General features: G+C 59.2%; 105 protein-coding genes and 1 pseudogene (1 of these 106 cut by a window edge). 63 read left to right on the top strand and 43 right to left on the bottom strand.

Features of this window, described 5'->3' with window-relative positions; all coding sequences use genetic code 11:
- Positions 1-1171, top strand: partial view of a DHA2 family efflux MFS transporter permease subunit gene (locus HGP12_RS07430; RefSeq protein ID WP_168839542.1) — the 3' portion only. It extends 440 nt beyond the left edge of the window; the window shows 1171 of its 1611 coding nt (coding positions 441-1611); its start codon lies off the left edge, out of view; its stop codon occupies positions 1169-1171.
- A 15-nt stretch (positions 1172-1186) separates the two neighbouring features.
- On the opposite strand, the gene HGP12_RS07425 is transcribed toward HGP12_RS07430, so the two are convergent.
- Positions 1187-2059 carry an NAD(P)H-binding protein gene (locus HGP12_RS07425; protein ID WP_168839543.1) on the bottom strand — a complete coding sequence of 291 codons (873 nt, stop codon included), beginning with the start codon at positions 2057-2059 and terminating at the stop codon, positions 1187-1189.
- Between the two features lie 203 nt (positions 2060-2262).
- Positions 2263-3120, bottom strand: coding sequence for an AraC family transcriptional regulator (locus tag HGP12_RS07420; protein WP_168839544.1), 858 nt, complete (start codon positions 3118-3120; stop codon positions 2263-2265).
- 179 nt (positions 3121-3299) lie between these two features.
- Between HGP12_RS07420 and HGP12_RS07415 the strand changes: the two genes are divergently transcribed.
- Complete coding sequence (locus HGP12_RS07415) at positions 3300-4088, top strand: Ku protein (RefSeq protein ID WP_168839545.1); 789 nt, start codon at positions 3300-3302, stop codon at positions 4086-4088.
- Between the two features lie 12 nt (positions 4089-4100).
- On the opposite strand, the gene ligD is transcribed toward HGP12_RS07415, so the two are convergent.
- The 4 genes from ligD to HGP12_RS07395 all read right to left on the bottom strand — a co-directional run bounded on the left by ligD (position 4101) and on the right by HGP12_RS07395 (position 10291).
- A complete protein-coding gene (gene ligD, locus HGP12_RS07410) occupies positions 4101-6677 on the bottom strand; it encodes a DNA ligase D (protein ID WP_168839546.1) in 2577 nt (858 codons plus the stop codon).
- Between the two features lie 2 nt (positions 6678-6679).
- Positions 6680-7567: a Ku protein gene (locus HGP12_RS07405; RefSeq protein ID WP_168839547.1), complete on the bottom strand. Its 888-nt coding sequence runs from the start codon at positions 7565-7567 to the stop codon at positions 6680-6682.
- Between the two features lie 186 nt (positions 7568-7753).
- Positions 7754-8848, bottom strand: coding sequence for a hypothetical protein (locus HGP12_RS07400; RefSeq protein WP_168839548.1), 1095 nt, complete (start codon positions 8846-8848; stop codon positions 7754-7756).
- Between the two features lie 246 nt (positions 8849-9094).
- Positions 9095-10291: an MFS transporter gene (locus HGP12_RS07395; protein ID WP_168839549.1), complete on the bottom strand. Its 1197-nt coding sequence runs from the start codon at positions 10289-10291 to the stop codon at positions 9095-9097.
- Here HGP12_RS07395 and HGP12_RS07390 point away from each other — a divergent pair.
- On the top strand, positions 10278-11195 hold the full coding sequence (locus HGP12_RS07390) for a helix-turn-helix domain-containing protein (RefSeq protein WP_246703278.1): 918 nt from the start codon (positions 10278-10280) through the stop codon (positions 11193-11195). The two genes, HGP12_RS07395 and HGP12_RS07390, sit on opposite strands and share 14 nt — an antisense overlap.
- Positions 11196-11201: 6 nt before the next feature.
- Here the strand turns inward: HGP12_RS07390 and HGP12_RS07385 are convergent, their stop codons facing one another.
- The 3 genes from HGP12_RS07385 to HGP12_RS07375 form a co-directional block, all read right to left on the bottom strand.
- Positions 11202-12830, bottom strand: coding sequence for an MFS transporter (locus HGP12_RS07385; protein ID WP_168839550.1), 1629 nt, complete (start codon positions 12828-12830; stop codon positions 11202-11204).
- Positions 12831-13092: 262 nt separating this feature from the next.
- Positions 13093-14445, bottom strand: coding sequence for a guanine deaminase (guaD, locus tag HGP12_RS07380; RefSeq protein ID WP_168839551.1), 1353 nt, complete (start codon positions 14443-14445; stop codon positions 13093-13095).
- Complete coding sequence (locus tag HGP12_RS07375) at positions 14442-15683, bottom strand: urate hydroxylase PuuD (RefSeq protein ID WP_168839552.1); 1242 nt, start codon at positions 15681-15683, stop codon at positions 14442-14444. The genes guaD and HGP12_RS07375 overlap by 4 nt, the downstream gene beginning before the upstream one ends.
- Before the next feature lie 156 nt (positions 15684-15839).
- On the opposite strand from HGP12_RS07375, the gene HGP12_RS07370 reads away from it, so the two are divergent.
- From HGP12_RS07370 to HGP12_RS07360, 3 genes are all read left to right on the top strand, one after another.
- Positions 15840-16778, top strand: a complete 939-nt coding sequence (locus tag HGP12_RS07370) for a LysR family transcriptional regulator (protein WP_168839553.1) — start codon at positions 15840-15842, stop codon at positions 16776-16778.
- 82 nt (positions 16779-16860) lie between these two features.
- Positions 16861-17112, top strand: coding sequence for a type II toxin-antitoxin system Phd/YefM family antitoxin (locus HGP12_RS07365; protein WP_168839554.1), 252 nt, complete (start codon positions 16861-16863; stop codon positions 17110-17112).
- A gap of 2 nt (positions 17113-17114) precedes the next feature.
- Positions 17115-17555, top strand: coding sequence for a type II toxin-antitoxin system VapC family toxin (locus tag HGP12_RS07360; RefSeq protein ID WP_168839555.1), 441 nt, complete (start codon positions 17115-17117; stop codon positions 17553-17555).
- Between the two features lie 203 nt (positions 17556-17758).
- On the opposite strand, the gene xdhC is transcribed toward HGP12_RS07360, so the two are convergent.
- Genes xdhC through uraH form a run of 4 tightly spaced genes read right to left on the bottom strand, consistent with a single transcriptional unit; the run spans position 17759 to position 22811 of the window.
- Entirely contained in the window at positions 17759-18595 is an 837-nt protein-coding gene (xdhC, locus tag HGP12_RS07355; protein WP_168839556.1) for a xanthine dehydrogenase accessory protein XdhC, read from the bottom strand.
- 4 nt (positions 18596-18599) lie between these two features.
- The gene (gene xdhB / locus HGP12_RS07350) at positions 18600-20954 is read right to left on the bottom strand and encodes a xanthine dehydrogenase molybdopterin binding subunit (RefSeq protein WP_168839557.1); all 2355 of its coding nucleotides are present in this window, start codon (positions 20952-20954) and stop codon (positions 18600-18602) included.
- 3 nt (positions 20955-20957) lie between these two features.
- Entirely contained in the window at positions 20958-22442 is a 1485-nt protein-coding gene (gene xdhA, locus HGP12_RS07345) for a xanthine dehydrogenase small subunit (protein ID WP_168839558.1), read from the bottom strand.
- Positions 22443-22445: 3 nt separating this feature from the next.
- Entirely contained in the window at positions 22446-22811 is a 366-nt protein-coding gene (gene uraH / locus HGP12_RS07340) for a hydroxyisourate hydrolase (protein WP_168839559.1), read from the bottom strand.
- A 273-nt stretch (positions 22812-23084) separates the two neighbouring features.
- Here uraH and puuE point away from each other — a divergent pair, with 273 nt between their 5' ends.
- Entirely contained in the window at positions 23085-24542 is a 1458-nt protein-coding gene (puuE, locus tag HGP12_RS07335; RefSeq protein WP_168839560.1) for an allantoinase PuuE, read from the top strand.
- Positions 24543-24584: 42 nt separating this feature from the next.
- A complete protein-coding gene (locus HGP12_RS07330; protein ID WP_168839561.1) occupies positions 24585-25070 on the top strand; it encodes an ureidoglycolate lyase in 486 nt (161 codons plus the stop codon).
- 254 nt (positions 25071-25324) lie between these two features.
- Here HGP12_RS07330 and HGP12_RS07325 read toward each other — a convergent pair whose 3' ends face one another.
- Both HGP12_RS07325 and bhcR read right to left on the bottom strand, forming a co-directional pair.
- On the bottom strand, positions 25325-26617 hold the full coding sequence (locus tag HGP12_RS07325; RefSeq protein ID WP_168839562.1) for an NCS2 family permease: 1293 nt from the start codon (positions 26615-26617) through the stop codon (positions 25325-25327).
- Positions 26618-26974: 357 nt separating this feature from the next.
- Positions 26975-27784: an HTH-type transcriptional regulator BhcR gene (gene bhcR / locus HGP12_RS07320; protein ID WP_168839563.1), complete on the bottom strand. Its 810-nt coding sequence runs from the start codon at positions 27782-27784 to the stop codon at positions 26975-26977.
- Positions 27785-27981: 197 nt separating this feature from the next.
- On the opposite strand from bhcR, the gene bhcA reads away from it, so the two are divergent.
- The 7 genes from bhcA (at position 27982) to HGP12_RS07285 (ending at position 34808) form a co-directional block, all read left to right on the top strand.
- Complete coding sequence (gene bhcA, locus HGP12_RS07315) at positions 27982-29172, top strand: L-aspartate--glyoxylate aminotransferase BhcA (protein WP_168839564.1); 1191 nt, start codon at positions 27982-27984, stop codon at positions 29170-29172.
- 11 nt (positions 29173-29183) lie between these two features.
- A complete protein-coding gene (gene bhcB, locus HGP12_RS07310; RefSeq protein ID WP_168839565.1) occupies positions 29184-30131 on the top strand; it encodes a beta-hydroxyaspartate dehydratase BhcB in 948 nt (315 codons plus the stop codon).
- A 13-nt stretch (positions 30132-30144) separates the two neighbouring features.
- Positions 30145-31308: a 3-hydroxy-D-aspartate aldolase BhcC gene (bhcC, locus tag HGP12_RS07305; protein ID WP_168839566.1), complete on the top strand. Its 1164-nt coding sequence runs from the start codon at positions 30145-30147 to the stop codon at positions 31306-31308.
- A gap of 44 nt (positions 31309-31352) precedes the next feature.
- A complete protein-coding gene (gene bhcD / locus HGP12_RS07300; RefSeq protein ID WP_168839567.1) occupies positions 31353-32318 on the top strand; it encodes an iminosuccinate reductase BhcD in 966 nt (321 codons plus the stop codon).
- A gap of 76 nt (positions 32319-32394) precedes the next feature.
- Positions 32395-33393 (top strand): type I glyceraldehyde-3-phosphate dehydrogenase, encoded by a 999-nt coding sequence (locus HGP12_RS07295; RefSeq protein WP_168839568.1) that lies wholly within the window; start codon positions 32395-32397, stop codon positions 33391-33393.
- 221 nt (positions 33394-33614) lie between these two features.
- Positions 33615-34385: a 2-keto-4-pentenoate hydratase gene (locus HGP12_RS07290; RefSeq protein ID WP_168878694.1), complete on the top strand. Its 771-nt coding sequence runs from the start codon at positions 33615-33617 to the stop codon at positions 34383-34385.
- Between the two features lie 183 nt (positions 34386-34568).
- Complete coding sequence (locus tag HGP12_RS07285; RefSeq protein ID WP_168839570.1) at positions 34569-34808, top strand: hypothetical protein; 240 nt, start codon at positions 34569-34571, stop codon at positions 34806-34808.
- 77 nt (positions 34809-34885) lie between these two features.
- Here the strand turns inward: HGP12_RS07285 and HGP12_RS07280 are convergent, their stop codons facing one another.
- The 6 genes from HGP12_RS07280 to HGP12_RS07255 all read right to left on the bottom strand — a co-directional run bounded on the left by HGP12_RS07280 (position 34886) and on the right by HGP12_RS07255 (position 40204).
- Positions 34886-35611, bottom strand: a complete 726-nt coding sequence (locus tag HGP12_RS07280; RefSeq protein WP_168839571.1) for an SDR family oxidoreductase — start codon at positions 35609-35611, stop codon at positions 34886-34888.
- A 12-nt stretch (positions 35612-35623) separates the two neighbouring features.
- The gene (locus HGP12_RS07275; RefSeq protein ID WP_281408209.1) at positions 35624-36685 is read right to left on the bottom strand and encodes a sn-glycerol-3-phosphate ABC transporter ATP-binding protein UgpC; all 1062 of its coding nucleotides are present in this window, start codon (positions 36683-36685) and stop codon (positions 35624-35626) included.
- A 64-nt stretch (positions 36686-36749) separates the two neighbouring features.
- Complete coding sequence (locus HGP12_RS07270; RefSeq protein ID WP_168839573.1) at positions 36750-36956, bottom strand: DUF2160 family membrane protein; 207 nt, start codon at positions 36954-36956, stop codon at positions 36750-36752.
- 4 nt (positions 36957-36960) lie between these two features.
- The gene (locus tag HGP12_RS07265; RefSeq protein ID WP_168839574.1) at positions 36961-37797 is read right to left on the bottom strand and encodes a carbohydrate ABC transporter permease; all 837 of its coding nucleotides are present in this window, start codon (positions 37795-37797) and stop codon (positions 36961-36963) included.
- 4 nt (positions 37798-37801) lie between these two features.
- Positions 37802-38677, bottom strand: coding sequence for a carbohydrate ABC transporter permease (locus tag HGP12_RS07260; protein ID WP_168839575.1), 876 nt, complete (start codon positions 38675-38677; stop codon positions 37802-37804).
- Between the two features lie 96 nt (positions 38678-38773).
- On the bottom strand, positions 38774-40204 hold the full coding sequence (locus HGP12_RS07255) for an ABC transporter substrate-binding protein (RefSeq protein ID WP_168839576.1): 1431 nt from the start codon (positions 40202-40204) through the stop codon (positions 38774-38776).
- 292 nt (positions 40205-40496) lie between these two features.
- Between HGP12_RS07255 and HGP12_RS07250 the strand changes: the two genes are divergently transcribed.
- From HGP12_RS07250 to HGP12_RS07215, 8 genes are all read left to right on the top strand, one after another.
- Positions 40497-41381, top strand: a complete 885-nt coding sequence (locus HGP12_RS07250) for a sugar phosphate isomerase/epimerase (RefSeq protein ID WP_168839577.1) — start codon at positions 40497-40499, stop codon at positions 41379-41381.
- A 65-nt stretch (positions 41382-41446) separates the two neighbouring features.
- A complete protein-coding gene (locus HGP12_RS07245) occupies positions 41447-42655 on the top strand; it encodes an ROK family transcriptional regulator (protein WP_168839578.1) in 1209 nt (402 codons plus the stop codon).
- Positions 42656-42684: 29 nt separating this feature from the next.
- The gene (locus HGP12_RS07240; protein ID WP_168839579.1) at positions 42685-43662 is read left to right on the top strand and encodes a sugar kinase; all 978 of its coding nucleotides are present in this window, start codon (positions 42685-42687) and stop codon (positions 43660-43662) included.
- Positions 43662-44933 carry a class II D-tagatose-bisphosphate aldolase, non-catalytic subunit gene (locus HGP12_RS07235; protein WP_168839580.1) on the top strand — a complete coding sequence of 424 codons (1272 nt, stop codon included), beginning with the start codon at positions 43662-43664 and terminating at the stop codon, positions 44931-44933. Before HGP12_RS07240 ends, HGP12_RS07235 begins: the two co-directional genes overlap by 1 nt.
- Before the next feature lie 18 nt (positions 44934-44951).
- Complete coding sequence (locus HGP12_RS07230) at positions 44952-45677, top strand: SDR family oxidoreductase (protein WP_168839581.1); 726 nt, start codon at positions 44952-44954, stop codon at positions 45675-45677.
- An 11-nt stretch (positions 45678-45688) separates the two neighbouring features.
- Complete coding sequence (locus tag HGP12_RS07225; RefSeq protein ID WP_168839582.1) at positions 45689-46462, top strand: SDR family NAD(P)-dependent oxidoreductase; 774 nt, start codon at positions 45689-45691, stop codon at positions 46460-46462.
- Between the two features lie 505 nt (positions 46463-46967).
- The gene (locus HGP12_RS07220; RefSeq protein WP_168839583.1) at positions 46968-48308 is read left to right on the top strand and encodes a cyclopropane-fatty-acyl-phospholipid synthase family protein; all 1341 of its coding nucleotides are present in this window, start codon (positions 46968-46970) and stop codon (positions 48306-48308) included.
- A 271-nt stretch (positions 48309-48579) separates the two neighbouring features.
- A complete protein-coding gene (locus HGP12_RS07215; RefSeq protein ID WP_168839584.1) occupies positions 48580-49347 on the top strand; it encodes a L,D-transpeptidase in 768 nt (255 codons plus the stop codon).
- A 67-nt stretch (positions 49348-49414) separates the two neighbouring features.
- Here HGP12_RS07215 and HGP12_RS07210 read toward each other — a convergent pair whose 3' ends face one another.
- Complete coding sequence (locus HGP12_RS07210; protein ID WP_168839585.1) at positions 49415-50311, bottom strand: sugar phosphate isomerase/epimerase; 897 nt, start codon at positions 50309-50311, stop codon at positions 49415-49417.
- Between the two features lie 178 nt (positions 50312-50489).
- Here HGP12_RS07210 and HGP12_RS07205 point away from each other — a divergent pair, with 178 nt between their 5' ends.
- The 13 genes from HGP12_RS07205 (at position 50490) to HGP12_RS07145 (ending at position 62934) form a co-directional block, all read left to right on the top strand.
- Positions 50490-51560 (top strand): LacI family DNA-binding transcriptional regulator, encoded by a 1071-nt coding sequence (locus HGP12_RS07205; protein WP_312862860.1) that lies wholly within the window; start codon positions 50490-50492, stop codon positions 51558-51560.
- Entirely contained in the window at positions 51524-52531 is a 1008-nt protein-coding gene (locus HGP12_RS07200; protein WP_168839586.1) for a substrate-binding domain-containing protein, read from the top strand. The genes HGP12_RS07205 and HGP12_RS07200 overlap by 37 nt, the downstream gene beginning before the upstream one ends.
- Before the next feature lie 72 nt (positions 52532-52603).
- On the top strand, positions 52604-54097 hold the full coding sequence (locus tag HGP12_RS07195; RefSeq protein WP_168839587.1) for a sugar ABC transporter ATP-binding protein: 1494 nt from the start codon (positions 52604-52606) through the stop codon (positions 54095-54097).
- Positions 54090-55124, top strand: a complete 1035-nt coding sequence (locus HGP12_RS07190) for an ABC transporter permease (protein WP_168839588.1) — start codon at positions 54090-54092, stop codon at positions 55122-55124. The genes HGP12_RS07195 and HGP12_RS07190 overlap by 8 nt, the downstream gene beginning before the upstream one ends.
- 169 nt (positions 55125-55293) lie before the next feature.
- Positions 55294-56175, top strand: coding sequence for an ABC transporter permease (locus tag HGP12_RS07185; RefSeq protein ID WP_409526824.1), 882 nt, complete (start codon positions 55294-55296; stop codon positions 56173-56175).
- Positions 56172-57560, top strand: coding sequence for an FGGY-family carbohydrate kinase (locus HGP12_RS07180; RefSeq protein WP_168839590.1), 1389 nt, complete (start codon positions 56172-56174; stop codon positions 57558-57560). The genes HGP12_RS07185 and HGP12_RS07180 overlap by 4 nt, the downstream gene beginning before the upstream one ends.
- Before the next feature lie 32 nt (positions 57561-57592).
- Positions 57593-58249 carry a class II aldolase/adducin family protein gene (locus HGP12_RS07175; protein ID WP_168839661.1) on the top strand — a complete coding sequence of 219 codons (657 nt, stop codon included), beginning with the start codon at positions 57593-57595 and terminating at the stop codon, positions 58247-58249.
- A gap of 83 nt (positions 58250-58332) precedes the next feature.
- Complete coding sequence (locus HGP12_RS07170; RefSeq protein ID WP_168839591.1) at positions 58333-58608, top strand: type II toxin-antitoxin system ParD family antitoxin; 276 nt, start codon at positions 58333-58335, stop codon at positions 58606-58608.
- Positions 58595-58939, top strand: a complete 345-nt coding sequence (locus tag HGP12_RS07165) for a type II toxin-antitoxin system RelE/ParE family toxin (protein WP_168839592.1) — start codon at positions 58595-58597, stop codon at positions 58937-58939. The genes HGP12_RS07170 and HGP12_RS07165 overlap by 14 nt, the downstream gene beginning before the upstream one ends.
- 146 nt (positions 58940-59085) lie before the next feature.
- Entirely contained in the window at positions 59086-59760 is a 675-nt protein-coding gene (locus HGP12_RS07160; protein WP_168839593.1) for a response regulator transcription factor, read from the top strand.
- A complete protein-coding gene (locus tag HGP12_RS07155) occupies positions 59757-61208 on the top strand; it encodes a sensor histidine kinase (protein ID WP_168839594.1) in 1452 nt (483 codons plus the stop codon). The genes HGP12_RS07160 and HGP12_RS07155 overlap by 4 nt, the downstream gene beginning before the upstream one ends.
- Positions 61209-61416: 208 nt before the next feature.
- Positions 61417-62007: an ankyrin repeat domain-containing protein gene (locus tag HGP12_RS07150; RefSeq protein ID WP_246703299.1), complete on the top strand. Its 591-nt coding sequence runs from the start codon at positions 61417-61419 to the stop codon at positions 62005-62007.
- A 90-nt stretch (positions 62008-62097) separates the two neighbouring features.
- Positions 62098-62934: a bifunctional allantoicase/(S)-ureidoglycine aminohydrolase gene (locus HGP12_RS07145; RefSeq protein ID WP_168839596.1), complete on the top strand. Its 837-nt coding sequence runs from the start codon at positions 62098-62100 to the stop codon at positions 62932-62934.
- A 348-nt stretch (positions 62935-63282) separates the two neighbouring features.
- On the opposite strand, the gene HGP12_RS07140 is transcribed toward HGP12_RS07145, so the two are convergent.
- Together HGP12_RS07140 and HGP12_RS07135 are read right to left on the bottom strand one after the other, a co-directional pair.
- Positions 63283-63909: a LysE family translocator gene (locus HGP12_RS07140; RefSeq protein WP_168839597.1), complete on the bottom strand. Its 627-nt coding sequence runs from the start codon at positions 63907-63909 to the stop codon at positions 63283-63285.
- A 195-nt stretch (positions 63910-64104) separates the two neighbouring features.
- A complete protein-coding gene (locus HGP12_RS07135) occupies positions 64105-64557 on the bottom strand; it encodes a DUF1801 domain-containing protein (protein WP_246703277.1) in 453 nt (150 codons plus the stop codon).
- Positions 64558-64689: 132 nt separating this feature from the next.
- Between HGP12_RS07135 and greA the strand changes: the two genes are divergently transcribed.
- Positions 64690-65172 (top strand): transcription elongation factor GreA, encoded by a 483-nt coding sequence (gene greA, locus HGP12_RS07130; protein ID WP_168839598.1) that lies wholly within the window; start codon positions 64690-64692, stop codon positions 65170-65172.
- Positions 65173-65204: 32 nt separating this feature from the next.
- Here the strand turns inward: greA and HGP12_RS07125 are convergent, their stop codons facing one another.
- On the bottom strand, positions 65205-66224 hold the full coding sequence (locus HGP12_RS07125) for a LacI family DNA-binding transcriptional regulator (RefSeq protein ID WP_168839599.1): 1020 nt from the start codon (positions 66222-66224) through the stop codon (positions 65205-65207).
- A gap of 108 nt (positions 66225-66332) precedes the next feature.
- Here HGP12_RS07125 and HGP12_RS07120 point away from each other — a divergent pair, with 108 nt between their 5' ends.
- Together HGP12_RS07120 and HGP12_RS07115 are read left to right on the top strand one after the other, a co-directional pair.
- Positions 66333-67526: a phytanoyl-CoA dioxygenase family protein gene (locus HGP12_RS07120; RefSeq protein WP_168839600.1), complete on the top strand. Its 1194-nt coding sequence runs from the start codon at positions 66333-66335 to the stop codon at positions 67524-67526.
- Between the two features lie 7 nt (positions 67527-67533).
- Positions 67534-68343: an SDR family oxidoreductase gene (locus HGP12_RS07115; protein WP_168839601.1), complete on the top strand. Its 810-nt coding sequence runs from the start codon at positions 67534-67536 to the stop codon at positions 68341-68343.
- 88 nt (positions 68344-68431) lie between these two features.
- On the opposite strand, the gene HGP12_RS07110 is transcribed toward HGP12_RS07115, so the two are convergent.
- The 4 genes from HGP12_RS07110 to HGP12_RS07095 all read right to left on the bottom strand — a co-directional run bounded on the left by HGP12_RS07110 (position 68432) and on the right by HGP12_RS07095 (position 70910).
- Positions 68432-69634: an alpha-D-ribose 1-methylphosphonate 5-triphosphate diphosphatase gene (locus HGP12_RS07110; protein WP_312862866.1), complete on the bottom strand. Its 1203-nt coding sequence runs from the start codon at positions 69632-69634 to the stop codon at positions 68432-68434.
- Entirely contained in the window at positions 69630-69791 is a 162-nt protein-coding gene (locus HGP12_RS33935; protein ID WP_168839603.1) for a hypothetical protein, read from the bottom strand. The genes HGP12_RS07110 and HGP12_RS33935 overlap by 5 nt, the downstream gene beginning before the upstream one ends.
- A gap of 131 nt (positions 69792-69922) precedes the next feature.
- The gene (locus tag HGP12_RS07100; protein ID WP_168839604.1) at positions 69923-70723 is read right to left on the bottom strand and encodes a PfkB family carbohydrate kinase; all 801 of its coding nucleotides are present in this window, start codon (positions 70721-70723) and stop codon (positions 69923-69925) included.
- 7 nt (positions 70724-70730) lie between these two features.
- On the bottom strand, positions 70731-70910 hold the full coding sequence (locus tag HGP12_RS07095; protein ID WP_205926370.1) for a hypothetical protein: 180 nt from the start codon (positions 70908-70910) through the stop codon (positions 70731-70733).
- A gap of 221 nt (positions 70911-71131) precedes the next feature.
- Here HGP12_RS07095 and phnF point away from each other — a divergent pair, with 221 nt between their 5' ends.
- Complete coding sequence (gene phnF, locus HGP12_RS07090; RefSeq protein WP_168839605.1) at positions 71132-71890, top strand: phosphonate metabolism transcriptional regulator PhnF; 759 nt, start codon at positions 71132-71134, stop codon at positions 71888-71890.
- A 102-nt stretch (positions 71891-71992) separates the two neighbouring features.
- Positions 71993-72805 (top strand): class I SAM-dependent methyltransferase, encoded by an 813-nt coding sequence (locus tag HGP12_RS07085; RefSeq protein ID WP_168839606.1) that lies wholly within the window; start codon positions 71993-71995, stop codon positions 72803-72805.
- Between the two features lie 157 nt (positions 72806-72962).
- Here HGP12_RS07085 and HGP12_RS07080 read toward each other — a convergent pair whose 3' ends face one another.
- Complete coding sequence (locus tag HGP12_RS07080; RefSeq protein ID WP_168839607.1) at positions 72963-73586, bottom strand: DedA family protein; 624 nt, start codon at positions 73584-73586, stop codon at positions 72963-72965.
- A complete protein-coding gene (locus tag HGP12_RS07075; RefSeq protein WP_168839608.1) occupies positions 73583-74200 on the bottom strand; it encodes a class I SAM-dependent methyltransferase in 618 nt (205 codons plus the stop codon). Before HGP12_RS07075 ends, HGP12_RS07080 begins: the two co-directional genes overlap by 4 nt.
- 264 nt (positions 74201-74464) lie before the next feature.
- On the opposite strand from HGP12_RS07075, the gene HGP12_RS07070 reads away from it, so the two are divergent.
- The 3 genes from HGP12_RS07070 to HGP12_RS07060 all read left to right on the top strand — a co-directional run bounded on the left by HGP12_RS07070 (position 74465) and on the right by HGP12_RS07060 (position 77933).
- Positions 74465-75139, top strand: coding sequence for a response regulator transcription factor (locus HGP12_RS07070; protein ID WP_168839609.1), 675 nt, complete (start codon positions 74465-74467; stop codon positions 75137-75139).
- The gene (locus HGP12_RS07065; RefSeq protein WP_168839610.1) at positions 75139-76515 is read left to right on the top strand and encodes a sensor histidine kinase; all 1377 of its coding nucleotides are present in this window, start codon (positions 75139-75141) and stop codon (positions 76513-76515) included. Before HGP12_RS07070 ends, HGP12_RS07065 begins: the two co-directional genes overlap by 1 nt.
- Before the next feature lie 254 nt (positions 76516-76769).
- A complete protein-coding gene (locus HGP12_RS07060) occupies positions 76770-77933 on the top strand; it encodes an acyltransferase (protein ID WP_312862858.1) in 1164 nt (387 codons plus the stop codon).
- A gap of 184 nt (positions 77934-78117) precedes the next feature.
- Here the strand turns inward: HGP12_RS07060 and HGP12_RS07055 are convergent, their stop codons facing one another.
- The gene (locus tag HGP12_RS07055; RefSeq protein WP_168839611.1) at positions 78118-79044 is read right to left on the bottom strand and encodes a cation diffusion facilitator family transporter; all 927 of its coding nucleotides are present in this window, start codon (positions 79042-79044) and stop codon (positions 78118-78120) included.
- Positions 79045-79196: 152 nt separating this feature from the next.
- Positions 79197-80078, bottom strand: coding sequence for a helix-turn-helix domain-containing protein (locus HGP12_RS07050; RefSeq protein WP_246703276.1), 882 nt, complete (start codon positions 80076-80078; stop codon positions 79197-79199).
- A 104-nt stretch (positions 80079-80182) separates the two neighbouring features.
- Between HGP12_RS07050 and HGP12_RS07045 the strand changes: the two genes are divergently transcribed.
- Both HGP12_RS07045 and HGP12_RS07040 read left to right on the top strand, forming a co-directional pair.
- Positions 80183-81433, top strand: a complete 1251-nt coding sequence (locus tag HGP12_RS07045; protein ID WP_409526820.1) for a cytochrome P450 — start codon at positions 80183-80185, stop codon at positions 81431-81433.
- A 29-nt stretch (positions 81434-81462) separates the two neighbouring features.
- The gene (locus HGP12_RS07040) at positions 81463-81783 is read left to right on the top strand and encodes a 2Fe-2S iron-sulfur cluster-binding protein (protein ID WP_168839612.1); all 321 of its coding nucleotides are present in this window, start codon (positions 81463-81465) and stop codon (positions 81781-81783) included.
- Positions 81784-81886: 103 nt separating this feature from the next.
- Here the strand turns inward: HGP12_RS07040 and HGP12_RS07035 are convergent, their stop codons facing one another.
- Complete coding sequence (locus tag HGP12_RS07035) at positions 81887-82402, bottom strand: adenylate kinase (protein ID WP_168839613.1); 516 nt, start codon at positions 82400-82402, stop codon at positions 81887-81889.
- Positions 82403-82495: 93 nt separating this feature from the next.
- Positions 82496-82999: an NUDIX hydrolase gene (locus HGP12_RS07030; protein ID WP_168839614.1), complete on the bottom strand. Its 504-nt coding sequence runs from the start codon at positions 82997-82999 to the stop codon at positions 82496-82498.
- A gap of 130 nt (positions 83000-83129) precedes the next feature.
- Here HGP12_RS07030 and HGP12_RS07025 point away from each other — a divergent pair, with 130 nt between their 5' ends.
- A complete protein-coding gene (locus HGP12_RS07025; protein WP_168839615.1) occupies positions 83130-83507 on the top strand; it encodes a VOC family protein in 378 nt (125 codons plus the stop codon).
- 242 nt (positions 83508-83749) lie between these two features.
- On the opposite strand, the gene HGP12_RS07020 is transcribed toward HGP12_RS07025, so the two are convergent.
- The 3 genes from HGP12_RS07020 to HGP12_RS07010 all read right to left on the bottom strand — a co-directional run bounded on the left by HGP12_RS07020 (position 83750) and on the right by HGP12_RS07010 (position 88560).
- The gene (locus HGP12_RS07020; protein ID WP_168839616.1) at positions 83750-85678 is read right to left on the bottom strand and encodes a methyl-accepting chemotaxis protein; all 1929 of its coding nucleotides are present in this window, start codon (positions 85676-85678) and stop codon (positions 83750-83752) included.
- A 493-nt stretch (positions 85679-86171) separates the two neighbouring features.
- The gene (locus HGP12_RS07015) at positions 86172-87092 is read right to left on the bottom strand and encodes an ornithine cyclodeaminase family protein (protein WP_168839617.1); all 921 of its coding nucleotides are present in this window, start codon (positions 87090-87092) and stop codon (positions 86172-86174) included.
- A gap of 295 nt (positions 87093-87387) precedes the next feature.
- Positions 87388-88560, bottom strand: coding sequence for an ROK family transcriptional regulator (locus tag HGP12_RS07010; RefSeq protein ID WP_168839618.1), 1173 nt, complete (start codon positions 88558-88560; stop codon positions 87388-87390).
- Positions 88561-88931: 371 nt separating this feature from the next.
- Here HGP12_RS07010 and HGP12_RS07005 point away from each other — a divergent pair, with 371 nt between their 5' ends.
- Positions 88932-90686: a glycogen debranching protein gene (locus tag HGP12_RS07005; protein ID WP_409526825.1), complete on the top strand. Its 1755-nt coding sequence runs from the start codon at positions 88932-88934 to the stop codon at positions 90684-90686.
- 26 nt (positions 90687-90712) lie between these two features.
- On the opposite strand, the gene HGP12_RS07000 is transcribed toward HGP12_RS07005, so the two are convergent.
- Positions 90713-91336 carry a GNAT family N-acetyltransferase gene (locus HGP12_RS07000; protein WP_168839620.1) on the bottom strand — a complete coding sequence of 208 codons (624 nt, stop codon included), beginning with the start codon at positions 91334-91336 and terminating at the stop codon, positions 90713-90715.
- 236 nt (positions 91337-91572) lie between these two features.
- Here HGP12_RS07000 and HGP12_RS06995 point away from each other — a divergent pair, with 236 nt between their 5' ends.
- The 3 genes from HGP12_RS06995 to HGP12_RS06985 all read left to right on the top strand — a co-directional run bounded on the left by HGP12_RS06995 (position 91573) and on the right by HGP12_RS06985 (position 94766).
- Positions 91573-92907, top strand: a complete 1335-nt coding sequence (locus HGP12_RS06995) for an extracellular solute-binding protein (RefSeq protein ID WP_168839621.1) — start codon at positions 91573-91575, stop codon at positions 92905-92907.
- 132 nt (positions 92908-93039) lie between these two features.
- Entirely contained in the window at positions 93040-93936 is an 897-nt protein-coding gene (locus HGP12_RS06990; protein ID WP_168839622.1) for a carbohydrate ABC transporter permease, read from the top strand.
- Positions 93933-94766: a carbohydrate ABC transporter permease gene (locus tag HGP12_RS06985; protein WP_409526821.1), complete on the top strand. Its 834-nt coding sequence runs from the start codon at positions 93933-93935 to the stop codon at positions 94764-94766. Before HGP12_RS06990 ends, HGP12_RS06985 begins: the two co-directional genes overlap by 4 nt.
- Before the next feature lie 311 nt (positions 94767-95077).
- Here HGP12_RS06985 and HGP12_RS06980 read toward each other — a convergent pair whose 3' ends face one another.
- On the bottom strand, positions 95078-96874 hold the full coding sequence (locus tag HGP12_RS06980) for a SecDF P1 head subdomain-containing protein (RefSeq protein ID WP_168839623.1): 1797 nt from the start codon (positions 96872-96874) through the stop codon (positions 95078-95080).
- A 217-nt stretch (positions 96875-97091) separates the two neighbouring features.
- Between HGP12_RS06980 and HGP12_RS06975 the strand changes: the two genes are divergently transcribed.
- From HGP12_RS06975 to HGP12_RS06965, 4 genes are all read left to right on the top strand, one after another.
- Positions 97092-97463, top strand: coding sequence for a hypothetical protein (locus HGP12_RS06975; RefSeq protein WP_168839624.1), 372 nt, complete (start codon positions 97092-97094; stop codon positions 97461-97463).
- 73 nt (positions 97464-97536) lie between these two features.
- Positions 97537-98721: a 2-isopropylmalate synthase gene (locus HGP12_RS06970; RefSeq protein WP_168839625.1), complete on the top strand. Its 1185-nt coding sequence runs from the start codon at positions 97537-97539 to the stop codon at positions 98719-98721.
- Between the two features lie 136 nt (positions 98722-98857).
- Positions 98858-99166: a hypothetical protein gene (locus HGP12_RS33930; protein ID WP_246703275.1), complete on the top strand. Its 309-nt coding sequence runs from the start codon at positions 98858-98860 to the stop codon at positions 99164-99166.
- A complete protein-coding gene (locus tag HGP12_RS06965; RefSeq protein WP_409526822.1) occupies positions 99160-100632 on the top strand; it encodes a thiamine pyrophosphate-dependent enzyme in 1473 nt (490 codons plus the stop codon). The genes HGP12_RS33930 and HGP12_RS06965 overlap by 7 nt, the downstream gene beginning before the upstream one ends.
- A gap of 211 nt (positions 100633-100843) precedes the next feature.
- Here HGP12_RS06965 and HGP12_RS06960 read toward each other — a convergent pair whose 3' ends face one another.
- Entirely contained in the window at positions 100844-101713 is an 870-nt protein-coding gene (locus HGP12_RS06960) for an SDR family oxidoreductase (RefSeq protein ID WP_168839626.1), read from the bottom strand.
- Positions 101714-101819: 106 nt separating this feature from the next.
- Here HGP12_RS06960 and HGP12_RS06955 point away from each other — a divergent pair, with 106 nt between their 5' ends.
- Positions 101820-102716 (top strand): LysR family transcriptional regulator, encoded by an 897-nt coding sequence (locus HGP12_RS06955; protein WP_168839627.1) that lies wholly within the window; start codon positions 101820-101822, stop codon positions 102714-102716.
- Positions 102717-102926: 210 nt separating this feature from the next.
- Here HGP12_RS06955 and serA read toward each other — a convergent pair whose 3' ends face one another.
- On the bottom strand, positions 102927-104165 hold the full coding sequence (gene serA / locus HGP12_RS06950) for a phosphoglycerate dehydrogenase (RefSeq protein WP_168839628.1): 1239 nt from the start codon (positions 104163-104165) through the stop codon (positions 102927-102929).
- Positions 104166-104929: 764 nt separating this feature from the next.
- Between serA and HGP12_RS33925 the strand changes: the two genes are divergently transcribed.
- From HGP12_RS33925 to HGP12_RS06915, 7 genes are all read left to right on the top strand, one after another.
- Positions 104930-105760, top strand: a complete 831-nt coding sequence (locus HGP12_RS33925) for an HD-GYP domain-containing protein (RefSeq protein WP_312862857.1) — start codon at positions 104930-104932, stop codon at positions 105758-105760.
- A gap of 498 nt (positions 105761-106258) precedes the next feature.
- The gene (locus tag HGP12_RS06940) at positions 106259-107962 is read left to right on the top strand and encodes a bifunctional diguanylate cyclase/phosphodiesterase (RefSeq protein ID WP_168839629.1); all 1704 of its coding nucleotides are present in this window, start codon (positions 106259-106261) and stop codon (positions 107960-107962) included.
- Positions 107963-108003: 41 nt separating this feature from the next.
- Positions 108004-108513: a ubiquinone biosynthesis methyltransferase UbiE gene (locus HGP12_RS06935; protein WP_168839630.1), complete on the top strand. Its 510-nt coding sequence runs from the start codon at positions 108004-108006 to the stop codon at positions 108511-108513.
- A complete protein-coding gene (locus HGP12_RS06930) occupies positions 108510-109685 on the top strand; it encodes a class I SAM-dependent methyltransferase (protein ID WP_168878693.1) in 1176 nt (391 codons plus the stop codon). Before HGP12_RS06935 ends, HGP12_RS06930 begins: the two co-directional genes overlap by 4 nt.
- Positions 109682-112042 carry a SpoIIE family protein phosphatase gene (locus tag HGP12_RS06925; protein ID WP_168839632.1) on the top strand — a complete coding sequence of 787 codons (2361 nt, stop codon included), beginning with the start codon at positions 109682-109684 and terminating at the stop codon, positions 112040-112042. The genes HGP12_RS06930 and HGP12_RS06925 overlap by 4 nt, the downstream gene beginning before the upstream one ends.
- A 4-nt stretch (positions 112043-112046) precedes the next feature.
- A complete protein-coding gene (locus tag HGP12_RS06920) occupies positions 112047-112601 on the top strand; it encodes a slr1658 superfamily regulator (RefSeq protein ID WP_168839633.1) in 555 nt (184 codons plus the stop codon).
- 18 nt (positions 112602-112619) lie between these two features.
- A complete protein-coding gene (locus tag HGP12_RS06915) occupies positions 112620-112958 on the top strand; it encodes a slr1659 superfamily regulator (RefSeq protein ID WP_168839634.1) in 339 nt (112 codons plus the stop codon).
- 146 nt (positions 112959-113104) lie between these two features.
- Here HGP12_RS06915 and HGP12_RS06910 read toward each other — a convergent pair.
- A pseudogene (locus HGP12_RS06910) lies at positions 113105-113287 on the bottom strand (IS5/IS1182 family transposase); the annotation flags it as partial.

Here is a 113287-nt window from a genome sequence, read left to right as displayed (position 1 = left end):
GGCCTTCGCTCTTTTCGGCGTCGCCGTCGTCGTCGCGCCGGTCATCGGACCGACATTGGGCGGCTATCTCTCCGACAATCTTTCCTGGCATTGGTGTTTTCTTATCAACGGCCCCGTCGGCGTCTTCGCCTTTGCCCTGGTCTATGTGCTGTTGAAGGAAACGCCTCAGACGAAGCAAATGCGCGAGGAGTATCGGCGAAAAGGAGTCCGCTTCGATCTTGTCGGCTTTCTGCTGGTGGCAACCTTTCTCGGCGCGTTGGAACTCGTGCTGGATCGAGGCCAGACCGATGACTGGTTCGGCTCAGGCTTTATCATTATGATGACTGCCCTATGCGTTCTTGCATTTCTCCTCGCGATCCCATGGGTTCTGACCAAGGCCAACCCGATCATCGATGGATGGTTGCTTGGCACCCGGCAATTCGGGTCCTGCTTCATCGTCATGATGGCGACCGGCGCCATCCTGATCGCGACGACGCAGTTCATTCCCGAGGTCGTGCAGCAGAACTACGGCTATACGGCGACTTGGGCCGGGCTTGTCCTGTCGCCCGGCGGGCTTGTCACCATGGTCATGATGTTTGTCGCCGGGCGCGTGAATTCGCTGGTTCAACCGAAATATCTGATTGCCATCGGCGCTGCGATCATTGCTGTATCCATGTGGCAATTGACACGGCTCTATCCCGGCTTAAACTTCGGATTCTTCGTCTGGTCGCGCCTCTATATCGGTCTCGGCCTGCCGCTGATCTTCATCCCGATCACTTCGGCCTCCTATTACGGCCTCAGGCCGGAGCAGACCAACCAGGCGTCCGCCATGATCAATGCAGCCCGCAATATCGGCGGTTCCATTGGCGTGTGCGTCGCGTCGAATGTCCTGGCGCATCGCGAGCAATGGCATCAGAGCCGCCTTGTCGAGCATATCGTGCCATCCTCGCCGGCCTACCAGGAGACGCTGCAGACCATGTCGCGCTATTTTGCCGAAAAGGGTACGACGGTAGCGGATGCGCGGGCGCAGGCGACCGCGTGGATCGAGCAGCAGGTGCAGACACAGGCGAGCTATCTCGCCTATGTCGATGTGTTCCACGTGCTGATGCTGATCGTGCTCTGTGCCATTCCGCTTGCCCTGATCCTCAGCAATGTCGATCTCAAGGAGGGTGGCAGCGGCGGTGCGCATTGACAGCGATATATGCGCTCAGCTCTTGAGAAGTCGCCGCAACACGTCGATCATTTCGGTCGTCCCTCGACGGATTTCTCCAACGCCGCTTTCCGCGTTTATTCGGCCGGCATTGTGGGCGATATAGAGCTCGACCAGCAATCGTGCGTATTCCTCGGACAGTCCGGCCCGCTGCCATACCGTCTGCCAGTCGGCCTCGGGTAGCGGTTGAGCGATAACGCTGCGGCCGGTCAGAGACGCTATGGCAGCGGCAACATCCTCCGGCGTATAGCGTCGCGGCCCTTCGACATGGACAAGTCTCTCGATTGCATCTGTCTTCTCCAGAAGCAGATCGGCAGCGATCGCGCCGACATCGAAGGCGGAGACGGTTGGAAGAGCCTTGGTCAGAGGATGGTAGAAGCTCGGCAATCGGCCGCTTTCGGCTGCGGCCTTTGCCAGACGAGCCCAGTTCTCCATATGCTCGGCCGAGCGCAGAAGGATAAGCTTGCAATCCAGCTTTCGCAGACGCATTTCCAACGCGTGAAAGAGCAGGGTGATGCCGGTTCCGGAATCGTGTTGTGCGCCATAGTCGGAAATGGCGAGAATGGTTTGTGGTTTGGCCATCGCCAAGGCAGCACCGATTGAATCGATCAATTGCATCATGCTCGAGCGGGGCTGCTGCGCGCGAACGTCGACGGGGCAGATGACCTGAACCGCTCTGGCGCCCGTCAGCGCGGCGGTCAAAGCTTGGTGATCGTTTATCTCGGCGACGGCGATCTCGCAGCCGAGTTCGGAAAATTCCTTTGCTTTCGAGGGGTCTCGCAGTATGGCGCGAACCGGAACGCCGGCCTTCCGCAGGGAGCTGATGGTCGTGCGGCCGACTTTTCCGCTGGCACCGAGAATGGCATGCATGGGGTCTTCTCCTGTCAATACTCCTGCAGCCTATCCGTCTGCGCTCATCGGAGCGCACATGATCGGATGGTCGGTTGCAGGTTCGGACGACAATCGAAGCGAAAGCATATCGCGCAGAAGTGTGCCGCGGTTTTGCGAAAACGGCATGCGTAAATTCAAGGACCTAAAGCGCGCGAAGCGAATCTGAAAGATCGCGACGCGCTTTAGGCATGCATTCGGTTGATCATTCCTGGGGTGAGGCCCAGAATGCGCCGCATCCAGTGGCTCATGTGACTCTGATGGGCAAAGCCGGTCGCTGCTGCGACCTGGGCAAGGGGCATGTCGCCGGACAGGATGAGCAATCTTGCATGCTCGACCCGGCGTGCCAGAACATATTGATGAACCGGCATTCCGAATGTGGCGCGAAAGAGCGGCTTCAGATGCGATACGCTGAACCCGGCAATCTCTGCCAAATCGGCGAGAGACAGCGACTTGTCGATATGCTCTTCGATAAATTCCATCACGCGCCGTTTTTGCTTGTCCGTTAACGTCGCGCCTGTCGCGGTGATGCCTGCCGCTTCCTGTCCCCCGCTTTCCACCAGGCGGATCGCCAAAGCCAATCCCAATGCCTCGGCGTATGTCCGGTCTGATGGTATGGGTGCCTCTATCTCGGTCTTGATGGCCCAGGCGATCGATTCCAGCCGGGCATCCCGAAGCTGGAATTTTGGTGTCAGCGAAACCGTGTCGGGATTTCGACCAAGCGCTTGAGCGGCGGATCGAAGGAGCTCAGGGCGAATATTCAGGCGCAGAACGGTGCAGTCGCGGTCATCTTCCCACCAGCCATCCAGTTCCGCCGGAACAATGTCGATGTCACCATGTTTCTGTCGGCGGCGATGCTGCAGGCCGTCGCATTGGCAAAATGCGTTCACGGCTCGCCCGAAGTGAATGCCCAGCCGATGCGTCTGTGATCCGGGCACATGGGTGCGGCCAGCCTGGAGATGAAGGAAGTTCGCCTCGAATCCCTTCCAGCCGCGATCTCTGCTGGAAAGGAGCGTCGTGGCGGTACTGCTGAACTGATCCATGTTTCTATTCCCGCCAAATCGATCGCCTATGGGCTGAAGCGATCCGTAGCCATGGAAATTATAGGCAAACCGACCGATCCGGTCGAGTTGCCTTTCAGACATGACAGGAACCACGGATGGGTCGAGCGGAACCATGCGTGGCGAAGACCGTTCCTCTTCTCGTATTGGAGGAAAAATTCATGGCTCCGCGATCATTCTGGAAGGGTTACCTCAAGCTGTCGCTCGTGACCTGCCCCGTCGCCATGGCGCCAGCAACCAGCGACAATGAAAAGGTTCGCTTCCATACGCTTAATAGGAAGACAGGCAATCGCATCGTCAGCCGATATGTGGATTCCGTGACCGGCACGGCGGTGGATGAGGACGATGAAGTCAAGGGATATGAGCGTGGCGAGGACGACTATGTCGTGCTCGAGGACGAGGAGCTCGACGCTGTCGCCCTGGAAAGCACGCGGACGATCGATATCGAGATGTTCGGGCCGCGAGACGGCATCGAATGGATTTGGTTCGATACCCCGCATTATCTGACGCCGGACGATCCCGTCGGCGAGGAGGCTTACTGCGTCATTCGCGACGCGATGGAGGCGAGCGGCATGGTCGGCATATCCCGCGAAAGAGCCGTCATGCTGGAGCCTCGAGATAAGGGCATCGTGCTTTGGACCTTGCGCTTTGGCGACGAGGTGCGTGACGATCGGGATTATTTCGGCGACATCGGGTCGAAATCGGTGGACACCAAGCTGATGCGGCTGGTCGAGGAGCTCATAGAAGAGCGGATGAAGCCGTGGGATCCCGACATGGTCTCGGACCCCGTCCAGGAAAAGTTGCTCGACATTATCGCCTCCAAGAAGAAGGGCCGCAAGCGACCGGTAAAGGCGAAGGTGGCAGAGGAAGCCGCGCCGAGCAATGTCATCTCCATCATGGATGCGCTTCGAAAGAGCCTCTCGCAGGAGAAGGGCGGCAAGAGACGATAGCCGCCCACTTCGTCATGAACCACGTTTGCCTTTTGCTTTCGATTGACGCAACGGTTCGGCTGCGGCTCTGAAGTCGGCCCAGGGATCCGAGCGGAGCGCGGCAAGCCGTGTCGCCACGTTGGGTACGGTGAAGTAGTCCGGGCCGATGGCCGGGCTCAGTTCGTCCCAGGATAGCGGCATGGAGACCGCGGCTCCCGGACGAGCGCGGGTGGAATAGGGCGCAACCGCCGTCGAACCGCGCTGGTTCCTGAGATAATCGATGAGGATCTTGCCGCGTCGTTTCGATTTCGTGATGGTCGAAACATAGCGCCCGGGGCTGTCCGCCGCCATCGCGTCGGCGACACCCTTGGTAAAGGCCTTGACGGCAGGCCATTCGGCCTTGGCAACCAGCGGGCAGACGATATGCAGGCCTTTGCCGCCCGACGTCTTGATGAAGGGAACGAGACCTGCCTGTTTCAACCGCTCGCCGGTTTCTTCCGCAGCGGCGATGACCTCGGTCCAGGCGACGCCCGGCCCCGGATCGAGGTCCATGATGATCATGTCAGGTTTTTCCCAATTGCCGACCATCGATCCCAAGGGATGGATTTCGAGAACGGCCGCCTGCACGAGACCGATCAGGCCGTTCAGGTCGTTGATACTCACATAGGGCTCTTCGTCCTGCGGATCTTTCGCCAGGGCGATATTCCGGTTCATGCCTTTCCAGGCATGCTTCTGGAAGAAATGCTGGCCGTTGATGCCGTTCGGACAGCGCACGAGCGCGAGAGGCCGACCGACGATGTAGGGACCCATGTAGCGCCAAACCTCGGTGTAATAGTCTGCAAGTCCTGCCTTGGTGACGCCTTCGTCCGGCCAGTAGAGACGGTCGCCATGCGTCAAGGACACGCTGCTGCGGACAGGCTTTTCGGCTGAGGCTGCTGTCGCCGCTTTCGGTGTTTCGCGAACGATATCGAGCGGGTTCTTGTCCTCTCTCAAGCCACGGAAGGAGGCGTGACGCAGGTGACCATCGGCCGTCCACGCGCGGAACTCGACCTCCGCTACCAGTTCGGGCCGCACGAAGCGGACGCCGCGATTTTCCTCTGCCGTCAGCTTCGTTGCAAAGGGATTCTCCTCCGCTTTCAGGCGGCCGAGCGTTTTGAAAAGCTGCTCGGCAACGATGTGCGTGTAGCCCGTGCCGACGCGACCGACATGTTCGAGCTTGCCACCGTCATAGACGCCGAGAACCAGCGAGCCGATCGCCTTTCGCGATGTCGTGGAGGGAACCCAGCCGCCGATGACGAATTCCTGCCGCGACGAACATTTCGATTTGACCCAGGTCTTTCCGTGGCCGGGGCGATAGGGATCATTGGCGATCTTGGAGACGATCCCTTCGAGGCTAAGCCGGCAGGCATGGCTCAGCAGCAAATCGCCGTTTTCATCAAAATGGCTGCTGAAGCGGAGGATCCCGGTTTCGGATGAAATGATCGTCTGTAGCAGTTTCTTGCGGCTGACCAATGGACAAGCGCCGAGATCATAGCCATCGAGATAGAGGAGATCGAAGGCATAGAAGACGAAGCGATCGCTGCGGCCTTCGCTGAGGTCGGCCTGAAGTGCTGAAAAGTCCGAGGCACCGGCCGCCGGCTCGACGACCAGTTCGCCATCGATGATCGCCGTGCCGACAGGCAGATCACTGAAAGCGGCGATGATCTCCTTGCCGAACTTGCCCGCCCAGTCGAGGCCGCTGCGGGTGAGCAGCTTGATGCGCCCGGCCTCTATGCGGGCCTCGAGCCGATAGCCGTCGAATTTGATTTCGTGAAGCCAGCGCGTCCCTGAAGGTGGTTTTGCTACGAGCGTTGCCAGGGCCGGCTCGATGTAGGCCGGCAAGGGAGCCTTCCTGGCGCCCTTCAGGGACGCTGGATCGACAGCTTTCGCATCCGCTTCCGGTTCGGATCGGCCCGTCTTTTTCTCGGCAGCGCCATTCTCTGTCCGGCTCTTCCTGCGATCGATCTTGCCGGTCTTCGAGGACCAGCCCGGTTTTTCGCCTTCAACCTCATCGATGACGCGTCCCGTTTTCGCCGATTCCGGCCGCTCGTCGAGGATGTCAGGTGCCCCTTCCGGGCGGGCCGCATCGTCTTCCCCTTTGATCAGCAACCAGTTTTCGCGCTTTTCGCGCGGCTTTCCCGCCATGCGGATCAGGCGCCAGCGGCCACCGAGCTTTTTCCCATGGAGCTCGAATTCGAGATGTCCCTTGTTCAGACCTTTGTGGGGATCGCCAAGCGGCGTCCAGGAGCCCTTGTCCCAGACGAGGACGGTGCCTCCGCCATATTCGCCTTTCGGGATCGTGCCTTCGAAATCGCCGTATTCCAGTGGATGGTCTTCGGTCTGCACGGCGAGCCGCTTCTCGCCCGGCACGAGGCTGGGCCCCTTGGTCACGGCCCAGCTCTTCAGGACGCCGTCGAGTTCGAGGCGGAAATCGTAATGAAGGCGGCGCGCATCGTGTTTCTGGATGACGAAGCTGTCTCCTGAGGCTCTCTGCTTTCCCTTGTTTGCCAGCCCTTTCGGCTCGGTCGTTCTCGTGAAATCACGTTTGCGGTTATAGGTTTCCAATACCATCGTCAGCCCGCCTTGCGCTGCGACCGGGATGAGGATGCGGCTTGTGATTTCTCTGCCTTGCGAGACGTCGAGCCGGCCTTCTGTGAGGTGTGCTTCGGACCTGCCTTGCCGCCGCCATCCGCGCCGGCGCTCTGGCGCAAGGCCTCCATGAGGTCGGTCACCTTGGCAACCTTCGCCGGCTTGCGTTGCGGGATCGCCTTGCCTTCGATCTTGGCCTTGACGAGCTCCGTCAGCGCGGCTTCGTAGCGATCGTCGAATTCACTGGCGTCGAAGCTGCCTTCCTTCGTGGCAATGATATGCTTGGCAAGATCGAGCATCTCGCCCTTGATCTTCATGTCGGGCACGTCCTCAAAAGCTTCCCTGGCCGAGCGGACCTCATAGTCGAAGTTCAGGGTGGTGGCGATCAGCCCCTTGCCGTGCGCGCGGATCATCAGCGTTCGCAGACGGCGAAACAGGACGGCCTGGGCAATGGCGGCCACCTTCTTCTTGCGCATGCCCTCGCGGATCAGCGCAAAGGCTTCCTCGCTGGCCGAGGCGGAAGGGGCGAGATAGTAGGGCCGGTCGAAATAGACGTCGTCGATATCCGACCACGCGAGAAAGGCTTTTACGCGAAGAACCTTGTCGCTTTCCGGCACGGCGGCGGCGACCTCCTCGGGCTCCAGCACGATGTAGTCGTCCTTGTTGAGTTCATAACCCTTGACCTGGTCGTCACGCGGCACCGGTTGTTCGGTCTGGCTGTCAATGAATTCGCGCCTGACGCGATTGCCGGTTTCCCGGTTCAGCGTATGGAAGGAAATCCGCTCCGAGGTCGAGACCGCCGTATAAAGGGCGACGGCGCAGCTGACCTCTCCGAATTTCAGGTATCCCTTCCATTGCGCGCGCGGGCTCATAGCAGGCTCCAGGTCGTGTAAGCTCCAAGTCGACAATGGAAGCCAAACGACATTCGCCGGTCATTGTTCCCGCGTGGTCGGAAACGGCCCACCCTCGTCCCTGCCCGACACCATCGGGCAGGGACGAGGCGTCGCGCATGGACGCGGCTCCTTGAGGAAGCCGCGTCCATCGATACCAGTTCAACGTCACTTCCAGCTGGTATAGTCCGCTGCGGTGCATCCGAAGGGCGCCCGTTGATCGCCGAAACGCTTCTTCAACTGATCGCAGCCCCAGCGGTTGAGAGGAGTGGGCATCATATTGTTGAGATCCATGGCCGGCGACGTAAACTGCGAGCCGGCGCTGGTCACATACCAGAGCCAGTAGCCGAAAAGGCCGCCGATGATCAGGAGTATGACGAGCAGGGCTCTGGCAAGCCGCGCCATGATGGACGGGCCTTTCTTTCCTTGGACAGCGAGTTCCGGCGGGTGGCTGCCTAGTTCTGTTGTCAGCGGAGCGAGAGTTCTGGCGCGCTCTTCCGCCGTCATGTCGATCCGTTCCAGCCGGCTGTCCAGAAGCACCGGCAGAGCCGCATTTCCATGCCAGGCGGCGAGCGCCACGGCCTTGCCGTCCTTTTCATCGACGACCAGAGGTTCCTGTCCGGGCTCGAAGCGTGTGTGTGCCGCTCGCCCCGTCTTTCTGTCGGCGATCTTATCCGCATAGGTCACCGTCAATCGCTTGCCTTTGCGCTGAAACGTGGTGATTTCGACGGGAACCGGCACCAGTTGAGCGGGTTGGCGCAGCTGCCCGCGAACTCGCCAGATGCGCAAGAGCTGGAAGATCATGGCGATGCAGGCGCCGCCGAGCAGGGCAACGAACACGGCAAGCGTGATGATCCGGTTCCAGAGCATATCAAGCCCGAGGCTGAGGGTCGCCAACTCCGGGTGATCGCCGGAGACGACGAGATCCGTGTCATAGTCGCCGGCATGGATGTCGACGAACATGATCTCGACATCCTTGTCATAGTTCTGGCCCTGATAATCATAGGTGAGATGGGCCGAGCAGTTGGTAAAGAAGCCTTTCCGGGTTGAGCATTTTCCATCGCGAATATCGCCGCTATCGAGCATGACGGGATTTTGGCTGATCGTCCAATCCCTCAATATGCCAGGCATTTCGGAAATCGCCATGAAGACAGTCAGGGCGATCAATACCGGCAACGAGAAATAGACGGCTCTCGGCATTGTAATCACGCCCTGAGCAAGCGTGAGAGCTCTCTGCGGAAGCTGTATCGTCGGGAATGTCATTGTCTGCCTGAACTCCGAATGGTTGCGTAGGCATCCGCAAAGCAAGGGCGAAGCGGTGGCTTCGCAAAATCCTGGGGTTCGACTTTGCGCCCACAATTGCAGCACGGCAAAATAGACAATTTGTGAGGCAGCTCAATATGCGGTTGTGAAACATCCGCAACTTCTGGGTGGCGCGATCAGCAAACGCTTCGAGGTGTGACCTTTTTGTCTCGCAACATTGACCGGCCAAGCCGGCTCTGAATAGCCTCAATCTTCCACGCTCGGCAACAGGATCGTCAAAAGCCCGATCAGCGGCAGGAAGGCGCAAAGCTCGAAGACGAATTCGATACTCGTATGGTCGGCGAGGATGCCAAGTGCCGCCGCCCCGATGCCGCCCATGCCAAAGGCAAAGCCGAAGAAGAGGCCCGAAACCATGCCGACGCGGCCAGGCAGCAGTTCCTGTGCATAGACGACGATCGCGGAAAAGGCGGACGCGATGACGGTGCCGATGATCGCGCTGAGGATGATCGTCGTTTCAAGGTTGGCGTGCGGCAGCACGATGGTGAAGGGCAGGATACCGAGAATGGATCCCCAGATGACCTTCTTGCGGCCGATGCGGTCGCCAACCGGGCCGCCAACCATCGTACCGATGGCAACAGCCGCGAAGAACACGAACTGGCAGAGCTGGGCCGTCCGTTCGGTGACACCGAACCGGGCCATCAGGTAGAAATTGTAGTAGCTGGTGAAGCTCGCCAGATAGAAATACTTCGAGAAAATCAACGCGATCAGGACGGCGATGGCCAGGCCGACGCGGGCGCGCGACAGGCTTAGCGCCTTATGGGGCTTGCCCGTTTTGGCCGGCGCGCGCAGGTGCCCGCCATTGACTTGATACCAGCGGCCCAGTCCTCCGAGAACGAGGATGCCGAGGAATGCCAGGCTTGCAAGCGCAGCCATGCCGTGCTGGCCGTGCGGAAGGATGAAGAAAGCGGCCAGCAGCGGACCGAGCGAGGTGCCGAAATTGCCGCCGACCTGAAACAGCGACTGTGCGAAGCCGTGCTTGCCGCCCGATGCCAGGCGCGCAATGCGGGATGCCTCGGGGTGGAAGATCGAGGAGCCGAGGCCTAGCAGCATCGCGCCCATCAACAGGGTCGGATAGTTCGAGGCCATTCCGAGAGTGATCATGCCGGTGCAGCTGCAGGCCATGCCGAAGGGCAGGGAATAGGGCTGGGGACGTCCGTCCGTGTACCAGCCGACGAAGGGCTGCAGGATCGAGGCGGTGATCTGGTAGACGAAGGTCAGCACGCCGAGCTGAGCAAAGGTGAGATCGAAGCCGGTCTTGAGCACGGGATAGCTGGCCGGCAGCAGAGCCTGGGTGACGTCGTTGATGAAGTGGCCGAGACTGGCTACCAGAAGGACCGGATATATCGTTGCAGCCGCCCGCGGCGGGTTCATGACCTGGCTCATGGCTCTCACTTTCAAATCATTTGCCGCGCTGATATTGGAAAACAATATCGCCCGCTACCGCGATAAGGCGCAATTATTACGAGACTGGGCCAGAATGGTCAGAAACAGCCGCATAGATCCGTTCATCGATGTCGACCGGCCACTCGTTGCCCTCGGCAATGAATATAGGGACGGGCATCGCGTCGATCCGCACCAGCATCGCCGCGCCCAGTTGCTATACGGCTTTTCGGGCGTGGTGATCGTCACCACTCCGGACGGCACGCTGGTCATGCCGCCGGAGCGCGGCATGTGGATCCCGCCAGGCGTGATCCACAGCGTGCGCATGCTTGGCAATGTCAGCATGCGCAGCGTCTACATTCGGCCCGAGGCCATCGAAACAATGCCGGATCATTGTCAGGTCGTTGAAATATCACCGCTGTTGCGCACGCTCATTGCCGAAGCCGTCGATATTCCCGTCGACTATGACGTCAACGATCGGGCCGGTGCCTTGATGACCTTGCTTCTGTACGAGCTGGCGCGGCTGAAGCCGCTGCCGCTGTCCTTGCCGATCCCGCACCACCGAATGCTCGCCGAGAAGTGCCAGGATTTCCTGAGGCGGCCGACAACGCACGATACGATCGATGCATGGGCCGGCCATATGAGCATGAGCCGTCGTGCTTTTACCCGAATGTTCCGTCTCGAGACGGGGCTCAGCTTCGTCAAATGGCGCGAGCAGGCCTGCCTGCATGCCGCACTTCCGCGACTTGTCGCGGGAACGCCGGTGACGACGATCGCAATCGATCTTGGCTACAAGAACCCGGCGGCCTTCACGACCATGTTCAAGCGTGCCTTCGGCCATTCGCCACGCGAAATGGCGCGCCAGCATGCGCGGAGTGCTTCCACAAGCGCGAGCGCCCAGCCGTAGGCGCCATTACGTCGCGTCGAGATAGGGTTTCAACGGCATGTCGTCATGTCTCGGCACCGTCTGCCGTTCGATCATATGGTGGATGACCGGCGGCTGATCGCCACGGTGCAGGGCATCCAGGTGTTCGGCGACCTCGACATCGGCATGCGTCTGCCGCTGGCTGTGGCGGACATAGTCTATCCAGGTCGGCAGATGATAGCTTTCCGTCCAGGTGTTCGGCTTTTCCAGATCGCGCAACAATGACCATTGCTTTGCGCCGTCTCGAATTCTCATTCTCCGCCGCTGGGCCATGACGGCCAGAAATTCCGGCACGTCTTCCTGATCGATATTGTAATCCACCATGACCAGGATCGGGCCGCTTCGGGAGCGAAGGTCGAGCTGCAGCTGCGGTTCGCTGAAGGTGTTGGTCGGATCGAGATTGAGGGATTCGAAGTCCGGCTGGCGCAGCAGGACGCCAAGCAGGCCGCCTATGGCCAGAGCGGCGCTCGCGATGAAAAGCGCGCCGGTGACGCCATGAGCGTCGGCCAGTTCGCCCCAGAGCCAGCTTCCCATCGCCATGCCGCCGAAGGTGGCGGTCTGGTAGAGCGAGAGCGCGCGGCCGACGACCCAGCGCGGGGTCGAAAGCTGAACGGTGACGTTGAACAGCGAGAAGGCCTGGACCCAGGCGACGCCTGCCGGCATGAGGAGAAGGCAGCTCAGCCATACCTGATTGCTCAGCGCCAGAAAGACGCAGCTGACCGCCAGCGTGAAGAAGGCGCCGCGGATCACCCATTCATTGCTGAGGAAATCGCGAATGCGGCCGATCAGCATCGCGCCGCAGATGGCGCCAAAGCCGAAGAAGCCGAGCATGATGCCATAGGTGATCGCCGTGCCATGCACATGATCGCGCGCAACCAGCGGCAATAGCGCGAGAATGACGATCGCCGTCAGGCCGAAGGCGAAGCCACGGCACATCACCTTGAGCAGGTTCGGCGACATCAGGACATAGCGAAACCCGGCCGACATCGCACTGCCGAAAGGTTCTCGCGGCAGGGCATTGCGGACAGGCGCTTTTTTCCAGCGCCACAAGGTGAAAATAAGCGCGAAATAACAGAAGACGTTGAAAAGAAATGCGAACGCGGCTCCAGCCGCCGCCACGATGACGCCGCCGATCGCCGGCCCGATGCTGCGCATCAGGTTGTAGCTCATGCTGTTGAGCGCGACGGCTCCCGGCAGATGGTCGCGCGGCACGACATCGCCCATGGAGGCCTGCCACGATGGATTATGCAAGGCGCCGCCGCAGCCGATCAGGAATGTGAGGCTGAGCAGCAGCCATGGCGTTAAGGCATTGGTGTAGGAAAGCACCGCCAGCATCGCGGACACGCACAGCATCAGCATCTGCGCGATCAGCATGATCCGTCGTCGGTCGTAATTGTCGGCCAGCGCGCCGGCCGCGAGCGAGAAGATCATGACAGGCAGCGTGGTGGAGGACTGGACCAGCGCCACCATGCCGTGAGACGTGGCAAGGCTGGTCATGAGCCAGGCGGCGCCGACACCTTCGACCAGTCCGCCGAGATTGGAGATGAGCGTTGCCGACCAGAGCGAACGAAATGTCTTGGACTGGAACGCGACGAGCGGCGAGGTTCTATTGGGCATGTCGGCTTTTCTTCATCGGATTGTCTTGCTCGACGGGCGCGGCAAACTCCCCCAAAGCGCATGCGCAGCCGAGTCGAACCCAGCCTATAGTGATTTGCTAATTTCCGAAATGATTTTGGAATAATATTCCCACTGGTGAAGCGGAAAATGCGCGCGACGCGAGGGCCGATCTCCAGACCCGCACCAAGCGACAGCGCGCTCTATTTTTTCATCGAACCTTACGCCCATTCTCCTCAGAGAGATCGAAGCCGCATGGAAATCCTCATGCGAACAGGGCAGCTTCCGATCTCCGACTTGCCGTTGCCTGATGCTTTGCATCCCCCGTCTTCATCGCCTTGCCGGCGACATAGACCTCGCTGACGCAGCGGTCGTCACCCATGGTCTGGAGAATGAAGAGCTCCTCGGCAAGCGAGGTCGCCGTGCGCATGCGGAATTCCATCGCCGACTTGGCGCTGGAATCGAGCACGATGATATCGGCATCCGCGCCTGCCTGGAGCGAGCCGATCCGTTTCTCCAGGCCAAGCGCGAGCGCGTTGCCGCGCGTCATGCGGTAGAAGGAATTGAAAGGCGTCAGCCGCTGTCCCTGCAGATGCAGCACCTTATAGGCCTCGTCCATCGTTTCCAGCATCGAGAAGCTGGTGCCGGCGCCGACATCGGTTGCCACTGACCAACGGGCGCTGAGAGCATCGAACCGCGCGGCGTTAAAAAGCCCGGAGCCGAGGAAGAGGTTCGAGGTCGGGCAGAAAACACCAACCGCACCGGTTTCGGCGAGCACGGAAACTTCCCTTTCGCTCATATGGATACAGTGGCCGAGCAGCATGCGGTTATTGAGCAGGCCGTAGCGGGCGTAGATATCGGTATAGTCCTTCGCCTCGGGATAAAGAGACGTGGCGAAGGCGATCTCGTCGCGATTTTCAGACAAATGCGTCTGGACATAGCAGTCCGGATGCTCGGCGACGAGGGCTCTGCTCACGTCCATTTGCTCGGGCGTCGAGGTGATGGCAAAGCGCGGGCTGATCGCATAATGCGCGCGGCCGCGGCCATGCCATTTCCCGATAAGCCGTTTCGTCTCGTCATAGCCGCGCTGCGGCGTATCGCGCAGCGCGTCCGGCGCATTGCGGTCCATCATGACCTTGCCGCCGATCATGCACATGCCGCGCGCTTCAGCGGCGGTAAAATAGGCGTCGACGCTCTCCGGATGCACCGAGCAATAGGCAACCGCTGTCGTCGTGCCGTTCGACAGGAGCTCGTCCATGAAACGATCGGCGACTTCAGCCGCGTGCGCGGCGCGGGCGAACTTTTGCTCCTCGACGAAAATATAGCTGTTCAGCCATTCGAGCAGCTGTGCGCCATAAGAGGCGATCGCCTGCGTCTGCGGGAAATGCAGATGCGTGTCGATAAAGCCGGGAAGAATGAGATTCGGGCGATGGTCCGCGATCCGGATGCCTGCATCGGCCAGTTTGCAAATGTCGTTATACAAACCGATGTCCATGATCTTTCCATCACGAACGTAGACGGCGCCGTCCTCGATATAACGGTAGGAGGCGGCATCATCGATGCCTTGCGGCTCGGCAAGGAAGGTGAGCACTCGGCCACGGATCAGGATTTCATTCATTGGGTCTTCTCCCCATTGATGGCACTTTTGTACCAGGAAACGAGCAGGCGGCGCTCCTCGTCGGTAATATGCGAGGCGTTGGCCGGCGGCATGGCATGGCTGCGCCCGGCCTGCAGATAGATCTCGCGGGCGTGGGCGGCGATGTCGCGATCGGTCTCGAACACCACGCCCTTCGGTGGTGCGATGATGCCCTCCCAGCTCGGCTCCTTGGCATGGCACATCGAGCAGCGCCCCATGATCGTGTCGCGAACTCTCGGGAAGGCCTCAGCCGTGACGAAGGGGTGCTGGGTAGCCGAAATCTTGATGTCGGTTCCTTCGCCCGTCAGTATCTTCGGCACCGTGGAAAGCCACATGATAATGATGAACAGAACAACGGTGACGATCCACGTCCAGGTCGGGTTGCCGGCATTGGCGTGGCGGGTGTTGAACCAGTGGCGGATCGTAACGCCCATCAGGAAGACGATCGAGGCGATGATCCAGTTGAATTGCGTGCCGAACGCCAGCGGATAATGGTTCGACAGCATCAGGAACAGCACTGGCAGCGTCAGGTAGTTGTTGTGCGTCGAGCGCTGCTTGGCAATCCTGCCGTATTTCGGATCGGGCGTGCGGCCGGCGATCAGGTCGGCGACGACGATCTTCTGGTTCGGAATGATAATGAAAAAGACGTTGGCTGACATGATCGTCGCGGTGAAGGCGCCGAGATGCAGAAAAGCCGCGCGGCCCGTGAACAGGTGCGTATAGCCCCAGGCCACCGCCACCAGAATGAAATACAGCGCCACCATCAGCCGCGTATTGTCGTTGCCGAAGGGCGATTTGCAGATCAGGTCGTATAGAAGCCAACCGCCGGCGATCGAGCAGAGCGAGATGGCGATCGCCACAGGCTTCGACACATCGAGGACTGCCGGGTCGATCATGTAGAGATCCGCGCCGGCATAATAGACGAGACAGAGCATGCCGAAGCCCGAAAGCCAGGTGACATAGCTCTCCCACTTGAACCAGACGAGATGGTCCGGCATGTTGGCCGGCGCCACCAGATATTTCTGGATATGATAGAAGCCGCCGCCATGGACCTGCCACTCCTCGCCATAGGCGCCCGGCGGCAGGGCCGGATGTTTCTTCAGACCCAGGTCGAGCGCGACGAAATAGAACGACGAGCCGATCCAGGCGATCGCGGTAATCACGTGCAGCCAGCGGACGGCGAAGGTTATCCAGTCCCAGGCGATGGCATATTCGTACATGGGAACTCCTCCCGGCCTTCATGGGCCTGATCCTCATGGGACTGTTTGCCATCCCGCGATTTTCTCGGAAATCCCGGTTAATCCGCAACACTTTCAAAAAAATCTATAAGATGCCCGCCGGTTTGTTCTGCACGCTGATGTGGTAGAAAGAGGCCCATGTCCTATCTTGATAATGTGCGTGTCTTCGTTCGCGTGGTCGAACTCGGTACTCTTTCGGCAGCAGGCCGCGACCAGCGCGTCACGCCTGCGGTTGCGAGCAATCGCATCAAGGAGCTTGAGCGCCATCTCGGCGTGCGCCTCTTCAACCGCACGACACGTAAGCTGTCGCCGACCGAGCACGGTCGTGTTTTCTATGAAAAGGCCGTGAAGATCATCGAGGCTGTCAATGAGGCGGAAGCGGCGATCGCCGATCTCTCACGCAATCCGAAGGGGTCGCTGAGGATCACCGCGCCGCTCGGCATCGGCCGGCGGCTGATCGCGTCAGGCATTCCGGAATTCCACGATAAGTATCCGGATATCGAGGTGCGGGTGCGCTTGTCGGATCACAATGTGGATATTTTGGCGGAGGGCGTCGACGTTGCCTTCAAGCTTGGAGTCCTGGAGGATTCGAACCTACGCATGCGCGGCATCCTCAATTGCGAGCGCGTGCTGTGTGCATCGCCGGCCTATCTCGCGCAGCGTGGCGTGCCACCGACCGCCGACGCGTTGATTGCCGACAAGCATGACTGTCTTCTGCTGCGCTATCCCGGGTCGAAGGAATATTACTGGATGCTGATGACGGCGGAAGGCCCTCGCAAATTCGAGGTTGCCGGCCCCTATGACAGCGACGATGGTGACGTGCTCACCCAATGGGCGCTGGAAGATCGCGGCATCATCAACAAGCCGTTGTTCGAGGTGAAGGCCTATCTCAAGCAGGGCCGGCTGGTGGAGATCCTGAAGGAGAGCCCACCGGCTCCGGTGCAGCTCGCCGCCATCTACCCGCATAAGCGCTTTCAGGACCCGAAGGTCCGCCTGATGATTGATTTCATGGCCGAGCGCTGTCAGCGGCTCATCGGCAAACTACTCGAAGATGAGCCGGCAGCCGCGGCCTCGTGATCTGAAGGCCGCAGGTTGATCTCCGCTTGATTCAAATCAGTGAGATCACATATGACTACCAATAGTCACATGGAGAAATGGCATGAAGGAAATTCAGCTCAAGGATGCAAAGGCGACGCTTTCTGCTGTGGTCGATCAAGCCGTGGCCGGTGAACCGACCGTCATCACCCGCCATGGCCGGAAGGAAGCCGTACTGGTTTCCTTTGAAGAATGGCAACGGGTTTCCAAAGTGCCTGAATTCGCCGATCTGCTGTTGATCTTTCCCGGCGAGCCGGCAGATATTCCGGAACGATCGCGAAAGCCCGCACAGGCATTGCGTGAAAACGGCCTCTGATCTTGTATCTTCTGGACACCAATATCGTGTCGGCCGATGCGCCGACCAAGCGCCACGTCGGCGTTGGTACATTCGCGGCCTGGCTGCGTGCCAATAATGACCGGCTTTATCTTTCGGCTATCACCATCGCCGAGATCGAGGCAGGCATCGCCCGCGCGGTCAGAACCGGGGCGACGACGAAAGCGGAGCACCTGCGCCGCTGGCTCGCGGCGGTGGAGCATTTCTATGCCGGCCGTATCTTGCCGTTTGGTATCGAAGAAGCGAAGCACGCTGGCCTGATGCTTGACCGTGCGCGTGCTCATGACCTCGGCTTTGAGGACATTGCCATTGCCGCCACTGCCGCTGCGCACGGCCTCACTGTTTTGACGGCCAATGAGTGCCATTTCGAACCGCTTGGCGTGCCGCTCGCCAATCCACTGAAGCAGTTGCCCATTATCCAATAACGGGCTTTGCCGTGATTGGCTGCCCTGCAGCCAGCCCATTTTCGACGGCCTCTGTAGGACGACGATACCCTCAAGCAAAGATGCCGAGGTCATTTCGGGAACGTCTAGCGGCTGACGGCTCCGCTAGAGCCGAATCTGAATCCGCTCTAGAAGCAAAGAAGGAGAGCGTGATGTCGTCCGAAAACCGCCTACACTTTTCGGCATCACGCTCTAAGCTTTGCGCGATTGGAGGCCCAGATCAGTGCTGCCGTCATGATTTCGGCGGCGGCAAGGGTGGCGATGACCGTGGGACGCTTGTCTTTCACCGCAGTTCCGCCGATCGGGCAGACGAGGCGATCGAAAAGTTCCGCATGACCAGTTTCGCGCGAAAGCCAGCTGCAGAAGGTGGCGCGCTTCGTCTTCGAGCCGATCATGCCGACATAGGCGGAATCGTTACGTTTGAGCGCCTCGGTGGCAATCAGGAAGTCGAGCGCGTGATCATGGGTGAGGATGACGAAGCTGCTGCCGGCCGGCGCATCGTGCACCACGGCTTCCGGCATGGCCGTCAGGCAGGTTTCGATACCAGACACCTTGGAGGCCGTTAGTTCGTCTTCCCGCGTATCGACAAGCACGACACGCAGCGGCGCGAGCGAAAGGGCCATCGCGAGCGCATCGCCGACATGGCCTGCTCCGAAAACATAGACATGCGGACGCGCGGCCATTTCCCGGTCGCTGCGGGCGATGAGTTCGTTCGCTAGTTCAGGATTGAGCACGGTAAAGGCAAGTCCCACCCGGCCGCCGCAGCATTGGCCGATCTCCGGGCCGAGCGGCACGTTCATCGGCTGGGCGGCAAGGCCGGAACGCAAGGCTCGGCGCGCCTGGTCGATTGCCATATATTCGAGGGTCCCGCCGCCAATCGTCGCGAAGATCGCCCGTTCCGACACCAGCATCCAGGCATCGGTATCGCGTGGCGCCGAGCCCGCGACGGCAGTCACCTCGACCAGGATCGACGCCGGCTCGCGGCGCAGAAAATCCCGGATATCTTCGCAGGTGGCAGACATGACCTCATTCCTTCTGTGCGGCCTTGAGGCGCTCGATTGCCATCAGCACCCGCTCGGGCGTTGCCGGCGCGTCGAGACGCGGGCAGATCTTATGGTCGGCCACACTCGCCACCGCGTCCGAAAGAGCATGCAGCACTGCAAGGCCGAGCGGTAGCGGTGGCTCGCCCACGGCCTTGGACCGATGGATCGTCGGCTCATACGCTTCCGACCAGTCAGTCAGGGCCACATTGAAAATCTTCGGGCGGTCGGATGCAAGAGGGATCTTGTAGGTGGAGGGCGCATGCGTTCTAAGGCGTCCCTTGCCATCCCACCAAAGCTCCTCCGTCGTCAGCCAGCCCATGCCCTGGATGAAGCCGCCCTCGACCTGGCCGATATCGATGGCCTGGTTCAGCGAGTGACCGGTATCGTGCAGGATATCCGTGCGTTCGACGACATATTCGCCGGTCAGCGTATCGATCGACACTTCCGAACAGGCAGCGCCATAGGCGTAATAGTAGAAAGCATGGCCACGGCCCGCCTTCCGGTCCCAGTGGATCTTCGGCGTCTTGTAGAAACCGGCGGCCGAAAGCTGGACGCGGGCCATATAGGCCTTCTTGATGAGATCGGGGAAGGATATCTCGCTATCGCCGATCCGCACGCGATTGGGCAGGAACACCACCTGGTCACGCGGCACCCGATAGCTTTCCGCGGCAAAGGCGATCAGCCGATCCTTGATCTGGTGAGCGGCGTTCTGTGCCGCCATGCCGTTCAAGTCAGCTCCCGAGGAAGCCGCAGTCGGTGACGTGTTCGGCACTTTGGCCGTCGTCGTCGCGGTGATCTTCACCCGGTCGAGATCGATCTGGAATTCTTCCGCTACGACCTGCGCCACCTTCAGATGCAGGCCTTGCCCCATCTCGGTGCCGCCGTGGTTCATGTGCACGGAGCCGTCGCTATAGACATGGACCAGAGCGCCGGCCTGGTTTGACTCGGTCTTGGTGAAGGAGATGCCGAATTTCACCGGCGTCAGCGCGATGCCGCGCTTGACGATGCGACTCTTCGCGTTGAACTCGGCAATCGACTGCCGACGCCCGGCGTAATTGGCGCTTTCCTCCAGTTCGGCGACGATACGCTGGATGATGCAGTCCTCGACGGTCTGGTGATAGGGAGTGACGTTGCGCTCACCCTTGACCCCCATCGCGTCGTAGAAATTCAGCTTGCGGATGTCGAGCGGGTCCTTGCCGACCGCGAATGCCACCTCGTCGATGACGCGCTCGGCGCCGACCATGCCCTGTGGGCCGCCGAAGCCGCGAAATGCGGTGTTGGAGACAGTATTGGTGTAGAGCGGCGCCGACTTCGCATGAACATGCGGAAAGAAATAGGCGTTGTCGCAGTGGAACAGCGCCCGGTCGCCGACAGGGCCGGAAAGGTCGGCGGAGAAGCCGGCGCGAAGCGCAAACGTATAGTCCACGGCCAGGATGCGGCCTTCATCGTCGAAACCGACATCGTAGTCGATAGCGAAATCGTGCCGTTTGCCTGTCGCGACCATATCCTCATCGCGGTCGAGCCGGATCTTGATGGCGCGTTTCAGCTTCTTGGCGGCAATGGCCGCGATCGCGGCGCATTGGTTCGCCTGCGTTTCCTTGCCGCCGAAGCCGCCGCCCATGCGGCGAACCTCGATCGTCACTGCGTTGCTCGGTACGCCGAGCGCATGGGCGACCATATGCTGCGTCTCGCTCGGACCCTGGGTGGAGCAATAGACGACGACCTCGTCATCCTCGCCAGGCACGGCAAGCGAGACCTGGCCTTCGAGATAGAAATGATCCTGGCCGCCGAGCCGCATGCGGCCGGTCACCCGCCTCGGTGCGCTTTCAAGCGCGGCTGCCGCATCGCCACGCTTCAGCGTCAGCGGCGTGACCACCTGCCTGTGGGTCGAAACGTCGAGATCCCAGATGTCGATATCGGCCGGCAGTTCCTCGTATTCGATCTTGGCCAGCCGCGCGGCGCGGCGCGCCTGCTCACGCGTTTCCGCGATCACGCAGAAGATCGGCTGCCCGTGAAACTCGACCTTGCCGGCGGCAAGCACCGGGTCGTCGTTCATGTAGGAGGGCGAGATATCGTTGATGCCGGGCACGTCCTCATGCGTCAGTACCGCAACGACGCCGGATGCGGCATGCACGGCAGTAAGATCGACGGAATTCAGGACGCCGTGGGCGACCGTGGACAGGCCAAGACCGGCATGCAGCGTCCCGGTCGGTTCGGTAATGTCGTCGATATAGACGGCCGTACCGGAGACATGCTTGTGGGCTGAGTCATGGCGCGGGCTGGTATGAACTCCGCCGACGATGGTTTCGGCCTTGATGTCTGAAGCATGTTTGTTCATGGCCTACGCAGCCTCATATCTGGACACCTGAACCGGTGCCGCACTGGATGTCGTTTCCAGGTAGAAACGCAAGAGAAGATTCTTCGCCGCGAGCGCGCGGTATTCCGCCGTGGCGCGCATATCGGTCAGCGGCGCGTAGTCCTCGGGGTACTTTTCCATTGCCGCCTCCACCGTCGTCTCGTTCCAGGGCTGGCCGAGCAGCGCATTTTCGACGGCGAAGGCTCGTTTCGGCGTCGCGGCCATGCCGCCATAGGCGATCGTAATTCCGGCGACGGTGCCGTCGGTGGCAAGTGCCACACGGAAGGCGCCGAGCGTCGCCGCAATGTCCTCGTCCCGCCGCTTCGTGACCTTGTAGACGGCGAAGTTCTCGTCCGCGGGCGGAACCGGAACATGCACCGCCTCGACGAATTCGCCGGGCTGGCGGTCCTGCTTGCCGTACGCGACGAAGAAGTCTTCGAGCGCGATGGTGCGGCGGGTCTCACCCTTGTGCAGGGTCAGCGATGCGCCAAGCGCGATCAGCGGCGGCGGCGTATCGCCGATCGGCGAGCCATTGGCGATGTTGCCGCCGATCGTTCCCATGTTGCGTACCTGCTGGCCGCCGATACGGGCAACCAGCGGACCGAGTGCAGGAATATGCTGCGAAAGAGTTTCGAAGGCTTCCGTGTATGTGACGCCGGCGCCGATGGTGATGATACCGTCCGCAACGGCGATCGACTTCAATTCCTGCAATCCGGCTATGAAGACGACCGGTGTGATGTCGCGCATGTGCTTGGTAACCCAGAGGCCGACATCGGTGGAGCCGGCCACCACCGTTGCGGTCGGCGATGCTTCGAGGACTGAGGCGAAATCGTCGAGGCTCGCGGGCACGATCAGCCGATGCCGACCTTCGCCGATTTCGACACGCGCGCCATCGGCAAGCGCCTTCAAGCGTGCGATTGTCGCGTCGCGCTCGATAAGCAAGGGATCGTTCAGCGTTCCGCCATAGCTGGAAACGGCCCGCGCCGCGCGCAGGATCGGCTCGTAGCCGGTGCAGCGACAGAGATTGCCCTGCAGCGCGGTTTCGATCTGCTGGTTCGTCGGGTCTGGCGTCTGCATCCATAGCCCGTAGAGCGACATGACGAAGCCCGGCGTGCAGAAGCCGCATTGCGATCCATGGAAATCGACCATGGCCTGCTGCACCGGATGCAGTTGATTATCGCTGGCTGCCAAATGTTCGATAGTGACGACATGGCAGCCGTCGAGCGAGCCGAGGAAGCGAATGCAGGCATTGACGCCTTCATAGACGAGGCCGCCCGTCGGCGTCAGCCTGCCGACCAGCACAGTGCAGGCGCCGCAATCGCCCTCGGCGCAGCCTTCCTTCGTGCCCTTGAGCGAGCGGGAGAGCCGCAGCCAGTCGAGCAGGGTCTGATCGGGCGCAACGTTGCTGAGAGTCACGTCCTCGCCGTTCAGGATGAAACGCAGTTCTGAGCGGATAGTTAAGGTCGCCATCGTTTAGCTCCCGCGATAGGTGGAATAGCTGTAGGGCGAGAGGAGCAGCGGCACATGGTAATGGGCTCCTTCGTCGGCGAGACCGAAGCGGATCGGGATGATATCCAGGAACAACGGGCCTTCGGATGTGCGGTCGAGATAGTCACCGGCATGGAAGCGCAGCTCGTAGGTGCCGGTCTTCATGGTCTCGCCCGACAGCAGCGGCGCGTCGCAGCGGCCGTCATCATTGGTCTCGGCGGATTTGAGGTGGCGATGCGTGTCGCCCTCGATCCGGTAGAGATCGATGCGCAGACCCCTTACGGGCCTGCCGAGCGCGGTATCCAGCACGTGGGTCGTGAGCCGGCCGGCTTCTGGCGAATGAGACTGCATGTTTTTCTCCCGAACGTGGAGCGTGATGCCGAAAAGTGTAGGCGGTTTTCGGACGACATCACGCTCTACTTCTTTGATTCTAGAGCGGATTCAGATTTTAGGTCGAACAGACCTAAAATCATCCAGCTCTAGCGCTCCTGCCTCCACTATCCGACAGGCTCATTCCGCTGAAAAGCAGCTGTAACGTTCGAGACTTTCAAAATTTCCAATGGGAATAGCGCGCGCGATTTGCGGTTAGACATTTGCGATCGAAGACATTTGGAGGAGTGTTTCATGCGATATTGCCGTGACATGCACGGATATGGCCAGACGCCGCCGGCGGCCCGGTGGCCAGGCAATGCGCGCATCGCCGTGCAATTCGTTCTGAACTACGAAGAGGGCGGCGAGAACTGCGTGCTGCACGGCGATGCGGCATCCGAAGCCTTCCTTTCGGAAATCGTCGGCGCTGCCCCATGGCCGGGCCAGCGCCACTGGAACATGGAATCAATTTATGAATATGGCGCCCGTGCCGGCTTCTGGCGCTTGCACCGGCTTTTCACCGAGAAGCAGGTGCCCGTGACCGTCTACGGCGTCGCAACCGCGCTGCAACGCTCGCCGGCGCAGGTCGCCGCCATGCAAGAGGCCGGCTGGGAAATCGCTTCGCATGGCCTTAAATGGATCGAGCATAAAGATATGGAGCCGGAAGAAGAGCGCGCGGCGATCGCCGAGGCGATCCGCCTGCACACGCTCATTACCGGCGAGCGGGCGCGCGGCTGGTATACCGGCCGCTGTTCGGTCAACACTGTCGATCTGGTGACGAAAGCGGGCGGCTTCGACTATATCTCCGACACCTATGCCGACGATCTTCCCTATTGGCATGAACATGGCGGGCGCCACCAACTCATCATTCCCTATACGCTCGATGCCAACGACATGCGCTTTGCGACGCCGCAGGGCTTCAACAGCGGCGATCAGTTCTTTAGCTACCTGAAGGATTCCTTCGACGCGCTCCATGCCGAAGGTGCAGCAGGCAGCCCGAAGATGATGAGCATCGGCCTGCATTGCCGCCTGATCGGGCGGCCCGGACGCATCATGGCGCTCGCCCGCTTCATCGACTACGTCCAGAGCCACGACAAGGTCTGGATCGCCCGCCGCGTCGATATCGCCGAGCACTGGGCGAAGACGCATCCGCCAGGGCCGATCTCGGAGCGGCCCTCGCAGATGCCGGAGGGCACCTTTATCGAGCGCTTCGGCGGCGTCGTCGAACATTCGCCCTGGATCGCACACCGTGCCTTTGCTGGCGAACTTTCGCCCGCAAACGATACGGCGATCGGGCTCCATGCCGCGCTCACCTTCCAGTTCCGGGCGGCGAGCGAGGAGGAGCGGCTCGGCGTACTCGTCGCTCACCCGGATCTTGCCGGCAAGCTGGCGCAGGCGAGGCGTCTGACGGCGAGCTCGACGGCAGAGCAGGCCTCCGCCGGGCTCGACGCGTTGACGGACGACGAGCGGGCGCGTTTCACCGCTCTCAATAACCGCTATGTCGCAAAGTTTGGCTTCCCGTTCATCATCGCCGTGCGGGATCACACGAAATCCGGGATTCTCGCCGCGTTCGAGATCCGGATCGAGAATGACCGAGACACCGAATTCGCCACCGCCTGCCGCCAGGTGGAGCGCATCGCGTTCCTCCGGCTCGTGGCCATGCTTCCCACTGGAGAAGGACTGGATCCGAGTGTGCAGCGGAGTGCCGCATGAGGCCGGCTATCGCACTCAAGAGCAAAAATGAGGAGAACGTGAATGAAGGTGATCGAAATTCAACCGTTGACGCGTGTTGCCTTCTTCCCCTTCGGCGAGGTGATAGAGATGGATGGGGCCTATAACTACCCCATCAACGCCGGGAAATGTGTGCGATACCATGATCTGGCAAAAATCGAGACGACCGGGGAGAAGGCGCGCGCGATGATCAGCCTGCTGCGCGGCGAGCCCTACACGCTGCCGCTGGAGCTGCAGATGGTGGAGCGGCATCCGCTCGGCAGCCAGGCCTTCATACCGCTGACCGACAATCCGTTCCTGGTTGTCGTGGCGCGGGAAACCGAAAATGGACCGGGAGAGCCGCTGGCTTTTCGCACAAAGCCTGGGCAGGGCGTCAATATCGGCCGCAATATCTGGCATGGCATCCTCACGCCTCTCGACGGCATTTCGGATTTTGTCGTCGTCGATCGTGGCGGTGAGGGCGTAAACCTGGAGGAACATTTCTTTGCGGAGCCATTCCTGATCTGCTGAACAGTGGAGTGGGTTCAAATGAATCAAGGGGCGCCGCAATTGCGGCGCCCCTTGATTCATTTGGATGTCTCGCTTCTCATCCTGCCTGCGACGTACAGCCTTCCGCTGGTAGTTTCTGGGTATTGCCCATCCGTGAGATGCGCGGCATTTCGGGTCCTAGCTACCTTGCCGGATAAACAGGCAGATCTTGCAAACAAATTGGGAGCCGGACCATCGCAACGGACGATCCGGCTCCTTGAAATGCGCCGCTTTGGCTAGTCCGCAAAGAAGGCGAAGCGCACGATGAACAGGGCGGCAACGATCTGCGTTGCCAGATGAAGCGTCTTCCAGCGGCCGGTGCAGACCTTCAGGACGACGTAGCTGATGAACCCGAAGGCAAGGCCGTTGGCGATCGAATAGGTGAACGGCATTGCAAGTGCCGTCAGCGCCGCCGGTGCCGCCTCCGTCAGGTCGTCCCACTCGATCTCGGTCAGCTCGCGCATCATCAGGCCGGCGACATAAAGCAGGGCCGGTGCGGTGGCATAGGCGGGAACGGAGCCCGCGAGCGGTGAAAAGAACAGCGACGCCAGGAAAAGCATGGCGATGGTGAATGCCGTCAGGCCGGTGCGGCCGCCCGCCTGAACGCCCGAGGCGCTTTCGACATAGGCCGTCGTGCTGCTGGTGCCCATCAGCGAGCCGGCGACGATGGCCGCGCTGTCGGCAAGCAGAGCCCGGCTCAAGCGGTTTGGTTTTCCTTCCTCGAGAAGCTTTGCCCGCTTGGCGACACCGATCAGCGTTCCGGTCGCGTCGAAGACCTCGACGAGCACGAAGACGAGGATGATGTGGATCAGGCCGCCATGAAGAGCACCCACGATATCGAGCTGCAAAAAGGTCGGCATGATCGAGGGCGGAGCCGAAACGATGCCGTGGAACTGGCTGACGCCGAAGATCCAGGAGAGAATGGTGACGGCAAGAATGCCGATCAGGATCGAGCCCCTTACTCTCATCGCGTCAAGAACGGCGATGACGAAGAAGCCGAAGATCGCGAGAAGAGGGCCTGTCTGCTTCAGATCTCCAAGACCGATGAGCGTCGCCTTGTTGGCGACGACGATGCCGGCGCTCTTGAGCGCGATGATCGCCAGGAAGAGACCGATACCGGCGGCGATCGCGCTTCTCAGCGAACGCGGGATGCCGGCGATCAGCCAGCTGCGCACGCCCGTGACCGTCAGCAAGACGAAGATGGCACCCGAAATGAAGACCGCGCCGAGCGCCTGTTGCCAAGTAAATCCGAGCGTGGCGACAACGGTGAAGGCAAAGAAGGCATTGAGGCCCATGCCCGGCGCCATGCCGATCGGCCAATTGGCGACAAGCCCCATAACGATGGAACCCAATGCCGCGGCAAGACAGGTGGCGACGAATATGGCATTACGGTCCATGCCGGTGGTAGACAGGATATCCGGATTGACGAAGATGATATAGGACATCGTCAAGAACGTCGTCACGCCCGCGATGAGTTCGGTGCGCACGGACGTGCCGTGCTCACTCAATTTGAAAAGTCGTTCAAGCATCGTTCCTCCCTAAGCGTTTCAGGCGCTCATGAATGTCATGGGGCTTACCCGCATCTCCTCCGATGCGGGCGCGAGAAGCGCCTGTGACCGGCGTTTCGTGGCGAGGGAGATTGTGCGCTTTTAAAGGCTCCGGACGCTAGAGCCCGATTTCCCTGCAATTTGCGAAAGACATTCTAGTTTTTCAGACCATTTCCAAGCGAGTCGATCGGTTTTCGAAACCAATGGCTCGCGGGAACGCCGGGATTGTCCACCGGCTTCGCTCGCAATCGCCTGACATGACCAGGCAAGCAAAAAAATGATATGCACCATATTTATAGCTGCCACATGACATAGCAACCCATTTTCGGCCCGCCGATCTCACGGGGCTCCGAGACGACGGGATACCATTCCGGCGGCACTCCTCACACGTTCACCAATCCGGTGGATGTCGACGTCCTCGAGCCGATGCTTCGGTCCGGAGACGGAAATGCCTGCGATGGCTTCTCCATGCACGTTCAGGATAGGAGCAGCCACGCAGCGCATTCCCTTGGTCCGCTCCTCGTCGTCGAAGGAGTAGCCGCGGTCCCGCGTCTTCTGCAGTTCCTCGCGCAGCTGATCAAAGGAACGCACGGTATTCTCGGTGAAGCGCTCCAGCTCCTTTTTCCTGAAAAGCGTGGCGAGACGATCGTCGTCATAGGTGCTCAGCAGCGCCTTGCCGATGCCGGAGGCATGCAGCGGCGACAGCGTGCCCGGCGGGAAAAAGGCCCGGATCGACTCGTGGGTCTCCACCTGGCTGATGAATAGGACGTTTCCGTCCTTCTCGATGCCGAGGTTGGAGGTCTCGCCCGTTTCCAGCATGAGCTCCCGCATGACCGGGCGGCTCCGCTCGACGACATTGGTGCGCCGGAGAAAGGCGGAGCCGAGCCGGTATGCCTCCGGGCCGATATACCATACCTGGCGATCGGGGCTGATCTCGACGAATTCGCGTCGCTCCAGCGTCGCGAGCACGCGATGCATGGTCGCCGCCGATTGGCCGAGCTTCCCGGCCAGCTCCGAGAGCGTCATCCCCTCCGGCGTCGAGAGCGCATCGAGCACGTCCAGTGCGCGATCGAGCGCCTGGATCGTATTTTGTGTCTGAGGGCCGTTGAAGGCCTTCGGTCGCCCGCGTCGGCGCATTTCGGCAGCCATCGGTCATCGTCCCCTTTGAGAAGTCAACTTGCAGAAAAATTCTGCTATGAAAAATTAAATTATCCAATGAAAAAATTCAACATACTGTTTTGTATAGATAATACTTACATTTTTCGCATTTTGAAAAATGATTTCAAAAAAATTTATCTCCTGCGCCGGACATGGTATCCATCTTTCAACAGTAGGAGGACACGCAGATGTACATGCAAAATCCGGTCTTCATCCCCGGTCCGACGAATATGCCCGAGGTCCTTCGCAAGGCTGCGGACATGCCGACGCTCGATCACCGTTCCCCGCTTTTCGGTGAAATTCTGCGTCCGGCGCTTGCCGGCGTTAAGAAAGTCATGAAAACCGAAAAGGCCTCCATATTCGTATTTCCGTCTACGGGGACCGGCGGATGGGAAACGGCCATCACCAACACGCTCAGCCCGGGTGACCGCGTATTGGCGGCCCGCTACGGTATGTTCAGCTATCGCTGGATCGACATGTGCCAACGCCACGGCCTCAAGGTTGATATCATCGAGGCCGAATGGGGCGGCGGCGCTCCCGCCGATCGCTATGAGGAAGTTCTCACAGCCGATACCACGCATGAAATCAAGGCCGTCCTGGTCACGCATAACGAGACGGCAACCGGCGTCAAATCCGATATCGCGGCCATCCGCCGGGCGATCGATGCCGCCGGCCATCCCGCCTTGTTGTTCGTCGATGGTGTCAGCTCCATCGCCTCGATGGATTTCCGCATGGACGAATGGTCCGTCGATATCGCCGTGACCGGTTCGCAAAAGGGCTTCATGCTGCCCGCCGGCCTGGCGATCACGGCCTTTTCCCCGAAGGCCCTGGCAGCCGTCGACCATGCAAAGCTCCCGCGCACCTTCTTCGACATTCGCGATATGGCGAAGAGCTATGCGAACGACGCCTATCCTTATACCCCGGCTGTCGGACTCCTGAATGGCCTGAAGCTCTCGACGGAACTGTTGCTCGCCGAAGGCCTGGAGAACGTATTTGCAAGACACCGGCGTATCGCCGGCGGCATTCGAGCCGCCGTTCGGGCATGGGGTCTTAATCTATGCGCCAAAAGCGAGGAACTCTATTCCGACACGGTGAGTGCGATCCGCACGCCGCAAGGTTTCGACGCCACTTCGATCGTCGCGCATGCGGCGAGGAAGTACGATGTCGCTTTCGGAACTGGGTTGGGCGAGGTTGCCGGCAAGGTGTTCCGTATCGGGCATCTCGGCAGTTTGACTGACGTCATGGCTCTTTCAGGCATTGCGACGGCTGAGATGGCCATGGTCGATCTTGGTCTCAACGTCAAACTCGGCTCGGGCGTTGCGGCTGCGCAGGAACACTATCGCAACGACCGCCTGTCCAAGATTCAGGCCGCGGCCTGAGGAGCTACACGATGTACATACCGACATTGGCCGACATGGTGGCCGCGCATACGCGCATCAAGCCCCACATCCATCGCACACCGGTCCTCACCTCCAGCTTCATCAACTTGCTCGTCGGCGCCGAACTGTTCTTCAAATGCGAGAACTTCCAGAAAGCCGGCGCATTCAAGGCCCGTGGCGCATCCAACGCCGTCTTTGGCCTGAGCGACGAGCAGGCGGCCCGCGGCGTTGCAACGCATTCATCCGGCAATCACGGAACGTGCCTTTCCTACGCCGCCGGGCGGCGGGGCATTCCTTGCACCGTCGTTATGCCGCGGACCGCCCCGCAGGCAAAGAAGGACGCCGTCAGGGGATATGGCGGCAGGGTGGTCGAATGTGAGCCTTCGACCTCCTCGCGTGAGGCCGTCTTTGCCGACGTCGTCGCCGAGACGGGTGCCGAATTCGTTCATCCCTACAATGATCCGCGCGTTATCGCAGGCCAGGCGACCTGCTCGATGGAGCTGATCGAACAGGTCGACGGGCTCGATGTCGTGGTGGCGCCGATCGGCGGTGGCGGCATGGTGTCGGGGACCTGCCTCACATTATCGAACCTCGCGCCGAGCATCAGGATCTATGCTGCCGAACCCGAGCAGGCCGATGATGCCTATCGCAGCTTCAAGGCTGGCTACATCATTGCCGACGATGCGCCGAATACGGTTGCCGACGGTCTGAAGGTGCCGCTCAAGGATCTGACCTGGCATTTCGTCAGAAACCACGTGACCGATATCCTGACGGCTTCCGAAGAGGATATCGTCGATGCCATGAAGCTCATCTGGAAGCGGATGAAGATCGTCATGGAACCCTCCAGCGCCGTCCCGCTGGCGACGATCATCAAGAACAGGAAGGTTTTCGCCGGTCAGCGCATTGGCGTCATCATCACCGGCGGAAACGTCGACCTCGACACATTGCCTTGGCAATAAGGGAGAAAGAGCAATGAACATGGAACCGAAATTCGCCGGCATGGAAGTCGGCTACGACGTGCCGGCTCTTCCCGGCATGAGCGTCGACGAAATCCAGACGCCATGCCTGATCCTCGACCTCGATGCGCTCGAGAACAACATCCGCAAGATGGGCGACTATGCCAAGGCGCACAACATGCGGCACAGGGCGCATGGCAAGATGCACAAATCCGTCGATGTCCTCAGGCTTCAGCAGGAACTTGGCGGTGCAATCGGGGTCTGCTGCCAAAAGGTTTCCGAGGCGGAAGTCTTCGTTCGCGGCGGCATCAAGGATGTTCTGGTGTCGAACCAGGTTCGCGATCCGGCAAAGATCGACCGTCTGGCGCTTCTGCCGCAGCACGGCGCACGCATCATCGTCTGCCTCGATGACCTCGCAAATGTCGAAGAGCTATCGAGCGCGACGCAGAAATACGGCACGACGCTGGAATGCTTCGTGGAGATCGATTGCGGCGCCGGACGCTGCGGCGTCACGACAACGTCAGCCGTCGTCGAACTCGCCAATGCCATCCATGCGGCACCGGGTCTCAAGTTTGCCGGCATACAGGCCTATCAGGGCGCGATGCAGCACATTGACAAATATGACGACCGCAAGGCGAAGCTCGATGCGGCCATCGCCCAGGTCAAGGATGCCGTCGATGCCCTCAAGGCCGAGGGCCTGGAACCCGAACTGGTCAGCGGCGGCGGCACGGGCAGCTATTATTTCGAGAGCAATTCGGGCGTCTACAATGAGCTGCAATGCGGCAGCTATGCGTTCATGGATGCCGATTACGGCCGCATCCAGGACAAGGACGGCAAGAGGATCGACCAGGGCGAATGGGAGAATGCCCTCTTCATCCTGACGAGCGTCATGAGCCATGCAAAGCCCGACAAGGCAATCTGCGACGCCGGCCTCAAGGCGCAATCGGTCGATTCAGGCCTCCCCTTTGTCTACGGTCGCAATGACGTGAAGTACATCAAATGCTCCGACGAGCACGGCGTTATCGACGACCCGAACGGCGTTCTCAAGATCAACGAGAAGCTCCGCCTGGTTCCGGGCCATTGCGATCCGACCTGCAATGTTCACGACTGGTATGTCGGCGTGCGCGACGGCAAGGTGGAAACGCTTTGGCCGGTGTCGGCCCGCGGCAAGGCTTACTGATGAAATAGGAGGCTTCGGCCCCCGGCAAACCAGGCGGAAGTGCAATGATCATCATTCCCGAAAATGCCATCGCCGAGTTGGTCACGCCCTCTGATTGCTTCAAGGCGGTCGAAGAGGTCTTCGCCTCGATGGCGAACAGGTCGGCCTATAATTTTCCTGTGATCCGGGAGGCAATCGGGCACGCCGATGCGCTGTATGGCTTCAAGTCCGGCTTCGATCGCAAGAGCCTGGCGCTCGGTCTCAAGTCCGGCGGGTTCTGGCCAAACAATGCAAGCAGAGGCCTTACCAACCACCAGTCCACCATCTTCCTGTTCGACGCCGATACCGGAAAATGCCGTGCCGTGGTCGGCGGCAATCTGCTGACCGCGCTGCGGACGGCTGCCGCATCGGCAATCTCGATCAAGCATCTCGCCCGAAAAGATGCGAAGATCCTCGGCATGATCGGCGCGGGTCACCAGTCGACGTTTCAATTGCGCGCAGCCCTTGAGCAGCGCGCATTCGAAAAGATCCTCGCCTGGAACCCGCATCCCGACATGCTGAGCCGTCTGGAGGAGGTTGCCAAGGAGGAGGGCCTTCCCTTCGAGGCAGTCGATCGCGATCAACTGGGAGCGGAGGCGGATGTCATCATCTCGATCACCTCGTCCTTTGCGCCACTTCTTAAAGCTTCGCAGGTCCGCGCCGGCATGCATCTCGCCTGCATGGGCACGGATACGAAGGGCAAGCAGGAGGTCGAGGCCGAGCTCATCGATGCTGCAACCGTCTTTACCGATGAAGTCGAGCAGGCCATAACGATCGGCGAAACGCAGCATGCCATCGAAAAAGGCTTGATCCGTAAGGAGGCCATCGTCGAAATCGGCGCCGTGATCAATGGGACGCATCCCGGACGAACCTCGCAGGATGAGGTCACGTTGTTCGATGGTACGGGTGTTGGCCTTCAAGACCTTGCCGTTGCTTCGGCCGCCGTCGAGCTCGCTTTGGCGAAAGGCGTGGCAATTGAGGTCGATTTCTGACGCGGCGCATTTGGGGGAGGCATGAGGCGGTGATGTCGTCTACAGTTTCCGCTTGATCGAATAGGTGGAGATTCGCATGTCGGCCCGGGCAATAAGGATTGCAATCAACGGATTTGGCAGGATCGGGCGTTCCGTCCTGCGTCTCCTTCTGCGGGAGCGTCGCGACATCGAAGTCGCGCTGATCAACGACATCGCCGATTTGGAGACATGCGCTTATCTCTTTGAATTCGACAGCGTGTACGGTCCCTGGGCAGAACCGGTCTCCTTCGAGGATCAGCTTCTTATCGTCGGCGGGGCGTCGATACCGTTTCACAATGCTCCCGATATCAGCAAACTCGATCTTCGCGGCGTCGACGTTGTTCTGGAGTGCACCGGCCATGCCAAATCCAGGACCGTGGCGCAGCGGGGACTTGCGGCCGGAGCAAGGAGAGTTCTCATTTCCGGCCCTTCCGCCGCAGCCGACGTGACATTGGTGCTGGGGGCGAATGAGGAAGCCTTCCGCGATCAGCCCGTGGTTTCAAACGCATCGTGCACGACAAATGCGCTGGCGCCGCTTTTGCGCATCGTCGACCAGGAATTCGGCATCATCGGCGGTCAGATGACCACGGTTCATTGCTACACGGCAAGCCAGCCGACGATCGATCAGCCGCGGTCGGAACTATCGCGCAGCCGCGCGGCCGCCCTTTCGATGGTGCCGACGACAACGAGCGCGCATGCGATCGTCGGCGACGTGCTTCCTCATCTCGCCGGCCTCATCGAAGCCCGCGCCCTTCGAGTGCCGACCGCCAGCGTTTCGGCGATCGATCTGACCGTTGCTGTCAGGCATGTGTCAGACTTGGGCACCATGCGGGCAAGGCTGAAGCAAGTCGCCGAGGGATCACCGGTACTGGGCTGGATCGAGAAGCCATTGGTTTCGGTCGATCTGCGCGGTCGGCCTGAATCGCTCGTTTTAAGCGGACCGGAGATGTCGCTTTCCGCCGGCGGTCTCCTCAGGGTGTTCGGCTGGTACGACAACGAATGGGGCTTCTCCAACCGGATGATCGACATGGCTCGATATATCGGGCGGCTAAATTAGGGGCGGCGGCGCCGGCCGATCCTGGAGGAGGGGTAGGCGTGGAAATGGCAGCGGCATCTCACCGTATCCGACCCGTCGCCGAAGGGTGACGCGCCCGCGCGTGGCGACGGGGAACCGACCACTATGAGATTTTAATTTTTTCGCGTTTCCCGATGAATGGAACGGCTATGCATGTCGGGCCATCTTTGTCCTACAGCCAATGGTAGGATTGGAGCGCGAAGATGTATTTCGAACTGAAGGACACGACGGCGGATATTCTCGCAAAGAGCCGCCGTCGCGAGGAGCTGTGCGATCTTCCGCTCGATCTGATAGCCTCGGAGCGCGAGGCATATGATACCCAGGCGATAGCGCAGGACGCGCTCGGCTTCGAACGCAAGGGCTACGCGCTTGTCGGCACGAGCGATCCGGCGCGCCGCATGCTCGGGCTAAAGGGGCCGATCTATTCCAAAATCCCCGCCTTCGCCCTGCAACGGAAAGTCCAGACCTTCCGGCTGCCGCCGGGAACAATCGGTGTACAGTGCGAGTTCGTCTTTACGATGCTGCGATCATTTCCGGATGAGAGGGAGCGAATTTCCCTTAGCGGCGTGGCCGACGCCATCATGAGCTGCCGTCCGGCAATCGGCGTTATCGGCAGGCGGACGCGGCAGGTGATTGCCGGCGCCAATCCGGCGATCGCGGACTTCGGTCTGCACGTTGCAACCCTCTGCGGCGAGCATGCCGAAAGAGGCGAGGCCGGCGACTTCGCCGGGATCGAGGTCACGACGTTCCTGTTCCAGCAAACCATGCTTTCAGGCAATTCGTCATCGGTCATGGGTAATCCGCTGAATGCGGTTGCTTGGCTGGCGGGAGAGCTTGCGGCGAACGGCAGGCAGCTCGAACCGAGCGACATCGTGGCGACAGGCTCCTGCACGCCGATCCTCCAGGTCCGCGCCGGACAGCATCTGGCGGCCGACTTCGGGCCGCTCGGTCAGGTCGAGTGCCTGTTTAATTGACCTGGTTCAAAAGTCGAAAGGACTGATAATGCAGCCGCAACAGAGGCCATTCGTGGTCGAGATCAAGAAGAGCAGGCGTCCCCGCTCAAAAATACCTCCGATTCAGGGAGGCCGCGATCGCTTGACCGAGCAGAAAGATGCGGCGCGTGCGGGGCTGACCTTGCCGCGTGAGGATCGTCGCTGATGGTGAGCCGAAACATTCCTCATGAATATTTCCTGCTGTCCGCCGCGCGAGAGGACGGTCCCGTCGTCGGCTACATCCATGGTCGGCCGATTTCCAGCGCCATCATCGACAGGAACGGCAGTCGCTACCGTTTCGTCGGAGTTGCCATCAGGGACCGTCAAGGCCGCCTTGATGTCCTGTCGCTCAGGCGCGGAGAATGGATCGTTGCGCCCGACCTGATCTACGAAGAGGCTGCTTAATGGCGGCAAAGATGCTGCCGTTCCATATCGCTGAAATCCACGCGCCGTCGCAATAGCAATCATATGGCTGCGTGATCTCAGGCGATCATATAGCCGCCGTCGACCGGCATGGAGATGCCGTTGACCATGGCTGCCTCGTCCGAAAGCAGGAACAGGATCACCTCGGCGACGTCAGCGGGTTCGGCAAACCGACCCACCGGGATCCGTTCGCGCATCGGCGCTGCCTTTTCGGGATCGCTCCATGCCTTGATGGCCATCGGTGTCAGCGTGACGGTCGGATGGACGCCATTGACGCGAATGCCCTTCGGCGCCAGCTCTTTCGCCATTACGCGCGTCAGGCCGTCCAGCCCACCTTTCGAGGCGCAATAGGCCGCATGATCCAGTATGCCGACGAAGGCGGCGACGGAGGATACGTTGACGATCGCACCGGAAAGGCCTCTTTCGATCAGCGAGCGGGCAAATTCCTGCGCGACGATCATCGGGGCACGGGTATTGACGGCAAACAGGTGATCGAAGGCTTCGACCGTGGTTTCGAGAAACGACTGCAGTTCCGTCGTCCCCGCGCAATTGACGAGATAATCCGCCGGAAGCGCGGCCAATGCCGCCTCACGTGTCTTTTCGGCGTCGGCGAGATCGATCTGAATGGCCTCGCAGCCCAGTTCGTCGCGCAGCGAGGCAACGTCCGCCGCACTTCTGGTCAGGGCCACGACGCGGGCACCGCGCTTCACAAGTATTTCCGCTGTCACGCGGCCAATGCCCTTGCCCGCGCCGGTGACGATCACCCTCTTCCCTTCGAAATTCATCAGAACGTCCTCTTACAATCTCTTGTCGGTTTCTTCATCGAAGATATGAACATGGCGTGGGTCAATACGGAAATGCATTGTTCGCCCCGGCGCGATTTCGATCCGTTCGCGAATGAGCGCATCGATCGGCACTCCGCCGACCCGGCCGAAGATCAGCGTCTCGGAGCCGGTAGGTTCGAATACGGAGACCTCGACGGGGATTCCGCCATCGCCGATAGTAATGTGTTCGGGCCGAATTCCATAGGTCACCGGCCTGCCGTCTTCGGCGTTCACCTTCTCCACCGGCAGAACGACACCTTGCTCAGTGACGACGACCTGCCGGCCGTCGCGATTGCCGATCCGGCCCTTCAGGAAGTTCATCGAAGGACTGCCGATAAAGCCCGCGACGAAGATATTCGCCGGAAAATCGTATAGCTCCAGCGGTCTGCCCACCTGCTCCACCCGTCCGTCGCGCATCACGACGATCTTACTGGCCATCGTCATGGCCTCGATCTGGTCGTGCGTGACGTAGATGGTGGTGGTTTTCAGCCGTTGGTGCAATTCCTTGATTTCGACCCGCATGGTCACGCGCAACTTGGCGTCGAGGTTCGAAAGAGGCTCGTCGAAGAGGAAGACCTGCGGATCGCGCACGATGGCGCGGCCCATGGCGACGCGCTGGCGCTGGCCGCCGGACAGTTGCTTCGGATAACGATCGAGGTAACGGGAGAGATCGAGGATTTCGGCGGCGCGGCGCACCTTTTCATCGATTTCCGCCCTGGGGCGTTTCGCCATCTTCAGCGGAAAACCCATGTTCTCGGCGACCGTCTTGTGTGGGTAGAGCGCATAGGATTGAAAGACCATGGCGATGTCGCGCTCCTTCGGCGGGGCGTTGGTGACGACACGGCCTCCGATCCGGATATGGCCGCCGCTCACCGTCTCAAGACCCGCGACCATGCGCAGCAGCGTCGATTTTCCGCATCCGGAAGGGCCTACCAGAACGACGAATTCGCCGTCATCGATGTCGACGCTGACACCATGCATGACCTGAAGGGCGCCATATTTCTTCGTGACGTCGCTAATCTGTACGTTTGCCAATGTTTTCCTCCCAGATGCCGCAGTGCATGCTGTATTTTCCTGGTCGTCGCCGGCATTCATTGCCTTATCCGCGCCGGATGATGTAGGCGCCGAGCACGGCGGAAATCGCCGTCGCTATCCAGATCGAAAGCCCCAATGGTTCGATAAAGCGCATCCAGAGCAGCGACAGGGCCACCCAGATGACGACCGAGATGAACAGCCGGTCGAACCAATTCGTCTCTATGGGCAGGAACCCTGCCTTGCGCTCGCTGCTTTCGGATTCTGGAGACATGGGGTTATCCTTTCACGGCACCGAAGGTCAGGCCCGCAACGATGTGGCGCTGCACGACGGTGAAGACGATGAGAGCTGGAATGAGCGTGAAGACCGATATCGCTGCCATGATCCCCCATTGCGTGCCCGTCGTCGTGACATATTCCGAAAGCCCGGTGGTCAAGGTGCGCGCCCTGAAATTGGTCAGGGTCGCCGCGAGCAGATATTCGTTCCATGCGAATACCCAGGTCAGGATCAGCGTCACCGCCAGCCCGGGCCGCGCCAGCGGGAATATGATATCCGACAGAACGGTCCATGTGCTTGCGCCGTCGACATAGGCTGCCTCGTCAAGCTCTTTCGGAATGCCTTCGACGGTCGGGCGAAGCGTCCAGATCGCAAAGGGAAGGTTGAACGAGCAGTAGACAAGGATCATGCCGATCCGCGAATCCGCAAACGAGAAGCTGCCGATCTTGTAGACCTGCGTGAGCAGCAGAAAGAGCGGCAGCAGGAATACGGCCGGCGGCGCCATCCTGTTCGTGATTGTCCAGAAGAAGATGCTCTCCTTGCCGGCAAGGTCGAACCGCGAAAGCGCGTAGCAGGCGAGAAAGCCGAGCGTCGTCACCAGCAGCGCGTTGCCTGATGAAATGAGCAGCGAATTCACCATGTAGCCGCGCAGCGTCGGATTGTTCAGGACGTCGGTATAGTTCTTCCAGAACAGGCTTCTCAGGATGACTTCGGGCGTCGAGAACAGCTCGACCGTCGGCTTCACCGAAATGACGAAGAGCCAGTAGATGGGAAAGAGGGTCGCAAAGCTGATGGCGATCCACATGACGACCAGAAGCCAAGGATTGCGGGTCTTCATCGCTTCAACCTTTCCTGGCTCGCGGCGCGATCAGGCTGACATAGAGCAGCCAGCAGACGACGATGGTCAGATACAGCACGACGACCGAGATGGCCGAACCGTAGCCGTAGTTCGTTTTGGGGAAGACTTCCCTGAAGATGTGCACGCCGATGTAGCGCGTCGCGGAGCCGGGGCCGCCACCGGTCAGCATCAGCACTTCGTCCACGGTCCGAAGCGCATCCATGAGCCTGATGAAGACGGTGGCGATCAAGGCCGGCCGGATCATCGGAAGCGTGATGTGCCAGAAGATCTGGCTCTTGCCCGCGCCGTCGATCTGCGCTTGCTCGAACGGATCCGGCGGCAATGAAACGAGAGCGGCGATCAGCGAAAGCGTCACCAGCGGCGTCCAATGCCAGATATCCATGATCACGGTAACAATGAAGGCCGCAAGCGCGCTTTGGCCGATGTTGAGATCGAAGCCGAACCAGCTGTGCAGCAGATATGGGATGATGCCGATCGAGGGCGTCGTCATCAGCTTCCAGACCGATCCGACGATAATCGGCGCCATGATCAACGGCAGGGTATGGATGGTGCGGAATATCGCCTTGCCGGGGAAATCCTTCAGGAGTGCCTGTGCGAGCACGTAGCCGAGCGCGATCTCGGAGACCACGGCGAAGAAGACGAATGCCGCCGTGATGCCCAGGGACGCCAGGAACTGCTGATCGAAAACGACCTTGCGGTAATTTTCCGCCCAGTTGAAGACCATGTGGGGATTGGCGGCAAAGGGATTCCAGGCATGAAAGGAAACCCATACGACATAGACGAACGGAAAAATGCCAAAGAGCCCGAGGATCACTATGGTTGGTGACAGCAAGAGCCAGCCGAGCTTCTGTGAATGCATCGCCCTATCCCCCTGTGGCGGTTGCTAATATGCCCGTTTCGCAGCAATGGGAGACAGGCCGCGATTGACCGCGGCCTGTCCGCTCGGAAGGGAAGGCTATTTGCGATAGCCGAGCGAGGTCAGCTCTTCCTCGGTCTTTGCCGCCATCTGGTCGAGGCCCTCGTCGGGGCCTATCTTGCCGGTCAGGATATCGAAGAAAATCGGAGCCGTCGCTTCGCGCACCTGGGCGTGGAACGGATAGGGCGGGGCGCCGGCGAAGAGCTTGCCCTGATCTTTCAGCATCGTATAGAAGCCACCAAGCTTGACATCCATGGCCTTGACCTTGGGGTCGTCGAAGGTTGCGGTATTGGTGACGCGCGGCGCGGCAATCGCCCAGTCGGGCTGCACATCGTTCTGGCCGATGAATTGCAGGAAGAGCAGGGCGGCCTCCTGGTTCTTGGAGGTGACGGGCAGGCCGAAGGCGCCGCCGTCATAGTAGCCGACGTAGCCCTTGCCGGTTTCGGCGGCCTCCAGCACGCCCGGCTCGAGCGGCGGCAGGGCAAAGCCGACCTTGCCCGTGACCTTCGACTGCGAGGAATCGGTCGCGATCCAGGCCGCGTTCTCGCCATAGACCAGGCCCTGCGCCACCCGGCCGGCGGCGAAGGTCGTGGCGACCTCCGTCCATGTGGATTGCGAGGATTCCGGCGGTGCGATGTCGCGCAGATGCAGCCACCATTTCAGCGCGGCCTTCGCCTTGTCGCTGTTCATCTGGCCGCCATGCTCGACGGTTGCCGCATAGTCCTTCTGCGCATCGATGCCCCAGTTGTAGACGCCGAAGGTCGGCGCGACGGACTCGAAGAATTCATACCATGAGGCCGGATGGCCCGTATGGGCCTGCGCCGTCGAGCCCCACAGCTGCATGTTGTGATCCTTGCCCCACTGGGTAAAGAAGTCGGCAATTTCCGTATATTGTTCGTGCGTGGTCGCTGGTTTCAGATCATGGCCCGTCTTCTGCTTGAAAGCCGCCTGGATTTCCGGATCTTCGAACAGGTCCTTGCGATAGAGATAGGTCTTGAGGAAGGCCTCCATCGGAACGCCGTAAAGATCCCCGTTCGCATCCTTGAAGTAGTTGGAGAAGCTGGTGAAATTGGCGGCATCGTAGGTCGGCGCCTTCAGATCCGGCTGGTCCTTCAGCGCCTTGGTGATGTCGGTCAGGAAGTTTCGCGCCATATAGGAATAGACGATGTCCTGCTCGATATAAACGACGTCGTAGATGCCGGTGCCGGCTTCCATGTCCTTGATCGCCTTGTCGTACATCTGGTCCCAGGACGTCGTTTCGATTTCGACCTTGATGCCTGTCTTCTTCTCGAACTCAGGCGCCAGCACATCCTTGATGTAGTTGGAAGGGGGCGTAGACTCGGTCACTCCATGCAGCGTCACGCCCTTGAATTTTGCTCCGGCGTCGGACCAGAAGTCTGCCCAGGCCGGCGAGGCGGCGGCAAGGCTAAGCGTCAGCGCGATGGCGCTGGCTTTCATAGCGTATCTCATTTCAATCCTCCCAGATTACAGCGAGATCATTCGCCGAAGAATTCTTAGCTCGAAATTCCATCGTTTGCAATATTTGTTGCTTTAACATGCAAATTATGGAGCTATCCCGTTGTTTTGGTTGTCGATATGATCAACGAAGGGGGAAGAAATATTAGCTTTGACATAAAATGCTGCAATGCAAAGGTATTATCGCTGCAATAAAGTTCGTTTCGTCAAATTTGTTTGTTGCTTTGCCATACTAAATAACTTAACTTTGGATAAAGCTTGGACGAAAAATCACGAGGACATGATGATGCGACGCTTGGGAATCCATTCATTTGTATGGACGGGCGGCCAAACCCAGGAAGGGCTTGAGATGGCCCTGCGAAAGACGGCCGAGCACGGTTATGGAACCATCGAGTTCGCCTATCTTCGCCCCGAAAAATTCAACCTGGACCGGCTCGCAAGGCTCGCGCAGTCGCTTGACGTGGAGATCGGCGTGACGATGGGGTTGCCGCTCGACAAGGACGTGTCGAGCGACGATCCCTCGGTCGTTGCGGAGGGCAAGCGGATGCTGGCCGACGCGGTGCGCGCAGTCAGGGACATCGGCGGCAACAAGCTGGGCGGCATCCTTTATTCCGCACACACCAAGTACAATCGCCAGCCAACAAGGAAGGGCTGGGACAACAGTGTCGGCGCCATTGCCGCGACGGCCGAAGTGGCCGGGCAAGCGAAAGTCGATCTCGTCCTCGAAATCGTGAACCGGTTCGAGACCAATCTGTTGAATACGACCGCGCAAGGGCTGAAATTCATCTCCGAGACCGGCTCCGATCATGTTCGCCTGCATCTCGACACCTTCCACATGAACATCGAGGAGGCCAATCCCGCCGCGGCGATCCGCCTGGCCGGCGACAAGATCGGCTACTTCCACATCGGCGAAAGCAATCGAGGCTATCTCGGCGATGGCGTCATCGACTTCGACCTCATTTTCGACGCCCTGCTCGATATCGACTACAAGCGCGACATCGTGTTCGAGAGCTTTTCGACTGCCGTCGTCGACGAGGGATTGTCGCTCGCCTGCGCGATCTGGCGCGATACATGGACCGATAACGATCCTCTTGCCGCCCATGCGAAGCGTTATATCGAGCTCAAATATGACGAGGCCAAGCGCCGGCGTGCCACAAGCGCCCGTCCCTGATAATCCTTCGTGTGACCCGCTCCGGCCGTATAGGTTGGCGCGGGTCGATTTGAAGGGATTGGAATATGAACGACACCGTCTCCATCGGAAGTTCGCCGCGTAGAATTCGCCAGAGCAATCTCGTTGCGGCCCTGCAGGCAATCTACAGCCATCGCGGCATGAGCCGCGCCGATCTGGCGCGAAAGCTCGGCATGAACCGCTCGTCCTCCGGTGAGATCGTCGCCGAGTTGACGGAAGGCGGATTTGTTCATGAGCTGGAGGCAGGCAGCAGGCGCGGCGAGCAATCCCGCGCGGGGCGGCCGGGCATCATGCTGGAGCTCATTCCCGATGCCGCGTTTTTCGTCGGCATCGAGATCGGCGTGGAGCACATATCCGCCGTGGTCATCGATCTTGCCGCAGAAGTCAGGGTTTGCCGCAAGGTTGCCTTCGACACGCTGTCTTCGACGGTCGAGAGGGCTGTCGAACATGGCATAGCATTGATCGTCGGCGACATGACCAAGGAGATGATGGTGCGGTGCAGGGGGCTGGGCATATCGACGCCGGCGCATATCCGGCCCGACGGCTCGGTGAGCCTTGCGCCAATTCTCGGATGGCGGGACGTGCCACTGAGGGGGATCTGCCGGTCTGCATTTCCGGTCGAGGTTCCGATCGCGATAGAGAACGATGCGAATGCCTTTGCCATAGGGGACAGCTATCGCAGCCGCATCGCAGGCGTGACGCTTTTCCTGCTCATGGAGACCGGCGTCGGCGGTGGGATCATCATCGACGGCAAGCTGTTTCGCGGCGGCCACGGCCTGGCCGGCGAAATCGGCCACACTCTCGTGTCCGGAAGCGGCGGGCAGAAATTCGAACAGCTGATCGGGCGCGAAGTGCTGATCAAGCAGTATCGCGAGGCTGTCGGGAGGAACGACGCCGACCTGCAGGACTTTTTGGTCGGCGTTCGCGATCGTGTTCCGGCGGCCGTCAACATTGCGGAGACATGGTCGCGTCATCTGGCATATGCGCTGCTGCAGGCCTGCCGGCTGATAGACCCAGGCAGGATCGTGCTCGGCGGCTCGGTCGCATCTCTCTATCCGATGGTTGCCGCTCGCGTGGCCGTCCATATGTCCGAAGGCCAGAATATTCCCTTTCCCAATCCCGAAATCGTCGTTGACGAAGACGCGGAGTTCGGGTCCGCATTCGGAGCGGCGTGCATGCTGCACCAGCGCTTCCTTTCGCTGGAGAACGAGGAGTTCAGCGGTGACGACGGCATGCTGCAGCGCTCGGCGGTTTGACAACAACAGGTATCGAAAGCAGGACTGCGATGACTTCAGCACTGGCTCCTGACCAGCTCGGCCCGACAATATGCGTCGGGGAAATTCTCGTGGAGATCGTCGCCACGACCGTCGGCGATGGGTTCGTCGAAGCCCAGCCATTGATCGGGCCTTTCGCCAGCGGCGCGCCGGCGATTTTCATTTCCCAATGCGGGCGCCTCGGCGGCAGTGCGGCCATGATCGGCGCTGTCGGCGCCGACGATTTCGGCCGGGTGAATATCGAAAGGCTGAAGCGTGATGGCGTCGACCTTTCGGCAATATCCATCGATCCGGATTACCCGACTGGCAGCGCCTTCGTTCGTTATCGTAAGAACGGCTCCCGCGATTTCGTCTACAACATCGCCAAGTCGGCCGCTGCGCGTTTCGGCTGGAGCGAAGGTGTCGGCGATCTCATCGGCCGCGGCGGCCATCTGCATGTCATGGGCTCGGCGCTGTCGGTTCCGAGCGCACGTGAGGTGATCGACAAGGCTGTCGATATCGTGAAGGCTCGTGGCGGCACGCTCTCGGTCGATCCGAACATCCGCAAGGAACTCAAGCTCGATGAGGACACCGAACGACGTTTTGCCAAGCTCGTCGCTGCCGCCGATCTGCTGCTGCCATCCGGAGAGGAACTGGAGCGGGCGGCTGGTGTTGAAGGCGAGGCGAATGCGATCCGCCGCCTGTTCGACATCGGGGTCAAGGAGATCGTGCTGAAGCGGGGCGCGGATGGGGCGACCTATTTCAACAGCAAGGGCGAGCGCATCGATGCTCCGGCCTTTATCGTCAAGGAAGTCGATCCGACCGGCGCCGGCGATTGCTTCGGCGGCGCCTATCTTACCTGCCGCCGCCTGGGCATGCCGGCAGAAGATGCTCTGACCTATGCGGCTGCTGCCGGCGCCCGCAATGTCACCGTCGTCGGCCCGATGGAAGGTGCCGGCACCCGCGAGGAACTCGATGCGTTCATAGCCGCTACCGCGAGGCGTTCCTGATGCAGATCCATCTCAACGAACTGGCAACGCTGAGAGCCGAAGGCCGGCCGAAGGGCATCACCTCGGTCTGCTCGGCGCACCCGTTGGTGCTCAGAGCCGCGCTCCGGCATGGTCGCCTGCATTCGAGCACGGTGCTGATCGAGGCGACCTGCAACCAGGTCAATCATCTGGGCGGTTATACCGGCATGACGCCGGGCGACTTCGCCGCCCTTGTCCGGCGGATCGCCAAGGAGGAGGGCTGCCTGGAGCAGCTCATCGTTCTGGGTGGGGATCATCTCGGCCCAAATCCATGGCGGGATCGTCCGGCTGAAGACGCCATGGCCGAGGCGGAGAAAATGGTCGCCGCCTATGTCGATGCCGGGTTTCGAAAAATCCACCTGGACGCCTCGATGGGCTGCAAGGGCGAGCCCGCCTCGCTCGACGACGAGACCACGGCTCGTCGCGCGGCACGTCTCGCTGCTGTGGCCGAAGCTTCGGCGCGGAGGAGCGGCGGTGCCATGCCGGTCTATGTGATCGGCACGGAGGTCCCGCCACCCGGCGGTGCCGATCATGCTCTAACGACCATCGAGCCGACGGCGGCCTCGGCTGCCCGCAAGACGATCGACGTCCACCGGCGCGTGTTTGAGCAAGCGGGTTTGCACGAGGGGTTTGGACGTGCCATCGGACTGGTCGTCCAGCCCGGCGTCGAATTTGGCAATCACAATGTCATTGTCTACGACCGTAGCAAGATAGCCGAGCTGAAGTCAGTGCTGACGGATGAACGGCAATTCGTTTTCGAAGCCCACTCGACCGACTACCAGGGTGCGGCGGCGCTGACAGCCCTCGTGGAGGATGGGTTTCCCATCCTGAAAGTTGGTCCCGAACTGACTTTCGTGCTGCGCGAGGCCCTTTACGGGCTGGATCTGATCGCTTCCGATCTCGTGCCCAATTACGGCGAGCGGCCGCTTTACGCTGCCATGGAAGCATTGATGCTGGCTCATCCGAAGAACTGGAGCCAGCACTATCATGGGACCGGAGGTGAAAAGCGCTGGCTGCGGCATTATTCGCTGTCCGACCGCATCCGCTACTACTGGGCTTCGGCGGACGCCCAGTCTGCTGTCGAGAAACTATGTGATGTCCTGCAGGGGCGGACCATACCGCTGCCGCTGTTCTGGCAGCATATGCCGGTCGCGCAACATTTTGCCGATGCGCCGCTGGACCCGCAAGAGGTCCTGATCTGGCGGGTCACCCGCAGCCTTGCGGACTATCACGCCGCTTGCGGGGCAGTTTAACCACCCAAGGAGGAGAAAATGGACGAATTGAAGGGAAAAGTGGCTGCGGTCACCGGGGCAGCATCCGGGATCGGATTGGCTTCCACGGAGGCCATGATCGCGGCGGGGGCGACGGTCGTTCTGGTCGATCGCGACGAAAAGGCGTTGGGATCTGTTTGCGAGCGCCTGGGAGGCCGGGCTATTCCGCTCGCCATCGACCTATTGGATACCGAACAATGCGCCTCGCTGCTGGATGACATCCTCGCGAAGGTCGGCCATCTCGACATCCTGCATGCCAATGCCGGCACCTATATCGGCGGCGACCTGGTGGAGGCCAATCTCGACGCCATCGACCGGATGCTCAACTTGAACGTCAATGTCGTCATCAAGAACGTGCGAACCGTGGCGCCGCATATGATCGAGCGGGGAACCGGCGACATCATCGTCACGAGTTCGGTCGCGGGCCATTCGCCGGTGCCCTGGGAGCCTGTCTATTCGCCGTCGAAATGGGCGATGACATGCTTCGTGCAGACCATGCGGCGTCAGCTTCTGAAGAGCGGAATCCGTGTCGGTTCGGTTTCTCCGGGCCCCGTTATCAGCGCCTTGCTCGCCGATTGGCCGGAAGAAAATCTGCGCAAGGCCAAGGAGGCCGGCGCCCTGATCGAACCCAAGGAAGTGGCCGATGCGATCATGTTCATGCTGACGCGTCCGCGCAACGTCACGATCCGCGACGTCGTGGTCCTGCCGAGCGCTTTCGACATCTGAGGAGCCGAACCATGAGCTACCTGAAAAAATTTTGCCTGGACGGCGAGCGTGCGGTGGTGACCGGCGGTGGCCGTGCGATCGGCCTTTGCTGTGTGGAGGCGCTGGCCGAGGCCGGGGCAGCCGTTGTCGTCATCGAGCGCGGCGAGGCCGACGCCCGAGAGGCGCTCGCCCTGCGGGATAGGGGCTACGACATCGATCTGCGGATCGGCGATGTCACCGATTCCGCGCGGATGGAGGCGATCGCCACGGAGCTTGCCGATGGCGGCCGCGCCGCGACGATCCTGGTGAACAATGCCGGGATCGGCCAAAGCGGCATCCCCTCGCAGGACGTCACGGATGCCGATTGGCTGCGCATGATGGATGTGAATGTCAACGGCGTTTTCTGGTGCTCGCGGTCCTTCGGCCGTCACATGGTCGCGATGAAGCGCGGCGCCATTGTCAATCTCGGCTCGATGTCCGGAACCATCTGCAACCGGCCGCAGCCGCAGACGCCGTATAACGTGTCCAAGGCGGCGGTCCATCATCTCACACGCTCGATGGCGGCCGAATGGGCTGAGCACGGCGTCAGGGTAAACGCCGTCGCGCCGACCTATATCGAGACGCCGATGGTCATGGCGGTCGAGGCCAATCGCGATCGCATTCCGATCTGGCTTGCCGACACGCCGATGGGGCGGATGGGCACGCCTGAGGAAGTCGCCAGCGCGGTCCTCTTCCTCGCATCGGGCGCCGCAAGCCTCATGACGGGTGCCATCGTCAATGTCGATGCCGGCTTTACCTGCTGGTAGGTGTTCCGTTTGATGGAGGAGGAGCGGGCTCTTTACTTCCATCCAGATAGAAGCGGCCGTTGGAACGGCTGGTTTCATCATGCTCCAGTCTCGTCCGCAGACGAGACTGGCGTGTATCATGGGCTTTCAGGGCCGATCCATCCTATTGTTTTTACGCAAGCTCCGACCGGAAAGCCGCCGGGCATTTTTCCCGGAATTGTTTCGTGCGGCGCTTTCCGCTTTCGGGAGGAGCGATGGACTATCCGAGTCCCGCGTGGAGACGAAGCTTCGCGGATGTGAAGCGAAGGTCTCGAATTCGTCATCCTGGCGGATCGAGGCGACGATGACGATACAACCGCATCGGGCATTGCCACAATCAAGTTTACGCAACCTTGATGTCACAAATGATTTGGCTATTCTACCAGATTAGGTAGTACGCTTTGTGCGTCGAAATACCGTCTCGGGTTTCTCGGTCGCCCTCGGGCAGCGGAGCCGCCCGCAAGGAAACGATAAACAGGTAGTTTTCATGTTCCTAGAAGCAGCTCTTTCCAGTTTGATCAAAATCGGAACGCTTACGGTCACTTTTCCCGATGGTTCCACGCGCGATTTCGGTACGGGATCGGAACCGCGCGCAGCGATGAAAATAAAAACCGCCCGCGCAAAGCGCCGTCTTCTCCTCAATCCTGCCCTGGGACTCGGCGAGGCCTATATGGATGGCGACGTCGAGCCGGGCTCGGGCGATTTCTTTCAGATGATGGACTTGCTCGTCCTGAATATGATGGAAGGTGGCACCCACCCTTTCAGCAAGGTCATGGACAAGGTTCGCTGGCTGCGCCGACATCTCGATCAATTGAATTTCGCCGGACGCTCGAAGCGCAACGTTGCCCATCACTACGATCTCGATGCGCGCCTTTATTCGCTGATGCTGGATGAGGACCGGCAGTATTCCTGCGCCTATTTCCCTGTTGGCGATGAGACGCTCGAAGAGGCGCAGCTCAAGAAGAAGCGGCATATCGCATCGAAGCTCATGCTGGATCGTCCAGGCCTCGAGGTTCTGGATATCGGCTGCGGCTGGGGCGGCATGGCGCTTTATCTCGCCAGGGAATTTGGAGCACGGGTAACAGGCCTCACCCTTTCGGAAGAGCAACTGCTGGCCGCGAAAGCGCGGGCGAAGGATGCCGGTCTTGAGCACATGGTGACGTTCGAGCTGCTGGACTACCGCTCCTGGACCCGGCCCGTCGACCGCATCGTCTCCGTCGGCATGTTCGAGCATGTTGGCATCAATCACTATCGGACCTTCTTCGACAAGATCCGCGCGGTGCTCAAGGAAGATGGCGTTGCGCTGATCCACGCGATCGGCCGGGCCGACGGGCCAGGCAGCACGAATCCCTGGATCGCAAAATATATTTTCCCCGGCGGTTATTCGCCGGCGGTCTCCGAAGTCCTGTCCGTGGTCGAGAAATCCGGGCTCTGGACGACCGACATCGAAATCCTGCGTCTCCACTATGCCAAGACCCTCGAGCAATGGAGGGAGCGCTTCATGAGGAACAGGGCCACGCTGGCCAAGCTTTATGACGAACGATTCTGTCGGATGTTCGAATTCTATCTGATCGGATCCGAACTCGCCTTCCGCCGCATGGGTCACATGAACTGGCAATTGCAGCTGACGAAGGATGTCTCTGCTCTGCCGCTGGCACGTGACTACATGGTCGATATCGAGCGGGCGCGGACGGCTATCGCCGAGCAGGGGAAGTCGCAGCCGATCGAAGCCGCAAGCGCGCGGGCGAGACGGGATCTGACAGTGCATGACGAGCGCAAGCCGCGTCAGCAAAATCAATCCGGTACGGAGTCTTCCCGGAACCTTTGAAAACAGCTTTCGCTGTGCCAGCTGGCGTTACCTCGTCGCACGGATTGACGCCAGCCGGCATCGGCAAGCACGAGATCGTCTCCGGCGACGGGCGGCGTGCGTTGGGCCGTTCTCGAAAGTGCGGGGGCGTGTGCTCATCGTGTTGGCGGACTTGCCATCATAGATCGCAATTGGCTATGGGGTTATCGCCGTAGGATGATGAGACATGTTTGCCTTTCAGCTTTCATTGCCTGAAAGGGCGGCACCAATTGCGAGGATTATCAGGAAAGAAATGCGCTCAGCCAAGAACGAAAAGAGCCTCTCACGACGGGCTTTCATACTCGGATCCATCTCCGCGACCGCATCGCTTGCGGGGTGTGCCACGACCGCTCCGGTTCCGACGCCGATTGCCGCTCCGGCTCGCATGCCGCCTGTCGTTCCCGTCGCTTCGCAGGCTGAGAGCGCAATCGCACCTGATCCGGAACTCGAAGCCCGCTATGCCTCTCTGGTCGATGGCGGCCATGTCATTCCGGCCATTCCCTATCGAAAGCTGGATCCGAAATTTTACCGGCAGCGCGTTCCCGATCCGACCGGGGAGCCGGCCGGCACGGTGGTGGTGGATACCGCGTCGAGGTTCCTCTATGTCGTGGAACGCGGCGGCACCGCCATGCGATATGGCGTCGGCATCGGCCGCGACGGCTTTGCATGGGAAGGCGAGGGGATCATCCATTGGCGGCAGCATTGGCCGCGCTGGAAACCGCCGGGCGACATGATCGCGCGCAAGCCGGAACTTGCAAAATATTCGGTGGCCAATGGCGGCATGGATCCGGGTATCAAGAATCCATTGGGTGCCCGTGCGCTCTATATCTTCCAGAACGGCAAGGATACGCTCTACCGTCTGCATGGCTCGCCAGAATGGCGCTCGATCGGCAAGGCATCATCATCAGGCTGCGTTCGCCTGGTCAATCAGGATGTCATAGACCTTTATGAGCGCATTCCCTATCACGCGCGCATTGTGGTTCATCAGTCCCCGCTGCAAAGCAAGGGTGTTTCCGCCTGAATGAGCGGGGAGCCGCTGCAACTGCTTGATGGAATGCCGTTCAAGGGATGTTCAAGCGGGTCGGCCGTTAAGGCAGGCGGCTGCGCTGCTGGCTCTGACGCTGGGCTTCCTGGGCGGCCTTGAGCTGCGCCTTCGTATACATCAGCGCGTGTTCGGCAAGGTCACGGCCATCATCCCAGAGGTTGCGCCAGATGCCGAGAATACCTTCGAGTGGTTGGCCGACGACGCGGGAAGAGAAGGATTCGAAGGTGATAGGCCCCTTGTAGTCGGAGCGGACAAGAGCGCGGAAGACGCCGGTAAGATCGATCGTGCCCGAGCCCATATAGCCGCGATGGGAATCGCCGGTGTGGAAGTAGCCGAGATGATCGCCGGTTTCGAGAATGGCGGCCTGAATGTCGGATTCCTCGATGTTCATGTGATATACGTCCAGATGTACCTTCACGTTCGGCATAGCGATGCGCTTGCACATTTCCACGCCTTGGGCCGCCGTGTTGAGGACATTGGATTCGTAACGGTTGACCACTTCCAGAACGAGCGTGATGTTGCTTTTCGCTGCCGTCTCGGCCACTTGACGCAGAATGTCGGCCGATTGCGCGACGCCCGCGGCGGTCGTCGGTTCGGTATATTTCCCGAAGGCCGAGTGCAGGATGCCGCCGATATATTCGCCGCCGCAATCACGGCAGACGGCAATCGCCTGTTCCAGCTTTTCCTTGCCGCGGCGACCCTTCTCCTTGTCGCCGCTTGAAATGTCGCTGTCGAAATCGAGGCCGAGCGAGAAATTGATGCCGATGCCGTTCTTTTCCAGCTGGCGGCGAGTGAATTCAGGATCGATCAGGCTCGGATCGAGCGCTGGCGCCTCGATGAAATCGTAGCCTACCTCGGCGCTATTTGCGATTGCGCGGGCGCATTCGTCGCGGCTCCAGCCAGCCTCCCAGACCAGCGCGTGAACTCCCAGCTTGTTCATGATCGTCCTCCCGGTTTCGTGGATGCAAAAGGAAATGCTGCAATGCAAAAGACATGAATCGTTTTATACTTGAATTCACTCGCATTGACACAGTGTCTATACAGGCATAGCTTACAATAAAACGTTTCACCAGAATTTTCGTGACATCAATCGGAGATTGTTAGTGGAGGAGGGAAAAGTGTCGAAATCGCGAACTCCCTCCATCAAGATGGTGGCCGACAGGGCGGGCGTATCGGTAGCGACCGTTTCGAATGTTCTGAACGGCAAGCCGACGGTCTCCCCCGATTTTGCCAGGCGCGTGAACGATGCCGTGCGCGAACTCGGTTATGTTGTCGATCTCGGTGCGTCGCGGTTGCGCTCGCGCAAGACGCAGCTTGTCGGCGTGGTGGTGCCTGATCTTACCAATCCGATGTTTGCCTCTTTCGTCTCCACGCTGGAGCATCTGGCGCGCCTCGATGACTATGATCTGGTCGTCGTGTCTGCGCGCAACAATGCCGAGGAAGAGGCCGATCGCCTGCGCAAGATTCGCGCCTGGCGCCCGGCCGGCTTGATCGTCATTCCCTGCGATGGCGCCTTTGCCGAGCGGCTGCCGAACGGCTTTTTCGCTCCGGTCGTCCTTGCCGACCGCATACCGGATGCGGCGGGGTTCGATCTCATCGCGGTCGACAATGGTCCGGCCGCCGGTGCGATCGCCGCCCATCTCGATGAGCAGGGTTATCGTGATTGCATGGTTGTCGGCAGCAGCCTTTCGATCAGCAATGTGCGCGAACGCTGGGAGGGTGTACAGGCGGCAGTCAGGCGCATGCATGTCGAGATGCTGGAGATCGGCATCGATGATGCCAATGGCGCGCAGCGTCTCGAAGAGCGGCTTCGCCGACGTCCGCTGCCGGGCGCGCTGTTTTCACTCGATCATGGCACGACGCTCCTGACCTATCGCGCCATGGCGGAGATCGGGCTTTCCGTGCCCGGTGACCTCGCCTTTGCGAGCTTCGACGATATGGAATGGATGCAGCTGGTCGCGCCCGGCATCACGGCCGTGCGCCAGCCCATCGAGGAAATGGCCGAACAGGCCTGGGCGCTGCTCTTGCGGCGCATGACCGGCTCTGCCGGAAAACCGGTTACACGGCGCCTGCGCTGCGCCGTCGAGATCCGCGGTTCGACGCCGCGGAGCCCGCTTGAGGAGGCGGGTAATATGAAACTGGGAGGAGAAAAATGGAAATTACAAGACGAACCATACTCACCGGAATAGGCGGCGCCGTCGTCGCCGGTACGCTTGGCGCAACGATCGGAGTTGCCCAGGCAGCCGAGCCGCAGGTTGGCGTCGTGGTCAAGATCGGCGGCATTCCCTGGTTCAACGCTATGGAAGTCGGCATCAAGAAGGCTGCACCGGAATTCAAGGCGAATGCCTGGATGGTCGGGCCGACGCAGGCGGATGCCGCGCAGCAGGTGCGTGCCATCGAGGATCTGATCGCGCGCAAGGTCGCCGTCATCGGTATCGTGCCGAACGATTCCGCCGCGCTCGATCCCGTTCTCGGCCGTGCGCGGGCTGCCGGCATCAAGGTGCTGGCTCATGAAGGCCCGAGCCAGAAGGAGGCGGATTGGGACTTCGAGTTGACGACCATCGAAGGCTATGGCCAGGCACATATGGACCTGCTCGCCAAGCAGATGGGCGAGCAAGGCAAGTATATCGTCTATGTCGGTTCGCTGACGGTTCCGCTGCACAATGCCTGGGCCGACGCGGCGATTGCCTATCAGAAGCAGAAATATCCGAAGATGGAGATGCTCGGCGACCGCTTCGGCGTGGCCGAGAGCCTGGATGAAAGCATCAAGACCACGCAGGATCAGCTGCGCGCACATCCGGATCTCAAGGGTATCCTGACATTCGGCTCGCAGGGTCCGATCGGTGCGGCGCGCGTTCTCGACGATCGCGAAAAAGCCAAGTCGATCGCGCTGGTCGGCGGCTTCTCGCCGGGGCAGGGCGTCAAATACGTGAAGTCCGGCACGATCCGTGGCGGCTTCATCTGGAACCCGATGACGGCAGGCGAGATCTTCGTCCAGCTCGCCTCCCTGCTGGCCGCCGGCAAGGAGCCGACCGACAATATGGAGTTGACCGGCGTCGGCAAGGTTCGCGTCTATCCGGACAAGAAGCTCATTCAGGCCCAGAAGCTGGAGTCGCTCGATAAGGAAAATATCGATCGGCTCGTAGCGCTCGGTCTCTAGGCGTTCCTCCCGAGGGCCGGCGGTTGGCGTAGGTGCCGCCGCCGGCCGATCCATCACAATCGGAGCGGATCGATGAGCGATGATATTCCGTTTCTGCGTTTGACCGGACTGTCCAAGCGGTTCGGCGGCGTGCGCGCATTGGAGGAGGTCGACTGGGACGTTCGGCCCGGCGAGATCCATTGCCTCGTCGGTGAAAACGGCTGCGGCAAGTCGACGCTCATCAAAACCGTGGCCGGCGTGCACCCGCCCACGGCGGGTATGATTGAAATCGAGGGCAGGCCGGTTCTTCCGCTCGATCCAGCCGGTGCCAAGGCTTTGGGAATCCAGGTGATCTTTCAGGATCTTTCCTTGTTCCCCAACCTGTCCGTTGTCGAAAACATCGCCGTCGAGAGCCATCTCGACCGGCTCGTAAAGTCCGTCAACTGGAAGCAGATGCGCGAGAAGGCCAGCGCCGTGCTGGCAAGGCTCGGCTTTGCGCTCGACCTCGATCTCGCGGTGTCCGATCTCTCTGTGGCCGAGCGCCAGATCGTTGCCATCGCGCGCGGCCTTGCCGCCGAGGCGCGGCTGATCTTCATGGACGAGCCGACGGCGTCGCTGACGCGAACGGAGGTCGACCGTCTATTGGGGATCGTCGGACGACTCAAGGCGGACGGCATTGCTGTCGTCTTCGTCTCCCACCGGCTCGACGAAGTTGTCGAGATTGCCGAACGCGTCACCGTGATGCGCGACGGCCGCAAGGTCGGCACCTGGCCTGCCGATCAGATGAGCGAGAAGAAGATCGCGCATCTGATGACCGGGCTCGACATCGATCATGCGATCGTCGCCCGCGATATGGGCATGGCTGCGCCCGTTCTCGAGGTCAGCGGCCTGTCGCGGCGTGGCGAGTTCGCCGACATCGATTTCACTCTTCGCCGGGGCGAGGTGCTGGGTATCTCCGGTTTGCTCGGATCGGGCCGCACCGAACTGGCCCTGACGCTGTTCGGCATGCATCGCGCCGAGCGTGGCAGCATCCGCCTCGAGGGGCGACAGCTTGGGCTTCGTTCCAATCGTGACGCGGTGCGCGCGGGCATTGCCTATGTCTCCGAGGATCGTCTGAGCCTCGGCGTCATCCTGCAGCAGTCGATCGGCGACAACATCATGCTCGCGGTCATGAGAGGCATGGCCAACCGGCTGGGGCTTATTCCCGACAAGACGCGCAAGCAGCTTGCCGAAGATTGGGTAAAGCGGCTGGCCATCAAGGTGCCCTCGGCCGATCGTGCCGTGCAGACGCTGTCGGGCGGCAATCAGCAGCGGGTCGTTTTGGCGAAATGGCTCGCCACGCGGCCGAAGGTTCTGATCCTCGATTCCCCGACCGTCGGCGTCGACATCAAGAACAAGCAGGGCATCTACGACGTGGTGGCTGATCTCGCCCGCCACGGCGTCGCCATCATCCTCATCTCCGACGAAGTGTCGGAACTGTTTGCCACCTGCGACCGCATCCTGCACATGCGCGCCGGCCGCATCGTCGGCGCAGCGGTGCCGGGAAACGTCAGCGAGGCCGATATGAAGGAGCGCATCTATGCATGAGCAGAGCCAGACGGCCGGATCATCCTTCGCCGCGCAATTGAAGCGCCGCCCCGAAACGTGGCTGCTGGCCGTCATCGCATTGGTGGTGCTTGTTTTCTCGCTGACGGCGCGAGACTTCCTGACGCTCGCCAATATCATCGACCTGCTCGAAACCTATTCGGTGCAGGCGATCATGGCGATGGGGCTTTTCGTCGTGCTGGTTTCGGGCGGTATCGACATCTCCTTTGCGGCAACTGCTTCCGTAGCGCAATATTGCGCGGCATTGCTGGCAACGCAGTTCGGATTTTCCGCACCCGCCGTCATCGTCTGCGGTCTGGCGATCGGCGTCGGCCTCGGCTGCCTCAATGCGCTGCTAGTCCACTATGTGCGCATCACGTCGATCATCGCCACGATCGCCATGATGAGCGTCAGCTTCTCGTTGCTCATGTATTTCTCGGGTGGCAAATCGATCTACACCCTGCCGGACTGGTGGACGAACCGCATCGTGTTCTGGCGCATGGAGACGGCATCGGGCGATATCGTCCGCGTGACGCTGCCGATCGTCGCCATGGTTGTCGTGACACTGTTCACGTGGGCGTGGATGACGCGGTCTTCCGTCGGGCGTCAGCTCTATGCCATGGGCGGCAATGGTGAGGCCGCGCGGCGCATCGGCATGAATATCGGCCGCCTGCAATTTGTCGCCTATGGCTATCTCGGATTGCTGGCGGCGATCGCTGGTCTGCTGCAGGCGCACCGGGTCGGCGAAAGCGTGCCCAACGCCATGTACAATACCGAACTTGCCGTTTTGTCCGCCGCAGTGCTCGGCGGCGCCAGCCTGACGGGCGGCATCGGCACCGTGCCTGGCGTGCTGCTTGGCATTGTGCTTCTGGCCGTCCTGCAGAACGGGCTCAACCTGCTCGGCGTCTCCTCCTATTTCTTCCAGATCGTCATCGGCATTACCATTCTGGTCTCGACCTCGATCACCGTGATCAGCTCGCGTCCGGGCCGCCGCCACCGAATCATCGCCGGAGCGTCGTCCAATGGCTGAGAACCCACTTCTCTATAACCTCAACAGCAGCCTGGCGGACCTGGTGGCGCGCGTGCGGACGGGCGTTCCCGGTGCGCATACGAGTCTGATCGTTCTGCTTGTCCTGCTGATTTTCGGCTTCTCGCTCTTCATTCCGAATTTCGCTTCGCTCGGCACGCTGCAGTCCTTCATGTACCAGCTGCCGCTGCTCGGACTCCTGTCCCTGGCGATGATGGCGCCGCTGATAACAGGCGGCCTCAATCTGGCGATCATCGCGACGACGAACCAATGCGCGCTGTTGATGGCCTTCACCATGCAGAGCCTGATCACGCCTGACAGCGGCATCGGGACGGCAACCGCGGTGATCGTTCTGGCGCTTGCCGCCGGTCTCGCATTGTGCCTGCTCATCGGCCTCGCGACCGGTCTGCTGGTCGCCTATACCGGCGTCCATCCGATCCTGATCACGCTCGGCACGAAATCGCTGATCGACGGGATCAGCATCTATCTCACGCGCGGCATGGCGCTCTCAGGCATACCGGACGGCTTCAGCCGCATCGGCACGACGACTATCGTCGGCGTGCCGCTGATATTCCTGCTGCTGATCGTCGTGGCCATTGTCGTCAGTCTCATTTTGCGACGTACCGCTTTCGGCGTCGCCTGCGCCATGATCGGCTCCAACATCGAGGCCGCGCGCTATTCGGCGATCGACACGCGCCGGGTGCTGGTCGGCGTCTACGTCATGTCGAGCCTGATCTGCTTTTTTGCCGCCTTGGTCATGCTGGCGACGTTCAATTCGGCAAGTGCGGATTATGCGCAATCCTATCTGCTGGTAACGATCCTTGCGGCGGTGCTTGGCGGCGTCGACCCGTTCGGCGGCTTTGGTACGGCCGGCGGCCTGATGCTGGCGCTTGCGATCCTGCAGGTCATCTCCTCGGGCTTCAACCAGTTCGGCCTCAGCAACTATCTGACGGTCGCGATATGGGGCGGCATTCTCATCTTCGTCGCCCTGGTTCAGACGGCGAGGCCCTATCTCATGGGACTGCTGCCAACACGTTTTCTCGGTCCGAAATGAGCATCGTCGCGGTTTTCGACATAGGCAAGACGAATGTGAAGCTGTCGGCGGCAACCGATGACGGTCATGTGCTGGAAACGCTATCGACGCCAAACAGGGTCAAGGAGGCGCCGCCCTATCGCCATCACGACCTTGACGAGCTGGAAAGCTGGCTCATCGATAACCTGGCAGCATTGGGCAAACGGCATGACATAGGCGCGATCGTCACCTGCGCGCATGGTTCCGGGGGCGTGCTGGTCGATAGGCAGGGCGCGGCAATGCCGATGATCGACTACGAGCAGCCCATTCCCGCCGATGTCGACGCCTGCTACAGGGCGATCGTCGGTCCCTATCGCGAAAGGGCAAGCGCCATCATGTTGGGCGCGGCGCATCTCGCGCGGCAAATGCTCTGGCAGGAAATGCACTGGCCAGAGACATTCGCTGCTGCGAGCGCCTATCTCGCTACCCCGCAATATTGGGCTTTCCGCCTCTCCGGGGTCTTGGCAAGCGAGGTTACGAGCCTGGCGGCCCAGTCGCATCTTTGGGCCTCGGCCGACGGGCGGCCGGCCGCGCTCGTTGCAAGCCGCGGCTGGCAGCGCCTGATGCCGCCAATGCGGCGGGCCTGGGAGACACTGGGGGGCCTGAAGCCGGAGCTTGCCAGGCGCTGCGGCCTGAAGGCAACGACGCGCATCCTGTGCGGCGTGCACGACTCCTCGGCAAACGTCTACCGTTACCAGGCCGCCGATCTCTCCGATTTTACGGTCATTTCGACGGGCACGTGGATCGTCGCGCTCACGGATCGCCTCGGCGTTGATTTCGATATCGAGCTGCCCGGTCATTCCTGCAATGCCGATGTGTTCGGCAATCCGATGCCCGGCATGCTGACCATGGGTGGGCGTGAATTTTCCGCCGTTGCCGCAAAGGCCTCAGGCCCGGCCTCGATGCAGGCTCTGCGGCGGATCGTCGCCTCAGGCACCTTTGCGCTGCCGACCTTCGGCTCGGACGATGGGCTCTTTCCCGGCACGGCGCACCATGGCCGACTGGTGGGCGCGCTTGCCGACGATGGGGACGTCCGTTTCACGCTCGCCATGCTCTATTCGGCGCTGCTGACGGCGGCTTGCATCGGGGATCTGCCTGCAGCGGGAACGGTGGTGCTCGACGGGAGTTTTGTCGTCGATCCCCTCTATGGCGCCGCTGTTGCCGCCCTCCTGCCCGACCGGCGGGTGCTTGTGAGCCGCAGCACGACCGGCACGGCCACGGGCGCCGCCATGCTCGCCGCCCATGAAAAGCGCATTTCGCCGGCGCCGTTGGCCGCAGAGGCGCCGGATATTGCCGGCTTTCCCGACCTTTCATCCTATCAGCGCCGCTGGCAGACGCTGATCAAGACCATGGAGCAAATATCGTGACGACTTACGACGACAACGCCCAGCGCGAGGAAATGGTAGAAATCTGCCGCCGGATGAACGCGTCCGGCATCAATCAGGGAACGGCGGGCAACATGTCTGTGCGCAATCCCAAGGGCTTCCTGATCACGCCCACATCTCTTCCCTATGACGCGATGCAGCCACGGGACCTGGTGCAGATGTATTTTGACGGCAGTTACGAGGGTGAGCGCCGGCCGTCGTCGGAATGGCGCTTTCATCGCGATATCCTTGCCTCCCGCCAGGACATCGAGTGCGTTCTCCATTGCCATTCGGTCTACGCGACCACGCTTGCCGTGCACCACAAGACCATCCCGAGCTTCCACTATATGACTGGCGTCGCGGGAGGCACGACGATCCGCTGCGCGCGCTATGCCACCTTCGGCACGCAGGCCCTTTCGGACGCGGCCATCGAGGCGCTGCAGGACAGGCTCGCCTGCCTGCTTGGTCAGCATGGTCAGATCTCGCTCGGCAAGACGCCGGCGGCCGCGCTTGCCCTTGCCATCGAAGTCGAAACCCTGTCGCGTCTTTATGTTCAGGCACTGACGCTCGGCGAGCCTCCCATTCTCGATGACGAGGAGATGGCGCGCGTCATCCAGCAGATGAAGAATATGAGTTATGGGATGGCGCCGGATCTGGGCGGCGTCAACGATACGGCAAAGCGCCGTCAATAGGCCCAAAGATCGAGGTCTCCTTGATACGACGCCTTGACATATATGCGACTGGGTCGCACTTTAACGCTTGAAGGAGATAGCCAGTGAGCGTCAAGTCGTCGATATCGTTGACGGATCAGCAAGATGCATTTGCCCGCTCGCTCGTCGAGACGGGACGCTATTCCAGCTTGAGCTCCGTCCTCCAGCAGGGTCTGGAGCTGCTGCGGCAAAAAACGGAGACGGAGGCCGCAGTGACGGAGGCGCTCCGCACGCTCATCCAACGCCGGGTCGATGGGCCGAAAATCTCTGGAACGGACATGGAAGAGCGGATCGAAAGCATGATCGAGCGGAAGCGGCGAGCTCTTCGTGTGGAATCTTGAATATTCAAGAGAGGCTGATCGCGATTTCGAGCTGATCTTCGACCATCTGTTCGCGGCCTATTTGAACCTCGGAGATGCGCCCGAGGAAGCTCTCGAGCGCGCCGCCGAGCGTGTTCGCGCGCTTCGTCTGGCGATCGATCGGCTGGTCGAGACGCCATGCATCGGAACGTTGCGATCGGATGTCCATCCCGGCATCCGCTTCCTGCGGCGTGACAGGGCTGCGATCTGGTTTCTGCCGGTCGAGGAGCCTCGGGCGATTGTCGTTGCCGCGATTTTCCTTGGCGGCCAGGATCACATCAGGCGGATGCTCGCGCGCTTGCTGGAAAGATAGTGACGTTCCGGCCATGTCCCGCCGGTTGCTGCCGGCAGCAACCGGCGCAAGCCGATACCACTTCGTAAATCTGCGTGTAATGTAGCTGCAATCTTTGGCTGTCAGTGGGGCAAGGGATGGCAAGGCCGTTCTTTGGGGGGAAGTCATTGCGAATTTTGCTTCTTGAGGATGAGCCCGAAATGGCTCGAGCACTGCTCGAGGCATTGAGGCGCCGCGATGTGCTCGCCGATCACGTCCGAACGATTGCCGATGCGGATGCCATGGCCCGCGTCGGGACCTATGATGTCCTAGTCCTCGATCGTCGCCTGCCGGATGGCGAGGGCCTCGATCTTGTTGCTGCGCTTCGTCAACGCAGGCATCCCGTGCCGATCCTCGTCCTGACCGCTCTCGGCACTGTCGACCATCGTGTGGACGGACTTGACAGCGGGGCCGACGATTATCTTGCCAAGCCTTTCGCCATCGAGGAATTGCTCGCCCGTTTGCGAGCTCTCCAGAGACGCGGCCCGGCACTTTCAGACAGATATCTGAGTTTCGGCAATCTCAGTGTCGATCCGCGAAGCAGTGAAATCTCCATTGCCGGGTCGCTTGTCGAGTTTCCCCGACGCGAATACCTTGTGCTGGAGGCGCTGATGCGCCGTCCGAACCGTATCGTTACGAGGCCGAACCTGATCGAGGCGGTTTACGCATTGGAGGACGAAATCGGATCGAATGCCTTGGACGCGCACATCTCGCGAATCCGGAAGAAGCTCCTGCTGGCCGAAGCCACGGTCGAGATAAGAGCCGTTCGAAACATTGGCTATCTAATCCGGACCAAGGCATGAAGACAGAGCGCAGCCGGTCGTTGCGGTGGGGGCTGATAAAGCGCCTCATCGCCTTGCAGGCCTTTATTCTCGTTCTCTTTTTCGTTCTTCTCGTCGGCTGGATCTGGATCATCAATCCGGAGCTGGAGGATGCCAACGAAGAGGCGGTCCGCGTCGTCGCGCAACAGGTCATAAAGGACGATGACGGGCAGCTGCAGGTAGCCGAGACGCAGGAGGTCGTCGAGCTGAAGCAGCGCTATCCGGAGCTCTGGTTCACCGTCCGCGACGATAAGGGGATCCTCTTTCAATATGGAGAGATACCGGCAGCCGCTCTCAAGCAAAGCTTTCCCTGGACGATCGACCGGGCGAGGGTGGAAGCTGGCAATGGCGCGCATGCCACGGTCGAGAACCGGGAGACTTCCGTCGGCAAGCTGCAGATCATGGCGGCCACCGAACGGGGCTTTGACAATGATGGCCTCAATGTGTGGATCAATATGCGTGTCGAGGTCGCCAAGGGTCCCCATGGCGAAATCGAATGGTTCAGGGTCTTGCCGGCTTTGGCATTCGTCATCGTCATCGGTGTGTTTCCCATACTGGCGCTCACGGGTATCGCAACGCTGCTCGTCACGCCGCGCGCCGTCGGCCGGTCGCTGAGCGGTCTCGTCGAAACGGCAACACAGGCACAGGCGATCGATTTCGATACCCGCTCAGCCCGGCTTGAGCGTTCGAAGGTGCCAACCGAAATCATTCCCTTGGTGGACGCGTTTAACCATGCGCTTTCGAAGCTGGATGAAGGGTATAAAAGGCATAATCGCTTCCTCGCCGACGCCGCGCACGAGCTGAGAACGCCGATTGCGATTGCGCGGACGCGGGCCGATCTTCTCCCCGATGCCGAGGTGAGCCATCAGCTTCGGGACGATATCGACCGCCTCTCCCGCGTTGCGCATCAGCTTCTGGAAATGCAGGCCATCGGCGCGGTCGAGCTGCGCGCGGAAAAGAAAGATCTGAATATCGTGGTCGAGAACATCGCCGCCGACCTCGCGCCGATCGCGATGGATGCCGGCTACGATTTCGACTTCGAGCCGAGCCCCGAGGAAGCGGTGTTTGTGATCCAGACCTCGACGATCGAGATGGCGGTCGTCAACCTGATCCGAAATGCGATCGATCATGCGGGGGGAAAAGGCGCGATTGTCGTTCGGGTCGGGTCAGCCGGCACGATCGATGTCTGCGACGAAGGTCCCGGCATACCGCTCGCAGAGCGCGATCGTGTCTTTGAGCCGTTTCGCCGCATCAATGCCAGTTCCTCCGGAGCCGGCCTGGGACTGAATTTGGTCAAGAAGGCGGCCGAGATTCACAGCGGAAGAGTTTTGTTCCCCGACGCCGGCCAAGGCTTCTGCGTGCGGCTGGAGATCGGCTCCATTCCTCCCTCGGTCGTGGCGGCGGACAGGGGCTGGCGAGGAAAACGGTGAGGTCATGCCTGGGTCATTGCAACGGAAAATCGTGAAAGTGTTTTCATTTTCTCAGCGGTCCCGGCTTGGATATTTGATTTTCTGAAGCGGGGTTCCCTGCTAGGTTTGGGCAAACACATCAACGGGATGAGGCATGTTGAAACTTTTGCTGTCGGCCTGGCTTTTCCTGACGGCTGTCTGCACGCCTTTCCTTGCCTTCGGCGATACAATGGATCTTCGACTACACAAGGAAGCCACGGCGGGCGACGTCACCGCCATCCGGGACCTGCTCGTCGACGGCACTGCCATCGAGGCGCGAGACGCAGGCGGCGCGACGGCACTGCTCGTCGCGACGCATGGCAACAAAGTGGAGGCCGCGCGGGCGCTGATCGAGGCAGGAGCAGACGTCAACGCCAAGGACGAGATTGAGGACAGTCCCTATCTCTATGCCGGTGCTCGCGGCCATCTTGATATTCTAAAGCTCACGCTCGCCCACGGCGCGGATCTTAAAAGCATCAATCGCTATGGCGGTACGGCGCTCATTCCCGCGTCCGAGCGCGGCCATGTCGAAACGGTCGATACCTTGATCAAGGCCGGGGTCGATGTCGATCACGTCAACCGGCTCGGCTGGACGGCCCTGCTGGAGGCGATCATCCTCGGTGACGGCGGCCCGTCTCACGTCCGGATCGTTGAACTGCTGATCGGTGCCGGCACGAACGTCAATCTCGCCGATAATGACGGCCTAACGCCGCTTCAGCATGCGCGCAGCCGTGGCTACGGCAAGATTGTAGAATTGCTTGAGAAAGCAGGGGCCACGTGACGCGGCATTTCCGCTTTTAGCGCAATCCGCTATATGGCGGAGGCGCATGCCGCAGCCTCGGCGAAACTATGAGAATGAAGGGTCCAGACGATGCAAAGAAACTATTATTCTTCTCTTGGCGGTCATCCGCCGCAGAGCGATCTCCTGACGGGGAGGGCGGTATTCACGGAGGCCTATGCCGTCATTCCCAAGGGAGTGATGCAAGACATCGTCACGAGCTATCTGCCCTTTTGGAGCGTCACCCGCTGCTGGGTGATCGCCCGGCCGCTCTCGGGTTTCGCCGAAACCTTTTCGCAATATGTCATGGAGGTGGCGCCGGGTGGCGGCAGCGACAGGCCGGAACAGGATGCCGAGGCCGAAAGCGTGCTCTTCGTCGTCGATGGCGAGATCGAACTGACCCTGCCTTCCGGCAAGCATATCCTCCAGCCGGGCGGCTATGCCTTCCTCCCCCCAAGCCTGAAGTGGTCGCTGCACAACCGCGCGGGCGTGCATGCCCGCTTCCATTGGATTCGCAAGGCCTATGAGGCTGTCGAGGGACTGGATCATCCGCAGCCGCTCATCCTCAACGAGAAGGACATCACGCCGTCGGCCATGCCAGGTACCGGCGGAGGCTGGGCGACCACCCGCTTCGTCGATCCCTCCGATCTGCGTCACGACATGCACGTGACGATCGTCACCCTGCAGCCCGGCGCCGTCATTCCCTTTGCGGAAACCCATGTCATGGAGCATGGCCTCTACGTGCTGGAAGGCAAGGCCGTCTATCGTTTGAACCAGGATTGGGTCGAGGTGGAAGCCGGCGATTTCATGTGGCTGCGTGCCTTCTGCCCGCAGGCCTGCTATGCTGGCGGCCCCGGTGCCTTCCGCTACTTGCTCTACAAGGATGTCAACCGCCACATGGCGCTCCGTCCCTTCGGTTCGCGCCGTTAAGCTTGAGGATGCTTGGGAACCCGCGCGTTTTGGGCACCGGGTTTCGCATGCTTCGGCGGTTATTGCCCGAGTGAGATCGCGCTCGACACGAATATTATCGCCTATCAGTTCCTGTCGTCTGGTTTTTGCTCGTCATCTCCCGCGGGCAACCCGATCTCGATCAGCGTTTGGTTAATTTTCCGGCGCGCGTCGAGATGGATTCGGGATGGTGCTGCGAGCAGGCAGCGAAATGTTGGCGGCTGTCGAGCCTGGCCGCAGCTGCAGTCCCTTGGCGACAGCTTGCTTTGCCCGATCGGCCCAATCGCTGATAGGCGGTCGCTGATCTTCAGTTAGTTACACGAAAGCACATCACTGCTGCTGCAGGGCAAGCCTCACGCCCAGGACCATATAGATCGTGCCGATGACTTTCCCCTGCCAGCGTCCGATGGTGCGGTTGCGGCGCAGCCAGCCGCCGATCGAGCCGGCTCCGATTGCCAGAAGCGAGGTAACGCCGATGCTGAGGGCGACGAAGATGGCGCCGAGCAGCGCGAATTGCGCGATGACCGAGCCGCTTTCCGGATGAATGAACTGCGGCAGGAAAGCGAGGAAGAAAAGGGCGGTCTTCGGGTTGAGGATCTCGGTGAAAAAACCTTGCCGAAACGCGCGCAAGGGCGTGATGGCCTGTGCGGTCGGCACGTCAATGCTGCCGCTCTTTTCGAAGAAAGCCTTGAAGCCGAGATAGATCAGATAGATGACGCCGGCAAACTTGACGACTTCGAAGGCCAGCGCGGATGTGGCGAGCAGCGCCGACAATCCGAAGGTCGCCATCATCGTATGGAAGAGATCGCCGGCGGCAATGCCAAGGCCGGTTGCCAACCCGGCACGCTTGCCGCCGCTGATGGCTCTGGCAAGCGTGAGCAGCGTGGCAGGCCCTGGAATGACCATCAGACCGAGCACTACCAATATATAGGTCGTCAAAACACCGAGGCTGACCATCGATTTTTCTCACGCTGATAATTTGCGGGCAAAGCCCGCGAAAGCGATGATTTGCACCCGCCACAATTGGCTGTTGAAGACTAATCGATTTGAGGGTTGTTGCAACAGTCACTTTGGATCTGGGATTTGGCGACGGCAACCGGCGGCCCGCGACCTGATTGCCGATCAATCGCCCGGCATGCATTCGGCAAAGATTTACATACTCTCGCCGGGCAGCCGGCTTGCTTGCTTTACCCAATCGGTAAACTGCGCTTCGTCGAGCGTCTCGTCCTGATGGATATTGAGGTAGCGCGTCTCCTTGCTTTTCGAAGCTCCGGGCGGGATAGGATGCAGCGCTGCGCCGCGAAAGAGGGCGACCTTGATGTATTTCGTGAAGCAATGGATGCCCAGAGCCGTCGCCGTCCATGCCATAGAGTGGCGAATTCCATTTGACCGCCTTTCGAACGTCGGGGACGGCCTTACGACGAGCGCATCGATCCGGCGTCCGACCTCGCTCTTCCAGCCCGGCATGGCGGCGATATCGGCCTGAACCGGCGCGTCGCCATCACCCTTGGCGATCTGTGGATTGCTGCCTGAAAGCAGTCTCGGTTCCAATGCCGCCTGCGTCGGCAGCGCATTTGTCGGCGACCCGGGCTTTCTATCGGCCATCGCATTTGGTCTATAGTATAGGGCTGATTTGCCGATCGTCCCCATCGTTCAGGCCGAGCCGTTCGAGGGCTGGCCGGCTGGGCGTCGTCGGGAATGTCAAAAGAATACGAAGCGCCGAAATGGAGTTTGAAATTGAGCACAGCGTTCATGAAGGAAGAAAGTGCCGAAGCGGCAGCGGAAACCGTGCTGCCCGACAGGCCCATTTCTTCGCATCCGAACCTCGTTACGGAGGCGGGATTGAAGGCTTTGGAGCTACAGCTTCAGGAAGCGCGAAAAGCCTATGAAACAGCAAATGCCATCGAAGACATCAATGAACGCCGGCGGCAAAGCGCCATCCCATTGCGCGATGCGCGCTATTTCGCTGAAAGGGTCCGCACGGCCGACGTCGTGCCGGCTCCCGGCTCGTTCGAGGTCGTCGCCTTCGGGAGCACGGTGACCTATAGCCGGGAAGACGGCCGCGTGCAGAAATATCGTATCGTCGGAGAGGATGAGGCCGATCCGAGGGCGGGATCGATTTCATACGTTTCACCCGTCGCAAGATTGCTGATGGGAAAGAAGATTGGCGATGTCGTAAGCCTCGGCAAGGAGGAGCTGGAAATCACCGCGATCGAATAGCCTCCATCTCCGATGCAACGGCCGACGTTGAACTAGCGTGCGGGCTCGAAGGGCGTGGCGATCGCGACCCGCGACGGCGCCACCTGGAAGTCGGCCGGCAGCATCCGATGATAGGCGAGCATGAGCTGGCAGGCGCTGCGGGCATCATGGCGCAGATCGTGGTGGATGACGAAGGTGATCTCGCCGGCGGCAAGCAGCCTGACATTGTCCTGATCGAGATCATGCGCCGCAAAGACCGTGCATTCGCGCCGGGCTTCGGCAAAGGCCTTCAATATGGCGCGATTGCCGCCGCCAGCTGAGTAGACTGCGCGAATATCCGGCTCACGTTCCAGCGCATCGCGGACAAGAAGCTCGGTCGTGCGGTCCACGCCGAAACCTTCCGAAATGCGGACGACCGAAAGATGAGGAAAGCGCTCCGCCAGCACTTCACGAAATCCCTGTTCGCGCTCGTCTTCGCCGGCAAAGAGCTTGCTCGACAGTGTTACCAGCACCTTGCCCGTCAGCCCTCCGGTCATGCGGCCGAGAAGATAGGCGGCGGTCGCGCCCGCCACGCGATTATCCATTCCGACGTAGCCGATGCGGGAATTTTCCGGCAGATCGGTCACCAGCGTGACCACAGGGATTTTCACCGCCATGAGCTGGGCGGCAAACTCGACGATGGCGGGTGTGGAGGCCGCCTTCAGGACGACACCATGGCTGCCGCGCCGGCGTATGGTGTGCAGGATCGATAGAAGCTCCTGCTCGCTCATTGTCTCGGCCACATGAAACCGCGCTGAAAACGAGGCGGGCCGCATGCCGGGCAATTCCGCTTCGAAGGCTTCGCGGACGGCAGCGGAAAAGCGCTGCGGCGTATCCATGACGACATCGATCACGAGGCGCCGTCCAGCCAGGCCGGACTGCACATATTGCCGCTCGAGCTCGGCAATCGCCGCTGCAACCCGTGCGCGGGTAACAGTGCGCACGCCGTCGCGCTCATGCATTACCCGGTCGACGGTCGCAAGGCTGAGCCCGGCCTGCAGAGCAATGTCTTTCAATGGGAAAGGCGATTTCAAGGCGGCTCCTTCTGAGGTGTTTTTGAGGTGTTTTGTATCTTTCTCATAGGTCGGGCCAAGACTAGGATCAATCCCATAAGTCCAACGTCACTTTGGGAGGAGATCACCATGGACGCTCAGACGGTCGCCAGCCGGCGCAGCCAAAAGGTTTGGCTTTCGGCCGATTGCGGCAATTTCGATCATTTCAAGAGCGTGGTCGAAAAGACCGCCAATCCGACGGACTGGCCGTCGGCGCCGGGGATCGAGAAAAACATCCTCATTTATGATGGTGACAAGGTTCGCAGCGCCGCCGGAAATGAAGACGAACGCCGCGCCCTGATGGCCGAGTGGGTCGAGGCCTTCACCTCAGGCCCCGGCATCGTCGTCATCAAGGATGCCATGCCGGATACGGCAGTTGTCGATCGCGCAACCACTGTATTCGAAGCCATTGTCCGTGAGGAAAAGGAGAGGGGCAAAGGCGCTGGCGACCACTTCGCCAAGCCCGGCGCCAATGACCGTATCTGGAATGCCCTGGAAAAGCACTGCCTGTCGGACCCCGAGAATTTTGCCCGCTACTACGCCTCGACCACCGTCGCCATGGTGTCGGAAGCTTGGCTTGGCGTCGGCTATCAGATGACCGCGCAGATGAACCGCGTCAATCCAGGCGGCACTGCACAGAAGCCGCATCGCGATTATCATCTGGGCTTCATGTCGCCGCAGCAGATGCAGGCCTATCCCGGCCATATCCATGCCGTTTCACCGCTTTTGACGTTGCAGGGAGCGGTCGCGCATTGCGATATGCCGCTCGAAAGCGGGCCGACGCTGTTCCTGCCCTATTCGCAGACCTTCTTCGAAGGCTATATTGCCTTTGGTCGTCCGGAGTTCCAGGCTTATTTCGCCGAGCATCACGTGCAATTGCCGCTGAAGAAGGGGGATGCCGTCTTCTTCAATCCGGCGGTCATGCATGGAGCCGGCAACAATGTCTCGAAAGACATCTACCGTATGGCCAATCTCCTGCAGGTGTCGTCGGCCTTCGGGCGGGCGATGGAGAGCGTCAACCGTACCCGCATGTCGATCACGGTCTATCCCTCCCTTCTCGCCGCGCTCGATGCCGGCACGCTGAGCCGTGCCGAGATCGCCAATGTGATCGCATCGACGGCCGAGGGCTACGCCTTCCCGACCAATCTCGACAGCGATCCGCCTGTCGGCGGTCTCGCACCGAAGACCCAGGCGCAGATCATGGCTGAGGCGATCGATGCCGGGACGGACGCCGGGCGGTTTGCCGAACTGATCGCCGCCCATGCCGCACGCAGGGAGGCTTGAGGATCCGATGAGCCGACTGGATGGAAAATTTGCCGTCGTCACCGGCGGCACGCAAGGCCTGGGTGCGGAAGTTGCGCGGCTCTTTGCCGAACGGGGTGCTGCCGGTCTGACGATTTGCGGCCGCAGCACCGGCAAGGGCGAAGCCAAGGCGCGGGAAATTGGTGACCGCTATAAGATGCCGGTTGATTTCGTTACGGCAGATCTCGGCGAGGTCGAGGACTGCCGCAAAGTCATCGCGACGGCGGTCGAAAAATTCGGCCGCATCGATGCGCTCGTCAATGTCGCTGCCATCACCGACCGCGGCACCATTCTCGATACCGATCCGGATCTGTTCGACCGGATGTTTGCCATCAACGTGCGTGCACCCTTCTTCCTGATGCAGGACGCGATCAAGAATATGATCGCCAATGGCATCGAAGGCACCATCGTCAACATCTCCTCGATGTCGTCGATGGCCGGCCAGCCCTTCATCAGCGCCTATTGCTCCTCCAAGGGCGCGCTCGACACGCTGACCCGAAATACCGCCTTCGCGTTGCTCAGAAACCGGATCAGGGTCAACGCGCTGAATATCGGCTGGATGTCGAGCGACGGCGAGGATCGCATTCAACGCGAATATCATGGTGCCGCGGAGGATTGGCTGGCAAAGGCGGCTGCAGCTCTGCCATTCGGCCGGCTCGTCGACCCGGCGGAGGTCGCGCGCGCCGTCGCTTTCCTGTCGTCAGAGGAATCCGGCCTGATGACCGGTGCCACGATCAACTTCGATCAGTCGATCTGGGGCGCCTATGAGGGATCGCCGCATCCACAGAAAGCGATGTGACACGGATAGATTGGCGGGAGGGAAATCCCTTCCGCTGAGGGCCGGCGTCGCATGCCGGCGGGGAGTGCGAGCCGGTCTTGCCTTGAGCTTAGAAGCTCTTGATGGAACCGTCGGACCAAACCATCCTGCCGCCGCGGATCGTGCTGCGAAGCCGCGGCACGCGGCCACGTTCGGCAATCACCAGATCGGCGCGCAGCCCCTCAGCGATGCGGCCACGATCGTTGAGGCCGAGTGCCTTTGCCGGGTTGGCGCTTGCCAATGCGGCCGAGGCCGGCAGACCGCCTTTGCCGATTTCCGCAAGAGCGATCACGGCCGGCAGAATGGCCGATGGATGATAGTCGCTCGCCAGAATATCGAGCACGTCGGCTTCATAGGCTTCGCGTGCGGAAAGATTGCCGGAATAGGAAAGGCCGCGCAGCGCATTCGGTGCGCCCATGGCCGTCGCCAATCCCAGCCGCCTTGCTTCGGTCGCCGTCGCGATATTGATCGGAAACTCGCTGATCGCCGCGCCGAGACTATGCAGGAGCGCGACCTTCTCGATTGTGTCATCGTCATGGGAGGCCAGCGCGACGCCGTTCTCGCGTGCCAATTCCGCCAGTCCGTTGATGATGTCCATGCTGTCGCCATGTTCGCTGCGCGCAGCCATGCGCTGCTTCACGAGCTCGGCCGCCTGTGACTCGCTGATCTTCTTGGCCTTCGCCGTGTTGGCGATGTGCAGCTCGATATCGCGGTATTGCCCCTGGCCCGGTGTATGGTCCATGAGCGAAATCAGATGGAGCGCACCGGCATCAATCAGGGTCTTCGCTTCTTTCAACGCAGGCAGGAAGGTCACCTCGAAGCGGCCATGGACCCGGTGGTCGATCAGCAACTCCTCGCGCATGGATGCGAGCGTTTCGACCATCGCGCGGGTATTTTCCGCGGAGCGCACATGGCCATAGGTAGCGGGTGTGAAGGCAACCGCCGCATAGGCTGTCGTCACGCCGTTGGCGGCAAGCTTCTTGTCGAGGTCGTAGACGCCAAGTTCGAGCGGCATGCGGACATTGACGCGCGGCTCCACGCATTTTTCGATCATATCGCCATGCATGTCGACGAAGCCGGGCAGCAGAAGCCGTCCATGACCATCTACCTCTGCCCCGTCGACACGCCGTTCGCTGATATCGGCGATCAGCCCGTCTTCGATCCTGATGGCGCCGCGCTCAATCACGCGGTCCTGCAATACAATTTCAAAATTACTCAGCCACATCGTCTTGCTCGTCCTCGATCTTGATGGCTTGCAGGTGCAATTCCTAATCGATCAATGCCTTTACATCGTCCGGATGATGAAAGACACCGATCATCGCAACGCCGGACGCTTTGAGCTGCGCCGACCGGCCGGCGGCGAGAATTTCCAGCGCCTGTGCGTGGGTATAGGATGCGCTGACTGGATTGCCGGTCTTCTCCTCAGTCATCGTCTTGTCCTCGGCCTTGGGATTCGTTGTGGCGAGTCTTCAAATATTCGAATGAGAACTATAATCATTCGAATGAATTGTCCACGACGTTTTCAGGCATAAGGAGCGATTTCTGAGGCGCCGCGAAATCCTCAGTCGCCGCGCCGGCGTAGCCATTCCGCCGTGATGCGGCTTGCTTCATAGGCGGCCGCCGCTGGCGCCTGCCCTTCCACCAAGGCAAAGAGAAAAGACCCTGCAAAGCGGTCGCCGGCGCCGATCGTGTTTGCCGTGTCGACCTTCGCTGCCGGTTCGACCTCAACGGCCTTTAAGCCGTCAAACAGCGTGATCGGGCGCGTGCCGTCGGTGAGCACGAGCATCTTCAGGCGCGGACCGGCGATCTGCCCGGCGCGCTGCCAGGCAAGCGTCAGATCATCCGCAACGTCGTCACGCGAGGAAATGACATAATCGGAAGGGCGGGATGTCGCGGGCCGGAGGGGGAATTGCGAGATAACGAGGGGCTGGGCGTCGATCTGTTCGACAAGGTTTTTGTCGAGAGCAATAGCATTGATATAGACGCCGGCGCCTGACAGTTTCCCAGTGACCGTGAGCGGCTGGGATCGTCCGGCCGGCGCGATGATCGTCCGCTCTCCATTCGGCTCGAGGAAAATTTCCAGTGGCGCGGTTTCTCCCGGGACCATCGCTATGTAGCTGGTGTCGAAGCCGGCTGCTGCCAGCGATTCGAGCGCCGCTTGCCCTTGTGTGTCCTGCATCAGCCGCGAGACGATGGCGACATCGGCTCCCAACTCAAGTAACTGCCGCCCGGTATAGAAGGCGCCACCGCCGAGACGGGTTGTTTGGGACGAAAATTGCATCCGTCCGCCTGGAACCAGCGGAGCATCCAACTGCCATATGCGATCGTGGTTTACCGATCCGATAACGATTATTCGGGGCATGCTCCGCCTATCTGCCGTCAATGCCTGGTGCCAGTGCGTCCACGATGAAACGCTGTGCCAGCAGGAACATCAAGAGAACGGGGACGATCGACAATAGGATCGTCGCCATCAGCGGCCCCATAGCGATCCATGTGCCGAGGAGTGCGGTCGTGCCCGCGATAAATTGACGACGATTAAGCCCTACCATCTTATCCTCGATATCCGACTGGTTAGTAAAACATTCGGATATTTATGTAGCATGGCGAATGACACTCATGTGAAGGGAGGTGTGACTAAAGGTCAAAGCCCAATGGAGAAATTGGCTTTGGCTGTTGTTTGGTGGATTTCGATCATCGGGCAGAGATTGAAAATTAATGCTGTAGCGATATATGTCATTCGAATGACATGGGTTGAATTCGGAAAGCAGGCATGGAGAAGAAATTGCTGCACGGGCAATGGCAACAGGTCGAGAGCGACATTGCCGAGGATATTCTGACAGGCCGCCTGTCATCCAAGGCGCAGCTTCCGACCGAATCCGACCTGATGGAACGTTTCGGTGTCGGCCGCCACAGCATACGACGCGCCATTTCCCGGCTCGAAAGCCGAGGGCTCGTGCTGGTCGAGCAGGGGCGCGGAACCTTTGTCAGGGATAGCCGCCTCGACTACCGCCTGTCGGAACGCACGCGCTTTTCCCAGAACCTGCTCGATCAGGGCAGGGAGCCGCTTGGGCAGGCCATTCATGAAGAGGTGGTTCCGGCTTCCGAGATGATCGCGGAGGCTTTGCGGCTTCCCCATGGCGAGCCCGTCTATCATATCGTCCGGCGTGGGTTTGCCGACGAGGAGCCGATCAACTATTCGCACGCCTACTATCCGGTGCGCCGCTTTCCGGGCTTCGACGAGGCGCGGCGCAGCGGGCGTAGCGTAACCGTCATTCTGGCCGAATATGGCATCCCCGACTATATCCGCCTGCGCACCGATATCGTCGTTCGTCTGCCGACAAGCGAGGAGGCCAAGCAGCTCTGCCAGTCCATGTCCCAGCCGGTGGCCGTATCGAGAAAAGTGGACGTCGATCTCAAGGGTACGCCGATCTCCTATTCCGAGTCTGTATGGCCGGGCGAGCGCATACAATTCTCGATCGACAATACCAGCCAGCTTCTGGATGTGCTTGCGCGCGGTGATGCCGGCTGAACGGATCGGCTCTACGCGGCTTGCGCCTGTGCGACGCTGAATGACGCCCCCGGCGCGATATGCTAATGTAACGGCCTGTGAGGCGCGCAGGGGATCATGGCAATGTTGGAGACGGACAAGGTATTCGCCGGCTCGATTCCGGAAAACTACGACCGTTATATCGTGCCGCTGATTTTCGAGCCGTTCGCCGCGGATCTTGCGCGACGGGCAGCGTCACTGGCACCGGACGCGGTCCTCGAAATTGCCGCGGGAACCGGGGTCGTCACCCGCGCATTGGCGCCCAAGCTGTCCCCTGATACAAGCTACGTCGTTACCGACCTCAACCAGCCGATGCTCGACTATGCGGCTTCGCAGCAACCGCCAGACAGCCGCATCATTTGGCGGCAAGCAGACGCCATGACGCTGCCGTTTGAAAATGCGGCCTTCGATCTCGTCTTTTGCCAATTCGGCGCGATGTTCTTTCCAGATCGCATCGCGGCCTATCGTGAAGCAAAGCGCGTTCTGAAGCCTGGGGGACATTTCCTGTTCAACGTCTGGGATCGCATCGAGGAGAATATCTTTGCGGATGACGTGACGAACGCGCTGGCCCGGATTTTCCCGAACGATCCGCCGCGCTTTCTGGCACGTACCCCGCATGGCTATCACGATATGGACCGGATTCGCAGCGATCTCGAGAATGCAGGTTTCGCCGATGTGACGATCGAAACGAGAGCCGAACAGAGCCGCGCATCCTCGCCGCGCCTACCGGCCGTAGCCTATTGTCAGGGAACGCTTCTTCGCAACGAAATCGAAGCCAGAGAAGCGGGAAGCCTGGAGGCTGCAACCGATTACGCCGCATCCGTGATAACAGACAGACATGGCAATGGCGAAGTTGCCGCCAAGATTCAGGCGCATATAATCTTGACCACGGCCTAACGCCTGGAGGGTAATGTCGAAAAGTGTAAACGGTTTCCGGACGACATCATGCTCCATCTATATGATTTCAACACGGATTCAGATTTTAGGTCATTCGACCTAAAATCATCCGGCGCTAAGGAATATCAGCCGATGAGGACGGCAGCGCCGTCCGCGTTCAGCCTTTGACGGTCTTGTTCCTGATGCCCACGACGAACAAGACTACGCCCTCGGCCGCAATGATCGCCATTGCGGCCCACAAGCCGATCTGTGTTACGTCTCTTCCGCTGCGGCGCAGGGCATAGCCGAGGCACAGGAAAGACCCATTCCACATCAAGCAACCAAGCGATGTCGCCGCCAGGAAGGTTCGGGGGTCAAGCCGCAAAGCGCCGGCCGGCAGGGCCAGATAGATCCTGACCGCGGGAATGACCTGACCAGACAGCGTTACCCAGAAATGGTTGCGGCGGTAAGTACCGGCCAGCCGATCGTAGAAGGATAGCTTTAGCAACAGGTATCCGCCATAGCGAGCGACAACCCGCCGCACCCTTCGCGGCCCGAATACCCAACCAATGCCATACCAGCCAAGTCCGCCAGTGACGGAACCTGCCGTTACTGCAGCAATGGATAAGGCAAGCGCAAGAAGATCCGGCATCATCAACCCGAGAAGCATGAGAAGGATATAGGATGGAAAAAGTGGGACAAATTTCTCCATGATGGCGAGGCAGAAAATGCCAGCCAGCCCAAAGCTCGTGAATAGTGTGACGGTGCCGGGAGCTTGCGCCACCAGTTCCTGAGCCGTCATGCGGGCTGCGATCGCGCTAACTCGGCATATTTCGGGACTTTGCAATCCGCCGCCCTGGAGATCCGGTAGACGGAAGCTGGCGGCAAGTTCCAGATCGTTCCGCCGATCCGCGCTTCTCTGAGCTCCAAGTGACCCAGAATCTGATCCGGCACAGGACAGCGCGGGCCGTAGGTGATCTGATGAAATGCGCCGCCGGGCCTGAGATGTTTGAAGGCCCCACCCAGGATCGCGCGGATTTCGCGGGACCGCATGGTACGAAAACCCAATCCGCTGACGACCACACCGAATGAGGTGCCTTTGAACACGTCCGCCTCGCCGATCCGCGTTGCGTCCAAACGGAGCACGCGCGCCTTGGGGAAGCGCCTTTGCAAAAGTTCGGCGAAATCGGTGTTAAGCTCGACCAGCGTGAGATCGTCCTCGCGCACGCCGCGCTCTAGGAGCGAATAAGTGAAGGAGCCGGTGCCAGGCCCCAGTTCCATGACCGGGCCGGTGGTTGCCCCAATGCCTTGCGTCATTAAAGCCGAGACGCGCGGGCCTGACGGGGTTACCGCCGAAATGGCGCGTGGGTTGCGAAGCCACGCAAGAAGGAACGAGGCGGCATCAGTGATGTACATGACGACCGTCCTCAAGCGGGGAACGACGATCGGCCGTTAGGCGGCTAGGAGTAACGAGCATTGGTTCGTCCTTTCGAGATGAGCAAGCGAGATCTTACACACCCAGATTGAGAGAACCTGTCATGTTGAGGGCCTTCAAAAAGCCGCACGCGCTGTTCCTCGCTGGAATCGGGGGCAATGAGGCGATCTTTGCAAGGTTATCTCAATGCAGCGATGCTACCATTTGAATGCCCTATCGATGCGGGCGGGGATGGAGTTTACTGAATGCGTGTGCTTTTGGTCGAAGACGAGCGCCCAATGGCTCTTGTTCTGCGCAACGGATTGGTTCGCAATGGCATGATTGTGGACGACGTGGCGAGCCTGTCGGAGGCGGAGGCCGCCCTTCACGACGATATTTACGATGTCGTTGTGCTGGACCGTCGGCTGCCTGATGGGGATGGCCTCTCGCTGGTCAAGTTGCTGCGCGTCAGGGGCAATGTCGTGCCTGTATTGGTGCTGACCGCGAAGGGTGACCTGGCCGACCGGGTCGCCGGACTGGACAGCGGCGCGGACGACTATCTCGGCAAGCCCTTTGCCTTCGATGAGCTTCTGGCCCGATTACGGGCGATCTTGCGTCGGCCGGTTCATCTGCAGCCCGATATCGTCAGTCTCGGGCGCATGTCTTTCGACTTCGTCCATCGTGAGGCAAACGTACAAGGCGCCCATCTGCGCATGCCGCGTCGGGAATTGCTGGTGCTTGAAGCGCTGATGCGGCGCATGGGCCGGATGGTGCTGCGCGAAACCTTGATGGAAGCCGTCTTCGGCATGAACGACGAAATCGAGTCAAATGCACTCGATACCCATATCTCACGCGTTCGTCGCAAGCTCGCCGATGCACAAGCCGGCATCACCATCGACGGCATCCGTGGCGTCGGCTATCTCCTCCGCGAGACGGTGTGATGCGACAGCCTTCGCTGAAATGGCTGCTCGTCAGCAGACTGGTGACACTGCAGGCGGGCATGATTGCGGTTGTCCTTCTCATAGTCATTGCGACGATCTGGAGTACCGGCTACCTGCTTGACGACTATGAAGGTGGCAGCCTAGATGTGCTGGCCGAAGCGATTGAGCGCGACGCAGCTGGTGGATTGGTACTGCGAGAGACGCCGGATCTCGTTCATCTTCGCGCCAAGGCACCGGACCTGTGGTTCACCATCCGCGACCTGGAGGGGCGCCGGCTGCAAGCGGGCAACATTCCTATCGCCTATTTACCGCTGGTCGTGGTGCTCGGCCAACTCAGCGACGCCCGGCTGAGCGACCGGCCTGAATTGGTCGGAAAACCCGATGCGGTGATCAAATGGATCGAAAGTCCCGCCGGGAGGGTCCAGATTCTGACAGGTACAAAAGGGCAGATGTCCGCGCAGCGGCTTGCAAAGGGTATTTCAGGCGGGTTCATCTTGGTGATACTGCCTGTCATCGTGCTGATGGCGCTAGCGACGTCGCTGGCCACTCCGTTGGTGGTACGCCGGGCGCTCACCGGTCTGGGCCGGACTGTAGCGCAAGCCGTCCACATCGAATTTGACAAGCGTGGCGTCCGACTGCAGGTGAGCGATGTGCCCATCGAAATCAGCGGACTTGTCTGTGCGGTCAACGATGCACTACGCCGCCTGGATGCGGGCTATGAACGACATCAGCATTTTCTGGCCCAGGCAGCCCATGAACTGCGCACGCCGATTGCCATCCTGAACGCGCGCGTTTCCGCACTCCCCGCCGGCACTGACAAGCGCGACCTGCTGGAAGACGCAGCGCGATTAACGACACTCGCCGGTCAACTTCTCGACCTTCAGCGCCTCGACCAGAAGCGGAACCATTTCCTGCCGGTGAATCTAGTCGCGATGGCCAAGCAGGTGCTATTCGACCTCGGCCCGCTGGCGCTTGGTGCCGGCTATGACGTAGCCTTCGAGCGGGAATGCGATGAGATAGTGGTGACGGGCGATCAGACGTCATTGGAACGAGCGCTGACGAATCTGGTTCAAAACGCCATAGACCATGGCGGACGCCAAGGAACGATTACGGTACGCGTCGCAAAAAGCGGCTCCATCGAAGTCTGCGACGAGGGCAACGGCATTGCGAGGGACGAACATGAGCAGATTTTTGAGCCCTTCAATCGCCTGGGACCTGATGGCCGTGGCGCCGGACTAGGACTTAATCTGGTTCGGGAAATTATGCAGCTCCACGGCGGCAGCGTCGCCGTGGTTAATGCCGGCTCCAAAGGCGCCTGCCTGAGAATGTCGTTTCCCTTGGACTGGGTTGCCGATTGCACCGCGCGACCGGCCTGAGAGTTGGTCAGCAAATGATTCACGATCAAGCTCCTCTAAATGCACAACCAATAGCTCGATGCTCCCCTCGGCCGGGAGGAGCGGGTAACGTCAAGAAATATGACTGGTTGGGCACCGGTGCCAACATCTGCAAGCTTAACTGAAGAATAACTATAATTTAAAGCAAAGCTGCCGATTCAAGCGCGCGGCGACGAGTTGTTATATCGTCTGAACCCATAAATGGAAATCCAAGAAGATATTTACTGAGATTTCTGGTGGGATTTTATAGGGAAATACTTGGGAGTTCGGCCGCCGGCAGTGATGCCGGCAGGTCATCTCGCCTGCTGTCGAACCTTCAAGTGCTGCGCGCGCTCGCCGCTTTGTCCGTCGTCGTCGCCCATGCCTTGCACGAAACCGAGATACTGGCCGCGGCGACAGGGCGGGCAGCGGTCGATGGCTCCGCATCGAATCTCGGTTTCGGGGTGGACATATTCTTCGTCCTCTCCGGCTTCATCATGACCCATACCGCTGCTTCGGAATTCGGCAAGAGCGGCGCTCCATTGCGTTTCTTCCTGCGGCGCTGCGCCCGCGTAGTTCCGCTCTATTGGCTGCTGACGAGCATCATGCTTATCGGCGCGCTTGCGGCACCCTCGCTGCTAGCGGTTCCTATCGGTTCCGTGTCCCATGTCCTGGCATCCTATTTCTTTATTCCGTCCGGGCGCGGCGTGGATGAAGTCAGGCCGGTACTCGCGCTCGCCTGGACGCTGAACTACGAGATGCTGTTCTACGTGTTCTTTGCGGCCGCACTTTTGCTGCCGATAAGGCTCGGTGTCGTCTGGCTGTCGGTGGCCATGGTCGGGATGGCGCTTGTCGGAAAGCTCGTCGATCCGAGCCATATCCAGATAGCCTTCTGGACGAGCCCCATCATTCTGGAGTTCCTCTTCGGTGTCCATGTCGCCTTGATCTTTCGCAGCGGCATCAGGATCGGTGGCGCAGCGGCGCTCGGGCTCATGGCCATCGGCCTTCTGGGCTTCGTACGCATCTCTGCGCCCTGGGACGATGCGGCCTTGCCGCAATTCCTGCGAAGCGGCCTGCCCGCCGCGCTATTCGTTCTTGCGGCCGCAATCGGCCCCGTCCTGCCTCAAGGAAGGCTCGTCCTATGGGGTGTCGCCCTGGGGGATGCCTCCTATAGCCTCTATCTCGCCCATCCCTTTATTCTGCGGCCGATGCGAGCCGTCTGGGCAAAAACGCTCGGCGGAGCTCTTCCTCTCGGCCTGTTCGTTATCTTCGCAACGCTCGCGGCTGTCCTGTTTGCCCTGCTGCTCTTCAGAGCCGTTGAGAAGCCGCTTACCAGCCGCGTCCAGAGCCTCATGCTTCGCCCAGGGCGGAAGCGCGTATCGACCGGCACCCTCCCGGCGGCGGACACCGAGAGCGCCTAATCAAAGTTCGGCATCGGTTCGAAGAGCGGGAGTGGTTCGCCTGCTAGAGCTATTCCAGGAAAAGTGCGCAAGCGGTTTTCCGTCCGGAATTGCGAGAAAACAAAGAGATAGAGCGGTTCAGCTTTCCATGGAATCGCTGAACCGCTCTAGGCTGACCATCCTGCCGCAATATCCGCCCTATCGCTCAGTCGGCCCATTCCGGATCGGTCGTGAAGGCGATCGTCAGCCAACGGTCTGGCCCCTCGTCACCGATCGCCTCGCCGATCTCGTCGCGAATATGGTCCCATTCCTCCAGCCTCTTCGCTGGTCCGTCCGGTGGCACGATGAAGTAGAGCTCGATCTGCTTGCCGCGGCCGACGCGGGCGACATAGGAGCGGTAGGATTCGAATTCATAGCGCCCAACGATGTCGGTGGCGACGCGATCGACATGTTCACGCAGATCGGAAGGCGTCACCAGCAGAATATCGGCAAAGGCCTGCTTGATCGTGCCGATCGGCATGGGAATGACGATGAGGCAGACCAGAGCGAGCGCGACTGGGTCGACATAGGGCGACATCCATTCCAGGCTCGTCCCCTGAATGAAAAAGCCGAAGATGAAGGCGAGCAGCAGCGCCCCGCTCAGGCAGCCCGTCATCACCCAGGCTTTTGCGTCGAGTGCAATGAAACTGGATCTCAGCGTTTCGTTCGCCCGCCTGCCATAGGCGGCCATCAGAAAGGCGATGATCATGGTCAGCACTGCATAGATGATGGCTTGATCGAACGAGAGATGCCGGCCGCCGGCCATGATGCTGCCGATCGCGTTGATCAGGGCATAGACCGCGGCCCCAGTCAGCAGGACGCCGTTGAGGCCGAGCACCATGGGTTCGAGATGCCAGAAGCCCATGGTGAAATGCTTGGCGAATCTGCCGCCGGACGCCGTGTTCGTCGCGGAGGATACGATCAGACTGGAGACGATCAGTGCAACGATCGTCATGCTCGCATCCGTGAGCGCATAGACGCCGTCAAAGACGATCGCGTAGGAGCCGGAGAGAAGACCGAAGACAATGCCGGCGACCGCCAGAACGAAGGTCACGATAGTGGAGATGCGCAGGACGCTTTGTTCGGTTGTCACTTTTCAATCTCCAGAGAGAGACGCTGTATGCGTTTCAGATGATTTTGCATGCAGGTCAGACTTTTATCGTGTCATGTAAGCCGAGCCAATCCGGGGGGCCGACGATAGCAAGAGAGCTTCTTCCTTATGCGAAGGCAAAATGCGTTGTTCGATCAGGGTGCGCGCGGCCGAGCGCTCCGACCCTGCCGCCTGAATTCGCTCGGCGTGACGCCGACAAGCCTCTTGAAGTCGCGGGCGAAGTGGAAGGGGTCGGGATAGCCGCATTGGGTGGCGATCTTGCCGACCTGCTCATCGGTTATAACAAGCAATCGCTTCGCGGCGTTCACGCGCTCGTGCCGCAGCCAATCGAGAGGTGTCGTCCCCATTCTCTGACGGAAACGGCGAAAAAGCTGCGCCTGACTCAGGTTGGCGGCGATGGCAAGTTCGCCCACAGTCCAGGAACGCGTGAGGTCGGCGCGGACCAATTCCATCACCCGCTGTAATCGTTGGACCGCGCCGCTCAGTTCACCATGTTCCGCGCGCTCGGAAACCAGAAGCGAGATCAATTGCGCAAGCAGGGCAAAACACCGGCTGTCCGAGAGGAAACTGCCCGTCTCCACGTCCCGGAGGATGGCTTCGAACAGCGCCTCCGGATCGCGCTGTTTTGAAATGCCAAAGACCGGATTGGCGATCACGCCCAGGCTGTCGAACAGCGTATCGAGCCCGTGTCCGGCGAACCCCAGCCAGAGATAGGACCAGTGCGAATGGTGGGGTTCACAGCGATGCGAATACAGTATCGAGGAATCCAGCCAGGTGATTGTCCCTTCATGCAAGAGGCTTGAGAGACCGTTGACCTGCAACAGTCCTTTTCCGCTGAGGGTGAGGACGAGGGTGTGCTGGTTGAAACGATGGGCGATCGGCATTTCCGCAGGCGTGCAGATGCGCCGCCCGGCTGCGAGAAGCGTATAGGGGAGGGCGCGGGACAGCTTGCCCGGCGTCTGAAAGAAGACGTCGTCCACAGGGGAAATATCGTCCGGGATTGCTTCATCGGTCATATCGTCAGGCCTTATCCGGAGATGAGAGTTTTATCCATATAGCTGCGGTTCGCATCCATGTCTTTTCGCCGTTCGAGGCTGTAATCTGTGGGCGATGAACCAGAATGGACGAGGTCCTGATCATGGCGATGGCAACCCCGGTATTTGATCCGCTCTCTCAGGCGTTCACGGACGACCCCTATGCCTCCTACCGCGAGCTGCGCGCCCGTCCAGGCCCGGTCTATTACGAGCATTTCGACATGTGGCTGCTGTCGCGCTATCAGGATGTCGCCGCTGCCGCCGGTGACAAAACGCTCGTGCGCTCCCTCGAATTTTTTCTCTCCCCGGAAGAGATACGGGAACAGAAGGTTCGGCAGAACTGGCACGACATGCCGAACCATTCGCGCTTTGTGCAGTTCAGCCTTTTGGATTCCGATGGCGAAACCCATGACCGGTTGCGCCGCAAGGTGTTTCGTGAATTCACGCCCGCCCTCGTCGCTCGCCAGAGAGGGATGATACAGGATTTTGTCGATCGGCTGCTCGATCGTCTCCTGCAAGCCGGCACGTTCGATTTCGTCGAGGATCTTGCGTCGCGGGTTCCGGGCCACATCATCGGCTCGGTTCTCGGCGTACCGGCGGAATATGCCGGGCAGCTGCGCAGGTGGTCGGAAGAGGTCGTGCAATATTTCGACGTCGATCGCAGCGCGGAGCGCAAGGCGACCGCCGAACGTGCCACAACGGAATTCTACGAACTGCTCAAGGAGCTGATCGCCGACCGCATGCGCAGTCCGCGCGAAGACCTGCTCTGTCGGCTGACCGAGGCGCATGTCGCCGGTGAGCTGACCGAAGACGAGCTTGTTTCCACCTGCATGCTGATCCTGATGGCCGGCCATGGTTCGACCATCGACGTGCTCGGCAGCGGCATGCATGCCCTCATGCAATATCCCGACGCGCTCGCCAAGCTCAGGGAAACGCCTGGCATCATGTCGACCGCCATCCAGGAGATGTTCCGTTTCGAGTCGCCGCTGCCGTTCTTTCATCGCTACCTGACCGAGGAAAAGACAATTGCCGGCGAGCGTCTACCGAAAGGCACGAAGGTCGGCCTGCTGTATGGTGCGGCCAATCGCGATCCCGAACAATTCGAGGCGCCCGATCGGTTCAATGTCGAGCGCACTCCCAATCGCCATCTGGCATTCGGTGGCGGTGCCCATTTCTGTCTTGGCAATCACCTTGCCCGGCTGGATATGGAGATCATCTTTTCGACGCTCTTGCAGCGGACGCGTTCCATCGAACTGCTGGATGAAAACCCCGCCTACAAGCGCGGGCTGTCGGTGCGCGGCCCGAAATGCCTTGATATCAGGCTTGTTGCCGCATGATCGGTTTTGCCGAAAGCATGGAGAATACAATGTGTGAAATCGTGTTTATCGATTCCGCCGGCCGCGAAACCCGTGTGCGGGCCGAGGATGGCGAGACGGTGATGGCGGCCGCCGTCAGGAGCGGCATCGATGGCATCGTGGCGCAATGTGGCGGCGCCTTGGCCTGCGGCACCTGTCATTGCTATATCGAGCAGCCTCATCTCGATCTGCTGCCGCCGCCCTCAGAAGAAGAAGCGACGATGATCGAGTTCGTCATGGAGCCGACCGCCAACAGCCGCCTCAGCTGTCAGATCCTGGCAAGCAGCGTCGTCGACGGCATGCGTGTCGTCGTGCCGGATAGCCAGCACTGAGCCCCAACACCGACAAGATGACCGATATAATCACCTTGTTGAAAACCTGCCCCTCAACCGGCCGTGGCTGATCGTTCGGATGAAGGTCCTGGAACCTACGGGTTCACCCAGCCTCTTCCATGAGCGCATTCAATTCGTCGACGCTCGGGATCAGCGTCAGTGTCTTGCCGGCATCCTGCGCTTCAGCGCACAGTCGGCGGATGTCGGGCATCCAGTCCTGCTCGATTTCCCATATGGTCCGGAACAGATCCCGTGTCGGCGGCATAGTCGAAAATCCGCCGGGAGCGTGCTCAAGCTTGTCTGATTGCCAGGCCATCTGCCTCTCTGTGGCGAGCCAGAAATGCATCCAGAGGGGCATGTCGATGAGAATGATCTCGGTCGCGCGATCTATCCGCGCCGAAATCGAATTCCGGTGCCCCAATCCATCGATAACCCAGTTCTCGCCGGCGATGATCCGTTCGTGCTGTTCGGTGTAGGTCTCAACTGGCGCCGGGACCCAGCCTTCTTGCCAAAGGAGCCTGTCGATCTCGAAATGGGGAATTGCGTGTCTCTCGCTCAATTTGCGAGCGAGGGTGGATTTTCCACCGCCTGCATTTCCGAGAATGGCGATGCGCGACATCGAATGGAGACCTGAAGATTTGAGCCTGGCAGAGATGCCCGCACGTTCATGAACTATTCCGTTGTCGTTGCAATGTACGTCAATCGCTGTCGCTCAGACAGCGTCCCGGCGCACGAAATGTCGAATGCCGGTCGGAATAGTCTCGATGAGATCGCGCAAGGTCGGCGGCACCAGCTCATATTGGTCGAGCCCAGCTCTCGTGGATGGAGCCCAGCGAAACTCGAGCTCGGCGCTGCCGTCCTTCACCCGATGCACGATATCAGTTTCATGAAACGGAAGCGGCCGCGAGAGTTCCGCTTCGTAGTAAAAGCCGACTTCGTGAACGCGCCGGCCGGAAAGTTCGAAGAAGTTTTCGATGATGAAGCGCAAGGGGCCGACGGTGGCCGTGCAGCCGATTTCCTCTTCGATCTCGCGGGCGAGCGTCGCGGCGCCTGCCTCATGAAACTCCACGCGGCCGCCGGGCAAGGACCAGAGCTTATCTCCGAGCGCGCGATGAATGAGGATATGATTGTTCGACCGGATCAACGCGCCTGCGCGTAACTGGAAGCGAGATTCTCCCGAATCCATGACGATCATGGTTCGCTGGGTTTCTGTCATGGATCGGCCCTCCAGTTCGCCTGAGATGGAGTCGGTGGTCAGGATTATCGATACTTGCCCCGAGATGTATTGAAATCGTTTGAAGATTGTTTCTTTCTCGGTTCATCCTCTTACCAAACCGGCTTTGACGATGCGTTTCGTAAATCCAATTCCTTTCGTCGGCGACATCGCTCGCTCGAGGACCTTCTACAGCGGCTTGCTGGGTCTCAAGATCCTGCACGATTTCGGGAGTTTCGTGCTCTTTGAAACCGGCTTTGCAATTCATGACGGAAAAGCGCTGGAGCAAACGGTCTGGAAGAAAGCCGCCGAAACTTCAGAGCCGTATGGGCGCCGAAACATGCTTCTTTATTTCGAACATGACGATGTGGATGCGGCCTTCGCCAAGATAGCCCCGCATGTCGATCTCATCCATCCCGTCGAACAGCAGGAATGGGGGCAGCGGGTGTTCCGCTTTTATGATCCCGATGGCCATGCGGTGGAGATCGGTGAGCCGCAATCGATCGGCTAAGCGCCATTGATAGCCTGATTGGATGTTTGCGCTCAGACCTGCTTGAGCGTGAGAGGATGATTGTGCCCATCGAAAATATTCGGCGGGATTGCCGGTATCGCGCAGGCGCGGTACCGGCATTGAGACGACGGCTAGGCATCAATGATGCAGACGATCTCGACGGTGGACCGATCGACAATCACAATGCGGCCGTGGAGGCAGCATTATCAAAACTCCTCCCGCGATCCCGCCGACGCGGCGGACTAGCCGCGCAGCGCAGTTGCCAGTTTTGCCGTAAGCTGCCTTGCCGGTGACGCCAAGGCTTTGGATGTCGGGCTGGCGGCTGAAATCAAAGCCCGTCTGTCGGGACGGGATTGGGTTTGATTGCCTATTTTAAACTGCGATAGCAGTTGGAACAGTGCTTCGGATTCTGATGCCAGACTATGAGCCGCGGCGGTGGCCTGCTCGACCATCGCGGCGTTTTGCTGAGTGCCCTGGTCCATGGTGTTTACGGAGGTGTTGATTTCCTTCAGGCCCGTTGCCTGTTCCCTGGAGGCTTCAACGATGGCCCCGACATTGCCATCGACCTGTTGAACCTGGACGACGATCTCTTCCAAGGCCTTGCCCGTCTCGCCAACCAGCGAGACGCCGTTTCTTACATGGCTATTTGAAGTGTTGATGAGATCTTTGATTTCTTTTGCCGCCTTTGCAGACCGCTGAGCAAGTTCTCGTACTTCCTGCGCTACGACTGCGAAGCCCTTACCGGCCTCGCCGGCGCGTGCAGCCTCGACGCCGGCATTCAAGGCGAGAAGATTGGTCTGGAAGGCGATTTCATCGATCACACCGATAATATTGCCGATCTCGGTCGCAGACGCCTCGATTTTGTCCATGGCTTCGACGGCGCTGCGGACGACACGTCCGGAGTGTTCGGCATTTTCTTTGGTCCTGCGCACGAGATGGCCGGCCTCTTGCGCACGGGCACTGGACCCCGAAACCGTTATGGTGATTTCCTCAAGCGCCGCCGCCGTCTCTTCCACCGAAGCAGCTTGCTGCTCAGTCCGCTTTGCAAGGTCGTCGGATGCCGACCGAATTTCCTGTGCGCCCGATGCGATGGCGCTGGCGTTCTCGGCGACGTTCTGCAGCGTCAATCGCAACTTCTCCACGGCATGGTTGAAATCGACCCGCAACGGATCCAGCGATGGAATGAAGGGGCCGGCAATCTGGCGGGTAAGGTCGCCGTCGGCCAGTTCTCGCAGGGCCTCAGCCAACTGAGCGACGGCTGTATTGGTTTGCCCAGCCAGAGCCTCGCGTTCCGTGGCCTCCGCCTCAAGTCTCTCGCGTTCTTCGATAGCTCGCTTCGCCTCCGTATCCGCATCGCGTGCCGCCTTGGCTGAGATTGCGTCACGGAGTGCGGCAACCGCCCGGGCCAGCATGCCGATTTCGTCCCCACGTCTTTCCAGCGTGCGATCGCCAGCCATGTTTCCTTCGGCCATCGACTTCAACGATGTCTGGAGTTTGGCCAATGGTCCGATAATGGAGCGGGCGGTCAAGGCAGCGGCCATGGTGGCCAACAGGATCGCAACTGCAAGCGCAGTCAGCGCAAGCGATTTGAACCCGCCGGCCGCGTCTCGAACTTCGCCGCCGATGGATTTGTTCAAGGCTTCCTGGTAGTCGATAAATTTGTTGATTGCTTTCAGCCACGCGACGAACTGGGGTCGCGCCTGCTCGAGAAGGATCTTGCGAGCCGTTTCGCCATCGCCCTTTTCCTGCAGCGCAATGATCTGCGCGACCAAAGGATTGGTTTTGGCTTGAACCGCGGAGATTTCGTCCAGGATGGCTCTTTCCTGCGATGTCGCACCGGTCGACGACGCGACCATCTCGGCCATTTTCTTCTCGTTCTCCGCGTAGGTGGCCGCGAGGGTCTCGATCAGCTTCTCTGCCGTCTGACGCTCGTCTGCGGAGGTGACCAGTGTCACGTCGCGGATTGCAATGGCCCTATCGTGAACACTGCCCCTGTAGTTGATTGCGTAGCGTTGCTTCACGCTGTTGATGTCGTTGATCAGCCCCAGGTTACGATCGATAGTCTCCACCTGACTGGTTGAATAGAGCGTCAGACCAATCATCAGGATCAGTAGAAAGCAAAATCCTGCTGCCAGACGAGCGACAATACCGAATTTCATCACGTGCGCCATTAAAGTTCTCCCAAAGATCTCAAGCCTCGTCAGGACAGACGAGTGGCAATGACGACCTCAATCAAGGGAACGTTGCGCCGGATAGGAACTGACCGATCAGTCCGTCATTCCGGAAGTTTTCGGGCGCGGTTTCATCCGCCCACACCCCGGCTTCCCAAACAATATGGTATATCTGCGCATAACTTCATTTCAAATCAGTAAATTCATCAATCAGCCGGCAAATAATATCGGTTTGTATTTTGTCGGAGTCCGAATAGATGCTATGAATTATTATGATGGATCTCTAATGGTCGATAATATAGCTGCGTAAGATTGCGGATCCATAAAGTTGCATTATATGTTATGCAATCATTCATTGTATATTTACGCTGCGCTGACGGCCGCGGCAATGTGACCGCAGACGACGACAGGGAAGGGCAGTAAGCCCATATCCGTGGATTTCAGCGGCGCCTTTCTCCAGGCTCCTCTCTTGCGGCGGCAGATTGGGCCATTCTCACAGCATGTCGAATATGGCTGACGCGATGGCTACCTCCGTTCCCGCAAGGCCGACCGAGCAAAAAAGCGTCGTATCGGAAGGCAATGTCCGGCCTTGCGCGGTGTTCGCGATAATATCGGAAAGTTCCCGCATACGGGTTTCGTGCGGCGATCCGGCAAGGAAAAAAGGCGCGGCGTAGGTTCGTGTTTGTTCGAGGGAGTCCGTGACGATCACATGCGCGGCATCGGCCAAGTCCAGTCCGAGCTCGTGCCCCTGCAATGTTTTCGGACCGACCGTATTGACGTGCGCTCCGGCCTTCAAATCCGCCGCATGGAGCACGGGCATATTGCTGTTCGTAGCGCAAAGCACGATATCGGCATCCGCCACGGTTTCCGCAACACTGTCGGCGGGTTCTATTGTTATGCCCAGCTTGCGTTGCATTTCCTCGGCGAAAGCCCTGCGGTTTCTCTCATCGCGACTGAAGACGCGGGCGCTTACTATGTTTCGAACGGCGACGGCGGCAATCAGTTGCGTTCGGGCCTGAGCACCGCTGCCGACAACGCCGATGGTTTTCGCGTTTGGATCGCTGAGATGGCGTATGGCGATGCCCCCAATCGCCCCCGTTCTGATCTGGCCGAGCCGTTCGCCCAGGATGATCCCTTTAAGTTTGGCGTCATGCGCGGACCACACGGCAACGATCTGCGAATGTTCGAGCCCACTGAACGTTTCATACACGCGAAAGCCGGCAAGCGGCTTTTCACCAAGTATGCCGCCGACCGTAAACACTAGATCGCCGCTGCTGGGAAACGAGACGTGGTGCCGAGGAGGGCAAACGGTATTGCCGGATGCTTTGGCGAGGAAGGCCGCTTCCAATGCGCCGAGAGCAGCCGGCATGAGCGCGACGCTGTCCAAATCCTCATCGCTCAGTATTTTCAACATCACGAACCTCCGGCGCAACGACATACTGCAACCTCAAGATGGGTTGAGGTCAAGCCTTGTTTCGGACCTCGTCACTGCTGCCGGCATACGCTGCCCGCCGCGCTTTCCAGATTATAGCATGCGTCCCGATACTTCGTCCCTGCGGAAGATGACGTGTAGCTACGCCTCAGCAGAAGAATAATCTAAATAACAATATTATATCAATAAGTTATATCGACGCGACAGCCGATTTGACGCTGCCGTTTTCTGTCAGTTCGGTCTTCAGGCAGTTCATCCGCGCGATACGCTGTTCATCTCATGGATCTTGCAAATCAACACCAAACAGCTCCTCGTGCATGTGCTCCACGGCGATGCCGATGCCACCGACCAGAGCCGCCCGATTGCCAAACCGACTGATTTCGATGCGAGGTGGGTAAGGCGTGCAACGTGGCAGGTACTTGCGAATGGCGTCGACAAGTTCGGGGCGGGCGCCGATACTGCCGCCCATGATCACCAGCTCCGGATCGAGCGTTGCACCGATTGCGGCAATGGCAAGTGCTATCAACCGCGAAGTCTCCTCGATCACGGCAACAGCGGCTGGCTCGCCAGCCACCAGGGCCGAGAAAAGATCCGCTACCGTTGCCTTGCCCTGCCCACCATATCCAGAATAGCGCCGCACCATTGCCGCGCTACCCACGGCGGTTTCAAGAGTACCAAGGGTGAAGCCGCCTGGATCAAACGGTTCCCCGCCGAGCGGCAGATAAGCGATCTCGCCGGCGCCACCGCGAGCGCCTCGCATGAGGCTGCCATTCGCAATGATGCCCATGCCGATACCGGTCCCGAGTGCTACGAAGGCAAAATTATCTGATGTGGAGCCGTGCCCTCGCCATCGTTCTCCTTGCGCAGCAAGATTGACGTCATTTTCAATGATGACCGGGATTGCCATCCGGTCGCTCAAGAGCCGGCGCAAGTCAATTGTTTCGACCCCAGGGATGTTCGGTGCGACATTGATATGCCCGGTGACCGGGTCAAGCACGCCTGGCGTGGCCAGTACTATGACGCGCAATTTGGAGAGATCGATACCGGCGCCGCGGCCAAGGTCCTGTATAATGGTATGGAATTGATCAACCAGATGGAGGCCGCCGCGCGAGCTAGTGGGCACTTTGGTTTCGGCAACAACATTTCCAACCAGATCGCAGATGATAGCGGCGATCTTGGTCCCGCCGAGATCGATGGACGCGGCGAAACCGGCATTTGCGTCGAGCTCATACGTTATTGCGTTTCGCCCCAGGCGCCCGTCGGTATATCCGGTCGGCTTCAGCCAACCATTGTTCTCCAAATTGCGAACGACATCGGAAATCGTTTGCTTGGACAAGCCCGTTTGCTTGGCAATATCCGCGCGGGAAATAGGACCTTTTGCAAGTATGGTCCGAACAACGGAATTGGTAGAGATTTTTCGCGCTATCGGTGTCTGGGTCACATTAGGCATGATTGCTAGCTCGCATTCTACCTCTAATTAGTTCGGGACCTTTTCCTAATTCATTCATGCCGCGCTGCGGTTGTGCCCAACTTCAAGGGAAGTATCGCGAAATTCAGGTGAATCTCGTCATTTGGCTAAACCAAATCATTTAATTTGTCCATGTCATTGACAAATTCGGCGCCCAATTCGTAGACTGTGCCCAATGGCTGAGCAAATTGCGGAGAGGTCATGAAAGCGAGATCAAAGGATGGGAGATGTAGTCCTGCATTCGCTGCGGACTTCATAGCGCTCCATGCCGGCAAGCGTGCTGGATATCGCAGCCTGGATTTCACTCGTCATCCCATCGACACAGCGCATTGAAAGGCGCTTGATTTGCCATGATGACCCCCACGTCCCAAGGCGAAATCATAACCAAACATCCGGTCATCCTGCCGATTATGGCGCCTCGGCTGCAAGCGGACGTGCATCCCGACGGGTATCTTGATCTCGCTCTTTGGGGAAGCGGTCGTCTGGGGCGCATACGTTTTTCAAAGCTTGCCGGACCTTACGTCTATGGTCCAAACAGAGTCGTCGCTGAAGCGGGTGGCATCTTTGTCGCCCAGTCAAAGCCAGTCCTTCTGATCCGCAACGCCCGCGCGGAAGGAATCTATCCGGCTCGTCGCTGTGCTTGGTGGCATGAGACTGACAAGGATAGTCCGCGGGCCAAGATCGTCAAACGCAATAATCGCCATACGGTCGTGACCGGCTGGGGTGCGATGATTGTCGAGGTCGGTAACGGCGATATCCGCGTCGCTGCCGGCGCCTCCGAAGAGGAGGCTGAAGCTGCATTTAGTCTTGCAAGCGATGTTATCATAGCAGAGGCCGCGAGTTATGTAGCCCGTTGCGATGTCGCGCCCGAGGCAGATCCCGTGATGCGCAGCATGGTGATGCAAGGCGCGCACGCCGCGCTTTCCAGCATACGGCTGGACGAGAATGGTGCGTTTGCCGGCTTGGCTGCGGGGCAGGCCTATAGTGCACCTGCACGCACCTATTATCGCGATGGCTACTGGACGATGCAACTGCTACTGAAGCTTGCGCCGGAAGCGGTACGCGACGAAATTCGGCTTTTAGCCAAGGGAATCCAGCCTGACGGAGAGGCGCCAAGCGGCGTGATATTGACCGGACCGGCGCAATCGCGCGCCTGGCAGAGCTTCGTTCTCGATTGCAAGCTAAACCCCGAGAAATATCACGGGAAGGCTGTTCCGGAGCACCACAATCGCCCAGGTGATTGGTGGAGCGACCATTTTGACAGCCCGCTTTTCTTCATCCTCTTTCTCGCCGACTATGTGGACGCCACAGGGGATACGACAGAAGTACTGCTGCACTGGTCGCTTGTTACGGCCATCGTTGAACGATATCTGGGGTTCGCAGGCCCTGGTAGCGTATTGCCGCTCAAGCCACGAAATGACAGGGACTGGGCGGACAATGTCTACCGGGAAGGCCTTGTCTCCTATAATCTGGGTCTTTTCGTCGGGGCATTGGATGCCGTGGCTAAACTGGGAGCCGGGCACGATCCTGCGCTAGCACGGAAGGCAAGCGAAACAGCGCAGCACGCTCGCGCCGAGATCGAGAACAAACTTTTTGTTCCAAGCAGAAATGGTTACGCCGATTTCATCACCCCCGATGGATTTGCTGAGGATCATCTCGTGCTCGACAGTCTGACGCTCTCCCGTTATGGGGCCATTTCGCCGACGCGCGCCGCTGGCCTGCTAAAGGCGATGGAAGGGGCTTTGGAGGCTCGAAATAATAAGCAACAGCCCTATGGCGATTGGGGAGTCCTTTGCGCGTTCCCACCATTTAAACGGGCAAGTGACGTTAGATCGAAGACCGCTTTCCCCTTCCGTTACCACAATGGATCGGATTGGCCTTATTGGGACGGCGTCTATGCGGAAGAAAGAATACGCCACGGCCTCGGTGGAGCGCGTTATGCGCTTGTACGCTGGTGGGAAGCCTGCTTGGCAAATGGTTGGGCAGGTGCGGTCGAGTATTTCTCGCCGCCGTACGGACGTGGCTCTCTGCTGCAGGGATGGAGCGCAATGCCAGCCGCTGTTGTCCTTAAATATGGCTTAGAGGCTGCGAACGCGGAGAATAGGTAATGAGCGGATGGGGGCAGGATTTCCGTTTAGACTGCCGGCTTATCCAATTTCATGACGAAGGCAAGGTGATCGTTATGGCTGAGTTCTTCGAAACCGAGATGCCGGTAAAAACCCTTGGCGCGCTCGTTTGCGGGACTAACGCCAAGATGGACCGCAGGCACGCCGTGGCCCGAAAGCTTGTTGAGCATGGTCTCGATCATCAGGCGTCCCCATCCACCCGATTGGGCTTCAGGCAGAATATTGATATGAAGATGCGCAGGGTAAGTCGTTTCAAGACCCGACGTTCCGCTATGGGGGTTGGCGATACGCTCCAGAACATCGGCGTCTTTTGCAGCACTGGGTGTCAGACCAGCGATCTCGTTCCGAACACGCGGCCACCAATGCCTGTCGAGCTCTTCGTCAAAACTGACAGTATCCGGCGTCCCGACGACATAGCCTATGACCCGCTCGCCTTCGGCGAGAACGAACGCAAAATCCGGAGCGAATTTGAGATAAGGCACCGCCCACACGTAACCGGGAAGGCGCGGATCGCTGTAAAGCGCGCTCGCGTCGGCTCCGGCGTCAGCCGTCATCAGGCAAATATGGAAGAGGGCGTCAACGTCGTCCTCGGTGGCCGGACGGATGAAATAATTGTCGATCTTAGGAGGCATGGCATCATCGATTTGCTGGCCGCTGCACGAAGCGAACTGACGTCAGGCGGCGGTAAAACTGAGAAAATTGAGGAACTGCATCTTAGGGACAAAAGCCCACGGACTTTATGAGAAGAATAAGGAAATTCGTCGGACCAGTAAAGGCCTGACGATGCAAGACATTCGGTGCGTCTTACTAAGACCAGCCGGTTGGAATCGATAGGAACTGCCAAAACGCAGCTAGAGGGAACCAATCAATGTTTAGCGATTTCATCTCCATCAATACAGCATTCATTCTGAAGAAGGCAGGAATTTTGGCGGGCGCCGTTTTTGTGGGGTTCGGCATATCGACAACTGCCTTTGCCGATACGCTCACGGTTTGGGACGACCACGATTCGGAGTCGCGAGCCGCCGTGATGACCGAGCTCAACGCCAATTTCCAGAAGGCGCATCCCGACGTTAAGCTTGACCACACCGTACGCGATTTCCAGGATCTCAATCTTACGCTTAAACTCGCCGTTTCGTCCGGCGATGGGCCAGTGGTGACTAAGGTCAACCAGGGAGCCGGTGAGATGGGTGCGATGGTGAAGGAAAACCTTCTCGTTCCTGTCGATACCTACCTCAAGAAATACGGATGGGATAAAAACCAGTCCGATAGTCTCGTGGCGCGTGACCGCTGGTCGAGCAAGGGCGAGTTCGGTGTGGGTGAGACCTACGGCATCTCGTCGCTCGCCGAAATCGTCGGCCTTTATTACAATGAAAAGATTTTGAAAGCCGCTGGCGTCGAACTTCCGATCAAGAGCTTCGATGATTTCCTTGCAGCCTTGGATAAGGTCAAGGCGGCAGGTACTGCACCGCTCACGATCGGTACGGCCAAGGGCCACTTGGCGCTCCATATGCTGGCCGGGATCAGTCAAGCGCATATCGATGCATCCGATCGAAAAGCGCTCGATGACCTGATCTACGGCCGCGGCGGCACCTGGAATACGCCCGGCAATCTGGAATCGGCCAGACTTGTCCAGAATTGGGCAAAAAATGGGTATTTCTTCGATGGTTACCAGGGCATCTCGGGTGATGATGCCGTTCAGCTTTTTGTCTCTGGCCAAGGGGCCTTTCTGATTTCGGGGACCTGGTACTTTGGCGAGATGCAGAACAATCCCGATATCCATTTCATGCCGATCCCGGCACCCGCCGGCATCAAGCATCCGCTTTCGGTTGGCGGCGTCGACCTTGCCTGGGCGATCACGAGCCTGGCGAAGAATGACAAAATGAAGGATCTTGCGGGCGAGTACATCAACTATATGGTTTCCAAGGACGCGTCCGTTACCTGGGTTCATGCCGGCTACCTGCCTGCAACCCCGGTTCCGGAAGACGCCGGGGTCAACGCTTCCCCACTTCTGAAAGAAGGCATCTCAATGTGGAAGTCGTTGAATGATAACAACGCACTTGGACATTATCCCGATTGGGCGAGCCCAACCATGCTCAAGACCTTTGATGAAAACACGCCTCTGTTGCTTGCGAACAAGGAAACGCCTGAGGAACTGATCGGCAAGCTCGATACGGACTACGCCGCCTATATGAAGAGCAAGTGATTGCCACCATCCATACCAATCCCGCCGCACTAATCCATTGAAGAGAAGCTGCGGCGGGAAACTTCGGTACGTCTATCCTGATCACGGCCAGAGCGGCATAATTCGGCGTCTGGCATATTTCCGAGATGGTGCATGAAACGCTCGCCACTTGACGCAAAAGCCAGCCGAAATCTCATTTATATTCTGCCCGGTCTGCTGCTTTATTTTGCTCTTATCCTTGGTCCTATTGTCGCGGCAATCGGTATCAGTTTCACTGAATGGAATGGGATCAGCCCACCCAACTGGATTGGGATTGGCAATTATGCAAAATCGCTTTCAGATGAAACCTTCTATATAGCATTGAAAAATAACGCTTTTTTCATGGTGTTTTACTGTGTTATTCCGATTGTCGTCGGTCTCTTATTTGCTGCGATGGTCTGGACGCTCAGGCAGCGCGAGCAGTTCGCGCTACGTACGCTGCTGTTTTTGCCCTATATCATGCCTACCGCCGTCCTCGGCATCATTTGGCACTGGCTTTACAACCCTGCTTTTGGCCCCATCAACCAGGCACTAAAGCTGATTGGCTTGGGTTCGATCGCTTTACCTTGGCTTGGCGACTTCACCTTTGTCTTGCCGGCGGTCGGCCTTGTCGCAAGCTGGTATTTCTTCGGTTTCTGCATGGTCTTGTTTCTTTCTGGCATCCAGCGGATAGATCCATCGCTGTTTGAAGCGGCGAGGGTCGATGGTGCCAAAGGGAGCAGGGTTTTCTTCTTCATCACACTCCCCCTGCTTCTGCCCGAAATACGCATCGCGCTCCTTCTTACCATCATTTCCTCTATTAAGAGTTTTGATCTTATCTTTACGATGACGCGGGGCGGTCCGGCCAACGCGACCCTCGTTCCCAATATTTATATGTACGAGCTTGGCTTTCAATTGAACCGTTATGGATATGCCTCAGCCGTTGCCATCATAGGTGCGATTCTGGTCTTTACCATCAACTACGCTGTTCACCGGTTGGTGCGGCCAGTGAATGAAGGGAGCGCGTCGTGAGCCGAATTTCTCGTGGGATGAATGCAGTGTTGCCCTCGCGTATCGTTCTTTGGCTGTTTGCGGTCCTGACGGTTATTCCTTTCGTTCTTCTGATACTCACCTCTCTGAAGAGCCGTACCGATCTCCTGCAAGGCGCATTCGTATTGCCGGCCTATCCGCATTTCGAAAACTACGCAAATGCTTGGATCGATGGCCGGTTTAATGTCTATTTCCTGAATTCAGTCATGATTGTTTTTCCCGTGGTAGTGGTCAGCATCATACTGGGAACACTAACGGGATTTGGGTTCGCATTCCTGACCTTCCCATTCAGGCGCACCATTTTCGTCCTTTTAACTGTTGGCATGATGGTGCCGACCGAGGCGTTCATCATTCCGCTATACTATGAAATACGCTATGTTGGCCTCATCAATACCTATGCTGCCTTGATCCTTCCTCAAATTGCCATGTCGCTGCCTTTTGCGACCATGTTCATGGCGAGTGCGATGCAACAGCTGCCCTCTGAGGTAATAGAAGCCGCGGTACTGGATGGCGCATCGCGGACTTATATATTGTCGCGAGTTATTGTGCCGTTGATGCTGCCCGCCATGTCGACACTGGCGCTGTTCCTATTCATCTGGACTTGGAATGAGTTTCTTATTCCGCTTGTTCTTGTCAACGATGACAACTATCGCACCCTCCCAATTGGGATGTTGTTTTTCCAGGGACGCTACACGGTGAATACGCCCGTGTTGACGGCAGGCGCGGTTATCGTCATCGGCCCGCTCATTCTTGCCTACATGCTGTTCCAACGAAAGCTAATTACGGGACTGACGGCGGGAGCAACAAAATAAGTCGGGATGCCCGGCTGCTTGTAAATTGTTGTCAGTGGAGCGGGGCCGCCGAAACTCGCGCTCCGTGCTATGATTGTTCTCGGCTATGACAAAGCCGGGAGCGCGGTAGCCAGATTGACGGCTCGATTCCGAAGGCATCGATCCCTTGCCCGCAACCGTGCGAAGAAATCAAATGATCTACGGGCCGCCGGTTCTATTCCCATCAAGCGCTAAAAGCGAGCTGTTGGGCATCACGACACGACGTGCTCGATCCGTGTGACATCTGAGAACACAGCGGTGATCAGACATCGGAAGAAATCCACATTGCAAGATTATGGCGCCAACTGCACGGTGATCGTGGCGTCGGAAGACGACAATTGCTGCTCGATTTTCTGAGCTTGCGCTGAATCAAGGCCGCCGATGGTGACGCTGCCGCCCATAATCGGCTCCCTTACGACCGGCTCGAAGATGACTTTTCCATCCACCAGCAGCTGTGTCTTTTGCCCGAGAGCTGCACGAGTGAAATCCCCGAAGACCTTGGCGCTTTCCGGCGTCAACACGATTTCCACTGCAGGTCCGAAAGAAACGGGGTCGACCAAGGTTTTGGCACTCGCGATCTTGAGCGAGATCGGCGCAATGTCCTTGGTTTTATCGGCGGAGGTTTTGTCGCCGTCATCTTGGTTGGGAGAGGGAATGGAATTAGCTTCGGTCTCCGTACCATACTGACGCAGATCGATTGACGCTTGCGCATTGTTTTTGGGTAACGGCTCGACGCGTTGGCCTGACAAGGTGTTGGCATTCCATCCATGCGGTGCAGGCAGAACAGGTGGCTGATCCTCACGCCACATATGCGTAGCCACGGTAATCTTCACACCGCCAACAGCTGCGATTGTGCTTTCCAGAACCTCGATCGTCGAGCCATCGCGCGTGGAAATCACATAGGTTACGGTCCGCGACTTCCCGGCGCTTCTGGCCTCCGCCAATTGCGCATCGGTCAGTTGTTTCGCCCGCTCGCCGAAATTTGCTATCATGCCCTCGATCGAAGATTGCTGAGATTGCAGGAGAGTAACCGGATCGTAGATTACGTTCGCGCTGAACGTGGCTGTTTGCGCGGCGTTATCGGAGGCCTCGAGTTTCCAGACGGTGGTTGTCGGAACGAGAGTACCCTTCAGCTCTTCATTTCCTGCAACGGTCCATTCCTGTCCAATATCCGTTGTGAAAGCTTGGGAAGACTGCCCAAGGGCAACGGTCATGCTTTCCGGCGCAAGAACGTCGATAACCGCGAGAGGATCAGTTTTGACGGTCTGGAGCATGCGAGAGGCTGCGCTATCTGGCACCACGGCACCACCTGGCGCTTGCGTGGCTAGGAGCCTTTCCATATTGGCAACGATCTGATCGGCGCCGACAAGCGCCGTCGGCGCCCCGCCCAGATCTGCCTCGAATTCCAACTGCTCAACACCGTAGGCGGCAAGCGAGTTCCGAAACATGGCGTTCATTGGATAGGAATCCGCGGCGCCCGTCGCGTCCGGTGGGATATCGGCGGAAAGCCTCCATCTCATCCGCATCCCCTTGTCATCCCGCGACAAGACGGTTGCCGATTGACGAAAATCGCCACGCATGACAACGGAAGATGCTTCCGGCTTGTCGAACCAAAGCGACATGTCGGTTTCGGTCGTCTTTTGAACGCGATAGTGGCGCTCAGTCCCAACGACTGGTTGATAGGGAGGAACGGTAACGCTTTCTGCCGCCCGCGCAGGGCTGACAGCGATCATCCATTGGGCTACCAGCGCCGCAGCAACAAGGATGGGAGACATCGGATTGATATTACGACGTGTTGTGTTCGTGCGAATTTGCATACAGCGCTTCCAGTCGATAGTCTGTGCAACATCTGACACGTCGATTTCGTGCTGTCTATTGCCAATGATAAGATGAAATCTCTCGCGGATTTTCGGCAACTCTTGGACGATCCCTGATTCTGATTGTAGATGACAGATTGCTGCCATGATACAGCTTTTAGGAACCGATCGATCGTTACTGCTGCTTCTGCCTGAAACAGTGGCGCCGACACCATTTGCAACCACAGACTGCTTCGACCAACGAATGGCTTTGAGTTCATGCCGGTCGTACAAACAGGTGCGCGCTGTCCCAACCCGCTCGCGAACCGAGGCAGGCGCTGCCCTCGCCATATCATTGAGATACCAGCTGTCAGAAGTCAGTGTGGCAAAGCGGCTACAGCTGACGCTGGCTAAGCAGAAAACCGTAATTTTCTAAACATAGTGCATAGTTTTCTAAAATACCGCCATCACGAATGCAGCCATCCTCGCCATAGTAACCATTCGGTGCGCTATGGACACTCAATTCTCAGGTTTTGAAATCTTTGCTCCGAAAATCGATGCGGCCTGGGCTGCCTTGCATCGACAATATGCCAGCCACCTGACCGGCACGGAAATCGACCATCTATTTGCCTGCAGCGCCCTGGTGGGAACGAAGCTCCCTTCCGATCGCGCGCCCATATTGCATCCGTTCCGGAGCCGACGCAGCTATCGGGCGGGATGGCCGAGCAGCGCGAAAGCCAAGCCATCGGCATGGGGCGCATACTTCAGGAAATGCACAATTTTGCAAAGCCAGGGCCAAACTGAATCAGACCTGACAGGACTTGCATCACGTGATGGATTTCGTCGCTGGCATGAATGCGCCCGAAGCGTCGATCATCGCTGACTTGCGCGCAATGCATACAGCTAACCCTTACGAATTCGGCAATGCCGATGTTTCAATCGATCGGGAGAGTCGCATGAACACTGAAAAGATCATTATCTTTGACACCACCTTGCGGGACGGCGAGCAAAGCCCCGGCATCAACCTTGACACCGGTGAAAAGGTCGAGATCGCGCTTATGCTCGAAGGGCTGAAGGTCGACGTGATCGAGGCCGGCTTTGCCGTCTCCAGTCCCGGCGAATTCGATGCGATCAAAGCCGTAGCGCGCGTCGTCAAGGACAGTACGATTTGCGGCCTGAGCCGCGCGGTTGAGCGCGACATCGACCTGACGGCGGAGGCGGTTTCCGGCGCGGCGTCGTCTCGTATCCACATCGTGCTGGCGACCTCGCCCATTCACATGAAATACAAGTTGCAAATGACACCGGAAAACGTGCTCGAACATGCTGTTCGCGCGGTGGCTCACGCGCGACGCTATTCCGAGGATATCGAGTTTTCCTGCGAGGACGCGAGCCGGTCGGAGCCGGAGTTTCTCGCCCGCTTTGTGGAACAGGTGATCAGAGCCGGTGCGACCACGGTCAGCCTGCCTGATACGGTCGGCTACGCCACGCCGTACGAATACGGCAAGCTATTCACCTATCTGCGCAATGTCGTACCGAATGCTGACAAGGCAGTGTTTTCAGCGCATTGTCACAATGATCTGGGCATGGCTGTTTCCAACTCGCTCGAAGCGACCCGGCAGGGCGCGCGCCAGATCGAATGCACGATCAACGGCATTGGCGAGCGAGCCGGCAATGCGTCGCTCGAGGAGATCGTCATGGCACTGCATACACGGGAGGATTTCTTCCGATGCCAGACGTCGGTCGAAACCCGCCGCTTGACCGCTGCCTCCCGGCTCGTCTCGGAGATCACCGGTTTCGTTGTGCAGCCTAACAAGGCGATCGTCGGCAAGAATGCCTTCTCGCACCAATCCGGCATTCACCAGGATGGCATGTTGAAGAATCCGTTGACCTATCAGATCATGACGGCGGCGGAGGTCGGCGCCGACGAGTATCGGCTGGTGCTCGGAAAGAATTCGGGTCGTAACGGTTTTCGCATGTGCATGCGCTCGCTGGGCGTCGAGTTCGGCTCCGATGCCGATCTCGATCTTGCTTTCTCCCGCTTCAAGCACATCGCCGACCAAAAGGCATCGCTTTGCGATGAGGATCTTCTGGCGACGGTTGCGGGTATGGAAGCGCTCTCCCAGGAAAAACGCATCGCATAATTCTGCTTCCAGAACATGTAATCGGGATCGGCCGTGTGTCGGCACCGCGCTTCCTAAGGGCCTGACCGGTCTGGGGAAGCGCACGTCAATACTTCGCAGAATTCAGGAACGAAGCTCATAGCCAAGAGGCGCGCAAATGACGGTGAATCTTGCAGTCGAAACGGGAGACGATGTTCGGGTAGTCAAGCCGAAAACAGGGTATGAATTCCTGATCGATACGCTTGCGACCTGGCATGTGCGCCACTATGCCGGCGTCACCGGCGGAGGGGTCATCCATTTGCTCAAACATCTCGAGCCGATGGTCCTCCCCGACGAGAGGGCCGAACTCCCGGTTTTTTCAATATTGGAGAGTACGTCGCGGGCTTCATTCCTCTGGGATACTATCTGGCGAGCGGGAAAATCAGTGCAGCCATCGCAACGACGGGAGCCGCAACGCGGTTGCTGACCTGTGGCCTGAGTGATGCGAAATTGCACAATATTCCCGCAATCTATCTCATTCCTCTCAGTCCGGCAGATACGCGATACCGTGCACCGCTGCAGGACACGAGCCCGGAGGGTGCCGGTGTCGTGGCTCAGTTGAAGGCCGAGCTACCCTCAGGCACATTCGTCTTGGACGATCCAGACCATCTCGTAGAACAACTTGAGCAGGCTCGCAAACATCTCGATCAGGGCTCGCCCGTCGCACTTCTGATGCCACCGGAGGCACTTGGAAAGATGGTGTCTGAGCCGGTCCATACGTTTTGGCACGGTGACTACGCCCATAAACCGAACAAGATCGACCAGGAGTCGCTCGGCCATTTCGTGGCCGAATTCCCGCGGCAATCGGCTGGGCGTCGGGTGATTGTGCTCGCTGGGGAAGAGGCGGCCATGTATCCGAATATGCCTCTACTCACCACACGTTTGTGCAAAGCATTACAGGCACCAATTGTCTGGAGCATAAACGGGGCGAATGCGGTGGCGCGCAACAATAGCTTCGGTTTCGGCTATCTGGGCTTCGGCGGTAACGATCGCGCAATGCAGCTCTGGAGAAGCCTCGGTCCTGACGATATTGTCATTACCCTCGGGTTTTGCCCTGACGAATATACTCTTAATTTTTCAGAGATACCGGCCCATACGACTTGGAATTTTACCAATCTGACCGCCCCATACGGCGGCGTTGGGGGTGAGTTTCGGCATCGTGTGCGCGGGGAATATTTCGATGTTCGAGGGCCAATCGATCTGGTTCTGAGCGAGGCGATCGGCCGGCTCGAGGATATCAGACCGCCGCGACCCCCGGCACCGGCTTTTGTGGCTGATCTCAATGACCGCGAGATCATGCCACCACGCACCGGGACAATCGATATCGCCCGATTTTATCAGGAGCTCGATCGTCTATGGCTGCCGGGAAGCATTGCATTCGATGATGTGTGCCTTGCCTACAAAGATCGTCAGTATGTCACGCAGCGCCCGCATCCGAACGTCCGCTTCCATTCGCTTTATCGCGGTTCGGCAATGGGCGGAGCTTTCGGCACGGCAATCGGCGCAAAGCTTGCAAAACCGGACGCGACGGTCTTCGCTTTTACGGGCGATGGATGCTTCCGGTTGATTGCTGGTTGCCTGGCCGAAGCGCGATCATTGGGAATTGTCCTGTTCGTGCTGGACAACGGCGCACTCGGCATCATGGTGCAGGGCCTGCCCGTGGTCATTCCCGACTATTCATCCTCCCGCTACCACAGCGATCTACACCGCATCGACTTTGGATCGATGGCGCGCGCATGCGGCTGGTCAAGCCGCAAGCTGATGCCGGATCTGAGCAATCTGGCCGAGATCATGCGCGAAAGCTACAGCGCTGGTCACTCATCCATCTTGGTTGAAGTGCCCGTCGATGCGGAGCAGGTGGTGGGACAAAATCCGCGGGCTAACAACCTGTAGCGCTGCCCTCCTTCATACACGGCCTGGTCGACGATCAGGCGGCCAGTCGCTCTCAGGATGAGTATCCTTGCGGGGTTGGCTGGAGAGCTTTGATGGGTAAGCGCAGTCATGGCTTTCTTCCGCGTGAAGGGCAGGGCGCCTCCTCAAGAGGTCGCCCTGTTTGGGGTTCTGGTGAATATCGGAGCCCGGCCGTCATGAGGTTGACCTGGCATCAGGATCTGGAGGCGGTCTCGGTTGCGAAATGGCGATAGGAGTGCAGCGGACGGCCGAGAAGTTTCGTCAGGCGCTCGACGTCGCCGGTCTCCGGGATCATGCCGTCGCTGACATAGCGCTCGGCCATCAAGCGCATCTCGTACGCCATCCACTTTGGCATGAAGGTTGCGAGATTCTGCTCGAACCCGCTGGGGTCATCGCCGCCATAGGCGACCGGGCGTCCCAGGACATCAGACCAGATCGCCGCAACGTCTGATCCTGTCAGCGTATCGGGGCCGACCAGATTGATCGTTTCGATCGGCAGCTTGCCGGACGCCTGATCCCGACGGATCAGCTCAATGGCTGCGACTTCACCAATGTCGCTGGCGTCGACCATGGCGACGCCCTTGCCGCCGATCGGCATCGGATAGACACCGTGGTTGAAGATGACGTCCTTGATCATGAGTTCGTTGTCGATGAAGTAGGACGGACGCAGGATCGTAGCGCTGAAGTCCATCTGCTCGATCATCCGCTCGGCCCCGGACTTCACCGCGAAGTGTGGAACGTTGACGAAGCGGTCGGCGTGGATGACCGACAGATAGACGACCCGATCGACGCCTGACTCGCGTGCGATGTTCAGAGCGATGATTGCCTGGGTGAACTCGTCCCCCGTGACCGCATTGAGGAGGAACAGGGTGCTGATGCCGGTGAACGCTTTGCGCAACGCTTCGATGTCGAGGAGCTCGCCCTGCGCGACTTCCACGCCGGCCGGGAACTCGGCCTTTGAGGGGTCGCGAGTGAGGACGCGCACGCTTGCGCTACGCTTGACGAGTTGGTCGACCACATGGCGGCCGACACGGCCGGTGGCACCTGTAACGAGAATGGTCATGATATTTTCTCCGGGTTGGGTTGCTTGACATCCGGAATATGATCGGCCCATCAAAGGGCCACCAGATGCCGATTTTGGACAGACCGTCTCACAGGTGAAACAGATCATGGATCTTCTTGCTCTTGCTGATTTCAATCTCGTCGCTCGTCATGGTGGCTTCGGCAAAGCGGCGCGCGCCACCGGCCGGCCGAAAGCGACCTTGTCGCGACGTGTCGCGGAATTGGAAAGCAGCCTCGACCTGCGCCTGTTTGAGCGGGGAGCCCGCAACCTGAAGCTTACGGAGGAAGGACGGGCACTGTTCGAGCGGACAGGCGTTTTGCTTGCCGAGCTGGATGAAACTGCCTCGGCGATTGCGTCCGGCAGCGACAAGCCGAAGGGGCGATTGCGGATCAGCGCGCCCTTGTTGTTCTCTCAGACTGCGATGGGCAAAATTGCAGCCGGGTTTGCCCTCAAGTATCCGGAGGTGAGGCTGGAAGTAACCACCGAGGACCGGGCAGTCGATATGATCGAGGAAGGCTATGATCTGGTCATCCGGGTCAATCCGAATCCAGATGAGACACTGGTTGGGCGAATTTTTCTGCGCGATCGGCTGGTTGTCGTGGCTAGTCCCGATCTTCTCCTGCCGACGGGCGATCTTCCCGTGCCGGGTGTCCTGCGGGGAGCAAGCGACCGGCAGACATGGGAGGTCAGGACCGCCGATGGCCGGCCGACAATCAACATCGAGCCCGTCCTCACGTTGTCGTCGCTTATCATGGTCCGGGATGCAGTGAGGGCAGGCGTGGGAGCGGGACGTCTTCCCGTTTCACTGGTAAGCCACGATCTCGCCGACGGCACACTCGTCCAATGGGGCGAGATCGACGGACCCGACATTGCTTTGTGGGCACTGTATCCTTCGCGGCGGTTGCTCGGTGCGCGCGTCTCGGCGTTTCTCGATTTTCTGAAAGAAGCTTTCCCTCAAGGGACGCCTGACGAGCTTGCGGCTTATATCGGCAAAGGACGCTAGAGCCTGAAAATTCGTACTTGCCTAGAAGGACCTTCGCACGCCGCCATAGGCGATCAAGACATCATGCGATTGACTTCCGGACGATCATTTTATCAGGCAAAATGACCGTTTCGGCTTCCATGATTCCGACAATCGTTCCGATGAACTCTCCACCAGTTCGGCGATAAAACTACGCGAGAACACTTGGGGAATGGCGATTTCCTGCTGCTGTCAGTAAACCAATCGAGCTCGTATCGTTCCTGGGAGCTGGCGAAGCGCGTCAAGTATATCATTGGCTCTCTGGCCAACGCCTTCGACTTCAATGACCACATAACCCGTTTCGCCGTACGTCTGCAGGAACTCGCCGACGATATTCAGTCCGCGCGACGAAAAAATCGTATTCAGACTGTTCAGAATGCCCGGGCGGTTTTCATGAACATGGATGAAGCGCGTGCCGTTTGGCCGCGGCGGCAGTTGAACCTGGGGAAAATTGACCGCGCCCAGCGTCGAGCCGACATCGGAATACTCGACAAGCTTCCTGGAGACTTCCCTTCCAATGCGCTCCTGGGCTTCTTCGGTCGATCCGCCGATATGCGGCGTCAGAATAACGTTATCCAAACCCTGCAGCGGCGTTTCGAAGCGTTCCTTGTTGGATGCGGGCTCCCTCGGGAACACGTCCACGGCCGCGCCCGCGAGATGTCCTTCTTTCAAAGCCTTGGCAAGCGCTTCAAGATCGACCACCGTGCCACGGGAATTGTTGATGAAAAAGGCTCCCTTTTTCATTCTGCGCAGCTCGGCCTCGGTGATCATGTTTTGCGTCGAACTGGTCTCCGGAACATGCATCGTCACGAAGTCCGAGATTTCGAGAAGCTCACCGAGCGAAGCCATGGATTCCGAATTGCCGTGGCGAAGCTTGTCCGAAGGATCAAAATAGCGAACGTTCATACCCATGCTTTCCGCAAGAACGCTGAGCTGAGAACCGATGTTGCCGTAGCCCACGATGCCCAGCGTTTTCCCGCGCGTCTCACGACTGCCTTCGGCGGATTTGTCCCATCCGCCGACATGAGCGGAAGCCGAACGCGGGAAAATCCGCCTGGTCAGCATGATGATCTCACCGATCACGAGCTCGGCGACCGAGCGCGTATTCGAATAAGGAGCGTTGAACACGGGAATCCCGCGTCGGCGGGCTGCATCCAGATCGACCTGATTTGTCCCCACGGAAAAACAGCCGACGGCCATCAGCTTCTTGGCGGAGCTGAAAATTTCCTCCGTAAGCTGTGTGCGTGAACGAATTCCGACAATATGGGCTTCGGCTATATGACTTTTGAGATCCTTGTCATCCAGGGCCTTGGGCAAATGTATGAGATTGACGTAGCCGGACGACGAAAAGTAGTCCACCGCGCTCTGGCTGATGCCTTCCAACAGAAGGACGGAAATCCGATCACGAGGGAGAGAAAGTTGTCCGGTCATTGAATTACCTTCGATTCTCGAATTCTATCTGGCAGGCTTGCTCGTCCGCCAAAAGCTTGCAGCCATGGTCACGTGACTTAGCGACCATCCAATGGACAGTGCAAGAACAAACTCAATTTCGTCGGCGGACATGAGGCTCTGTTGCAGAAATTCAGCATAGTCATGAAAACATCCGTTGGCAGATGGCGCGGTACCGTCTTTCCAGAGGGCATCATGCCAAGTGCTTTCCGCGCGCGAGCGGCGGAAAGTGGATGAGACGCTAGCGGACCTCACCGCTTCCAATAAACTCGGCATTCTAGATGGATTGGTGATGAAGCAGCAAATGGCTCCGCGAATTTCGAAGCGGGTTCCCGATCGAGTTGCACAAAATTCGTCGGTTAATTTCAGGATCTATCAGATTGCAAGGTATATTTTCAAGTTTATATTCGTTATTTCTCACTAAGATTTCAAAAATCAATAGTATTAAAATATATAACCATCGATTGAATTTAGAAGCAGATCGATGATTTCAGTCATATTGAATGATATATCTCAAATTTTGGCGCGACATTAGAGATAATTGTTGTTAGAATCAATCGATTCTCGGCTTGTTGCTCGCGAATAATAGTTATTGACGCATTCAGTATTTTTACGGCTGGCAGGCAATTCCAGTGATAGAGAAAGTCGGATTACATCAGCTGAATACGAAAAACTTCGCAGGAGAGCGAGAATGCTCTGCGGATGAGGTTTTCAGCGGGATTGACCATTTCCCAAGGCCATCTCGCGTGGATATCAAGCCGACAGTATGGATTGACGCAAGGCAAGATGCGGATAGTGGCGCGGATGTTCTAAGGCCGATGAGGTCAACCGCTCTTGGAAACGATGCCGACTTCAAATCACCCTACCGAGCAGAGCAGGTCAGGCTGGCCAAGCGGCTGATCAAAGAAGCAATACCGGACGTTCGACATCTTTTTAACCGGGCGCGGCGTTGCCGCGACATCCGGTATGATTCTGCCGGCAGAGTGATAGGAAAGCTTATGTCGCGGTCCTCGGTCGAGGTTGTCGCATTAATCGGTGCCGAAAAACCCGAAAGCGGTCAGGAGGGAACTCTTCTTCATTCGTTGGCCGTGAGCGCATCGATGATTGCATTCGGCCGGAGTTTGGCATTGAACGAAGATGCGGTGAGCCTTCTCGGTTTCGGCGGGTTGCTACACGACATCGGAAAAATGGCTTTGTCGCCTAAGCTTCTGGAGAGATCTGGCCCGCTGGACACCGCCGAGTTCGCGCTTATCCGGAAACATCCGGAATTGGGCCACGAGATGCTCAGGCAAATCGAGGATATACCGAAAGCCGTTCTGGACGTTTGTCTCTATCACCATGAGAGGTTCGATGGCTCCGGCTATCCATACGGGCTTGTCGGAGCCGAAATCCCTGAGGTCGCACGCATCGCTGCAATCTGCGATGTGTATGACGCTCTTACGACCATAAGGCCATATAAGACGGCATGGTCCCCCCGCGAAGCAATCGATGCGATGCTCAGGTCAACCGGACAGTTCGACCCCGTGCTGTTGGACGCGTTCGTGTCATGGATAGTGCGCCACGACGTCACCCAATAGATCAGAGGATCGCAGACAGGCAGTGTTGCGTCCGCTATCATTCGCTCGGTAAAGCGCGCGACCCGCCTCGCGTAGGATTTCCAATCAAAGCACCGAAACAATCGCAGAGCGACGATCCAGCCGCGCTGCAATATCGCCAGGGACAGAGCCGAATCGGCGATCGTGGCGATGAATTTCGGTAAGTATACGAGACGGGTCGACGGACCTGTCCTGTGAAAAAATCTACAACCAAGGCAATATTTCATGCAATAGCGCAACTATTCTGTACACGGCAACGAAACAGGCCGATACCGCTAGCCATCCTTTTAATTGGATATGTCATAGCAATCATTGCTAAATATGAAGGTCTCGTAATATATTCGCTTAAAGCGGTTGCGACTTGCGCCCGTACGCTCGATGAGACTGCGATTGTTAATTCGCATACTCCGATGTGAACGGATCAGTTCAAACTGGACAATGGCCGGATTTTATGTGGCCGGCTTGGGAGGACGAGGCCATATGCCCGAGAACCGAGTGGATCGGCCGCAGCGAATTCCATATGAGTCCGAATCCGACAACGGTTTAGAGGCTATGATTTCGCTTTGGGATCTCGATCTCAAACTGCTTGATTCCTCCAAGAGATTTAAAGAGCATATCGGTCTTCTGTCCCGGAACGAGGTAACATTGTGGGAGGCCTATCCGGCACTTGCAAAACCGGCGCTTGCCAAGCTCATTCGTCAGGTAATCGCTACCAGCGAGCCCCGCGCGATCCAGCTTGACGATCCGAGGCGGGGAAAATGCAACTTCCTCTTCTCCTATATCCGAGTGGGACTTCTGGTTGTCGAAACCAACGGAGCAGCCACGAATGGGAGCCCGCCGTCCGAAGACAATGAAAAAGCGCGGCTCATCCATCAGGCAACGCACGATGTCCTGACCGGATTACCCAATCGCCGCCAATTCAGCGCGGCACTGGCACAACTGCTTCCGGCGAGCGGCAAGACCGGGCCGGTGCTGATGCAGCTCGACCTCGATGACTTCAAGCCCGTCAACGATACACTTGGCCACGGCGCCGGCGACATCGTGCTGAAACTCGCCGCTGAAAGAATCAAGGAAGCGCTCGGCCGGGACGGAACGGTCTACCGTCTCGCCGGCGATGAATTCGCCATTATCCAGATCGGCCCGCAGCGGGTCTTCGAGGCAGCAAAACTGGCGGACGCACTGGTTGCGGAATTCAAGAAGCCGTTCACGGTCAACGGCATCTCTCTCTTCGTCGGCGTCAGTGTGGGGGTCGCAATTGCGCCGCGCGACGGCAATGAGGGGGAACAGCTGATGAAGGCTGCCGATGTCGCCCTTTATGCCGCCAAGAAAGAGGGACGACGGCGAGCGCGGACTTTCGATCCGGCCATGCTGATCGTGGTCGAACAAAGGGAGCTGTTGCGGCGCAGCCTGCGCGTGGCGCTGCAGCGCGACGAGTTCTTCATCGAATATCAGCCGCTGGTGGAGCCTCCGTCCAATGTGGTCGGCTTCGAGGGACTGCTGCGCTGGCGGCATCCGACCCTCGGAATCATTCCGCCGGCGGCATTCATTCCCATGGCCGAAGCCGATGGTCTCATGCGCGAAATCGGTCAGTGGATGCTGGAAGAAGCCTGCCGCGAAGCCCTCGCATGGCCGGCGCACTATACGCTTGCGGTCAACCTTTCTCCGGCGGAGTTCCTGACGCCCGGCCTGACCGATCGTATCTCTCAAACGCTCGATATCGTCGGATTTCCGGCCGAGCGCCTGGAGCTGGAAATCACCGAAGGCGTGCTTCTCGAGCGGACGACCAACAATCTGGACACGCTGAACACGCTTAACGTACTTGGCATTCAGATTTCCCTCGATGATTTCGGCACGGAATATTCTTCGCTCAGCTATCTCAAGAACTTTCCCTTCGATACGATCAAGATCGATCGCTATTTCATCAGGGATCTTGTGCAGGACACCAAAAGCCAAACCATTGTGCGCTCCGTGATCGGCCTCGCCCACGGTCTGGACATGCGGGTGACCGCCGAGGGTGTCGAAACGCAGCAGCAGGCCGCCTGGCTCCAGGAGGAGGGCTGCGACCGCTTGCAGGGCTACTCCATCAGTCCCCCGCTCGCCGCCGACAAGCTTGATGATTTCATAAGGCGGGGTACCCGCACTCAGCCGGCCGCGACACTCGACGAATTTCGCGCCAGTCCATGAGTTTCTGAAGCACATTTCATTCGGGAATTTCTTGAAGGGGTATGATGGAGGTGCAAGTGGACGCGGCTTTCAAGCCATTGCTTGAACTGGAGATGGAGATGGCGACCCTGGTGGCAGATTGGTCGCATTGCGACCAATGCGCCGCTTATGTGGCCCGCATGGTGAGCCACGATCGCCACGATCCCATCCGTCATGCCAATCTGCTTTCGGCGGCCCTGAACGAGCTCTTCGAGATGTCGTTCCACACCAGGGAGAGCGACGGCGGTCTTACTTGCCGCTTCTACCGAAACGGCTCAACCGAACGGATCGAATTGACCTTTCCCTGCTCCGCCGAGCAACGCAAGTCATATGAGACAATCGTCGAGCGCATTGGAGACGGGCAGGCGCTTGCAAACTATCTCGATGTCATCACCGATGACGCCGCGCGTGCCGAGCATGCAATCCTTCTTGGCCTAGCAGTGAATTACGACGCCAACATCGAACTGTCCGGTCTGGGTACTGGAATGATGACTTTCGTGGTGGATCTCGCGCTCGAAAGGCTACTCAATTGAGCAACAACTCCTCGGGCCGCTTCACGGCGCAATTCGATGCCAACAACCAGGAATTCTCCCTATCGGGAGTCCTTAGGCCGCATTCGGTCGCGGAGCTTGCCGATGATCTCGCTCTGCTGCGCAACGGCATCGAGACGGTGAACGGCGTCTGCTACATCAATCTGAAGCGCGTCGCCCACATGAACAATACCGCGTTCCGCGCCCTGACGCATGTACTCCTCGATGCCACGCGGTCCAGGCCGGATCTCAAGCTGACTGTTATCGCTTCGAGCGTCGTTGCATGGTCGTCGCGACTGTTTCGCCATTTGAGCGATCTGTCACCGAACATCATCGTCGAGATCTACGATTCCGCCTTCTACCCGGGCCAGACATTCGTAGAGAGCCAGAGCTTCATACCGATCCTGCGGACCCAGACAAAAATGACCTGGCGGCACGAGCGCGAGATACTGCCGCGGCACGGCCTTCGCGAGGGTTTGCATATCGCCGACATCTGCTGCGGCATCGGCGATTTCGCCATGCTGTTGCGAAAGGATTTCAAGCCGGCGCGAATCGTTGCTCTCGACCATTCGGTGCCCAGCCTGGAATATGCCCGCAAGGTCGCAGCCGACTTCGACGTCCAGGACATCGAATATACCTATGGCGATGCATCCCAGATGCTGTTCGACAGCGATCAGTTCGATTTCGTGACCTGCAGGCACTCACTGCAGATCTTCGACCGTCCGGATGTTCTGCTTCGGGAGCTCTATCGCATATGCAAGCCGGGTGGCAGGGTCTACATCACCAACGAGAAGAACTCCCATTGTCTTGGAGAACCCAGAGCTGACAGCATCCAATGGACCTATAACGAGGTCGCAAAGCTGTTCGCTCACTTCGATATGGATGTCGAAATGGGTCCCAAGGGCCGCCGCATGCTGCTGGATGCTGGCTTCAAGGATGTGCGGATGGAAAGCTTCATGGTTACCAATCTCGATGGTGATCCACAGGATTTCGCCGACATCATCACCGCATGGCAGAATGTCTATGCAGATGAAATGGCGGTCAGAAGGGGGGATTCGGCCGCATTCATCGAGCGATTCAAGCAAGGTTTCGCCGATCATATTTTTGCCGCGCTCCATCCAAGAGGCTATGCCGGCTGGCCGATCTGGGCTTCTTCGGGACAGAAACCGCTATGACAGATAGGCCAATTGCCAAGCAACGGCTCGGACTGCGCTCATTTCGCGCCAAATTTCTGCTCGTCGTTGGCGGAGCTGTTCTTTTCGATCTGCTCGTCAGCGGCGGCCTTGCGCTGTGGAACGTGCAGCGCCTTTCGCGCAACGCCACGACGGAAGTGGGACAGGGTCTGGAGAAGGCGAGCCAGAATTATATTCGCTCCTATGCGGATTCGACCGCCGCCGAGGTCGGTTTGCTGATCGACCAGGTCCATTCCGACGTAAAGGCGCTGGCAGGCGTGCTTCAGGGACAGATCGACAACCCGGCAAGAAGTGGGAGCGTAGGTAGCGCCATAGCCAAGTCTTCTCCCGACGCAGTCACGGTGGCATATGACGCTGCCGGCGGATGGGCGCAAAATCCTCCCGGCACGCCTTCTGTCGTCAGCGTCTGGGGTTATCTGCTCGACAAAGACCATCGACCGCTGCCGCAGGTGCAGGCTGATATCGAATGGAGTGCCGTGCTTAATCTCGTGGCGCCGTCGCTGCTGCTGAATGGCGCATCGAAATTACAGATGTACTATATTGGTCCGAGAGAGCGGCCCGTATTCCGGACTGCGCCCTATACCACGCAAGCGCAGACTTTCGACAAACTCTATCCCGGGCATAACAACGCGGACTTCTGGACCTTCTTCTTTCCAGGGCTCTACGAATCCTGGCAGCAATGGGCCGCCGACCCCTCGTCGAGGCCCGTCGCCGATTACATTACCCAGACCGCTCCTTATACTGATGCCATCACCGGCAAGCTGATCGTCAGTTTTTTCCATCCGCTCTGGACGGCGGATCGACATCATGTGGCCGGTGCCGCAGGCGCCGATATTACTCTGACGCAGCTTGCTGAAATCGTTGAGCACGTCAAAGTCGCCCAGACCGGCTTCGGTTTCCTTGCCATGTCGAATGGAAACGTTGTCGCAATCAATCCTGTGGGCGAGAAAGTCATCGGCTTGCGTGCCGCCAACGATGCTGCCGCCAAGGGTGTTACCGGCGTCGATCGATCGCTACGCCATAGCGCGCAAACGGCCATCACCAAGCTGCCGCTCGATGCCGATGGTGCGATCCAGCATATCTCCCTCAGCGAAAAGGGAGAGGACGTACCCTATCTCGTGGTTGTCAAGCAGTTGCGCCCGACCAATCTTTGGGTGGATGGACCGGTCCAACGCGAGGTCATGTCGCTCGGGATCGTGGTGCCCGAGCGTGAGATCTATGCTTCGCTCATTGCCGCCAAGGATGAGATATCGCGGGCGACCAACCGCATCCTGCTCTATCAGATCATGGCGGTCCTGGTGTCCCTGCTGATCGTCACGGCGGCGGTGTTTGCTGCCTCGAAGCGCGTCACCAGCGGCATCAGCGCGCTGGCGAGCGCCGCCAAACGCATACAGGCGAAGGATTATTCGGTCAGGGTCGATATCTCGACCAGGGACGAAGTGGCGGATGCCGGCATCGCATTCAACCGGATGGCGGAGGATATCAGCTTCCACACCGAAAACCTCGAAAAGCTCGTTTCGGACCGAACCCAGGAGATCGAGGCGGCCAAGGAAGAGATTTCAACCCTCAACAGCCAATTGAAGAACGAAAACCTGCGGCTGGGTGCGGAGCTCAATGTCGCCAGGCGGATCCAGCTCATGGTCCTGCCGCGGGCCAAGGAGCTGACGGCGATCAAGCATCTGGAGATAGCCGCATATATGCGCCCGGCCGATGAAGTCGGCGGCGACTATTATGATGTTCTGGAGAACGGAAACAACCTGAAGATCGGCATCGGCGACGTGACCGGCCACGGGCTGGAGAGCGGTGTGCTGATGCTGATGGTGCAATCGATCGCCCGCGCCTTGCAGGAGGCGGGCGAGATGGACCCGGCAAAATTCCTGACCGATCTCAACCGTACAATCTTTAAGAACATCGAACGGACACAGACGGACAAGCATATTACCTTGTCGTTCCTCGACTATGACGGCGAGAGATTGACGATATCCGGTCAGCACGAAGACATGATCATTATTCGCCAGGACGGAAAGGTGGAGCGGATAGACACAGGCGATCTCGGTCTTCCGGTTGGCCTTGAGCCTGACATAGCTCCCTTTATCGATACGCGGCAAGTGCCCTTCGAGAAAGGCGACATGGTTGTCCTACATACCGACGGCGTCACTGAAGCGGAGAATTCAAAGGGCGAGCTGTTCGGCTTCGATAGGCTTTTGGAGGACGCCCGCCGCCTGCACGGCGGCACCGCGGAAGAAGTCATCGAGGGCATACTCGATGATTTGATGACCTATATCGGAACCCACAAGATCCATGACGATATTACCCTTGTGGTGATGCGGCACAGGTGAGGAGATGACAACAGCAACTTTCGGCAAGGAACATCTGGTCTCGTTCGACCTCGCCAATGCCCTTCGCATTCGCCTGTTCGACGGTCCGCTTCATCTGGCATGGCGCCATTCGGCCATGACATCCGACTTTATCGCGGAGACGATGGCGCTCGGTTTCCGCGCTTCCGAGCGCCAATACAAGACGGTGCGGCACGATATCGGTTACCTGACCAACGAGCTTATCGAAAATTCCATCAAGTTCCGCGCCTCGGGAGAAATCCTTATCGAGGCTCTGCTGGATACCCATCATTTCAGGATGCGGATCGTGAACCTGATCGACCGCGAAGCGACTGCCCGCTTCCAGCAACTATTGCAGAAGGTAACGGCCGGCGATCCCGGCGATCTCCTTATAGAGCAGATTGAGGCAAGTGTCCTTGCAGGCGACAATGCGTCCGGGTTAGGACTGTTGACGTTGATGAGCGACTACCAGGTTCAATTGGCCTGGCATTTCGATGAGCATGGTCCGCACAAGCGGATCGAGCTGCAAACCTATGCCGCGATGGCGATTTCATCGGCGTGAACCCGCAAGAGGCCCTTTATGGAAATCAAAGAAGAAGCATTCCGCGTCTGGTCCGAAGGCAGTATCTTGTATTTTGACGGGACCATGCGCCTGGCGGGTCCCGATGCCTATGCGCCGGTCTATGATCTGGCCAGGGATGTCCTCCATGGAGGCGGCGGCAAAGCGACTTTCGATCTGACCGGCCTACAGTTTTTGAACTCATCCGGCATCAATCTGCTTGCCAAACTGACCATCGAGGCTCGCAAGCATCCGAATATTCACCTCACCATATGCGGCTCGTCGCAAATCCCCTGGCAGATGAAATCCCTGCCAAATCTCAAGAAGCTCCACCCCCATGTGGATTTGCGCTTGACGTAACAATGTCACGTTCATTTCGGCACGACCGTCGCTGACAAGGAGGCGAAAGGCATTGGCTAAGAACGCTCGTTCTTTGCGTATCCTTGCGCACGCACTGCTCCAATCAGAAGCGAGGATTCAACTCCCGCCCTAGGAAGTGTGGACAGTTATCTGATCCATAGGACGATTGCTGCGATAGTGACGACTGCGAGGTAGTTTTCGACGGTTTTTTCGAAGCGCGTAGCGACCCTGCGGAACTGCTTGCGTCTCGAGAAGCAGCACTCGATCAGGTGGCGCTGGGCGTAGAGATGCTTGTCCAGCGGGTATTTTTGGGCGCGGGAAGGATTGTT

This window comes from Rhizobium sp. P28RR-XV, from assembly GCF_012641385.1.
Taxonomy (GTDB): domain Bacteria; phylum Pseudomonadota; class Alphaproteobacteria; order Rhizobiales; family Rhizobiaceae; genus Rhizobium.
The sequence above is the reverse complement of the archived record's forward strand: the minus strand, read 5'-3'. Positions and strand labels throughout refer to the sequence as shown.

What these genes read in the sequence shown, in the direction of transcription:
- HGP12_RS07075 (WP_168839608.1), bottom strand. Translation starts at nt 74,200, where the DNA reads ATGTACATCACTGATGCCGCCTCGTTCCTTCTTGCGTGGCTTCGCAAC.
- HGP12_RS07135 (WP_246703277.1), bottom strand. Translation starts at nt 64,557, where the DNA reads ATGGCCGATAGAAAGCCCGGGTCGCCGACAAATGCGCTGCCGACGCAG.
- HGP12_RS07290 (WP_168878694.1), top strand. Translation starts at nt 33,615, where the DNA reads ATGTATTTCGAACTGAAGGACACGACGGCGGATATTCTCGCAAAGAGC.
- HGP12_RS07180 (WP_168839590.1), top strand. Translation starts at nt 56,172, where the DNA reads ATGAGCATCGTCGCGGTTTTCGACATAGGCAAGACGAATGTGAAGCTG.
- HGP12_RS07405 (WP_168839547.1), bottom strand. Translation starts at nt 7,567, where the DNA reads ATGAGCCCGCGCGCGCAATGGAAGGGATACCTGAAATTCGGAGAGGTC.
- HGP12_RS07100 (WP_168839604.1), bottom strand. Translation starts at nt 70,723, where the DNA reads ATGCCCCGAATAATCGTTATCGGATCGGTAAACCACGATCGCATATGG.
- HGP12_RS07395 (WP_168839549.1), bottom strand. Translation starts at nt 10,291, where the DNA reads ATGAGCCAGGTCATGAACCCGCCGCGGGCGGCTGCAACGATATATCCG.
- HGP12_RS07260 (WP_168839575.1), bottom strand. Translation starts at nt 38,677, where the DNA reads ATGCATTCACAGAAGCTCGGCTGGCTCTTGCTGTCACCAACCATAGTG.
- HGP12_RS06970 (WP_168839625.1), top strand. Translation starts at nt 97,537, where the DNA reads ATGAACACTGAAAAGATCATTATCTTTGACACCACCTTGCGGGACGGC.
- HGP12_RS07415 (WP_168839545.1), top strand. Translation starts at nt 3,300, where the DNA reads ATGGCTCCGCGATCATTCTGGAAGGGTTACCTCAAGCTGTCGCTCGTG.
- HGP12_RS06990 (WP_168839622.1), top strand. Translation starts at nt 93,040, where the DNA reads ATGAAACGCTCGCCACTTGACGCAAAAGCCAGCCGAAATCTCATTTAT.
- uraH (WP_168839559.1), bottom strand. Translation starts at nt 22,811, where the DNA reads ATGCAGTCTCATTCGCCAGAAGCCGGCCGGCTCACGACCCACGTGCTG.
- HGP12_RS07020 (WP_168839616.1), bottom strand. Translation starts at nt 85,678, where the DNA reads ATGGCGCACGTGATGAAATTCGGTATTGTCGCTCGTCTGGCAGCAGGA.
- HGP12_RS07195 (WP_168839587.1), top strand. Translation starts at nt 52,604, where the DNA reads ATGAGCGATGATATTCCGTTTCTGCGTTTGACCGGACTGTCCAAGCGG.
- HGP12_RS07385 (WP_168839550.1), bottom strand. Translation starts at nt 12,830, where the DNA reads ATGCCCAATAGAACCTCGCCGCTCGTCGCGTTCCAGTCCAAGACATTT.
- HGP12_RS07240 (WP_168839579.1), top strand. Translation starts at nt 42,685, where the DNA reads ATGACTTCAGCACTGGCTCCTGACCAGCTCGGCCCGACAATATGCGTC.
- HGP12_RS07370 (WP_168839553.1), top strand. Translation starts at nt 15,840, where the DNA reads ATGTCCTATCTTGATAATGTGCGTGTCTTCGTTCGCGTGGTCGAACTC.
- bhcC (WP_168839566.1), top strand. Translation starts at nt 30,145, where the DNA reads ATGAACATGGAACCGAAATTCGCCGGCATGGAAGTCGGCTACGACGTG.
- HGP12_RS06960 (WP_168839626.1), bottom strand. Translation starts at nt 101,713, where the DNA reads ATGACCATTCTCGTTACAGGTGCCACCGGCCGTGTCGGCCGCCATGTG.
- HGP12_RS06920 (WP_168839633.1), top strand. Translation starts at nt 112,047, where the DNA reads ATGACAACAGCAACTTTCGGCAAGGAACATCTGGTCTCGTTCGACCTC.
- HGP12_RS06915 (WP_168839634.1), top strand. Translation starts at nt 112,620, where the DNA reads ATGGAAATCAAAGAAGAAGCATTCCGCGTCTGGTCCGAAGGCAGTATC.
- HGP12_RS07185 (WP_409526824.1), top strand. Translation starts at nt 55,294, where the DNA reads ATGTACCAGCTGCCGCTGCTCGGACTCCTGTCCCTGGCGATGATGGCG.
- xdhA (WP_168839558.1), bottom strand. Translation starts at nt 22,442, where the DNA reads ATGGCGACCTTAACTATCCGCTCAGAACTGCGTTTCATCCTGAACGGC.
- HGP12_RS07095 (WP_205926370.1), bottom strand. Translation starts at nt 70,910, where the DNA reads ATGGTAGGGCTTAATCGTCGTCAATTTATCGCGGGCACGACCGCACTC.
- ligD (WP_168839546.1), bottom strand. Translation starts at nt 6,677, where the DNA reads ATGGTATTGGAAACCTATAACCGCAAACGTGATTTCACGAGAACGACC.
- bhcB (WP_168839565.1), top strand. Translation starts at nt 29,184, where the DNA reads ATGTACATACCGACATTGGCCGACATGGTGGCCGCGCATACGCGCATC.
- HGP12_RS07365 (WP_168839554.1), top strand. Translation starts at nt 16,861, where the DNA reads ATGAAGGAAATTCAGCTCAAGGATGCAAAGGCGACGCTTTCTGCTGTG.
- HGP12_RS07000 (WP_168839620.1), bottom strand. Translation starts at nt 91,336, where the DNA reads ATGCCTCCTAAGATCGACAATTATTTCATCCGTCCGGCCACCGAGGAC.
- HGP12_RS07025 (WP_168839615.1), top strand. Translation starts at nt 83,130, where the DNA reads ATGCGTTTCGTAAATCCAATTCCTTTCGTCGGCGACATCGCTCGCTCG.
- puuE (WP_168839560.1), top strand. Translation starts at nt 23,085, where the DNA reads ATGCGATATTGCCGTGACATGCACGGATATGGCCAGACGCCGCCGGCG.
- HGP12_RS07265 (WP_168839574.1), bottom strand. Translation starts at nt 37,797, where the DNA reads ATGAAGACCCGCAATCCTTGGCTTCTGGTCGTCATGTGGATCGCCATC.
- serA (WP_168839628.1), bottom strand. Translation starts at nt 104,165, where the DNA reads ATGACCGGACAACTTTCTCTCCCTCGTGATCGGATTTCCGTCCTTCTG.
- HGP12_RS07035 (WP_168839613.1), bottom strand. Translation starts at nt 82,402, where the DNA reads ATGTCGCGCATCGCCATTCTCGGAAATGCAGGCGGTGGAAAATCCACC.
- HGP12_RS07070 (WP_168839609.1), top strand. Translation starts at nt 74,465, where the DNA reads ATGCGTGTGCTTTTGGTCGAAGACGAGCGCCCAATGGCTCTTGTTCTG.
- HGP12_RS07330 (WP_168839561.1), top strand. Translation starts at nt 24,585, where the DNA reads ATGAAGGTGATCGAAATTCAACCGTTGACGCGTGTTGCCTTCTTCCCC.
- HGP12_RS07155 (WP_168839594.1), top strand. Translation starts at nt 59,757, where the DNA reads ATGAAGACAGAGCGCAGCCGGTCGTTGCGGTGGGGGCTGATAAAGCGC.
- HGP12_RS07030 (WP_168839614.1), bottom strand. Translation starts at nt 82,999, where the DNA reads ATGACAGAAACCCAGCGAACCATGATCGTCATGGATTCGGGAGAATCT.
- HGP12_RS07040 (WP_168839612.1), top strand. Translation starts at nt 81,463, where the DNA reads ATGTGTGAAATCGTGTTTATCGATTCCGCCGGCCGCGAAACCCGTGTG.
- HGP12_RS07140 (WP_168839597.1), bottom strand. Translation starts at nt 63,909, where the DNA reads ATGGTCAGCCTCGGTGTTTTGACGACCTATATATTGGTAGTGCTCGGT.
- HGP12_RS07420 (WP_168839544.1), bottom strand. Translation starts at nt 3,120, where the DNA reads ATGGATCAGTTCAGCAGTACCGCCACGACGCTCCTTTCCAGCAGAGAT.
- HGP12_RS07190 (WP_168839588.1), top strand. Translation starts at nt 54,090, where the DNA reads ATGCATGAGCAGAGCCAGACGGCCGGATCATCCTTCGCCGCGCAATTG.
- HGP12_RS07425 (WP_168839543.1), bottom strand. Translation starts at nt 2,059, where the DNA reads ATGCATGCCATTCTCGGTGCCAGCGGAAAAGTCGGCCGCACGACCATC.
- HGP12_RS07080 (WP_168839607.1), bottom strand. Translation starts at nt 73,586, where the DNA reads ATGACGGCTCAGGAACTGGTGGCGCAAGCTCCCGGCACCGTCACACTA.
- HGP12_RS07050 (WP_246703276.1), bottom strand. Translation starts at nt 80,078, where the DNA reads ATGACCGATGAAGCAATCCCGGACGATATTTCCCCTGTGGACGACGTC.
- HGP12_RS07235 (WP_168839580.1), top strand. Translation starts at nt 43,662, where the DNA reads ATGCAGATCCATCTCAACGAACTGGCAACGCTGAGAGCCGAAGGCCGG.
- HGP12_RS06940 (WP_168839629.1), top strand. Translation starts at nt 106,259, where the DNA reads ATGCCCGAGAACCGAGTGGATCGGCCGCAGCGAATTCCATATGAGTCC.
- guaD (WP_168839551.1), bottom strand. Translation starts at nt 14,445, where the DNA reads ATGAATGAAATCCTGATCCGTGGCCGAGTGCTCACCTTCCTTGCCGAG.
- HGP12_RS07250 (WP_168839577.1), top strand. Translation starts at nt 40,497, where the DNA reads ATGCGACGCTTGGGAATCCATTCATTTGTATGGACGGGCGGCCAAACC.
- HGP12_RS07245 (WP_168839578.1), top strand. Translation starts at nt 41,447, where the DNA reads ATGAACGACACCGTCTCCATCGGAAGTTCGCCGCGTAGAATTCGCCAG.
- HGP12_RS07375 (WP_168839552.1), bottom strand. Translation starts at nt 15,683, where the DNA reads ATGTACGAATATGCCATCGCCTGGGACTGGATAACCTTCGCCGTCCGC.
- HGP12_RS07005 (WP_409526825.1), top strand. Translation starts at nt 88,932, where the DNA reads ATGACCCCCACGTCCCAAGGCGAAATCATAACCAAACATCCGGTCATC.
- HGP12_RS06995 (WP_168839621.1), top strand. Translation starts at nt 91,573, where the DNA reads ATGTTTAGCGATTTCATCTCCATCAATACAGCATTCATTCTGAAGAAG.
- HGP12_RS07015 (WP_168839617.1), bottom strand. Translation starts at nt 87,092, where the DNA reads ATGTTGAAAATACTGAGCGATGAGGATTTGGACAGCGTCGCGCTCATG.
- HGP12_RS07270 (WP_168839573.1), bottom strand. Translation starts at nt 36,956, where the DNA reads ATGTCTCCAGAATCCGAAAGCAGCGAGCGCAAGGCAGGGTTCCTGCCC.
- bhcD (WP_168839567.1), top strand. Translation starts at nt 31,353, where the DNA reads ATGATCATCATTCCCGAAAATGCCATCGCCGAGTTGGTCACGCCCTCT.
- HGP12_RS07255 (WP_168839576.1), bottom strand. Translation starts at nt 40,204, where the DNA reads ATGAGATACGCTATGAAAGCCAGCGCCATCGCGCTGACGCTTAGCCTT.
- HGP12_RS06925 (WP_168839632.1), top strand. Translation starts at nt 109,682, where the DNA reads ATGACAGATAGGCCAATTGCCAAGCAACGGCTCGGACTGCGCTCATTT.
- HGP12_RS07085 (WP_168839606.1), top strand. Translation starts at nt 71,993, where the DNA reads ATGTTGGAGACGGACAAGGTATTCGCCGGCTCGATTCCGGAAAACTAC.
- HGP12_RS07285 (WP_168839570.1), top strand. Translation starts at nt 34,569, where the DNA reads ATGGTGAGCCGAAACATTCCTCATGAATATTTCCTGCTGTCCGCCGCG.
- bhcR (WP_168839563.1), bottom strand. Translation starts at nt 27,784, where the DNA reads ATGGCTGCCGAAATGCGCCGACGCGGGCGACCGAAGGCCTTCAACGGC.
- HGP12_RS07120 (WP_168839600.1), top strand. Translation starts at nt 66,333, where the DNA reads ATGGACGCTCAGACGGTCGCCAGCCGGCGCAGCCAAAAGGTTTGGCTT.
- HGP12_RS07045 (WP_409526820.1), top strand. Translation starts at nt 80,183, where the DNA reads ATGGACGAGGTCCTGATCATGGCGATGGCAACCCCGGTATTTGATCCG.
- HGP12_RS06975 (WP_168839624.1), top strand. Translation starts at nt 97,092, where the DNA reads ATGGACACTCAATTCTCAGGTTTTGAAATCTTTGCTCCGAAAATCGAT.
- HGP12_RS07145 (WP_168839596.1), top strand. Translation starts at nt 62,098, where the DNA reads ATGCAAAGAAACTATTATTCTTCTCTTGGCGGTCATCCGCCGCAGAGC.
- HGP12_RS07220 (WP_168839583.1), top strand. Translation starts at nt 46,968, where the DNA reads ATGTTCCTAGAAGCAGCTCTTTCCAGTTTGATCAAAATCGGAACGCTT.
- phnF (WP_168839605.1), top strand. Translation starts at nt 71,132, where the DNA reads ATGGAGAAGAAATTGCTGCACGGGCAATGGCAACAGGTCGAGAGCGAC.
- xdhC (WP_168839556.1), bottom strand. Translation starts at nt 18,595, where the DNA reads ATGTCTGCCACCTGCGAAGATATCCGGGATTTTCTGCGCCGCGAGCCG.
- HGP12_RS07175 (WP_168839661.1), top strand. Translation starts at nt 57,593, where the DNA reads ATGGTAGAAATCTGCCGCCGGATGAACGCGTCCGGCATCAATCAGGGA.
- HGP12_RS07280 (WP_168839571.1), bottom strand. Translation starts at nt 35,611, where the DNA reads ATGAATTTCGAAGGGAAGAGGGTGATCGTCACCGGCGCGGGCAAGGGC.
- HGP12_RS07115 (WP_168839601.1), top strand. Translation starts at nt 67,534, where the DNA reads ATGAGCCGACTGGATGGAAAATTTGCCGTCGTCACCGGCGGCACGCAA.
- HGP12_RS07295 (WP_168839568.1), top strand. Translation starts at nt 32,395, where the DNA reads ATGTCGGCCCGGGCAATAAGGATTGCAATCAACGGATTTGGCAGGATC.
- HGP12_RS07390 (WP_246703278.1), top strand. Translation starts at nt 10,278, where the DNA reads ATGACCTGGCTCATGGCTCTCACTTTCAAATCATTTGCCGCGCTGATA.
- HGP12_RS07200 (WP_168839586.1), top strand. Translation starts at nt 51,524, where the DNA reads ATGGAAATTACAAGACGAACCATACTCACCGGAATAGGCGGCGCCGTC.
- HGP12_RS07325 (WP_168839562.1), bottom strand. Translation starts at nt 26,617, where the DNA reads ATGCTTGAACGACTTTTCAAATTGAGTGAGCACGGCACGTCCGTGCGC.
- HGP12_RS07230 (WP_168839581.1), top strand. Translation starts at nt 44,952, where the DNA reads ATGGACGAATTGAAGGGAAAAGTGGCTGCGGTCACCGGGGCAGCATCC.
- HGP12_RS07065 (WP_168839610.1), top strand. Translation starts at nt 75,139, where the DNA reads ATGCGACAGCCTTCGCTGAAATGGCTGCTCGTCAGCAGACTGGTGACA.
- HGP12_RS07210 (WP_168839585.1), bottom strand. Translation starts at nt 50,311, where the DNA reads ATGAACAAGCTGGGAGTTCACGCGCTGGTCTGGGAGGCTGGCTGGAGC.
- HGP12_RS06935 (WP_168839630.1), top strand. Translation starts at nt 108,004, where the DNA reads ATGATGGAGGTGCAAGTGGACGCGGCTTTCAAGCCATTGCTTGAACTG.
- HGP12_RS07150 (WP_246703299.1), top strand. Translation starts at nt 61,417, where the DNA reads ATGGATCTTCGACTACACAAGGAAGCCACGGCGGGCGACGTCACCGCC.
- bhcA (WP_168839564.1), top strand. Translation starts at nt 27,982, where the DNA reads ATGTACATGCAAAATCCGGTCTTCATCCCCGGTCCGACGAATATGCCC.
- HGP12_RS07010 (WP_168839618.1), bottom strand. Translation starts at nt 88,560, where the DNA reads ATGCCTAATGTGACCCAGACACCGATAGCGCGAAAAATCTCTACCAAT.
- HGP12_RS07225 (WP_168839582.1), top strand. Translation starts at nt 45,689, where the DNA reads ATGAGCTACCTGAAAAAATTTTGCCTGGACGGCGAGCGTGCGGTGGTG.
- HGP12_RS07400 (WP_168839548.1), bottom strand. Translation starts at nt 8,848, where the DNA reads ATGACATTCCCGACGATACAGCTTCCGCAGAGAGCTCTCACGCTTGCT.
- HGP12_RS33935 (WP_168839603.1), bottom strand. Translation starts at nt 69,791, where the DNA reads ATGACTGAGGAGAAGACCGGCAATCCAGTCAGCGCATCCTATACCCAC.
- xdhB (WP_168839557.1), bottom strand. Translation starts at nt 20,954, where the DNA reads ATGAACAAACATGCTTCAGACATCAAGGCCGAAACCATCGTCGGCGGA.
- HGP12_RS06955 (WP_168839627.1), top strand. Translation starts at nt 101,820, where the DNA reads ATGGATCTTCTTGCTCTTGCTGATTTCAATCTCGTCGCTCGTCATGGT.
- HGP12_RS07215 (WP_168839584.1), top strand. Translation starts at nt 48,580, where the DNA reads ATGCGCTCAGCCAAGAACGAAAAGAGCCTCTCACGACGGGCTTTCATA.
- HGP12_RS33930 (WP_246703275.1), top strand. Translation starts at nt 98,858, where the DNA reads ATGACGGTGAATCTTGCAGTCGAAACGGGAGACGATGTTCGGGTAGTC.